The sequence below is a fragment of the Gordonia sp. QH-12 genome (genome assembly GCF_001578675.1).
GTDB lineage: Bacteria > Actinomycetota > Actinomycetes > Mycobacteriales > Mycobacteriaceae > Gordonia > Gordonia sihwensis.
Map to the genome: position 1 here is coordinate 171,716 of NZ_KQ969284.1, position 92,736 is coordinate 264,451.

Genomic DNA, 92,736 nt, shown 5'->3' on the forward strand with positions numbered 1-92,736 from the left:
CCGCGCACCACAACTGGGCCAAAGCGGGGACCAGCGCGGTGACCGTGACCCGGTATCGCTCCACCACGTCGAACGCCGAGTCGGGGCTGGGATCCTGGGTGAAGACGGTGCGGCCGCCCGCTGCGATCATCCCGAGCAGTCCGGGGCAGCAGAGGGGGAAGTTGTGCGCTGCCGGGAGCGCCGCGAGATACACGTCGTCGGCCGTCAGTTCGGCGACGGTGGCCGAGGTGGCCGCGTTGAAGGCGTAGTCGTTGTGCGTGCGCGCGATCAGCTTCGGCAGTCCGGTGGTGCCGCCGGAGACCAGGAAGAGCGCGGGCAGATCGGGATCGACGGTGACCGGCGGTCGGGCGTCGGCATCGGGCAGCGGGGCGAACACGCCGGGATCGCCGTTGACGAAGACGTGCTCGACGGACGGGACGCGGTCGCGCAGATCGGCGGCGAGCCCGCGGTAGTCGTAGCCGCCGCGAACGTCGTCGCACAGATAGGCGCGCGCCCCGGAGCCTGCGGCGAGATGAGCGATCTCGGTGATCCGGTGGGCCGGCAGCGCCATGACGGGCACGATGCCCGCGCGCAGGAGGCCGAACGCAGTGGCGGCGAACTCGACGGAATTGTGCAGCTGCAGGACGACGCGCTCTCCGGGCTTCAGACCCGCGCCGATGAATCCGGCCGCACGGCGGTCGGCGGTGGCGAGCAGTTCGCGGTAGGTCAGGGTGAATCCGGTGGCCGCGTCGGTGACCGCGGGGCGGTCGGGATCGGTGGCGGCGCGGTCGGCGAGCGGTGCCCACAGGGGGCGATCGTCGAATACGCCCGCGGCGCGGTAGAGGTCGGCGCGATCGGGCCGATGGGGTGCGAACCCGGTTTCGAGAGTGTCCGCTGAAGATGGCATGCTCGGTCCTAGCTCTAGTTGACGAGGGCAGCCTAACCTACGAGTCGCGGGTGATGTAGATTAGCCTCACCTAATTTCTTTGCGGATCTCCGCTGTGAACGATGGGACTGAACAATGGTTGTGGCACCTGCTTCTCCGGTGGGGGACGCGCCCGTCGACGACGATCTGGCCGCGCGGGCCGCCGCGGTGTGCGGCGCATGGGCGTCGTCGGGTGAATTCGGTGAGTACGTCGTCTACGAACGAGACGGACGCTGGACGTTCGCCGCTCGTCCGCAAGCACGCATCATCCTCACCAAGACCATGGTCATCGTCGATCCGGCGCCCGGAGACGACCACTGCACGCCTCGTGAGATCGCCTGGGACGGCGAACCCGCGGCGGCACTGAACCAGGCGCTCACCGGGCTGGGTCTGCCCCGGTGGCGGCTGTACGGCTGGGTCGGATTCGACTACTGCGCGCCGCACTACGGCCTGCTCGACCGCGTCCGTGACGACGTGGTGCTCGCCCATCTGATCGTGCCCGGGCTCGAGGCCTTCGTGGACGCGGACGGGATCTCGGCACCGGGGGCCGACGAGGCCACTCTCGCGCGACTGCGCGAACTCGCCGATCTGCCGGTCCACGCCGGCGGGGAGGAGTCGATCCGCCGGGCGGAGCCCGTGGAGATCGATGTCTCGGCCGACCCCGACGACTACCGCGGCCGGGTCGCGACGGCCGTGCGCGAGATCAACGACGGCCGATACCAGAAGGTGATTCTGTCCCGCAGTGTCGATGTGGGCTTCGACGTCGACATCCCCGCGACCTACGTCCGCGGCCGCAAGAGCAACAACCCCGCGCGGTCGTACCTGCTGCATCTCGGCGGACTCGAGGCCGCCGGTTTCAGCCCCGAGTTGGTGGTCGCCGCCGACGGTCTCGGGTCGGTGGTCACCGAACCGCTCGCGGGTACCCGTGCCTTCGGCCGCTCGCCGGAGGCGGACGCCGCCGCCCGCGAAGACCTGCTCTCCGATGAGAAGGAGATCGCCGAACACGCGATGTCGGTGCGCGCCTGCTTCAGCGAGATCGAATCGGTGGCGCTGCCCGGCACCACCGCGGTGAACGAGTACATGGTGGTCCGCGAACGCGGCAGCGTGCAGCATCTCGCGTCCACGGTCTCCGGGAGGCTCGACCCGGCTGCCGGACCGTGGCGGGCGCTGGGCGTGCTGTTCCCGTCGATCACCGCCTCCGGCATCCCCAAGGCACCCGCCCTCGAGGCGATCTACCGGCTCGAACCCGCGCGTCGCGAGCTCTACTCCGGCGCCGTCCTGATCGCCGATTCGAGCGGTGAACTGGAGGCGACGCTGGCGCTGCGCACCATCTTCGCTGAGGGCGATCGCGTGTGGCTGCGCGCCGGCGCGGGGATCGTCGGGCAGTCGCGCCCCGAGCGGGAGTTCGAAGAGACCTGCGAGAAGCTGGCCAGCGTGGCCCCGTACGTCGTGCGGGCGGCGCGGTGAGCGCGCCGACCGACCGGCCGACGGCCGCCGCAGTCCGCGAGGACGTCGCCGCGCTGCTCGACGTCGATCCGGCCACCATCACCGACACGGACGACCTCATCGGTCTGGGCCTGGACTCGATCCGGATGATGCGGCTGGCCGGCGGCTGGCGCAAGAGCGGACACGACGTCAACTTCGCCGACCTCGCCGCCCGCCCGACCGTCGCCGACTGGGCGGTCATGCTCGGCGCAGACCCGGCGGACGAAGCGGCTTCCGCGCCTGCCGAGTTCGACGAGTCGGCGTGGTCGGAGGCGGCGTTCCCGCTGGCGCCCATGCAGCACGCGTACTGGGTCGGACGCACCGGTGCCGCCGACCTCGGCGGTGTGGCCGCGCACCTGTACGTCGAGTTCGACGGCGCGGGTCTGGACCCCGACCGGCTCGCCGCGGCGGCGCAGGCGCTCGCCGCCCGCCACGGCATGCTCCGCGCACGGTTCCGTTCCGACGGACGCCAAGAGGTGCTCGACACTCTGCCGCGACCGGCGCTGACGGTCGACGATCTGCGCGAGGCCGTACCCGGCGAGATCGACCGGATCCTCGAGCAGCGGCGCGAGGCCAAGAGCCACCAGGTCCTCGACATCGCTGCCGGACAGGTCTTCGACCTCACGCTCACTCTGCTTCCCGGCGGTCGCCACCGTCTGCACTTCGACATCGACATGCTCGCCGCGGACGCGATGAGCTACCGCACCCTGCTGCGCGACCTGGTCTCGGCCTACGACGGTGCGCAACTGCCGCCCCTGGCCATCGAATACCGCGACTACCTGCGGCATCGGGCCGAGCATCCGGATCCGGCACGCGCCGCCGACCGCGAATGGTGGACCGCACGGCTGCCTGACCTGCCGGGCGGACCGGTCCTGCCGACCCGCCCGCCCGGGCAGTCGCAGAGCGCTGCCCCGCGGGTGCGGCGGATGAACCACTGGCTCGACGCTCGGGCCCGCGAACGTCTTCTCGCCGCAGCACGCGAGCGCGGAGTGACGCCGGCGGCGGTCGTGGGAGCGGTGTACGCCGCGAGCGTCGGCGCGTGGTCTGCCACACCGCGTTTCCTGCTGAACGTGCCGCTGTTCCAGCGAGTGCCGATGCACGACGAGATCGAGTCGGTCTCCGGAGACTTCAGCTCCTCGATCCTGGTGGACGTCGACCTGAGGACGCTGACCGAACCAGGCCGCGGATCGGTGCTCGACCTCGCGCGCGAGGTGCAGCGACGGATGCACGAAGCCGGTGCGCACAGCGCGTACGGCGCGCTCGAAGTGCTTCGCGACCTCGGCCGTCTGCGCGGCGAGACGGTGCTGGCCCCGGTGGTCTTCACCAGTGCGCTGGGGCTCGGCGAACTCTTCGCCGACGAGGTCTACGACCGGCTCGGCGAGCCCGCGCACATCGTCTCGCAGGGCCCGCAGGTGTTGCTCGACGCCCAGGTCACCGAGGTGGGCGGTGGCCTGCTGACCAACTGGGACGTCCGCATCGACCAGTTCCCGGACGGCGTGGTGGAGGCCATGTTCGAGCACTTCACCAACGCGCTCGACCGGCTCGCCGCCGCCGATTCGACGGCGGGCTGGCTGGCCGAGGCGCTGCCGCACCTGCCCGCCGCCCAGCGGGCGGTCCGATGCGAGGTCAACGACACCGCGGCGCCGACCTCCGGGCGTGTGCTGCACGAAGGCTTCTTCCAGATCGCGGCCCAGCACCCCGATCGCACCGCGCTCGTCTGGCGCAACGGGAGCGCCACCTACGGTGAACTCGCGGCACAGGCGCTCGCCGTGGCGGCCGCGCTGCGGTCGGCGGGAGCGCGGCCGGGCGATGCGGTCGGTGTGCAGATTCCCAAGGGCTACCGGCAGGTGATCGCGACGCTCGGCGTCTACGCCTCCGGTGCCGTGTGGGTTCCGGTCACCTACGATCAACCCGCTCCGCGGCGTTCGGCCATTCTGCGGACCGGCGAGGCGTCGCTGCTGCTGACCGACGGGGTCGTGGCACCAGACGCACTGGACGTTCCGGCGCTGGAACTGAGCGACGCGATGGCGGCGGCACCGCTGTCGGGCCCGTACCTGCCCGACCCCGAGGCGGTGGCATATGTGCTGTTCACCTCGGGTTCCACCGGTGCCCCCAAGGGTGTCGAGGTGCCGCACCGGGCGGCGATGAACACCATCGACGACATCAATCAGCGTTTCGGTGTCGGCCCCGACGACCGATCGCTCACGGTCGCGGCACTGGAGTTCGACATCTCGGTGTACGACATCTTCGGCTTGTACAGCGCGGGCGGAGCGGTGATCGCCGTCGACGCCGACGACGCCAAGGACCCGGCGGCGTGGCGCGAACTCCTCGTGACCCACCGCGCGAGCATTCTGACCTGTGTCCCCAGCGCGCTCGACATGTTGTTGACGTTGGCGGAGACGGAGGCCGACGGTGCGGCGCTGGGTGATTCGCTGCGCGCGGTGCTCCTCGGCGGCGACTGGGTGGGCGCCGATCTCCCGGACCGACTGCGCGCACTGGCCCCGCGGGCCCGTTTCGCCGGTCTCGGCGGAGCCACGGAGATCGCGATCCACGGCACCGTGTGCGAGGTGACCCGGGCGCCGGACCACTGGACCAGCGTCCCGTTCGGGACACCGTTGAACAACGTGGCCTGCCGAGTGGTCAGCGAACTCGGTGCCGACTGCCCCGACTGGGTGACCGGCGAGCTGTGGGTGGGCGGCGACGGCGTCGCGCACGGCTACCGAAACGAGCCGCAGCGCACCGCGGAACGGTTCGTGGAGTTCGAGGGCCGCCGGTGGTATCGCACCGGTGATCTCGCGCGCTACTGGCCCGACGGCACGATCGAGTTCCTGGGCCGCGCCGACAATCAGGTGAAGATCCGCGGGTTCCGCGTCGAACTCGGCGAGATCGAAGGTGCTCTGCGCTCGCTGCCCGACGTGCGGCATGCGGTGGCGGTGCTGATCAAGGGGAACGGACCGGTCACGCTGGCCGCCGCGGTGGCACCCGAACCGGGTGCCGCGCCGTCACCGGAGGGCCTGCTCGCCGGGCTGGCCGGACTGGTTCCGGCGTACATGGTTCCGGCGGTGCTCCAGGTCCGGGACGAGCTCCCGCTGACCGGCAACGGGAAGCTCGACCGCGCGGCCATCACCGCGAGTCTGAGCGGCGCGTCCGACGTCGACGCGCCCCGGCGGTCGCCGGAGACCGATCTGCACCGCGCTCTGCTCGACATCGTCGCCGGTGTCCTCGGCGGTGATCGCGAACTGGGCATCGACGACGACTTCTTCGCCGCGGGCGGCGACTCGGTGCTCGCCACCACCGTCATCGCACGGATCCGCGACCTGCTCGACGCGCCGCAGGCCGGGGTGGCCGACATCTTCGCGGCGCGGACCGTGGCGGAGCTGGCGCGCCGACTCGACGCCGCCGACGAGCGGGCGGGACGGCTGGAGCGCGTGGCGACGATCTACCTGGAGATCGCCGCGATGGACGATGAGGAGTTGATGGCGCAGTGACCGTGAACCGCCCCGACGCCGGAGCGTCCGACGCCTTCTCCGCCGGCACGCTGGTGGCGATCGGCGCCGGACCCAAGTCGCTGTCGGTGGCCGCCAAGGCCAAGGTGATGGCCGATCTCGGCCTGCCCGCGCCGCGCGTGGTGATCGTCGACCGGTACGGGGTGGGCGGCAACTGGCTTCCGCTCGGCGGCTGGACCGACGGTCGTCACCGGCTCGGCACCAGCCCGGAGAAGGACCTCGGCTTCCCGTACCGCGGCGCGCCGCACCGCACTCATGCCGCGCAGATCAACGCGGGAATGCTGGAGTACAGCTGGATGGCGTTCCTGGTGGCGCATCAGACGTACACCGAATGGATCGACCGCGGCCGGCCCAACCCGCACCATCACGTGTGGGCTCGCTATCTGGACTGGGCGGCGGCCAAATCTGGGGCCGAACTGCACATCGGCACGGTGGAGCGCGTCCGCGTGGTCGACGGCGGATGGAGCGTCGACTTCCGCACGTCGGACGGCGGTCTCGACAGCGTCGACGGCGACGGACTGCTGGTGACCGGACCGGGTTCGAGTGACGAGCCGCTGCTCGACGATCCCCGCGTACTGTCGGTGGCCGGTTTCTGGGATGCGGTGTCGCGCAGGGCGATTCCGGCGTCATCGCGGTCCGCGGTGATCGGCGGCGGTGAGACCGCGGCGTCGGCGCTGGACGAGTTGGTCCGGCACGAGGTGATGTCGATCTCGGTCATCTCACCGGCGCCGACGATCTACACCCGCGGCGAGAGTTACTTCGAGAACTCGGTGTTCTCCGATCCGACGGGGTGGCCGTCGCTGTCCGCGGCGGAGCGGCGCGATGTGATCCGCAGGACCGACCGCGGCGTGTTCTCGGTGAGCGTGCAGGAGAACTTGCTGGCCGACGAGCGGATCCACCACCTGCGAGGCCGAGTGACCGCCGCGCGACGGGTGGGGGAGTCGGTGGCGTTGACCCTCGGCAACCCAGGCCGGTCGGCGGCCGAGCACTCGTTCGATCTGGTGGTGGACGCGACCGGCGGTCGGCCGCTGTGGTTCCTGGACCTGTTCGACGCCGAGAGCGTCGACGAACTCGAGCTGGCGCTGGGCGGACGGCCCGACCTACCGCGTCTGGAGACGGCGATCGGGCACGATCTGGCGGTCGAAGGGTTGTCGCAGGCGCTGTATCTGCCGAATCTGGCCGGCTTCGCGCAGGGCCCGGGATTTCCGAATCTGAGCTGCCTCGGCGAGCTCTCCAATCGGGTATTGCGCAGTGCGGTGGATCGGTCGGCGGCGCGGACGGGAGCGAAGCGATGAGTGCGTCCGACACGGGATACCGCATCGAACGCGAGCTGACCGACGTCTCGGACGCGGTGCGCGAGGCGGGCGCCCCGCCGGTGCCGTCGACGATCGGCGCGTTCGCATTGCGCACGGTGGAGCCAGGGGGAGCCGACCCGGCGCTGCTGGAGGAGTGGTTCGCGCGGCCGCACCTGGTGCAGACCTGGGAACAGGAATGGTCCGCGGCACGCTGGCGGGACGACGCCCGGTATCGCCTCGACGGCGACTACTCGCGGCCGATCATCTTCTCCCGCAAGGGCGTTGATGTGGGGTACCTGGAGATCTACCGCGTGGCGCGCGACGAGATCGCCCGCCTGTATCCGGTGGACCCGCACGACCTCGGACTCCACGTCGCGACGGCTGATCCGGAGTTGCTCGGCCGCGGGGAGATCTCGGCGTTCATCCGTGAACTCGCCGACGCACTCTTCGCCGCCGATCCCGACTGTCGTTGCATCGCAGTGGAACCCGCGTCGTCGAACACTCCCATGCGCCGGGCCCTGACCAAGCGCGGCTGGACCGATCACGGCGAATTCCAGGTCCGCCCGGACCGCCGCATCGCCCTCCACCTGCTCCCCCGCGAGAGGAGCTCCCCCCATGCCTGAGCACCCCTCACCCAGGCTTGTTCAGCGAGCGAGCCCCAGCAGGCCTGTTGAGCGAGCGAGTCCCCCCAGGCTTGTTGAGCGAGTGCAGCGAGTCGAAACGATCACTCGCGCAGGCTGGGACCGCCCCGCGTGTTGTGGACTCAGCCTGCGCCCGGTGGTTTCGACTCGCTGCGCTCGCTCAACCAGCCTGGAGGGTGGCTCAACCGGCCTGGGCTTGAGTGTTCGTCCAGCGGGCAGCGTGGCTCTCTCCAGGTTTATTGAGCAAGCGAGTCTCCCCAGGTTTGTCGAGCAAGCGAGTCCCCCGAGGTTTGTTGAGCGAGCGCAGCGAGTCGAAACGATCACTCGCGCAGGCTGGGAGTGCTCCGCATTTTGTGGACTCGGCCTGCGTCCGGTGGTTTCGACTCGCTTCGCTCGCTCAACCNGGCTCAACCGGCCTGGGCTTGAGTGTTCGTCCAGCGGGCAGCGTGGCTCTCTCCAGGTTTATTGAGCAAGCGAGTCTCCCCAGGTTTGTCGAGCAAGCGAGTCCCCCGAGGTTTGTTGAGCGAGCGCAGCGAGTCGAAACGATCACTCGCGCAGGCTGGGAGTGCTCCGCATTTTGTGGACTCGGCCTGCGTCCGGTGGTTTCGACTCGCTTCGCTCGCTCAACCAGCCTGGAGGGTGGCTCAACCGGCCTGGGGTTGAGTGTTCGTCCAGCGGGCAGCGTGGCTCTCTCCAGGCTTGTTGAGCGAGCGAGTCTCCCCAGGTTTGTTGAGCGAGCGAGTCCCCCGAGGATTGTTGAGCGAGCGCAGCGAGTCGAAACGATCGCTCGCGCAGGGTGGGACCGCTCCGCGTTTTGTGGACTCAGCCTGCGTCCGGTGGTTTCGACTCGCTTCGCTCGCTCAACCCGCCTGGAGGCTCGCTCAACAAACCTGGAGGGTGGCTCAACCAGCCTGGCGGCTCGCTCAACCAGCCTGGCAATGAGGGCTTGCTCAACCAACATGGCGATGAGGACTCGCTCAACGGGCCCCGGCATGAGGACCTGCTCGACCACTGAAACACCGCACGACTTTGGGAACAAGAGATGACTACACCCGCGACCACTCGCAAGGCACCCGCACTCCGGGCGTTTCACAAGCCGGCCGACGCCGACGCGCCGATCCTTCTCGTCTTCCCCCACGCGGGCGGGGGAGCGTCGTCGTACCGTGACCTGTCGGGGCGGTTGTCGGCTCACTTCGACGTCCGCGTGATGCAGTATCCGGGACGGCAGGACCGGATGCGCGAGGACGCCGCGACCGGACTCGGAGAGTTGGCGACCGAAGCCGCGGAGGCCTTCACCGCCACCGCCGACTTCGCCGACCGTCCGGTGGTGGTGTTCGGGCACAGCATGGGCGCGATCGTCGCCTTCGAGTTCACCCGACTGCTGGAGGCGCAGGGCACGACACCCCGACGGCTCATCGTCTCAGCGGCTACCGCGCCGAGCCGAGTGGCTCAACTGCCGAAGCATCCCGACTCCGACGAGGACCTGCTGGCACATCTGACGGGCCTGCAGGGCACCGGCGGCGCGGTGATGGGCAGCGATTCGGTGATGCGGATGGCGCTGCCGGTGCTCCGAGCCGATTACCGGGCGTTCGACGCCTACGACTGCGCCGCCGACGTCCAGGTGTCGACCCCGATCCAGGTGGTCGGCGGAGCGGACGATCCAGTGATCCGGCCGTACCAGCTCCACTCGTGGTCCGACCACGCCGACGAGGTGGAGGTCAGCCTCGTCGACGGCGGCCACTTCTACCTCAACGAACATCCGGACGCGCTCGTCGACCTGCTGGTGCGGACCGCGACGGGCGGAGGAACCCGGTGACCGCGCACCACCCGTACGTCGCCGGAGGCGCGGATTCGGCACCCGACGACGCCGTCGTGATCGCGGGCATGGCGGTCGAGGCGCCGGGCGGCATCGACACCCCGGAGGACTTCTACGCAGCCCTCGCCGCCGGTGAGGACTTGATCGGGCCGATGCCCCGCGACCGCGGCTGGCCGGTGGACCAACTGCTTTCCCTTGACCGCGTTCCCGGTTGGGGTGCCGTGCCCGACGCCGGTGGATTCCTCGACGGCGCAGCCGAATTCGACCCCCAGTTCTTCGGGCTCAGCCCGCGAGAGGCGACGGCGATGGATCCGCAGCAGCGGGTCGCGCTCCGGGTGGCCTGGCGGGCCGTCGAGAACGCGGGCGTCAACCCCGCCGCCCTCGACGGCCGGGAGATCGGAGTCTTCTTCGGAGCTTCCGGCATGGAGTACGGACCCACGGTGGCAGCCGTGAACGACTACTCCGGCCACCGGATCGCCGGAACCGCACTGGGTTCGGTGTCCGGACGGATCTCGCACGCCCTCGGACTGACGGGCCCGGCGATCACCGTCGACACCGCGTGCGCGTCGTCGCTCACCGCCGTGCATCAGGCGGCCGCAGCGATCCGCTCCGGCGAATGCGACTGGGCGATCGCCGGCGGCGTGTGCGTGATGGGGTCGCCGGGAGCGTTCTTCGAGTTCTCCCGCAACAATGCGCTCGCCGCCGACGGACGGTGCCGCTCGTACTCGTCGGGGGCCACCGGCACCGTCTGGGGCGAGGGCGCCGGCGCGGTGATTCTGGAGAGCGCCGGCTCCGCCCGGTCCGCCGGACACCGCATCTACGGAGTGGTGGCCGGATCGCGGGTGAACCACAACGGTTCCGGGGCGCCGATCGTGGTGCCGAGCGCGGACGCCCAGCGCCGGGTGATCGCGGGCGCACTCGCCGCCGCCGGCGTGGACGCGGCACAGATCGACCTGATCGAGGGGCACGGAACCGGCACTCTGGGCGACCCGATGGAACTCGACGCGCTCTCGGCCGTCTACGGCGCCGCCCGGGCCGACGACCGTCCCGCCGCCGTCGGATCGGTGAAATCGAACGCCGGACACGCGCAGGCGGCGGCCGGAATCCTCGGTCTCATCAAAGTCCTGCAATGCGGCCGGAACGGCACGATCGTCGGCACGCGGTTCGCCGACGAGCCGACCGACAAGATCGACTGGGACACCGCCGGGCTGCGACTGCCCGCCGCCACCGAACCCTGGCCGGCGCGCGACGGCCACCGTTTCGCCGCCGTCTCCAGCTTCGGCGTGTCCGGAACCAACGCCCATCTCATCGTCGACATGCCGGAGGCCCCGAATGCCTGACACGCCTCAGACCGGTGCGCAGTACCTCTTGCCCGACGGTCGCATCCCGGTGGTCGTCTCCGCGGACGCCGAAGACCAGCTCGGCCGGTTCGCGGCCTCCATCGCGCGCTATCTGCGGGCGCATCCGGCCGTCGACGCGCAGCGGGCGGCCGCATATCTGCTCGACGCCCGGCCGGTCCGCCGACACCGTGCGATCGCGGCGGTCGCCGACCGCGATGAGCTGCTGGGCGCACTCGATGCGCTCGCCGCCGGCCGATCGCACCCCGCGGTGGTCCGCGGGACCGCCGCCGCACACCGCTTCGCGTACGTCTACCCGGGCCAGGGCAGCCAGCGGCCCGGCATGGGTGCGGTGGACTACGACCGCTCCGCCGCCTACCGCGCCGCCGTCGACGAGTGTCACGCCGCCTCGCTCGACCTCTTCGGAACGTCGCCGATCGACTACGTCCTCGGCCGCGGCGACGCGGAACAGACCGACGACGTGCGGGTGGTGCAGCCGGCGCTGTTCATGCACATGCTGGGTCTGACGGCAATGTGGGACGCGGCGGGCGTCCGACCGTCGATGACCGTGGGACACAGTCAGGGCGAGATCGCCGCGGCGGTGCGCAGCGGCATCGCCAGTCTGCGCGACGCGCTGATCGTGGTGACCGTGCGGGCACGCGCGGTGGACGCGGTGGCGCCCCGCGGGTACACGATGGCCGTCGTCGGAATCAGTCTCGACGAGGCCGAGGCGCTGCTGGCCCGCAATTCCGGATGGATGGAATTGTCGGTGGTGAACTCCGAGCACATCCTGTGCGTGTCGGGGGAACGGCAAGCGGTGCTCGGGCTGATCGCCGCGCTGGAGGCCGAGGGCAAGTTCGCCAAGGAGATCCGCGTCGCCTACCCGGCGCACACCAGCATCGTCAGCAAGTTCGCCGACGAGTTCCAGACGGCGTTCGACGCCTACGGTCTCGGCCGGACGTTCACCGATCCCCGGATCCCGTGCATCGGCGCCACGCTCGGGGAGGCGATCGAGCCGTCGACCCCGGTGCGCGACTACTGGTTCTGGAACCTGCGCAACCGCGTCCGGTTCGACCGAGCGGTTCACACGGCGGCAGACGCCGGAGCCGACGTCTACATCGAGATCGCCGAGCATCCGACGCTGGTGCTGGCGTTGTCGGAGACGCTGGCGGGCTCGCCCGATGCCACGATCCTGAGCACCCGCCGCCGCGAGTGCACCGATCACACGCTCTTCACTCGCAACGTCGTGACGGTCGCGGCCACCGACCTGACCTTCGACTGGTCGAGCTGGGAGGTGCGCGGGCGCACTCGCGGGCTCCCGCTGGAGGCCTTCCCGAACTCGCCGATGCGCAAGACCCGCCTGTGGGCCAGGCCGGACGCCGGCGTCGGAGACGCCGTCAACCGCCCGGGGTGGGCCGCACCGCCCGCCGACCACGACGTGCGTGTGCTCGACGTCCGCTGGCAGCGTCCGGCGAGCCGGCGCTCGGCTGCCCCGCAGCGCATGGCGGTGCTGGCGCTTCCCGGATCAGATCTGAGTCTCGCCGCCGGCATCTGCTCGGCCGCGCCGCAGCACGGCGCCGTGGCCTGGCAGGTACCCGACGGCGGTGCCGAGATCGGTGAGGTCGACGCCGCACTGGTGCTCCTGCCCGCGCGCGGCGACGACGTCGAAGCCGAGCTCGCCGCGGTCCTGGCCGGCTCGGCCTGGCGAGGCGGTCTCGCGGAACTCCCGCCGACCGTGTGGATCGTCAGCACGGGGGCGGAGACGGCAGTGGACGGCGACGTCGCCGACCCGGTGCACGCCGCGGCCGTCGCCGGGCTGCGCTGCCTGGCCACCGAGCAGTCCGGGGTGCGCGTCGCGCAGCTCGATCTCCCTGCGCGGCAGCCGGTCTCGGCTGACGATGTGCTAGCGGCCGTCCATGTCGCGGGCGAGCCGGCGATCGCACTGCGAGACGGCGCGGTACTCGTCAAGCGACTGATGCCGACGGAAGCGGGGTCGGTCGCCGACCTCGATCTCACGCACGCCGTCATCACCGGCGGCACCGGGAAGGTCGGACTCGCCGTCGCCGAACGCTTCGCGCGCGACGGTGCGCGCCGGATCACCCTGCTCAGTCGTTCCGGCGGCGACGAGACGGCTCATCGCGTCGCCGCCCGGTTGTCCCGGCGTCACGGAGTGGACGTAGACCTGCGGCGCTGCGACCTCACCTCGGACACCGAGCCGGCGCAGCTGGCGGATCTGCCTCCGGTCACCACTCTGGTGCATGCCGCGCTCGACTACGTCGAGCGGCCGCTGTCGGAGATCACCGAGGCCGATGTGCGGCGCGCCGTGGATGCGAAGGTGAGCGGACTCGCCCGGGTTCTCGACGGGATCGGGGGCGCACCGCGGGTCGTGCTCTGTGCGTCGCTCGCAGCCACCCTTGGAGGCCGGGGACAGGCGCTGTACGCCGCCGCGAACCGTCTCCTCGAGGTGGAGGCCGCCCGGCTGCGGACGACCGGGGTGGACGCCGTCGCGCTCGCCTGGGGCTTGTGGGCGGTGCAGGGACCGCTCGACGCCGACGGGCTGGCGCGCGTCACGGCGACGGGCGTGGTGCCGATGGCGCCGACCGCGGCACTCGACGCGGGTCTCGCCGTTCACGGGGGCGATGCCGTGGTGATGGCGGCGTCCTGGCCGGACCTGCGCCATCTGTTGGAGATGACCGGGTCGGGCGTGCTGATCGAGGAGGTGCCCGATCGCGTCGGCGCACCGGAATCGGGACACGAAGAGGAGGCCGCGGCAGCCGACGCCGCGGTCGAGACGGAGCACACCGAAGAAGCCGAGACGGCGCCGGCCGAGGTACCGGAGACGCCGCCGGCACCTGCTCGATCGGGCGACTTGACGGCGAACCTGATCGACGAGTTGGCGGTCGCGATGGGTCTCGCGGCGACGGACATCGATCCCGCTGCGCCGCTGGTGGCGCTGGGTATGGACTCACTGCAGGCACTCGACTTCCGCAAACGGGTCCAGACCGCGCTGGCGTGCGACCTTCCGGTGGAGGCGATCCTGGGCGGCGCCAGCCTCGATGAGGTGGTTGCGTTGATGGACGAGGCCGCGTAGCGCTCGCGTCATCTTCCGGGTGTGGGGCGCGCAGCGAAACGGACGAATCCGTGACCAGGGTAACCGTACTAAGGCTAGACTTACCTTCTTAAGGTTTGGTTCAATTACCGCATGTATGACGAAGAGCAGGTCACCCAGCCGATCGCCGCTGAGCCGGCGCCGGCGGCCGAGGAGTCGGGCACGTCGATCAACTGGCCCACGGTGATGATGGCGGCGGGCATCTCGGCGGTCGTCTCGGCGATCGTGCTCTCCATCGGACTGGTCGGTCTGATGCTCAGCGACGTCGGCGGCAACCGTGCCGCGGCGCAGGAGGCCCCCGCCACGGTGGTGAATCTCGGTGCGCAGCAGACGCAGCCGCACGCCGCCGCCCCGGCGTCCGACAGTGCCGCCCCTTCGTCGGACGCCCCGGCCGCCGACGCTCCCGCCGCCGATGCGCCGGTCGCCGATGCGCCCGCCGCGGACGCTCCGGCGGCGCAGGCTCCGGCTGCTGCTCAGCAGCAGACGCCCACCGCGCAGGGGCCGACGAAGCCGACGGCCGCGCAACTGCAGGCCGAGATGGACTACCTCGCCTCCGGTGCCTCGAACGCGCAGAAGGCTCAGCGCCTGGAGGGCGGGGCCCGCGCGGTGAACCAGGCGCAGGGCATCCTCGGTCTGGCCGCGAAGTTCAAGCCGATGGGGCTGACTTACCGGATCGTCGACCCGGTGACGGTCAACGGCAACATCGCCAGCGCGCGTCTCAAGCTGTCCTCGCCCGGATACCAGCCCACCTACATGACGATGAAGTGGGTGTGGAAGGACGGGCGCTGGAAGCTCACCAACTCGTCCATCTGTGAACTCGGTTCGTACGCCAACATTCCCTGCAACCTGTAAGGACCGTTGGACCAGGAAGGACCCGGGGCGATCGCCCCGGGTCCTTCCTTTAGGTAAGGCTAGGCTAAAATCGACCCATGACGAGTGACCTGGCCGCCCGCCGACGTGAACTCCTCCGCAAGCGTCTCCAGGAGGAGAGTCTGACTCACCGTGGCGCCGCGGAGGCGGTGCCGGCCCGGGCCGACGGTGCGCGCACGCCGCTGCCCATCGCGGCTCGCCGGCTCTGGTTCGCCGGCCACCGCGATCCGGACGACACCTCGCTCAACATCTCGGTGGCCTTCGCGCTGCACGGGGAACTCGATGCCGAGCGTCTCCGCCGCGCCGTCGAGTCCGTGGTCTCGCGACACGAGACGCTCCGCGCCCGCTACCTCGCGGGCGAGGACGGCGAGCCGGTGATGCAGCACCGCATCGGCGCCCCGATCTCCTGGACCACCGCCGACCTGACCGAACTGTCCGGCGCGGCGGCTCAGCGGCGCCTGCAGGTGCTGGCCGCGCGGGAGGCGCGGACGCCCTTCCGACTCGCCGACGACGCTCCGCTGCGAGTCACGCTCGCCGCGCTGGCACCCGAGCACCACGTGCTGCTCCTGACCGTCCACCACATCGCCTGGGACGACGACTCGTGGGCGGTGTTCTTCGCCGACCTCGCCGCCGCCTATCGGGGGACGGAGACGGCGGCGCTCGCGCGGGCGTACGCCGACGTGCCCGACCCCTCTGACGACCAACTCGACGCCGACCTCGCGCACTGGGCGCAGGTGCTGCGTCCCGCACCCGAACCGCTCGACCTGCCCGCCGCGACCGGCGCCACCGGCAGCGGTCGCGTGCACCGCCGCTTGGCGCCGGAGATCGAGGCTGCGGCAGCCGAACTCGGACGAGCTGCGCGCACCACCACGTTCGCGGTCCTGCTCGCGGCCACCCAAGCCTTCCTGCATCGCGTGTACGGCGCCGACGACGTGGTGATCGCGGTGCCGACCACCGTGCGCCCGGCCGGGGCCGAGGATCTGATCGGTTACTTCGGCAACACCGTCCTGCTGCGCGGCGACGTCGACGCGCGGTCGTCGCTGACCGAGCTGATCGGCTGTTCCCGTGAGTCGTTGGCCGCCGGGCTCGCCGCCTGCCGCGTTCCGATCGACCGAGTGGTGGCCGAGTTCGCGCCCGACCGCCGCGCCGGTCTGGCCGGGCTGGTCTCGGCGAGCCTGTCGCTGCGCCGTGATCTGTCCGGGCTCGGGCTCGACGGCCTCCGCGTCGAACACCTCGACCACCTCCACGCTCCCAACGCCCAGTTGCCGTTGGAGTTCGCGATCGTGTCCGGTACCGAACCCGTCCTGGAACTGCAGTATCAGTCGTCCCGCTTGCGCGATGCGGAGGCGCAGGCGCTGCTCGCCGCGTACGCGACCTTCCTCACCGACGTCCTCGGCCGGCCCGACGCGCCCATCCGGGACGCACGACTGCTCGATGACGAGGCGCTCTCGGCGGTGGTCTCCGCGGCCGCCGGACCCGCGGTCGACGATGTTCCCGACACCCTCGTCGGCATGTTCGAGGCCGCGGTGGCGCAGCGTCCCGCCCACCCGGCGATCGTCACCGACGACCGCTCGATCACTTACGCCGAACTCGGCACCGCCGTCGACGTACTCGCGGCCCGGATCGCGCACGCCGCGGGCCCGGCGCTGGCGGCGCCGGACGCCGTGGTCGCGCTGCGCATGTCCGCGAGCGAGGACTTCGTGGTCGCCGCGCTGGCGGTGCTCAAGACCGGCGCCGCCTACCTGCCGGTGGATCCGGACTACCCGGCCGACCGCACCGCCTTCCTGCTCGAGGACGCCCGTCCGGTGCTGGTGCTCGACGCCGCCGAAGTGCAGCGGCTGCGCGCCGAACCCGAAGAGGCGCCGCGGCGTCTCGACCTTCCCGGGCCCTTGCCGGAATCGTTGGCCTACATCATCTACACCTCCGGATCCACCGGCACCCCGAAGGGCGTGGCCGTGGAGCACCGGGCGATCGCCGAGCATCTGCGGGCATTCGGCGCCACCAGCGTCGTCGGCTCCGACGACCGCCTCGTGCAGACCTCGTCGGTCAGCTTCGACGCGTCGATGTTCGAGATCTTCGCGACCCTGACCGCCGGCGCCACCCTCGTGATCCCGAAGAAGGGCGCGCTCACCGACATCGCCTACCTGGCCGACCTGCTGGTCCGCGAGCAAGTGACGGTGATGCACATGGTGCCGAGCATGCTCTCCACGCTGTTGCTGATCCCGGAGGTCAAGCAGTGGACCACGCTGCGCACCGTGCCGGTGGGCGGCGAGGCGCTGCCGGGTGAGGTCGCCGACGAGTTCACCACCGCGTTCACCGCAGACCTCAGCAACAACTACGGGCCCACCGAAGCCGTCGTCGCGGCCACCCATCACCGGGTCGACGGACCGCGCGGCGGCGCGGTGGTGCCGATCGGCCGTCCCAATCCGGGGGTCGCGGCGCACCTGCTCGACGCCGGCCTGCAACCGGTGCCCGACGGAGTGGTCGGCGAGCTGTACCTCGGCGGACGTCAGCTGGCGCGCGGCTACCTGCGCCGCAGCGGACTGACCGCCGCGCGATTCGTCGCGGACCCCTTCGGAAAGGGTGAACGTCTTTACCGCACAGGCGATCTCGCCCGGCGCGGCGGAGACGGGGAGCTGCAGTTCGTCGGCCGCTCCGACGACCAGATCAAGGTCCGCGGCTTCCGCATCGAACCCGGTGAGATCGAGGCGGTGCTCGCCGCGCACGAGGACGTCCAGCGTGCCCTGGTTACCGTGGTCGACGACCGACTGCTCGCGTACGTGATCGGCGAGTCCGGCGCGGTCCCCGACCCGCAGGCGCTCCGCGACCACGCCGCGCAGACACTTCCGTCGCACATGATTCCGGACGCCGTCGTCGCCATCGACGAGGTGCCGATCACCGTGCACGGCAAGCTCGACCGCGCTGCGCTTCCGGTGCCGGCCACGCAGGCCGCGGGTTTCGTGGAGCCGGCGACGCCCACCGAGCGGCGGGTGGCGGCGGTGTTCTCGGAGCTGTTCGGCGGCCGGACCATCGGGTCCGCGGACTCGTTCTTCGATCTCGGCGGCCACTCGCTGCTCGCGGCCCGCCTGGTGACCGCCCTCTCGGCCGAGTTCGGGCTCGACGTCGACGTCCGGGCACCGTTCGACGCCCCGACGGTGGCCGGGCTGTCCGCACTGCTGGTCGAGAAGGCGCGCGCCGAGCTCGGCGTCGACCTCGACGCGGACCCGGACCAGGACGGCTGGGCGGACGGCGCCTGGACAGAAGGCGACGCGGAGGGGAGCGATTGGGCCGACGGGGACTGGACCAGCGCCGACTTCGGCGGGATCGCCCTGGGAACGCCGGAGCCGCAGCACACCGAACCGGTCCGACCTCCGCTGGTGGCCGGTGACGAGGTCGAGCGGGCGCCGCTGTCGTTCTCCCAGCTCGCCATGTGGTTCAACGAGCGGTTCGGCGGCGCGAGCGCGGAGAACAACATCGTGCTGACCCTCGCCGTCGAAGGGCCGGTGAACGACGACGCTCTGCGCGGCGCGATCGCGGACGTGGTCCGGCGGCATCGCTCGCTGCGGACCTCGTTCAGCGAGATCGACGGACTGCCGGTCCAGGTGATCCGCGACGACGCCGACATCGAGGTGCCGCTGAGCATCACCGAGGCCACCGATGCCGACGACCCCGTGCGCATCGCGGCGCAGACCGGGGAGCTGATCTTCGATCTGGCGGCGGCGCCGCTGGTGCGCGCACACCTGGTGCGGGCCGGGTCGTCGTCGGTGCTCGCGCTGGTGATTCATCACATGGTGGTCGACCACGGCAGCACCGACATCATCATCGCCGACCTCGCCGCCGCCTACCGTGCGCGGACCGGCGGTCCCGCCCTCACTCCTCGGCCGGCCGGACCGGAGTACACCGACGTGGCGCGCTGGCAGCACTCGATGTTCGGTCTCGACGCCGACCCCGACAGCGACGCCGGCCGCTACGGGCGTGCCCAGATCGACTTCTGGCGCGACCGGCTCGAAGGACTTCCGGACGAGATCCTGGTGGCGGCCGACCGGCCCCGCCCCGAGGGCCTGAGCCACCGCGGGGTGATCGTCGACTTCGATATCAGCGCTTCGCGCTACGAGCGGCTCAAGACCGTCTTCCGCGGCAGTGCGGTCAGTGACTTCATGGCGCTCACCGCCATGTGGTCGGCTGCGCTGCACATGCTCGGCGGCGGCGTCGACATCGCGATCGGCACTCCGTCGGCGGGGCGGGCCGACCCGGCGACCGCCGACATCGTCGGGCTGCTCGCCAACATGGTGGTTCTGCGCACCGATCTGACCGGCGAGCCGACACTGAACGACGTTCTGCACCGCTCCCGCGACGCCGTGCTCGACGCCTTCTCCCACCAGGATCTGCCGATCGAACGCCTGGTGGAGGCGCTGAACCCGCGCCGCACCCGGGCCCGGAACCCGCTGTTCCAGAGCATGGTCCACTTCCGCGATACGGCAGGCGAGCCCGTGGTCCAGCTCGCGGAGGGCACGTCCATGCACATCCTCCCGATGGAGGTGGACACCTCCTACCTTGATCTCAATCTGATCGTGACCACCTGCGGCGACGGCAGCCTGAGCGGCCGGCTGGTCGCGAGCGCAGACCTCTACGACGAGGACACCGCGCGCGGTATCGCCGACCGATTCACGACGCTCCTCGAAGCCCTGGCGGAGAATCCGCAGCGACGGCTGTCGGAGGTGACGGTCCGGCCGATACCGGATGCACTCGACGCCTCCGTGCACGGTGAGGATCCCGCCGTGCTCGCCGAACTCATCGCCGCCGGGTCGCCGCGACGCGTTCAGGCGCGGCCCGCGACACTCGCCGGTCTGCCGCACGCGGGTCTGACGCACTGCGCCTCGGTCGCGACCTGGATCGTCGACGGTCCGGGTGCCGCCACCGCACTTCCGGAGACGCTGCGCGCGCTCTCGCCCGCGTCGCTGGTGATCGACAACTACGCCGCCGCACCGGCGGCCGCGCCGGTCGCCGAGGTGTACACCGCCGGCGGCGGCACCCAGACGCCGACCGAGCGGGCACTGGTGACCATGCTCGAGGAACTGCTCGGGGTCACCGGGATCGGGCGCGACGACAACTTCTTCGCGGTCGGCGGCGACAGCGTCATCTCGATCCAGTGGTCGGCGCGTGCGGCGGCCGCGGGCATCGCTCTCGATCCGCAGCAGATCTTCGACCACTACTCGATCGCCGAACTGGCCGAGGCGGTCGACGCCGCGCGGGCCCGGAACGACGACACCGTCGAGCCGGAGCCGCAGCCGGTCGATGCGTCGCCGATGTCGGCGTCGGGGCTGTCGAGTGACATGCTGTCGGCGCTCGGCTCGGCGTGGGAGGCGCAGCAGTGAGCCCGGAGCAGCAGTCGAAGCCGGCCATCGAAGACGTCCTCGCGCTCTCGCCGCTGCAGGCCGGGCTGTTCTCGCTCTCGGAGATGGCCGGCGACGGCCTCGACGTCTACAGCATGCAGTTCGTCGTCGAGATCAGCGGACCGCTCGACGCCGCGGTCTTGCGCCGCAGTGTCGCCGCCGTCCTCACGCGGCATCCCAATCTCCGTGTCAGTCTGTGGGATCAAGGCGTTCCGCACCCGGTGCAGATCGTGCCGACCCAGGTCACCGTGCCGTGGCGCGAGGTGCGGACCCATCCCGACGATTTCGACGATCTCGCGCTCGCCGAACGCTCGCAGCGGTTCGACCTGCGTCGCGGCCCTGCGATGCGGGTGGTGCTCGCCGCACTGCCCGAGGGCAGGCACCGGCTGCTGCTCACCGCACACCACATCCTCATGGACGGCTGGGCGATCGCGCTCTTCTTCCGCGAGCTGCTGGCGATCTACGGCGCGGGCGGCAGCGCCGACGGACTGGCGCCGGTGAAGCCGTACCGCAACTACATCGCGTGGCTGGCGGAGCAGGACACCGCCGCGGCGCTCGACACCTGGACGTCGTATTTGGACGGGGTGTCGCCGCTGTTGATCGGCGCCCCGGGGACCCCGGCCACCGAACCGGTGCGGCACCGGCGAACGCTCGACGCCGCGGAGACCTCGCGCGTTCTGGGTTGGGCGCGCCGGGCCGGACTGACTCCGGCGGCTGTGACGCAGTACGCGTGGTCGGTGGTCCTCGGCCGGCTCGCCGACCGGACCGACGTGGTCTTCGGGACCACCATCTCGGGCCGACCGCAGAGTCTGCCGGGGGCCGGCGAGATGGTCGGGCTGTTCATCAACACCGTCCCCGTGCGCGTCGACCTGCGAGCTCAGCCGACCGTCCTCGAGGCCTGCACCGCACTGCAGCGGTCGTCGGCCAGGATGCGCGACCTCGGATTCCTCGGCCTCGCGGACATCGCGCGCGCGGCCGGTACCCCGAACCTCTTCGACACGCTCTTCGTCTACGAGAACGCTCCGATCGGTTCGGCGACCGAACCCGTCACCGCGCCGGACGGCACCCGCTTCCTGCCTCTCGCGATGGAGTCGCTGTCGCACTACCCGCTGACCGTCGTCGCCTACGAGCTCGACGGGGAGCTGATCGTGATGAGCGAGTCGGTCGCCGAATCGCTGGGACCGATCGATCCGGCGCAGGCCGTCGAACGGGTGCTCGCGGTGCTCCGGGCGCTGCCCGACGCCGCGGACGCTCCTGCCGACACGCTCGACGCGCTGCTCGATCACGAGAGGGAATGGGCGGCACGGCCGTCGCGCGGTACGCCGCTGCCCGCCGGAACCACGGCGATCGGGCTGTTCTGCGAACAGGCACGGACCTCTCCGGCGTCCGTCGCGCTCGTCGCCGACGACGGCACGTGGACCTACGATCAGCTCCACCGCTGGTCGCTGGCGGTTGCGGGGGACCTGCGGTCTGCGGGAGTGCGACGCGGTGACGTGGTGGCGGTGGCGCCGCGACGGTCGGGCCGGACGGTCGCGGGCGTGCTGGGGGCGATGCTCGCCGGTGCCGCGTACGTGCCGATCGACGTGTCCATGCCGGTCGCCCGGATCGAGAATCTGCTCGACCAGTCCCGTGCGGACGTGGTTCTCACCGACCCCGAGTTCGTCGATCTGTTCGCGGGGCGCACCGTCGTCACCGATTGGGACGGCGGGGATCGGCATGGCGGGGAATCCGTCGAGGTGTCCCCGGCCGATGCGGCGTATCTCATCTTCACCTCCGGCTCCACCGGCGAGCCCAAGGGAGTGATCGGCACGCAGGGAGCGCTGGCCAGCTATGCCCGCGATCACCGCGACCGCGTGCTGTCGGTCGGCCGCCGGCGGCTCGACCGCTCGTTGCGGGTGGCGCACGCCTGGACGTTCTCCTTCGACGCGTCGTGGCAGCCGCTGGCCGCCCTGCTCGACGGCCACGAGGTCCATCTGTTCTCCGATGAGCAGACGCGCGACGCCACGCGTCTGGTCGCGGCGCTCGCCGAGCGCCGGATCGACATGATCGACACCACGCCGTCGATGTTCGGCCAGCTCTCGGCGGCCGGGCTGGTGTCCGGGGAACCGGGTCGGCCGACGTTGACGGTGCTCGCACTCGGTGGCGAGGCGATCGGTCCGGCGCTGTGGGACCAACTGGGGTCGTTGCCGCGGACGGCGGTCTTCAACTGCTACGGACCCACCGAGACCACCGTCGAGGCGATGGTCGCGCGCGTGTCGGAGTCGCCGGTGCCGACGATCGCCGGACCCACCGACCGGATGAGTGCGCGGGTGCTCGACTCCCGCCTGCGGCCGGTTCCCGACGGGGTGATCGGTGAGCTGTACCTGACCGGGGACCAGGTCACTCGCGGCTATCAGGGGCGCCCGGGGCAGACGGCGGCAGCCTTCGTCGCCGACCCGATCCGATCTGGGGAGCGCATGTACCGGACTGGAGACCTGGTGCGCCGCAACGCAGTCGGCGACATCGTCTTCGTGGGACGCGGCGACGACCAGGTCAAGATCCGCGGCTACCGCATCGAGGTGGGCGAGGTGGAGGCAGGACTCAGGGCGGTGCCCGGGGTTCGCGAGGCCGCCGTGGTGGTGGTCGATCGGCCGATCGGTGCGGCGCTGGTCGGATTCGTCTCGGGGGCGACCAACGGGGCGGGTCTCGACGCCGCCGTCGTCCGCGGCGAACTGGCGCAGAAGCTGCCGTCGCACATGATCCCGACGAGGATCGTCGTGCTGCCGGTGCTGCCGGTGAACCGTAACGGCAAGCTCGATTCGGTGCTGCTGGGGGAGTCGGCGCGCGCGGCGCTGGCCGGCGGCGGGGAGACGGGCCGACCGCTCGACGAGGTGGAGGAGCGGGTGGCCGCGGCCGTCGAGGGCGTGCTCGGCACCCGTCCCGGTCCCGACGACGACTTCTTCGACCTCGGCATGGACAGCATCGTCGCGATGGCGTTGGTGACCGCGCTGCGTGCGGGCGGCGACGAGATCGCGGCGCGCGACGTCATGGCCTTTCCCACCGTTCGCGACTTGGCCGACGCGGTCCGCCGGGGCGAGCGTCTGGCGCGGATCGCCGCCGAGCGCGAGTACGGCGAGGTGCCCGCGCTGCCGGTGGTGGAGTGGATGTACGAGGGCGGCCGGTGGCGGCGGTTCACGCAGACGGTGCTGTTCCGACTGCCCGACGGGTGCACGGACGCCGAGGTGGTCCAGGTGCTGCAGGCCGTGCTGGATGCGCACGACATGCTGCGGTCCACCCGGGAGAGCGGAGTGCTCGTGACCCGCGAACCCGGTGCGGTGGACGCGGCGAGTCGATTCTGGGTGATCGACGGTGAGCCGGGGCAACAGTTGGGCACGCTCATCACCATCGCCGCCCGCCAGGCCAACGAGGCCGTCGATCCCGATCGCGGAGACATGGTGGCCGCGGTTCGCGTGGTGCCGAGCGGGGGCGGCGACGTCCTGCTGCTCGCGATCCACCATCTCGCGGTGGACGCGGTGAGCTGGCAGATCCTCTTCGGTGACATGGCCCAGGCCGGCGCGGCCGTCGCCGCGGGCGCGCCGCCGGCACTGCCCGCGGAGTACACCGACTACCGCGCGTGGAGTCGTCGAATGCTCGCGAGGTCGGGAACGGAAGCCGTTGCCGCACAGCGGGATTACTGGCGGTCGCAGGTGTGTGCCGACGACCCGGTGATCGGTTCGCGTCGACCGGAGATCGGCCGCGACACCTGGAGCGAGTTGACGTCGGCGCCCGTCTTGACCGACGTCGCCGTGACGGCCGAGATCCTGGACCGGATCGATCAGCGGATCGGGATGCGTGAGTTCCTGCTGACCGCGCTGACGGCGACCTTCGCATCCTGGCGCGCCGAGCGCGACCAGGACCCGTCGGCGGGAGCGCTGATCGCGCTCGAAGGTCACGGCAGAGAGGATGCGACCGTCGGGGACGACATCGACACCGGGCGCACGCTCGGCTGGTTCACCACGGTGTTCCCGGTGCGGCTGGCCGCGGGCACGACGGTCACGGTCGACGCATTGGAAGCGGACTCCGGCGAGGGGCGACGTCTGCTCGAGCGTGTCACTGCGGAGCTGGAGGCGGTCCCGAACCGGGGTCTGGACTATGGGCTGCTGCGCTATGCCGAACGCGACGCCGACCTGGTCGAGGGCGTCGAACCGCAGGTGGAGTTCAACTATCTGGGCCGCTTCGACCTGGGTGTCGCGGGTGAGGATCCGGGCGCGTGGCAGCCGGTCGTCGACCTGGAGTTGAACGAGCATCTGCCGACCGATCCCGAGCCGGATCTTCCGCTGCGATACGCGCTCGACGTGGTCGCCGTGGTCCGCGCGACCGACGACGGCCCTCAGTTGGTGACGAACTGGCGTTATTGCTCCACGGTCCTCTCGCCCGCCGACATCGCCCGCCTCTCCACCCTCTGGTCCCGCTCCCTCTCCGCCCTCTCAAGCGCCGAACCCCCAAAGCCTCTCGAGTAGCGGAGGAGCGGACCGAGACGGGGCATCGCACTGGCCCGAGGTGCCCCAGGTTTGTCGACCTCTGGCCTGTCGAGTAAGCGGAGGAGCGAAGCGACGAAGCGCATCGAGACGAACGGGTCTCCATGCGTCCTCGCCCTACTCGCCTGTCCTGGGCCGTTCTATCAGGCCTGTCGACCCGACAGGTTTGTCGAGTGAGCGGAGGAGCGGAGCGACGAAGCGTATCGAGACGGGCGTCGGGGTCTCGATGCGTCCTCGGCTAGCGCCTCGTCCTACTCGACGGTCTTGGGGGCGTTCTATCAGGTTTGTCGACCCCACAGGTTTGTCGAGTAAGCGGAGGAGCGAAGCGACGAAGCGCATCGAGACGTCGCCGCCCGGGGTCTCGATGCGTCCTCGGCTTGCGCCTCGTCCTACTCGACGGTCTTGGGGCGTTCTGTCAGGCCTGTCGACCTTACAGGTTTGTCGAGTGAGCGGAGGAGCGAAGCGACGAAGCGCATCGAGACGGACGTCGCCCGGGGTCTCGATGCGTCCTCGGCTTGCGCCTCGTTCTACTCGACGGTCCTGGGGCACCGTTCAGGTTTGTCGAGTAAGCGGAGGAGCGGAGCGACGGAGCGTATCGAGACGTTGCCGCCGGGGTGGTCTCGATGCGCCCTCGGTTTACTCATAGGCCTGGGCAATCACTCCTGCGGCCTCGACGGCGGCGTCTGGCCCGGGCGGAAGCCCTTCTTCGCCGCGCGGCGCAGCGCGTCGAAATCGCCGGCGATCAGCGCCTCTCGTTTCGCGCGCGACCACTTCGACACGCGTCTCTCCATCGCGTACGCATCCTCGATGGAATCGAACTCCTCACAGAAGACCAGCTCGACCGGACAGCGATTCCGGGTATATGCCGACCCGCGACCTGACTGGTGTTGCTCGAACCGATGCTCGATATTCCGCGTGCTCCCCACGTAATAGCTGCCGTCCGCGCATTTCAGGATGTACATGAAGCCGTGCATGAGGCGACTGTGGCGGACGTCGGGGCGGGGTGCAATGCGGGTATCCACAGCGTGTGACGACGGGTCTCGATGCGCTTCGTCGCTTCGCTCCTCCGCTTACTCGACTGGCCTGGGGGGCGCTGCGCTCCTGTGTGTTTGGGGTCTCGGTAAGTCCTCGGCTCGGCTCGACCGCCGACCAGGTGATCGCCAGGTACAAGAACATCATCGCCCGCCTGAAGGCCGACGGCGTCCGTGTTCACGTGGCGACGATCCTGCCGGCGTCCGACTCGCTCTTCAGCGGCTACGCCGCCCCGCGGGCCGATTCGGAGCGCCAGCGGGTCCGGCCGGCTACCGCACGATGGCCGAGGCCGTCGACCTCTCGATCTTCAGCTGAGCGGCCGCGGCCGGTCGCGTATCACAGCAGGCGATGGGCGGCCCGGCCCGCGGTGCGGCCGGTGAACAGGCACCCGCCCAGGAAGGTCCCTTCGAGTGCTCGGTAGCCGTGGACGCCGCCGCCACCGAAGCCGGAGGCCTCACCGACGGCCATCAGCCCTTCGACGGGCCGGCCGTCCGCGGACAGGACCCGGCCCGACAGATCGGTCTGCAGTCCGCCGAGGGACTTCCGGGTCAGGATGTTCATCTTGATCGCGATGAGCGGTCCCGCATCGCGGTCGAGGATTCGGTGCATCGGCACGGTGCGCACGAGGTTGTCGCCGACGTAGGCCAGCGACCGCCGGATGCTCTTGATCTGCGGATCGGTGCTCTTCGGGTTGAAGGCCTCACGGTCGCGGTGCGCGATCTGCTTCTTCAGAGAACCCGGATCGACCAGATCGGTACCGACAAGGGCGTTCATCTTGGCCGTCAGCGCTTCGACGCTGCCCGCCGTGACGAAGTCCGGTCCGCGATCGAGGAAGGCCTGCACGGGTTTCGGAACGTCGTCGGTGGCGCGGTGCACCAGGTACAGCGGGAGGTTCTTGGCGGTCAGCTCCGGGTTCTGTTCGGAGCCCGAGAGCACGAACTCCTTCTCGATGATCCGCTTGTTCAAGACGAACCACGAGTAGTCGTAGCCGGAGCGCTGGATGAGTTCGAGGGTGCCGAGAGTGTCGTGGCTGGGGATGCCCGGTTCGCCGAATCGGCGACCGGCCGCGTCGAACCACATCGACGACGGGGCTCCGAGCACCCGGATACCGTGTCCGGGCCAGATCGGCGAATGATTCCGCAGGCCCTCGGTGTAGTGCCACATGCGGTCGCGGTTCACGAGCCGGGCGCCTGATCGTTCGGCGATGCCGAGCATCCGGCCGTCTACGTGCTGCGGGACGCCGGTGACCATGAATTCCGGCGCCGTTCCCAGCCGTGCCGGCCAGTTGCGGCGCACCAGGTCGTGATTGCCTCCGATGCCGCCCGACGCCACGATCACCAGTGGGGCGTGGAGTTCGAAATCCCCGATCTGCTTGCGGGAACTGGCTTTTCCTCGCGGCAGCGAACTCGGTTCGAGGACGCAGCCGCGGACGCCGACCACGGCTCCCTGCGCGGTGATCAGTTCGTCGACCCGATGCCGGAACGCGAACCGGATCCGTCCGCGGCGCTGCGCCTCGCGCACCCGCCGGACGAACGGTTCGACGACTCCCGGACCGGTGCCGAGCGTGGTGTGGAATCGGGGGACGGTGTTGCCGGGAGTGCCCGGAACGCCGTTGCCCCGCTCGGCCCATCCGACCACGGGGACCCACGAGACGCCCATTCCCGCCAGCCACGACCGCTTCTCTCCGGCGGCGAATTCCAGGTACTTCTCGGCCCATCTCCGAGCCCAGTAGTCCTCGCCGTCGACGCTGTGCGGCGAGCGGTCGAAGCCCGCGGTGGCGAACCAGTCGCGGTGTGCCCGCTCGTGCGAGTCGCGGATGCCGGCGAGACGCTGCTCCGGGCTGTCGATGAAGAACAGTCCGCCCAGACTCCAGTGCGCTTGGGCACCGACGTTCTGTCCCGACTCCTGATCGACGATGAGCACCTTGCGTCCGCGATCGGCGAGTTCGGACGCCGCGACGAGTCCGGACAGTCCGTGACCGACGATGATGACGTCGGCGTCCGGTGACGGCCCGGCCGCTGCCGCGATCCCGTGACCCGGCGCGACCAATGCGGCGGCGACGGCCGCGCCGCCCGCGGCGAGTGCCTGGCGACGAGTGATGGTCGGATTGAACTCAGCGGGCACGGGTGACCTTTCGATGTCGTGAGGGTGGTATCGGTCGTGTTCTCAGACGGCCTGCACCAGACTGACCGGGCGCGGGCCGCAGCGCGCGCGGTATCGCCGAAATCTGGCACAAGAGACACGAAAATCTGGCACTCGATGATCGAGAGTGCTAAATTTGGTGGTGCACAGTCGACGATCATCAGTCGAACCGGCTGGTGACAAATGAATAGGAGGTGTGGTGCTGTGCTTCGCTTCGATCCATTCAGCGACTTTGACGCCCTCGCCCGCGGCCTGCTCTCCGGCCAGGCAGGAACTGCGCGGACTCCCCGATTCATGCCGATGGACCTCTACAAGGTCGACAGTCACTACGTTCTCGCTGCCGACCTTCCCGGCGTCGACCCCGGATCGATCGACGTCAGCGTCGACAACGGCGTGCTGACCCTGTCGGCTCACCGGACCGTGCCGTCCGAAGACGCCAAATGGCTGGCCAGCGAACGCTTCTCCGGAACCTTCAGGCGCCAGGTCACCCTCGGTGAGGGAATCGACACGTCCGGAATCAATGCGCAGTACGACAACGGCGTACTGACGGTCACCATCCCGCTGTCGGAGAAGGCCAAGCCCCGCAAGATCGAGATCGAGCACAAGGGCGAGCCGCGGTCGATCACCGCTGCGACGGAGTGACCCGCTGACAGCCGCCGCAGGCGTCGCGCATTCTCTTCACCGAAGGAGGTCGTCGATGACGAGTGTCTTGGAAGTCGATCCGATCGACTGGCTGGAACAGCAGCATCCGGTCGATGCGGACGGCGCCGAACCTGACGACTACCCCCACACCGTGCGGGGAGCGGCGCAGGCCGACGCACTCCCTCACCGTTCCGAAGTCCCGTAACCGAACCGTGTGCCGGGCGTCCCGGGGAGAAACCCCGGGCCGCCCGGCACCTCACGATCTCTCATGAGAACGACGATCAGAGCATTTCGATGACTGCAGTCCTGCCTCCACGGGAGTCCGCCGCGCCGCGGCCCACGAGTGAGATCCGATGTTCCCGATGCGAGCGCGCCTACTGGCTCCGATGCCGGTCGGGCGCCGCCGCCGTCGACTTCGCCGCAGCCGACGGCTGGGTGATCGAACCCGGGCAGACGTTGTGTCCGTGCTGTGCGGCGATCGGAGACGGCCGCAATCGATTACCGTGAGCCCATGAGCAGCGATTGGCGGGCGACCCGCGTCGACGAGATCCGTTCACTGATCCACCGCGCCGCACCCGGTGTCGTCGAAGAGGCGAAGTGGAAGAAGCCCTCGAATCCCGACGGAGTGCCGACCTTCTCGCTCGACGGTCTGATCTGCACCGTCGAGACCTACAAGGCGAAGGTCAAAGTCACTTTCGCCAAGGGCGCGTCGCTGCCGGATCCCGCCGGGCTGTTCGTCCCCGCGACCGGCGGAACCCGCCGTGCCGTCGACCTCGCCGAATCGGACGATCTCGACGCGGACGCGTTCGTGGCGCTGGTCCAGGCGGCGGTCGCGCTCAACCGGGACTGAGGCGCGGGCCCGGCTCAGACGCGGGGACGGCCCACCACGAAGGTCCCCACATTGCATTCCTCCAACTCGTCGCGGCCGGTGGCCGCGGCGAATGCCGCGGTGTCGCCGTATCCCTGCGCGACCCCGCCGAGACCCATCGCCGTGGCGGTGAGATACAGCGTCTGGGTCAGCACGCCGACGTGTTTGAGGATCACCGCGTACGCCATCTGCTCGTACGTCCACATCATTCGGCCCGCCCGAGCGGCCAGGGCGAGCATCACCTGCGGCAACTCGCCGTCGGCGAGGGTGAGAGCGGCGGGCGAGAGCAGCCGATTCACGGCGGGGTCGTCGATGTCGGCCACCCGGCGCAGTGCGTGCCGGTACGAGTCGTAGTGGTACATCCCGGGTGCGACGCCGTCGACGGTGCGGATCACCGGGTAGATCTCGAGTTCGTAGAGCGAGCCGCCGGAAGGGTAGGGGCGAGAAGGAAGCTCGGTGACGGCGGTGCCGGAACGCTCGAGGGTGGCCACGTTCCGAGTTCGGGCGCAGCGATACAGCAGCTCGCCCAGCTCCGCGACGGTCATCGGTGCGGCGTCGTCGAAGCTGCGGACGGACACCCGATCCTCGACGACGCGCGCCAAGGGAACGTCCGACTGCGACAGGCGGTCGAGGTCGGGCACGGGCAGCGGGATGCTCTCGCCCGGGTACGGTTCGGGCGACGCGGGGACCGGCGCGAAGTGCCCGTCGGCCCAGCGGGTGGGGCCGAAGTGGGCCCAACTGGTGCCGCGGTCGCCGACGGTGCTCCGACGGTGGAACCAGAGTTCGTGGGGACTCCACGCGGCCGCTGAGAAATCGGACTCCTCGCCGTCGGCGTCGAGAACGGCGTGACCGGTCCACAGCAGATCCGACCACAGCGAGTCGGCGACGAGGTCGTCGTCTCGGCCGCCGGCCAGGATCGCGGCCACCGAAGGGTCGCCGATCACCACGTCGCACCAGGAGCGCGGGTTCTCGGCGACGACCTCGCCGCCCGTCCTGCGGAGCACCGTGAATCGAGACAGCACCCCGTCGGCGTGACGCGGCTCGGGGCGCGTGGAATCGACGGAGCGGAACGGCCGGAGGCGGTACAGCTCGGTCTCGCCGCGGGAGACGGCGAGTTCGAGTGCACCGGCCGACAGCAGATCGCGCAGCAGATCGGCGACCGGCGGAGGCGGTGCCGCGTCGAAGGCGACCGGGCCGGCGTTGAGTGCTTTGAGTACGCCGCCCTGCATGGGCACCAGTCCGGTCAACCGGCGTTTCGCCGGCAGAACCGTAGCGGTCCCGGGAGCGCCGAGCACGGCTTTGCTGCCGGGACGCCAGGTGTAGACGTTGCGCAGGGCGGTCCGCGAGGGACCCGTCATCCGATCAGGCCGTCGCCTTCTGGAAGGCAGGCTTCAGCTCGTCGAGCAGGTACGGGATCGCCAGCGGCGTCGGCTGATTGAGTCCGCTGATGTCGGCGACGGACAGATCGGCGACGGCCCCGCTGCGGACCGACTCGAGCTCCGAGTATCCCGGCAGCTTGCGCAGCGCGCTCTTGAGAGCCGGGGTGTTCGCCGTGACGATCAGGACATCGGCGTCGAGCATCGGGACGTTCTCGGTGGAGATCGGGAAGCGCGGGTTCTTCGTCTTCTCGAACTGAGCGAGCAGCTTGGGCGCGACCTTCATGCCGAGTTCGTTGAACAGGTACGCGGCGCCGTCGTTCGGATCGGCCATCACCTGGATCTGATCGGCGGAGTACATGTACGCCATCGCGTACGTCTTGCCCGCCAGACCCGGGAGCTCCTTCTTGAAGTCGGCGATCTGGTTGTTGACGCCGGCGGTGATCTCCTTGGCCTTGCCGTCCTGACGCAGCAGGGTGCCCATCAGCGCGACAAGGTCCTGCCACGGGTCCACCTGCTGACCGGTCACGCCGGGGATGGTGGGCGCGATCTTTCTGATCTTCTCGAAGTTCTCCGGCTGCGACTTGGGCATGTAGCCCTCGGCGAGGATCAGGTCGGGCTCGGCCTTGGCGATCTGCGCCACCAGGTTCTCCGGATCCAGTGCCGTCGATCCCTGCAGCTTGTCACCGGTCCAGGGCGACGGGCTGCCGGTGAGGATCTGGATGTTGTCGAGGTAGGCAACGGGCTTGACGCCGAAGGCCAGTGCGGTGTCGATCCACTGCGCGCCGAGGGTGACGATCCGCTTGGGAGTGCCCTTCACCGTCACCGGTCCCTGCGCGGTGTTCACCTGGATCGGGCCGCCCGAGGCCTCGTCCTCGTCGGGAGCGCTGCACGCGGACACCGTCAGGACGACGGCCAGCAGACCCGCCACCAGTGCCAGGACGGTCTTCATAGTCGACTTCATGAGCCGAATAGTAACCCAGGCTCACCTAACTTTGCTTAGTCGGCCCTGGGTTGGGAGTCGGACATCACGCATCCAGCGTCCGCAGGAGAGCGCGCGTGCGGGCGCGAGTCTCGCGGTCGCGATCGAACAGTATGCCGACGAACTCGTCGACGCCGAAGGCTCCCAGCTCCCGGACGCGGTCGGCGACGGTGGCTTCGTCGCCGACGATCGCGGCGTCGCCCGGACCGGTGAAGCCCTCGCGGTCGAGCATCGCCTTGTACGAGGGCAGGTTGTCGTACATCGCGAACTGCTCGGCCGCGGCGGCGCGGGCGCCGTCGGCGTCGTCGGTCACCGAGACCGGCAGCATCGCCACCACGCGCACGTCGGAGGCCGAGCGTTCCGCGGCCTCGGCGGCTGTGCGCAGGGTGGGGGCGATGTGATCGCGCAAGGTCTTGGGCCCGGTCATCCAGGTCACCGTGCCCGCCGTGCGACTGCCCGCGATGCCGAGCATCTTCGGTCCCAGCGCGGCCAGGTACACCGGCGGCGCGGGAACGTCGGCGATCGTCAGGGCGCCCCGCGTCGTCACGAGTTCGCCCGCGCTGCTGACCTTTTCGCCGTTCAGTAGCGGGAGCAGGCCGTCGAGGTACTCGTTGGTGCGCTGGACGGGCCGCTTGTAGGAGACGCCCCACATGCCTTCGGTGACCACTTGGTGGCTCAGGCCGAGTCCCAGATGGAGGCGCGGACCGATGATCGCGTTGGTGGTCAGCGCGCGTTGCGCCAGGAGCATCGGATGCTGCACCTGCATCGGCAGCACGCTGGTACCGAACTCGATCTCCGGCACCTCCCATCCCGCGACCGTCAGCATCGTCAGGGCGTCGGGCTCATTCGGCATCTGGGTGCACCAGACTCGGCGAAAGCCCTCCTCCTGGATCTCCGCGAGGCTCTCGACGGCCTTGTCGACGGAGGCGGTGCGGGCATTGATGGTCCAGACGACGCTGACATCCATGGGTGCTCCTGAGTTCGGGACGGTCGACGTCGATCCTATGCTTCGTCGCCGACGCGCGTGGGTGGCTCGGGACCCCGCCGCGGGGAGCTGGTGCGCGTGCAGCCGGTGAGACGATATAGTCAAACAGTCTCAAAATGGTGCGTTCATCTCTTACTCTTGCCGCATGGAACTGGTCGTGTCGCCCGCGCATCTGCGGTTGCGGAATCGAATCGAGCGGATCACGGGAGTGGATCTGTTTCCCGGCGACGACGTGCGCTCGGCGTTCGCTGCGGGACTTCTCGCCGGCGACCCGACGGCGGAGGCCTTCGTCGCCGAGACCTTTCACGGTGAGATGGGCGGTGCGGCGGCGCGCGAACTCCTCGACGAGGCGCTGCGAGTGGGGATCGACAACGTTCCCGACGCGCCCGAATCGATGCGGGCTCTCTTCGCCGAGTTCGAGACGGTCCCGGACTGGGTGGATCCGGACCTGGTGGAGCAGGGCGCGGCGGTGTGGCGACGCTGGGGCTACAACCTCGGAGCGGTCGGGAATGCGGGCACGATGGACACCTACACCGAGGCGTCTCTCGCGGTGCCGCTCTCACTCGCCGGCGGATACGCGGGATCGAGTGCGCTGAACCGATATCTCGAGACGAGTCGGTGGTGGCTGGAGGTCTGCCGTCCGGGGGCGGTGCTCACTCCCGGGTCGACGGCGCGCGCCATCTCGCTGCGAGTCCGCGTGATGCACGTGTCGGTGCGGGCGCGCGTCTTTGCGCATCCGGAGTGGGACGCCGAACGGTACGGTCTGCCGATCAGCCAGAGCGAGATGATGCTGACCCTCCTCGGCGGCAGCGTGGGTCCGGCTTTCGGGCTGACCGCGCTCGGCTTCCTGACCAGTCCGTCGGAGGTCCGCGCCGTCCTCCATTTCAATCGGTATCTCGGTCACCTGGTCGGTTGCCGGGTGGACGAGATGTATCCGGATACCTATGCCGACGGCCTCCGGCTGCTCTACTACTTCGACGCCACGCGCAAACACGACTCCGGCGGTCTCGGTTCCGAACTGGCGGAGTCGTTCGTCCCCGCGTTCGCGCCGCATCCGGGGATGCGCGGCCCGGGCCGGTTGCGTGCCCTGTTCCACCTGCATCTGCAGGCCGGCTACACGCGGCTGTTCATGCTGCCCTGGAACCGGCGCGCCCACCGGCTCCCGAGCGGGCTGCCCGGCGTCGCGATGCTGATCGGACGGGCGCCCTTCATCGCCGTGATCGAAGTGGCGCGCCGCGTGCTGCCGGGTGTGGACCGGTGGTGGCAGACCGGTTCCATGAGACGGTGGCGGCGCTGGCACGCCTGGCACAGCGGGAGCCGTGTGGAGGCGTTCGACGCCACGGCCCCGTTGCGCCGCTGACCGCCCGAGCTTGCGCAGCGACGTCAGACGGCCGTCCGCAGTGCGCGGTACACGCTCTCGCCGAGGAATTCGGCCAGTTCGTCCGGCGCCCAACGAGAATCGGCGAGCAGGGAGCGAACGGCGCCCTCGCTGGCGGAGACCCACAACTCCACCAGCGGGTACAGCTTCTTGTCGATGTCCGCCTCCGGCATCCCCCACGCCGCCAGGGTCGGCCGCAGCAGATCGGTGCAGCGGGCCACGGCGTCGGCCCGTCCCCGGCCGAAGAACTCCGCGACTTCGGAGTCGGGGGAGCCGTACACCAGCCGCCAGGTCTTGGGCTGTTCGGCGACGGTGTTGAGCAACGCGCGGAAACCGTCGATGAAGACCGTCGCGTCGGCGTCGACGGCTCGCCTGCGGAGCACGGTCGTCATCGATTCGCGCAGCCGGCCCTCCTCGCGCTGGACCAGTTCGGCGATCATGTCGACGCGGTTGGCGAAGCACGCGTAGATCACCGGCCGGGTGACGCGCAGCCGCTCGGCCACCGACGCCACGGTCACGGCCGAAACGCCTTCGGAGACGGCGATGTCCAGCGCGGCGTCGAGGATCTGGGGCCGACGACGCTCGGGGCCGAGATGCTCGGCGCGCGGCCGGTGGGAGTTGGCAGCCATTGCGCTAAGAGTTTAGAGGTTCGAGACTCTCGTCGACGCTGAAAGCCGGTGTGCGGCCCGGAACGTGCGGAACCTGCGATGACCGGACGACGAAGTGCGCGTCGACGAGAGGAACGCCGGTGGACAGAACCGTGAACGATGTGGCTCAGCAGGTCTCGACCGGCGCCATGCCGGGATGGGACCGCGTCGAGGCCCTGGCCGTCCAGGCGCATGCGCGCTACGCGTCCAATGCCGACGGGCACGTCGCCGACTACATCCCGGGGCTGGCGGCCGCCGACCCGGAGTTGTTCGGGCTGGCGGTCGGAGAGATCGACGGATCGGTCCACGGCGCCGGCGCGTGCGAGACGCTGTTCTCGATTCAGTCGATCTCCAAGGCCTTCGTCTATGCGATGGTCTGCGACGCCGTGGGCCACGGCGTCATCAAGGATCGGGTCGGCGTGAACAACACCGGCTTGTCGTTCAACTCGGTGATCGCCGTCGAACTCAACAACGGTCACCCGATGAATCCGATGGTGAACGCCGGCGCCATCGCCACCACGGCGCTGGTCCCCGGAGCCACGCCGGCCGAACAGTGGGAGGTGATCCGGACGGGGCTGTCCCGGTTCGCCGGACGGCAACTCGAACTCGACGGCGAGATCTACCATTCGGAGATGCGAACCAACCAGCGCAACAGGGCGATCGCACAATTGCTCGAGAGCTACGGACGCATCGACATCGATCCGTCGGACGCGGTCGACACCTACACGCGCCAGTGCTCGCTCCGCGTCAGCGCGCGCGACCTCGCGGTGATGGGCGCGACGCTCGCCGACGGCGGAGTCAACCCGGTGACCGGTGAACGGGTGGTCTCCGACCAGGTCTGCCGCGACACCCTCGCGGTGCTGGCGTCGACCGGCATGTACGAGCGTTCCGGCGAATGGCTGTTCGAGATCGGCCTGCCCGCCAAGTCCGGGGTCTCGGGCGGCATCGTCGCGATCGCCCCGGGCAAGGGCGCGATCGGCACCTTCTCGCCCCTCCTGGATTCGGCCGGGAACAGCGTTCGCGGCCAGTTGGCGACCGCGTATCTCTCACGTGCACTCGGCTTGAACATCTTCGCCTCGGCTCCCGCCCACCACTCTTCGGCACCAGCCGCCCGAAAGGATGCAGTATGACGACCACCGCCGTCCCGGTCAGCGAGGAGCGGCGCTCGTGGCTGCCGCTCATCGGACTGTTCTTCGCGCAGGTCCTGATGTCGTTCAACGTCGCGGCGCTGCCGGTCTCGATCGGCGGGATGGTCGACGACTTCGACGCCACGCCCACCGCCGTCGGCACCACCATCGTCATGTACGGGCTGGCCGTGGCCGCATTGGTGATGCTCGGCGGCAAACTCGGTCAGCGCGTCGGATGGGTGATGATCTTCCGGATCGTCGTCGTCACCTTCGCCTGCTCGTCGCTGATGATGATCTTCTCGCCGTCGGTCGGGTGGGCGATCGCCGGACAGGGCCTGGCCGGAGCATCCGCGGGCCATCATCGTGCCGTCGCTGGTCGCATTGATCGCTGAGAACTACGTCGGCGACCAGCAGGCGACGGCGGTGGGATCGCTCGGCTCGGCTCGTGCGGTCTCCGGCATGAGCGCCTTCTTCATCGGCGGTGCGCTGGGTGCGTCGGTGGGCTGGCGGCCGGTGTTCGGCATCGTCCTGGCTGTGGCGGTCATCGTCTTCGCGCTCAGCTTCACCCTCCGCTCGGACAAGGGTGACCCGAGTATCGAGATCGACGTGATCGGCGCGGTGCTGATCGGTGGCTCGGTGGTGCTGCTGACGCTCGGCTTCAACAACCTCAACTCGTGGGGCCTGTTCTTCGCCGACGCCGGTGCGCCCTTCGACGTCGGCGGAGTCTCGCCGGCGCCACTGATGATCGTGCTCGGTCTCATCGTCGGCCAGGGCTTCTTCGTCTGGACCCGGTCGCGGATGAAGGCGGGCAAGGTTCCGCTGGTCGATCTGTCGGTGCTCGGCAGTTCGCGTGAGCGTGCCGCGGTGTACGCCATGTTCATCGTCGTCTCGCTGGAGGCCGCACTGAACTTCACCGTGCCGCTGTACATCCAGATCGTTCAGGGCCGTTCGTCGTTCGACACCGCGATCGCGATGATTCCGTTCAACCTGACGGTGTTCGTGACCGCGCTCCTCGTGATCAGGTTCTACCGGCGCTACAGTCCCCGCACCATCGGCGTCTTCTCCTTCGGCCTCACCACCGCGGCACTGCTGTGGCTCTCATTCGTGGTGAGCAACAACTGGGAGACGGCGGCGACGATCATCGGGCTCATCGTGTTCGGCATCGGGCAGGGCGCCCTCGTCACCCTCGTCTTCAACGTGCTCGTGACCGCGGCTCCGACGCGTCTGGCCGGTGACGTCGGATCGGTCCGCGGCACCACACAGAATCTGGCTTCGGCGGTGGGCACGGCGGTGGCCGGCGCGCTGCTGTCACCATCCTCGGCTTCACGGTCACATCGTCGGTCGCGAGCCACCCGGAACTGCCCGACTCGCTGGTGGAACAGGTGAATCTCGATAACGTCAACTTCGTCAGCAACGACAATCTGCGGACCGCTCTCGAGGAGCAGACGGACGCGACCCCGGCACAGATCGACGCCGCGGTGGAGGTCAACGAGGACACGCGTCTGCGGACCCTGCGATTCGGACTGCTGTTCCTGGCCGCCGTGAGCGCGACCGCGATCATTCCGGCCGGCCGACTGCGAACTACCGCAGGGAGGAGATCCCCGCACCCGGAGACGACGAAGGCGCGGCCTAGGCCGCGGCCTCGCTCTGGCGGGGTTTGATGCCCAGGCGGTCGGCGAACAGTCGCCGCTGGATGATCCAGCCCGCCACCGACAATGCGATCCACAGCGCGTTCGAGGTGATGCTGGCCGCTGCCGAGTCGGGACTGTCGACCCAGTTCAACGGCTCGAAGGCGCGCCCGACGCCGATCAGGACCATGCTGGCGCCGCCGATGGAGGTGAGCCACAGCAGTGCGCGTGCGCGGTACTTGTCGGCGCAGAACGCGGCCGCGACCGCGATGGCGACGATGATGATCGCGCTGGCCGCCCACGAATTGTCGCCGGGCTGAACCAGGTCGGCGAGGCGTGCGCCGCCCACCGCTCCGGTCAGGCCGCCCACGAAGTACGCGGCGAACCGGAAGATCAGCGAGCAGACCACCCAGGCCGACACCGCGCCGATCAGGCCGAACAGGAACATGGTCAGACCGCCGGCGTTGAACAGGCCGCTGACGATCCAGCCCAGACCGAATCCCGCGGCGATCACGCCCAGATGCACTGACCGCACCCCGTAGAAACACAGCAGCGCGCCGACTGCCAGGATCACCAAGCCGTTTGCATCAAACATCCTCGAGCCCTTCCGGTTCTGCCGTCGCGTCCGGCCGGACGCGATCGGCGCCGCGCCCGCGGTGGACAGGAACGTCAGAGTAGTCGAGAATCCCCCAGCCCCGAGCCGGATACCGCTGACGAGTCTTCCGTCTGACGGTAGGCGCGGAAATTACCGTAAATGGGTGAAATCGCCCTCGAAATCGGCTCTGCCGCAGAACAATGGGCGAATGGCGTGGTTCAGGGACGGGCAGGCGGTGAGACCGTTCGACCGTCCCGTCGTCCGCAATGCGTTGCCGCGCCGCACCGTCTACGCACTGCTCGACGAGTACCGGTCGACGCCGGTCACCGTGGTCTGGGCCCCGGCCGGGTACGGCAAGACGACCGCGGTCGCCGGATGGCTCACCGACCGCCGGCATCCGGCGGCCTGGGCCGATCTCGCCCGTGTCGGCGACGACCCGGCCGCGCTCTGGTCGGCGGTGGTCACCGCCGTGGCCGAGATGGGCATCGGTGATCCCCGTGCGCTCGCCGCGATGATCGACTTCTCCGCGTGCTCGCCGGCGGAGGTGCCCGCGCGGCTGGCGTCGTGCCTGGCCGACTCCGGGCCCCTGCTGCTGGTGCTCGACGACCTGCACTCGGTCACCGGGCCGCGCGCACGAGCAGTTGCTGGAACTGGTGGACCGGATGCCCGACAGCGTGCGCATCGTCGCGGTGACGCGCCACGATCCGCCGTGGCCACTGCACCGCATGCGGGTGGAATCGGTGCTGAGCGAGGTCCGCGTCGACGAGATCCGGTTCGGTGTTCACGAGGCGGCGGCGCTGCTGGCGGATGCGTCGGTGACCGTCGGTCCGGACGACGTGGAGCGGCTGGTCGAGCGAACCGGAGGCTGGGCCGCCGGTCTGCGCCTCGCGGCCATCGGTCTGGCTTCGGCGGCCGATCCGCACGCGTACGCCACCGAGTTCTCCGGACGGGACGGATACGTCGCCGACTATCTGATGCGAGAGGTATTCCTCGGCGCACCGCTGCAATGGCGCTACTTCCTCACCAGGGTCTGCGTCGCCGACGAAGTGTGTCCGGAACTGGCCGCTGCTCTCGGCGGAGGTGAAGACAGCGGTGAGCGGCTGGCCGAACTCGCCGGTCTCAACATGTTCGTCCACGAGAGCGCAAACGCCCCCGGCTGGTACCGGCTGCACCCGCTCCTGCTCGATCTGCTCCGTTCCCGGATCACCGACCGGCGCGATCTGGCCACTTCGCATCGGGTGGCCGCGCACTGGTTTCGTGAACAAGGCATGCCCAGACGGGCGCTGGAGCATGCGATCGAGGCGAACGAGTGGGAGGCGGCCTCCGAACTCGTCGGCACCCACATCATCGCGTGGGCGATGGCGCGCCCGCCGGACTGGCTGTCGGCGACGTTGAGCCGAGTTCCGCGGGACGCGGTTCTCACTCATCCCGGGTTGGCGATCGGGGTGGCGACGGCCGAGGCCATGACGGGCCGGACCGCCGACCTGGACGAGTTGGCAGCGGCGGCGCACGGTCGCGTCTGCCGCCTCGAGGGCCGCAGGCGTCGCCGGTACGAGTTCCTGTTGGAATTGGTCGAGTTGGGATTGCGGCCGTGGATCGACGATCCGGCGGGGTTGCGGGCACGCTGCGATCGACTGCACCGGAACCCAGAGGCGCTGGCGACTTCCGGACTGGCGGACTGGGACGTGATTCGGACGGCGCTGGTCGGCAACCTCGGAGCCTGTGAGCTCTGGTCGGGGGATCGTGTGGCGGGCCGAGCCGATCTCGCCGACGTGCTGCGGTATGAGGGCGGCCCGCGGATTCTGCTTCCCGTTCTCAACGCCCGCGCGAACCTCGCGCTTCTCGAGTGGCAGGACGGAGACTTGTCGGCGGCTGAAACTCACGCCCGCCGCGCGGTCGCAGATGCCGACGAGCTCGGCAGTCCTCTCGCCGTCCAGGCCGGGGCCGCACATCTGGCGCCTGCGGGCATCGCGCTCGACCGGGATGACCTCGACGATGCGGCGACGTGGCTCGATTCGGCGTCCGCATCGGTCCACAGCCCCCACGCGACCGTGGTGCTGGTGGTCCTCCAGGCGCGGCTGATGATGGCGCGACGAGCCGTCGCCGAGGCGCTCCGGTTCGCCGACGAGGCACTTCGCGCGGCGTCGGTCCCGGGCGTTCCGGACTCGTTGGTGACCGTAGCGATCGGCACCCATGCGGTGCTGAGTCGGAACCGCCACCGCAGACGTGTCGGCATCCGCTTCGCGGGCGACGCGGACTCGATCCGGGGAATGGTGGCCGAGTGCCTCGACGTCGCGGCGAACAGCGGCGGAGGGTCGAGCAGGGATCAGCGACTGCGGGCCCTCGACCGAGCCCTGGGCATCGCCGCCGGTCATCGGCTTCGCCGGTCGTTCCTCGAACGAGGAGTCCACTTGCGCGAACTGCTGTCCGACCGGGTCGCCGGCGGCACGGAGCACAGCGGCTTCGCACTCGACCTTCTCAATCGGATTCCGGTCCGTACCGGCGGGCTCGTCGACGAGGCGGGCCGGCTGGTTCCGCGGCTGAGCGCCCGCGAGATGGATGTCCTCCGGCATCTGCTCGGTGCCACGACCACCGCCGAGATCGCCGATCGGCTGTTCATCTCGGTGAATACCGTCAAGACGCATCAGCGCGCGATCTACCAGAAGCTCGGGGCGCGGCCGTCGTGACGCGATAACGCGGGCGCGGGAGCTGAGGCTGATCTGACCGGGACCGAGCACGCCGGATTCTCCCGTGCCGTCGGAATCACTCGCAAAGGGTGTTGTGCGAGGGATGGCCGAGCGCGATGATGGGGCCAGACGATCAACACGATGGGAGTTCTCTCATGTCCGTTCCCGATCAACGCGAATCGCATCCGGTACGGCAGGGCCTCGCAGGCGGAGCCACGTTCGCCGCTGCGATCCTGCTCTTCGTCGCCGGTCTTCTCGGTCTGTTCCAGGGTATTTCGGCGGTCGTCAACGACGACCTGATCGTCGTCGGCCCGCAGTACGTTTACCAGTTCGACACCACCGCGTGGGGCTGGATCCACATCGTGGTGGGCGTCCTCGCGATGATCATCGCGATCGGCATGTTCACCGGTGCGGTGTGGGCGCGCGTCGCGGCCATCGTCATCGCATCGCTGTCGATCATCGCCAATTTCCTCTGGCTGCCGTACTACCCCTGGTGGTCCATCTTGCTCATCGCCCTCGACCTGGTCGTCATCTGGGCGGTCGCCACCTGGAAGTCCGCTTGATCGGCGGTAGGTGTCAGCGCACCGCTTGATCGACGGGTACGTCGCCGTCGGTGAACGCGATGTCCTTTCCTGTCGTCGACGGTGTCGCGAGGACCGCGGCGGCGACCAGTGCGACGTTCGCCCGCGACGTACCGGGATTGTCGGGTGAGCGCGTCGCGCCCGGGTCGATCGCGCCGGTCGGTTCGTCGAGCGTCAGCCGGCCGGGCATCAGAATTGTCCAGTCGAGGTCAGCCGAGCGCAGAGCCGTGTCAGCAGCGGCTTTGGCCTCGGCGTACGGGAAGAACGAGTCGCTCTCGGGCACGCCGTGATCGGGGCCGGCGCCGAGGTAGGAGACCATCACGAAGCGCCGAACACCCGCGGACTGCGCGGCGTGCATCGTGGCGATTGCCGCATCGCGGTCGACGGCGTACGTGCGTGCCGGGTCGCCGCCGCCCGCGCCCGCGCTGAAGACCACGGCGTCGGTGCCCGTCAACGCCTCGGCGATCTGACCCTCAGTCGAGTTCTCGATGTCGAGGATCAGTGCCCGTGCGCCCGTCGCCTCGACGTCTGCGGCATGGTCCGCGTTGCGGATGATCGACGTGACCGCGTCGCCACGCGCGATGAGCAGGGGAGCCAGGAGTAGGGCGATCTTTCCGTGACCGCCGATGATCGCGATGTGAGCCATGCACTCGACCGTACGCGTGCGTTACGCTCGCCGCCGGGTCGCGCGGCGTCGGGCGTCACCCCGCCGACGCGCCTACGCGGAGTCGGGCTACGGAACCACCAGCGGCTCCGCGGAGCGCGAGCGCGCGGAGACGTCGGCGGCCCAGCGGATGGGGCCGGCGGACGGTGTCCACCCGGTCAGCAATGACGAGACCTTCGCATCCATCCGGGTGCGCAACCGGTCGAACGAGTCGCGGTAGTCCTCGCCCACCTGGCCGAGCAGCAGCCACCACGCCCAGGCGACGGCGCCGGCGTTGGCGATGAAGTCGGGGATCACGGCGATACCGCGGGCGGTGAGATCCAGTTCGGCGTCGGCGGTGGTCGGAGCGTTCGCGGCTTCCACCACGATCCGCGCTCGGACGTCGCCGCACCCTGCGCCGGTGATCGCGTACGACACGGCCGCGGGGACCAGGATGTCGCACGCGGTCGCCAGAACTGCCTCGCGAGGCAGGCGCATCACCCGCGACGGCACCGCGGTCCGATCGATCTCGCCGTACTCATCCCGTGCGTCGAGCAGCCCGGGGACGTCGAGCCCGTCCGGGTCGTAGAGCGTCCCGGCGGCATCGGCCAAGGCCACCACGCGCGCACCGGCTTCGTGCAGATAGAACGCGGCGCCGCCGCCCATCGTCCCGGCGCCCTGGACCGCGATCGTCGTCTCCGGCACCGCCCAGCCGCGAACCCCGGCCGCGGCCAGAGCGGCCTGCGCGACGCCGTAGCCACCGACCACGTCGCCGAGGCGTCCTCCGGGCGCGTAGGCGTTGAGACCCGCGAAGACGCGGTCGGCGGTCGCGCGCGGGTCCGGCGACCGCTCGATCGCCGCGTGATACGACTGCCGCATCCCGAGACGGGCGAAGACGGTGTCGATCCGCTCCTGCGACACTCCGAGATCCTCGGCGGTGACCCAATGGTTGTCGAGGAAGGGACGCATCGCCTCGCAGTAGCGGGTCAGTACATCGACGGCCCGCGGATCCTTGGGATCGAAATCGATGCCGCCCTTCGCACCGCCGACGGGCAGGTCGAAGGCCGCCGTCTTGTTCGACATTCCGCGTGCCAGATCGGCCACCTCGTCGACGGTGCAACCCGCGCGCATGCGAGTTCCGCCGGTCGCCATCCCGTGCACCAGAGTGTCGATCACGAGGTAGCCCACGGCGCCGGTCTCGTCGTCGACCCATTCGATGCGCAGAAACGGCGGTCGACGCCCGCCGGAGCCGGGCGCGGGCAGGACGGTCTCGTGCAGAACGCCCTCGGTCGGGGGCAGACCGCCTGCGGCAGCCGGGTCGGTCGGGGTGAGCGTCATGGCCGGTCCTCCTCACGGTCGATCTCGCGGGTGCGTACATCCGCCGTCGTCCTCATCATCGGATTCCGGATGCGCCCGGGTCCATGTGGAATTTGTGAAGACGACCGTTCAGCTTTACCGATTAGGCTCGATGCATGGAGGTCTCGCTGCACCGCCTGAAACTGCTTCGGGAGCTTCGGTACCGCGGCACGGTCACCGCGGTGGCCGACGCCCTCCACTATTCGGCGTCCGCAGTGTCCCAACAGCTTTCGCTCCTGGAGCGGGAGGCGGAGACTCCGTTGTTCGAACGGCACGGACGCCGCATCTCACTCACCGAGGCCGGCATGGTGCTCGCCGATCACTCCGAGTCGATCCTCGACGCGGTCGAGAGCGCGGGCAACGCGATCGAATCACTGCGCGGTGCCTCGTCCGCCACGCTCCGCGCCGGCGTGTGGGCGTCGGTGGCGACGGGGCTCCTGCCGACCGGACTGGCGATTCTCGAACGGCGAGCGCCGGGAGTCTCGGTGCGGTCGGTGGAACTGGCGCCCGAGGCGGGTTCCGATGCGGTGCGCGACGGTTCGCTCGACCTCTCATTCGTCATCGACTACTCGAACTACGCGATGCCGCGGATCCGCACCCTGGAACGGCAGACGATCGCGGTGGAGCGGATGTACGTCGCGGCGCCCGCGGGTGCCGCCGGTCCCGACCCGATCGACCTCGCGGGACTGGCTGCCGACGCATGGATCCTGTCCGACTCGCGTTCGCACTTCGGCCGCGCGGTGCGCCTGGCATGCCGGGAGGCGGGATTCGAACCGGATGTGCGGCACGTCGTCGGCGAGCAGTCGACCGCGCTGGCGCTCGTCGCCGCCGGTCAAGGTGTGACACTGGTGTCCGACCTCGGTGGGATGACACCGCCGCCGGGCGCGGAGCTGACGCCGCTGGCCGGGAGATTCGAGCGCAACCTGTCGATCGCGTACCGCACCAGGGACTCGGACCGATCGTCGCTGCAGGCATTCATCGACGCGATGGCCGAGGCCGCGGTGGAAGTGGGACTCCGGGCTCCGGGCGGTCAGCGGCCGGGAACGTAACCGCGTTGCTTGTCGACGGCGGGCCCGGGATCGCGCCCTGCGGCGTAGTCGGTCAGCATGCCGAGGAACTGGTCGGAGAGCGTGCCGCGCCAGCCGATCACGTCGCCCGACATGTGCGGGCTGATGTGCGCGCCGGGCAGCGTCCACAGCGGGTCATCGGCGGGAAGCGGCTCGGTGTCGAGAACGTCGAGATGCGCCGAGAGCCGTCCGGCCGCGATCTCGGCGGTGAGCGCGGACTGATCCACCAGGGCGCCTCGCCCGACGTTGACGACGTGCGCGCCGTCGGGCAGGGTCGCCAACTGCCCGGCGCCGAGCATCCCCCGAGTCGTCTCCGTCAGGGGCGCGACCATCACCAGGTGGTCCACGTCGGTGAGGTGGGCGGCGAGGTCGGCCGAGTCGACGACCACGCCGAAGTCGGGATCGTCCTCGCGGGGCCGTCGGCCGGCACCGCGCACCTGCAGCCCCACGCGCCGCAGCAGCCGGGCCGTGGCTCGCCCGATGCCCCCGGTTCCGACCACCAGCGCACGGCGGCCGGCGACGCGCCGGGTCTCCCGGTGCACCCACCGCTCCTCGCGCCTGAACTCCTCGGTCTCGTGGAGGAGCTTGTCGTGCGCCAGAATGCAGGCCAGCACGTATTCGGCGATCGGCTCGTCGAAGACGCCGCGCGCATTGGTGACCCGTACGGACGACGACCGGAGCCCGTCGAACAGGATCGCGTCCACGCCGGCCGCGGCCACGTGCACCCATCGCAGCGCGTCCGCCGCGTGCCAGGCGCGCGACAGGGCGTCGGAGAAGATGTCCCAGACCAGCAGGACGTCGGCGCCGGGTAGCGCGTCGGCGAGGGTGCCGTCCGTCGCGGTGCGGATCTCGGCGATCCGGGCCATCGCGTCGAGGTCGGCTGGCGGCTCGACTCCGTCGGCGGTGAGCAGGACGACGATGGGTCTGCGGTCGGACATGGTTCCACCGTAACGGTCGCCAGATTGTCGACAATCCTACCGTTGACAGTCGATGTGCGGGGGGACACACTGACCACATGAGCAGCGCGTCCCTGTCTCCGGTTCTGAAGCAGGCGACTCCGGTCGTCGTCGACCACGCGTCCGGATCGTGGATACACGGCACGGACGGCCGCCGCTATCTCGACTTCACCACGGGGATCGGTGTCACCAGCACCGGTCACTGTCATCCCGACGTGGTGGCCGCCGCGCAGGAGCAGTGCGCCAAGATCATCCACGCGCAGTACACGACGGTGATGCACCAACCGCTGTTGCGGCTCACCGAGAAGCTCGGCGAACATCTGCCGGACGGGATCGACTCGGTTTTCTACGCCAACTCCGGGTCGGAGGCGGTCGAGGCCGCGGTCCGGCTGGCGCGGATGGCGACGCGGCGCCAGTACATCGTCACGGTGCAGCGCGGATTCCACGGCCGCACCGTGGCCGCCGCCTCGCTCACCTCGGCGGGCACCAAGTTCTCGGCCGGGTTCGGACCGCTGATGGCCGGTGTCGCGACCACCCCGTTCCCCGACGCCCTGCGGCTGGGACTGTCGGAGGACGAGGCCGTCGACTACGCGCTCAAGGAGTTCGACTACCTCCTCGGCACTCGGATTCATCCCGACGAACTGGCCGCGGTTCTGATCGAACCCGTCCTCGGCGACGGCGGATACCTCGCGGTCCCGCCCGCATACCTCGCCGGCCTGCGCGAGCGGACCCGACGGCACGGCGCGCTGCTGGTGCTCGACGAGGTGCAGGCGGGCGTCGGTCGCACCGGACGATTCTGGGGGCATCAGCACACCGACGGGCTGGTGCCCGATGTCATCATCACCGCCAAGGGCATCGCCTCGGGGTTTCCGATCTCGGCGATCGCGGCGCCCGAGGCGATCATGGCGAAGGCCTGGCCGGGGTCGCAGGGCGGGACCTACGGCGGCAACGCGGTCGCGGCGGCCGCCGGCGTGGCCACGCTCGAGGTGATCGAACGGGAAGGGCTGGTGGAGAATGCGCGCGTACGCGGCGCGCAATTGCTCGACGGCCTGCGCGCAGGGCTTGACGGCGTCGATGAGATCTGCGACATCCGCGGAACCGGACTGATGCTGGCCGTCGAATTCGGCGATCCGACGGCCAATGCGGGGAGCCCGGACTCGGCCGAGGCGGTGCGGCTGGCGGGCGCCGTGCAGCGGGCGTGCATCGACGAGGATCTGCTGACCCTCACCTGCGGACCCATCGGGGCCATCGTCCGGATCATCCCGCCGCTGACCGTCACCGCAGACGAGGTCGCCACCGGCACGGAGAGATTCATTCGCGCCGTGGAGCGTGTAGTGGGAGGCTGATCTCATGACAGTCCCCGCCGCGCTGATCGATGCACTCCGCGCGGAAGGACTGGCCCCGGAGTCCTCTCCGCGGCGTCTCGCCGAGTACTCCTACGACGCCTCCAACTACCGCGTGGTGCCCGCGGCGGTGCTCTTCCCCCGGTCGGAGGGAGAGGTGTCCGCGGCGCTCACCGTCTGTCACCGTCTCGGAGTGCCGGTGACCGCCCGCGGAGGCGGCACCTCGATGTCGGGCAACTCGATCGGTGACGGACTGGTCATCGATCTCTCGCGCCACATGAACCGGGTGCTCCGCGTGGACGAGGAAGCGGGTACGGCCACGGCACAGGCCGGGGTGGTGCTCACCGCGCTGCGGGCAGCGGTGCACGCGTCCACCGGCGATCGCCTGACCTTCGCCCCGGACCCGTCGAGCCAGACCCGTGCCTGCCTCGGCGGGGCTGTCGGCAACGACGCCTGCGGCAACCACTCGGTGCGCTACGGCCGCACCGCCGATCACGTCGTCGAACTCGCCCTGGTCACCGCCGACGGACTGCGGGTCACCGCCACCCGCAACGGAATCAGGGCCACCGATCCCGCCGACACCCAGGCCGCGGCGCGCGCCGAACACCTCGAGTCGGAGTTGCGCGCGCTGGCCGCCGACCACCTCGCCGCCATCAGGACCGAGCTGGGACGCATTCCGCGGCAGGTGTCCGGCTATCACCTCAGGCATCTGCTTCCCGAGGAGGGCTTCGACGTCGCCCGTGCGCTGGTCGGCAGCGAGGGAACGTGCGGCGTCATCACCTCGGCCACGGTCGCGCTGGTACCGCGGCCCGCGACCACCTCGCTGATCGTGGCCGGATACGCCGACATCGTCGACGCGGCGCGCGACGTGCCGTTGCTGCTGCTCCACGGACCCACCGCCGTCGAAGGGGTCGACGAGGTGATCGTGGAGACGATGCGCCGCCGGCGCGGCGCCGACGCGGTGGCCGATCTGCCCTCCGGGCACGCATGGCTGTTCATCGAGACCGACCGCGGTGCCGACGCGGCCGATGAACTGGTGCACGAGCTGCGGACCGCCGGACACCCGGTCGACGTCCGCCAGGTGCACGATCCCGCGGAGCGCGCCGACCTGTGGCGCGTACGCGAGGACGGCGCCGGACTCAGCTCGCGGCTCACCGATCCCGCGACGGGCGAGACCATCTCCACCTGGCCCGGCTGGGAGGACGCCGCCGTGCGGCCGGACCTGCTGGCCGACTACCTCGCCGACTTCCGCGACCTGCTCGGCCGGCACGGTCTCACCGGCGTAATGTACGGCCACTTCGGCGCCGGCTGCATGCACATCCGAATCGACTTCGATCTGCGGACCTCGCAGGGGCGCACCGTGTTCCGCGAGTTCTGCACCGATGCCGCGCACCTCGTGGTGCGCTACGAGGGCTCGCTCTCCGGGGAGCACGGCGACGGACGCGCGCGGTCGGAGCTGCTGCCGATCATGTACTCCGACGAGATGCTGACGGCCTTCGACCGCTTTGCGTCGATCTGGGACCCTCGGGGCCTGCTCGCGCCGGGCGGACTCCGGGCCACCCGGCCGATCGACGCCGACCTCGCGCTGGCCGACGTCGACCCGCATCCCGCCCAGTCGTGCATCGGCATCGGACGGTGCCGGACTCACTCGGGCGGAGTGATGTGTCCGTCCTACCGGGCCACCGGCGACGAGAAGGACTCCACGCGCGGCCGCGCGAGGGTGCTGCAGGAACTGGTCCGGGGCGGTGCCGCCGCGGACTGGGACTCACCGATGGTCGCCGAATCGTTGGAGTTGTGTCTGGCGTGCAAGGCGTGCTCGTCCGACTGCCCGACGGGTGTGGACATGGCGGCGATGAAGTCCGAGGCGCTGCACCGCAGATATGCCCGACGGCTGCGGCCGCGGGCGCACTACACGCTCGGTCTGCTGCCCACGTGGCTGCGGTTCACCCCGTACGCCGCCGGACCGCTGAACCGGCTGCTGGCCTCGCGGGCCGGCCGCGCCGGTGCGCGGCTGGGCGGTCTGGCGCAGGGCCGGGTGCTGCCGCAGTTCGCGTCCGCAGCGCGGCTGCGCGCCGAACTCGGACGCGCTCCGGACAGTGTCGGCGCGCCCGGACCGGCCGAGGTGGTGCTGTTCCTCGACTCGTTCACCCGGGGGCTGCGTCCGGAGGTGGCCGGTGCGGCTGTCCGGGTGCTCGGCGGCGTCCACGCCGCGGTCGCCTGCAGCGAGCACCACTGCTGCGGGCTCACTCAGATCACCACCGGTCGGCTCGACGCCGCCCGCAGGACGTTGCGGCGCACGGCCCGGCATCTCGACGCCCTCGACCCGGAGGCGCCGATCGTCGTCGTGGAGCCGAGCTGCGCCGCGGCACTGCGCGAGGATCTGCCGCGACTGCTCTCGGAGGAGTCGGTGGGTGCGGCCGATGCGGAGCGGGCACGCCGCGTGGCGGCGCGCGTACGATCGGTGGCGGTGCACCTGGGGCGCCTCGCAGAGCAAGGGCGTGCGCCACAGTGGCCGGACGGACCACCTGAGGCGGTGGTGCTTCAGACTCACTGCCACGAATACGCGACCTTCGGAAACCGGGTCCAGCGTGCGACGCTCACCGCACTCGGCGTCGGCAGCATCGTCGAGGCGACCGGGTGTTGCGGTGTGGCAGGCGATTTCGGTTTCACCGCCGGTCATGAGGAGGTGTCGGACGCGGTGGCCGAGCAATCGCTGGCGCCCGCACTGCGGCGTCATCCCGACACTCCGGTGCTCACCGACGGCTTCTCGTGCGCCACCGCGATCCGTCGCCTCGCCGTCACCGATCCGGCCGCCGGCGGAGCCACGGGCGCCGACCGGCGAGGACGGCATCTGCTGGAACTGCTCGACCCGGACCCACTCGAATCGCACTCCGCCGACCCCGCGGCCGGCGGGGGAGGACCCCGATAGCTCAATCATCACAGGAGGTATGTCATGACCCGTTCCGTCGCCGACATCATCGCCGGTCTAGGCACCGGCATCCACATCGACGGACGCTGGCGCCAGGCGTCTTCCGGCAGCACGTTCGACGTCGAGAACCCGGCCACCGGAGAGGTGCTGGCGACGCTCGCCGACGGTGGCGAGAGCGATGCGGTCGCGGCGATCGACTCGGCGGCGGCACACCAGCGCGAGTGGGCGGCGACCCCCGCGCGCGAGCGGTCGGAGATCCTGCGGAGAGCGTACGAACTCCTCACCGAACGGGCTGACGAGGTCGCGGCGGTGATGACCGCGGAGATGGGCAAACCGCTGGCCGAGTCCCGCGGCGAGGTGGCGTACGGCGCCGAATTCTTCCGCTGGTTCGCCGAGGAGGCCGTGCGGATCCGCGGCGATGCGCGGCGCAGTCCCGACGGCAAGTCGCGGATCATCGTCACCCAGGAACCGGTGGGACCGTGCATCCTGATCACGCCGTGGAACTTTCCGCTCGCGATGGTCGCGCGAAAGATCGGGCCGGCCATCGCCGCCGGTTGCACGATGGTCTACAAGCCGGCCAGCCTCACCCCGCTGACCTCCCTGTACGTCACCGATCTGCTGCGCGAGGCGGGGCTGCCCGACGGAGTCCTCTCGGTGGTCTGCACCTCGTCGGCCGGCTCGGTCGTCGAGCCGTGGATCGATTCGGGCAAGGCGCGCAAGCTGTCGTTCACCGGCTCCACCGACGTCGGCAAGTCGCTGCTCGAACAATGCGCCCGCGGAGTGCTGCGGACGTCGATGGAACTGGGCGGCAATGCCCCGTTCGTCGTCTGCGAGGACGCCGATCTCGATGTCGCGATCGAGGCAGTCCTCGCGGCCAAGATGCGGAACATGGGCGAGGCGTGCACGGCCGCCAACCGGATCCTGGTGCACCGTTCGGTGATCGGAGACTTCGCCGGGCGGCTGACTACCCGGATGTCGGAGCTGACCGTCGGAGACGGGGCGGTCGACGGCACCGATGTGGGTCCGTTGGTGAACCGCGCCGCCGTCGACAAGGTCGACGATCTGGTGCGCGACGCCGTCTCCCGCGGTGCGGAGGTACTGTGCGGCGGCGAGCGGCCCGAGGGGCGCGGATGGTTCTACCCGCCGACGGTCCTGACCGGCGTCGCGTCCGACGCCGAGATGGTGCGCACGGAGATCTTCGGGCCGGTGGCCGCGTTGGTGCCGTTCGACTCCGACGACGAGGCCGTCGAACTCGCGAACAACACGGAGTTCGGTCTCGTCTCCTATGTGATGACCGAGTCCGCGGATCGCGGCTTCTCCATCGCCGAGCGACTGGAGACCGGGATGGTGGGATTCAACACCGGGCTGGTCTCGAATCCCGCGGCACCGTTCGGCGGCGTGAAGCAATCGGGTCTCGGCCGGGAGGGCGGATTCTCCGGCATCGACGAGTTCTTGGAGACCAAGTACGTGGCGATGCCGGTGCGGAACGCGACCTAGGCCCGCTACGGCAGGTGGCCGGCGGCCGGTTCGGCTGTGCCGCCGGTCAACCGGGCCAGCCCGTCGCTCATGTGCGCTTCCAGGACGGCGACCGCACGAGTCCGGTCGCCGGCGCGAACGGCGTCGGCGATCTCGCGGTGCTCCGACACCCGGTCCGAGCCAGGAGCGTATGTCGGCGCCATGGCCCGAAGACACATGCTCGTCTCGACGATCACCGTCTCGTGCACCCGCGAGAGCCGGTCGCTCTCGGCGGACTCCACGATGGTGCGGTGGAACTCCAGGTCGGCGGCCATCATCGCAGGGGAGTCGCGTCTCGTCGCAGCCGCCGACATCCGCGCGACCACGGCGTCGAGACGGTCGGCGCATGACGGCCCCGTTCCGGCCGCGAGGATCCGCTCCACCGCGGCGCGTTCGATCGTCGTACGCAGCAGGTACATGTCGGCGACGGCGTCGGCGGTCAGTTCGGGAACGAACAGGCCCCGATTGCGGCGCGAGATCAGGAGTCCCTCCTGGGTGAGCCGCTGCATCGCCTCGCGCAACGGTCCCCGGCTGACTCCGAGCTGCTTCGCCAGGGTGGCTTCGCCGAGTTGGGATCCGGGCGGGAACTCTCCGGCGGAGATCGCCCGGCGCAGGGCGCGGGCGATGATCGCGGGGGTCGATTCCTGGACGACGGGTTCCAACGAACTCGCCGGACGGTCGCTCGCTGTCATCACGCTTCCCGTCATCCCGCTTCCCGTCTTCACGCTTCTTCGGAGCATGCGTGGATCCGCGGTCGCGGTACGCGGTCGGCGACTGCCGCCTGCAACGCGGCTCCCGCCCGCATCACCAGCAGATCGGCGAAGCGCGGTCCGATGAGCTGAGCGCCGACCGGAAGGCCGCTGTCGGTGACGCCGCACGGCACCGACAGTGCGGGTTGCTGAGTCATATTGAAAAGGTAGGTGTACGGCGTCCACGAGGTCCAGTCGTCGTCGGGCCATCCCGGAGGGACGTCGCTCCCGACCGGGAATGCCGGCACGGGGGTGGTGGGAGTCAGCAGCAGGTCGTAGTCCGTGTGCAGTGCGCCGAGTTGGACGCCGAGCGCCATCCGCACGGCGACGGCGTCGAGGTAGTGCTGCGCGGTGAACTCCGAATGCCGGTGCAGGGCCGCGCGAAGGGAGGGGTCGATCCGGTCGGACACATCGTCGCCGAACGGCTTCAGAACGGCCGCGGCTCCGGCGAACCAGAGGACGTGGAAGGCATCGGCCGGGTCGGCGAGTTCCAGCGTCACTTCCTCGACCCGCGCGCCGAGGCTCTCGAGCGTCCGTGCCGCGGCGCTCACCTCTCGCTCGACGTCTCGATGGTTGGTGCCGAAGCCGAGGTCGCGGCTGTACGCGATCCGCAGGCCGGAAAGCGGGCGGTCGGCGCGGGTGCCCTCGAGCACGGCCGCGAGAAATCCCCCGGGCTCGGGGGCCGTCGCCTGTGCCGGCACCGCGGACCAGTCGCGGTAGTCCGGCCGGACCAGCACATCCATATACGCGGCGGCGTCCGTGACAGTTCGGGTCATCGGACCGGCGTGCGCGAGGGTCCCGAACGGGCTGGACGGGTACATCGGCACCACGCCGTAGGTGGGTTTCAGCGCGACCGTTCCAGTGAAGGAGGCGGGGATCCGGACCGACCCGCCGCCGTCGGTGCCGACCGACAGCGGGCCGAGTCCGGCGGCGACGGCGGCCGCCGACCCGCCGCTGGATCCACCGGGAGTCAGTGCCGGGTCGTAGGGGTTCCGCGTTATCCCGGTCAGCGGAGAATCGGTCACCGCTTTCCACGCGAACTCGGGTGTGGTGGTCTTGCCGAGGACCACGCAGCCGGCATCGCGCGTCGCGGCCACGGCGGGGGCGTCGTCGGTCGGAGGGGCGGCCGCCTGCCCGTCCGCCAGCAGTCGCGAGCCGCGGAGTGTCGGGTGGTCCGCGGTGAGGAAGATGTCCTTGATCGTCACGGGTACGCCGTCGAGCGGGCCGAGCGGATCGCCGTGCCGGTAGCGTTGCTCGGCGGCGCGCGCCGCGGCACGGGCTCCCTCGGGATCCACCAGGCAGAAGGCGTTCAGCGCGGGGTCGAGGCGGGTGATCGCAGCAAGAGCTTCTTCGGTCGCCTCCACCGGCGAGAGGGTGCCGGCGCGATAGGCCTCGGTCAGCTCCAATGCGGTGAGTGCGCAGGTGCTCGCGTGCGGTGTGCTCATGACATCGACCGTCTCTCTCGATCGCGGTCTGTTGATTGTCGACAATCCTACGCAGGCGAGTCGGTTCGTCAAGGGTCTCCGGCCTGTGCGGGGTAGTCTTCTGAAAATGCTGCCCGCCGCGGGCCGGCGACGCCCGGCGCTACGACCTGCACGTCTGATCCTGATCGGCTTCGTTCTCGTCATCGTCGCCGGAACCGTGCTGCTGACGCTTCCGACGTCGTCGGCCGACGGACGGGGCACGGGCCTGGTGGCGGCGTTGTTCACCGCGACGTCGGCGACCTGTGTCACCGGGCTCTCGGTCGTCGACACCGCCGAGCACTGGTCGGGCTTCGGCCAGGTGGTCATCCTGGTGTTGATTCAGGTGGGCGGACTCGGGGTGATGTCGCTGGCGACGATCTTCGGTCTGCTCATCGCACGGAGGGTGCGGCTGCAGACACAGATGGCGGCGCAGCGGGAATCGAAGTCCACGGTGTTCGGCGACGGCCGGCGGGTGATTCTCGGGGTGATCGGCACCACGGTGGTGATCGAGGCCGTGGTCGCGGCGATTCTCGCGGTCCGGTTCGCGACCGGCTACGGCGAGTCGACGGGGCGTGCCGCCTACCTCGGCGTCTTCCATGCGGTCTCGGCGTTCAACAACGCCGGGTTCGCCCTCTTCAGCGACAACCTCGTCGGCTTCGTCGGCGATCCGTGGATCATCGTGCCCGTTTCGGCGGCGCTGATTCTCGGCGGACTCGGTTTCCCCGTGCTCTTCGAGCTGGCGCGCGAGATGCGCCGCGCCGGACTGAGGCTGCGGGGTGTGGGCCGCGCCGCCCGGCTGCGGCTGTCGTTGCACACCCGGATGACACTGGTCACCTACGCGGCGCTGGCCGTGGTCGGCGTGGTGGCGCTGACCGCCACGGAGTGGACCAATCCGGCCACGCTGGGCCATCTGGGACTCTCCGACAAGCTGCTCGCCGGCATGTTCTCCGGAGTCTCGCCGCGCACGGCCGGATTCAACAGCGTCGACGTCGGCTCGATGAAGTCGAGCTCGCTGCTGGTGACCGACGTCCTGATGTTCATCGGCGGCGGCAGTGCGGGTACCGCGGGCGGCATCAAGGTCACCACCTTCGCGATCCTCGGCTACGTGATCTTGAGCGAGATCCGGGGTGAGCCGAGCGTACATGCGATGAGGCGGCGGATCGGGCCGGACGTCCAGCGGCAGGCGATCACCGTCGCGCTCCTCGGCGTCGGCGCGGTCGTCGCCGCCACGCTCGCGCTGATGTACCTCACCGACTACACCCTCGATACGGTGCTGATCGAGACGGTGTCGGCGTTCGCCACCGTCGGACTGTCGACGGGGATCACGCCGGATCTTCCCGGCGCGGCGCAATTGTTTCTGGTCGGGTTGATGCTGCTCGGCCGCCTCGGTCCGATTACGCTGGGATCGGCTCTCGCGCTGCGGGAGAAGGCCCGCAGATTCGAACGACCCGAGGAGCGCCCGATCGTTGGCTAGGTTCAGAAGGACTCGCGACGACGAGCGGCGCGTGGCCGTCATCGGTCTCGGCCGGTTCGGGGCGTCGCTGGCGATCGAGCTCGTGAATCAGGGCGTCGAGGTGCTCGCGATGGACAGCGATCCGGCCCTCGTGCAGCGATACTCCGACGACCTGCCGAACGCCGCGGTGATCGATTCGACGGATCCACAGGCGCTGCGCCAGTTGGGCGTCGAGACGTTCGATCACGTGATCGTCTGCATCGGGGCCGACCTCGAGGCCAGTGTCCTGACCGCGTCGGTGCTCGCCGATCTGGAGGTTCCCGACATCTGGGCGAAGGCCTTGTCGCGTCAGCACGGGAGCATCCTCACTCGCGTCGGCGCCCATCACGTCGTGCTGCCGGAGCACGAGATGGGCGAGCGAGTGGCGCATCTCGTCATCGATCGGCGGCTGCTCGACTACGCGGAGTTCGACCACGAGTTCGCGATGGGGAAGTCGTCGGTACCGCACGACCTCGTCGGTCTCGATCTCAAGTCGAGCCGAGTGCGGAGCACCTACGGCGTCACCATCGTCGCGATCAAGAAGGGTGACGGCGCGTTCGAGTTCGCCGGCGTCGACACCGTGGTTCATGAGGACGATGTGTTGATCGTCGCGGGTCCGAGGCGGGCCGTGGAGCGGTTCGCGGACAACAAGTGAGCCCAGAGCTCGAAATTCGCCGATTTCTCCCATAACTCCTGGTCGGGCCGGGTATTCACGGCGAACGCCGACAACTGTCCAGATAACGGTTTTGTAACGAAAACCCGTCATTCTGTGATGGATCTGACACGAGGGCGCAACGTGATTAACGCGTTCGGTTGACAACTGATCGGACGACCTCCCCGATAGAGAAAAGAGTAGAAAATGGCAGACGGCCCGCTTCGCCTCGAAATCGACTTCTTGACCCCGATCATGGACGCTCTCGGTTCCAGCGGCGGCAGCAGCGGTGGAGACACCCCGGCGACGCCGTAGTTCGAGACGACGTAGCTCGATTCGACGAGAGGTCGCTTCGCTCATTGCGAAGCGGCCTCTCGGCTTTCTTCCGGCACCCGGTGCGGTCGAGCACCGGATCGCAGCGATGGGACCGCATGAATGACCGAGATCGTCACCCTTGATGACACCGACCTGACCGAGGCCGTGCGGCTCGCCGCCCACGGGATCCGGGAGATTCCGCTCTACCAGTGGTTGCTGGGCGAGCACGTCGGCGATTCGGACAAGCGGGAGTGGCTCGCTCGCCTGCTCCTTCGTCCGTTGCTGAGAGTCGGGTGTGTCACGGGCGCCCGCAGCGACGGGCGGCTGGTCGGAGTACTCGTCTGGCAGCCGCACGACGTCGATCTGTCGCCAGACGGTGAGCCGCCGCTCACTCCCGCGGACGTCGAGGTGGCGGCACGTACACCGGGTCTGCGCGAGAGGTTGGCCGAGCTCTGGACACAGCCGCCGCTGTGGTCGCCGGTCGAGGACGCGGTCAACTGCACCCTCACCACGGTCGAACCCGGGGGACGCGGCGGTCGCACGCTCATCGACATGATGCGGGTCGTCGAGCGATACTGCGCCGAGCGCGACAGGCCTTTTTACGCCTGGACCGGCTCGCCGGAATTGCGGGACTGGTTCGTGGCGGGTTGGGCGGCCGAGCCCTTCGCGACCACCGATTGGCACGGTAGGACGATGTACGGAGTCCTGTCCGGTCGTCCCCCGGTTCCCGCGGCGGTGCCCCGTGAACGCGACGCGGTGTGACCGGTACGGACCGCACCGTCGTCTGCCGGCAGCAGGATCACGTCCAGCAGCAACGCGGCGGACGCCATCAGGAGTGCTGCGTCCAGGTAGTGGCACGCCATCGCGCCGATGTAACCGGGTCCGCCCCAGGCGTTGACCGTGAAGTTCGGGTCGAGCCCGCCGATGACCTGGACGCCGGCGCGGTATACGCAGAACACGAGCAGTGCGGTGGGCGGGAGGGCGGCCGCGAGGCGCCAACGGCTCTGCCCCGCGGCTGAGGCTCTGAGCGTGCGTCGGACACGAAGAGCCGCCCGTCGTCCGAGAGGCAGCAGGACCGCCGGTCTGCGGCGACCCGTGCGACGGCGATGGATGCCGACGGCCATCGCGAGAGCGGCCGCGAGCCCGGCCAGTACCGCGTGTTGCCACCACGCCGATGTACCGGCCTGATGCTGCTCGTGGACGGGCGAGCGCCCGGCGTAGAGGAGTGCACCGTGAATCAGTCCCGCCACGAAAGCGGAACCGAACAGGGCTGCCGACAGCGACGAGATGTGGGAACGACTGCTGCAGGGACGTGAAGTGGAAATGGTCATGACTCAACGGTGCCGCCGGCGGTCTCGGCTGTCGTCGGCTTACGAGCCGGTTTCTCGGCGGTACTCCGAGACGATCCGCTAGCCGGGGTGGTACCGGGGGAGGACGTCAGGCGAGGACTCCGGAATGACGCGGCCGGAGTCTCATCCTTTCTAGATTGAGAGACATGGCAGATCCCGTGCATCCGTCGACAGTGCCGTCGGCGCGACCGCCGTGGCACGTTCGAATCGAGAACCGGTTGGGCGCCGGCGGATTCGCGATGCTGGTGGATCTGACGATCGCAATCACGTGCTTCGCGCTGTTCACCGGGCCACTGCTGCTCGGGGTGGTCGACCGTCACGGGTCTCCGGCCGCGCAAGCCGCGTTCGGGGCGCTGGCCGCGGCTCCGCTGATACTTCGACGGCGACGCCCCGTCGCGGTTCTGTGCGTGATCACCGCGGTGTCGGTGGCCGCGATGCTGTTACGCGTGCAGTTCACGCCGTTCGTATCCGATGCCGGGCTTGTGTTCCCGATCGCCGTCTACACGGTTGCGGACCGCTGCGCGCGTCGGCTGTCGGCGGTGGTCACTGCGGGCGCGGTGTTGGTCGTCTCGCTCGGCGGAGCGGTCGCCTTCTCGCTGCACCCCGAGATCGAGCAGGACGCGGTTCACCTGCTTCTCGCCGTCCCGGCCTGGATCATCGGCGACGCGACGCGGAGCCGACGGAAGTTCCAGGCTCGGGTGCGGGAACAGGAACGGCTGTCGGCGCTGGAGCGGCAGCGTCGATTGCGAGCCGAGGACCATCTCCGCCTCTCGCGCGAGGTCCACGATGTCGTCTCGCACGGGCTGAGCATGATCGTCGTCCGTGCCGGGATCGGCCGAGTGGTCTTCGACGAGCAGCCCGAGGAGGCACGTCGCGCACTCGCGACCATCGAGACTGCGGGCCGCTCGGCACTGTCCGATCTCCGCGGACTGTTGCGCGAGATCCGCGAAACTGCGCCGGACGACGCGGCTGCGGCCCCCGGGTTGGCCGACCTCACCGCGCTCGCGGCGCAGATCAGCGACGATGGGGTGGTATCGGTGAGTGTCGTCGAGGACGGACCGCCGAGGTCGTATCCGCCCGCGGTGGAACTCTCCGGATATCGAATCGTTCAGGAGGCCGTCACGAACGCCGTCAAGCATGCTCCGGGCGCCGCGGTGACCGTCCGGCTCACCCACCGTCCGGACCACCTGTTGCTGACCGTGTCCGACGACGGCGGACACGGGGTGCCGTCCGATCCGGTCGGTGCCGGGCTCGGCCTCGCCGGAATCGGTGAGCGCGTCGAACTCCTCGGCGGGGACGTCGTCGCCGGTCCAGATCCGGACGGTGGATTCACTGTCCGGGCACGACTGCCCGTGCGGGTGACGGACGCGGCGGGCGCGCCGTGAACGATCCCGCGGACACGACCACCGTGCTGGTGGTGGACGACGAACAGCTCGTGCGCGCCGGATTCCGGCTGCTGATCGACTCGGCGTCCGACCTGACCGCTGTCGGTGAAGCCGGGGACGGAGGCGAGGCGGTCCGCGCCGCCCGCCGGCTTGCGCCCGACGTGGTGGTGATGGACATCCGGATGCCCGGCATCGACGGAATCGAGGCCACCCGTCTGATCGTCGCGGACGACGCCGCGGCCCGAGTGCTGATCGTCACCACGTTCGACGACGACGAATACGTCTTCGCCGCGCTCCGCGGCGGGGCCAGTGGGTTCCTGCTCAAAGACACGCCGCCGGAGCAGATGCTGGAAGCGATTCGCACCGTCGCCCGCGGTGATGCGTTGCTCTCGCCGTCGATCACCAGGCGACTCATCACCGAGCTCGGGCGTTCGCCGGAGCGGCCGGCGGTGCGCAGCGGTGAACTCGACCGTCTCACCGACCGCGAGCGGGACGTGTTCGAACTGGTCGCCGCAGGACTGTCCAATGGTGAGATCGCCGACCGCCTGCACCTGGGGATCACCACTGTCAAGACTCATATCTGACGACTGCTCACGAAGCTCGATGCCCGCGACCGCGTGCACTTGGTCATCTGCGCGTATGAGAACGGCGTCGTCGCGGCGCAGCGCGAACGGTAGAGGTCGGCGTTGCCGCATTCGACTGCATAGTTTAGCCTTACCTAAATTGTGTCGCGCGGTGGTGCGCGATCGGACAGCCGGGCAGACGGTCGTCCAGGGGCGATCAGGAGTGCAGGAAGAATGAGTCGGAGAACAGGTCAGTCGGGTACCGGTGTCAATTCGCCGACGGTGATCGCCGCGGCCGGTCTGGCTGCCGTGATCTCGTCCCTGATCGTCGTGGTCGGCGTGGTCGCCATGATGCTCAGCGGTGCCGCTCCCACGACTGCTGCGCAATCGCCTGCCACCGTGGTGAGTCTCGGTGACACCCAGCAGGCCCCTGCGGTCCAGGGCGGAACGCAGACCCCGGCGGCCACGGCCGACGCGTCGGCGTCGGTCGCCGAAGACGCGCCGGCGACCGACGAGCCCGGACTCGCACCCGGAGCCCCCGTCGTCGCCACCAGGCAGCAGGCGCCGACGACCGCTCAGTCGCAGGGATCCGGTCCCACTCCGCCGACGCTCGCCGAGTTCAACAGCCAGTTGACGACGCTGTCCGGCAATTCGTCGTCCGCTCAGAAGGCGAAGCTCCTCGAGGGCGGTTCCCGCGCGGTCGGTCCCATCTCGAAAGTGCTGTACCTGGTGAAGCAGTATTCGTACACCGGCTTCCGGTACCAGGTGGTGGGCCCGTTGACGCAGAACGGCACCACGGCGAACGCCCGACTGCAGATGACCCTTCCGGGGTCGGGCTCGCGCTATATCCCGCTGCGGTGGGTGTGGAAGGACAGCGCATGGAAGCTGTCCGACAAGTCGGTGTGCGACATCTCCGCGTACGCACAGATGCCGTGCAGCTTGTGACGGTGTGACGCGGCTGGAAGCGCGATGCGTGCTCCGGACGAAACGTTCGTCGAAGCGCGGCGTCGAAGACTCGTCGACGTCGGACGACAGTTGCAGGTGGGGCTACATTCGACCTGTGTCCTGTATCACTGACAACCCCTGGGGTTTAGTGGAATGGACTCAACTTTCAGATAGTTGAACTACTCGAGAGGCAAACCTGAGCCTCGTAGACTTAGGTTCGGCAGTGCCGAACCGGACAGCTCAACAGAAAGGCGAATGTCAGTGGACAGCTTCACCCCCACCACCAAGACACAGGCTGCACTGCAGGCTGCCGTCCAAGACGCGGCCGCGGCGGGCAACCCCGACGTGCGGCCGGCCCACATCCTCGTCGCACTCCTCGAGCAGACCGACGGCATCGCATCGCCGCTGCTCAAGGCGGTCGGCGTCGACCCCGTGCGGATCCGGAACGAGGCCAAGACCCTCGTCGACCGGGCTCCGACCGTGTCGAGTGCGAGCGCGCAGCCGCAGCTGAGCCGCGAGTCCATCGCGGCGATCACCGCTGCGCAGAAGCTGGCCACCGAACTCTCCGACGAGTACGTCTCGACCGAACATTTGATGGTCGGACTGGCCACCGGTGAGTCGGAGACTGCACGACTGCTGGCCGGCGCAGGCGCCACGCCGGAGGCACTGCGTGACGCGTTCGTGTCCGTCCGGGGCACAGCGCGCGTCACCAGCGAGAACCCGGAAGCGACGTACCAGTCGCTGGAGAAGTACTCCACCGACCTCACCAAGCGCGCTCGCGAAGGCGAGCTCGACCCGGTGATCGGCCGCGATTCCGAGATCCGCCGCGTGGTCCAGGTGCTCTCGCGCCGTACCAAGAACAACCCGGTGCTCATCGGCGAGCCGGGCGTCGGCAAGACCGCCATCGTGGAGGGTCTGGCCCAGCGCGTGGTGGCCGGCGATGTCCCGGAGTCGTTGCGCGGCAAGACCGTCATCTCGCTCGACCTCGGTTCGATGGTCGCGGGCGCCAAGTACCGCGGCGAGTTCGAGGAGCGGCTGAAGGCGGTCCTCGACGAGATCAAGGCGTCGGACGGACAGATCATCACGTTCATCGACGAGTTGCACACCATCGTCGGTGCCGGTGCGACCGGTGAGTCCGCGATGGACGCGGGCAACATGATCAAGCCGATGCTCGCCCGCGGTGAGCTGCGGCTGGTCGGTGCCACCACGCTCGAGGAGTACCGCAAGTACATCGAGAAGGACGCGGCCCTCGAACGCCGGTTCCAGCAGGTGTACGTCGGTGAGCCGTCGGTGGAGGACACCATCGGCATCCTTCGCGGACTCAAGGACCGGTACGAGGTGCATCACGGCGTGCGCATCACCGACTCGGCTCTGGTGGCTGCCGCGACGCTCTCCGACCGCTACATCACGTCGCGGTTCCTGCCCGACAAGGCGATCGACCTGGTCGACGAGGCCGCGTCACGGTTGCGGATGGAGATCGACTCGCGTCCGGTCGAGATCGACGAGGTGGAGCGCATCGTCCGGCGCCTGGAAGTGGAGGAGGTCGCCTTGGAGAAGGAGACCGACGCCGCGTCCAAGGAACGACTCGAGGCATTGCGCCGCGAGCTGGCCGATCACCGCGAGAAGCTCAACGAGCTGTCGGCCCGTTGGCAGTCGGAAAAGACCGCCATCGACGCCGTCCGCGATGTGAAGGAGGAACTGGAGCGTCTGCGCGGCGAGGCCGAGCGGGCCGAGCGCGACGGTGATCTCGGGAGGGCCGCCGAGCTCCGGTACGGCCGGATCCCCGGCCTCGAGAAGGAGTTGGAGGCCGCGATCGAGAAGAGCGGCACCGATCCCGACGAGGACGTGATGCTGCAGGAGGAAGTCGGTCCCGACCAGGTCGCCGAGGTGGTCTCGGCGTGGACGGGCGTGCCCGCGGGCAAGATGCTCGAGGGTGAGACGGCCAAGCTGCTGCGCATGGAGGACGAGCTGGGCAAGCGAGTCATCGGTCAGCTCGAGGCGGTCAAGGCCGTCTCCGACGCGGTCCGACGCGCTCGCGCGGGCGTCGCCGATCCCAACCGTCCGCTGGGCTCGTTCCTGTTCCTCGGTCCCACCGGAACCGGCAAGACCGAGCTGGCGAAGGCCCTGGCCGAGTTCATGTTCGACGACGAACGAGCGATCGTCCGGATCGACATGAGCGAGTACGGCGAGAAGCACAGCGTCGCGCGGCTCGTCGGTGCGCCTCCCGGGTACGTGGGGTACGAAGCCGGTGGCCAGCTGACCGAGGCGGTGCGTCGTCGTCCGTACTCGGTGGTCCTGTTCGACGAGGTCGAGAAGGCTCACCCGGACGTCTTCGACGTGCTGCTGCAGGTGCTCGACGAGGGGCGGTTGACCGACGGTCAGGGACGCACGGTGGACTTCCGCAACACCATCCTCATCCTGACGTCCAACCTGGGCGCCGGCGGTGACAAGGATCAGGTGATGGCGGCCGTCCGCGCGGCGTTCAAGCCGGAGTTCATCAACAGGCTCGACGATGTGGTCATCTTCGACTCTCTCTCGCCCGAGCAGTTGGTCCGGATCGTCGACATCCAGCTCGACAACCTGGCCAAGCGTCTGCACCAGCGTCGTCTCGAACTGGAGGTGACGCCGAAGGCCAAGGAATGGCTGGCCGAACGCGGATTCGATCCGCTCTACGGTGCGCGTCCGCTGCGTCGCCTGGTGCAGCAGGCCATCGGCGACCAGCTCGCGAAGGCGTTGCTGGCCGGCAGGGTACGCGACGGCGACACCGTCCCGGTGGACGTCAGCGGCGACGGTGAGACCCTCGTGGTCGGCTGAGCCGAGCCTCGTTGAATCTCATCGGTTGAGTTCCGCCGGTTGAGCGGTACCGATGGAATCGCACAGAGGTCCCGCACTCGGGTTTCGAGTGCGGGACCTCCGTCGTGTGGGATGGATCAGAGGTTCGCGGCCAGGAAGGGAATGACCTTCTCCAATGCCGCACCCGCACCCCGCGGCTGGTCGTACAGGTCGTAGTGCGAGACGCCGGGGAGCACCACCAGTTCCTTGACCTCGGACGCCGCGCGGCGGTTGATCTCGAATCCGTCGCGGTAGGCGCCGAATGCTCCGGGCTTGTCGCCGACGACGACCATGATCGGCTGGGTCAGCAGCGTCTCGGCGAAGGCGAAGGCGTCCCACACCATGGCTGACGCGCCGTGTGCGACGTCGAAGATCGCCTTGCCGTTCGCGGACTGTCCGCGCGGGGTGCAGTAGTAGTCGTAGGCCTCGACGACGTCGATGTCGCCGATCTGCTGCGCGGCCTCGGCCGATGGCGGCAGAGCAGCACTGATCGCGCCCTCGGCTCCCGCGGCCTCGGCGGTGCGCTGCTCGGCGATCTGCTTGAGCGCGGCCACCGGGCCGCCGGCTGCCGCCGCGTTCTCGCGGACCATGCGACCGTAGTTCACGCCGGTGATCGAGACGACTGTCTTGATCCGCTTCTCACTCTGCGCCGAAGCGAGCACGTATCCGCCGCCGCCGCACACACCCAGCGCGCCGATTCGGTCGGTGTCGACGTAGGGGAGCGTCGTGAGGTAGTCGACCACCCGGCGGAAGTCCTCCACACGCTGGGTCGGATCCTCGATCAGCCGTGGGGTGCCGCCGCTCTCACCCTGAAAACTGGCGTCGAAGGCGATGACCACGTAGCCCTCGTCGGCCAGGCGCGTGGCGTAGATGTTGCCCGCTGTCTGCTCCTTGCAGCTGCCGATCGGATGCGCGCTGATGACGGTCGGGTACTTCTTGGATTCGTCGAACGACGGCGGAAAGTAGAGGTCCGCCGCGATCTCCCAGAACATGTCCGGGTTCTGGAACTTGATGTGCTTGATGTCGTTGGACACGTGCTCGCCTCTCTGTCGATTCTCGGCCGATCATGTGATGGGTATGTCTCTGTCGGCCGCTGCATCCAGTCTTCCCACTTCTGTTGACGTGGCCCAGGCCCGGTAGTTGCCTAGGAATAATCCTTCCTGGGTACGAGTCCGTGGATGAGACCCCCACCCGACGAGTCGAACACTTGTACTATCTAGAAGTCGAATGTAGCATAGATCACAGATCGAGCGTGAAGGTCTCTTCGGGACGCTTCGAGTTCTTTGAGAATCGAAAGTGCAGATGGGGTCGGTGCCGGTCCGGATTCGTCGGACCGGCACCCGGCTCGGGGGTGACTGTTGAGCGACCCTGGCGTGCTTGTTGCGTGATGCAGTGCGTTGCGACTCGATCGCGACGAGGGAGGCCGTGCGAAAGGGGGAATCATGAATCTGACTGAAGCTGTGAAGGAGTTCGCCGATCGTCTGTCGGACGAGTTGTCTCCGGCAATGGGAGGCGAGCCGGGAGGTTCGCTCGCGCGACTGATCGACTCGGTGGCTCGCGCCGGCGTCGACGACCGCGAACTCCTCGTGTTGATGGCGGAGTTGACCCGCCTGCTGAATCTGACGACGACGGCGTTGGCTGGAGTGTCGGAGGCTGCCGCGCGATCGGGGCTTCCGACTCGCAAGCGAGTGAGATCGGTCGTCGACCTGTTGAAAGGACTCGGTCACTCGCCGGCGGCGGCACATCGTCTCGCTCGGGTGGGTGGCGTCGCGGCGACGCTCCCGTCGTTGTCGCGGCAGGCGCGCGCAGGCGGGGTCTCAGTGGAACACGTCGATGCCGTCGGACGCGGGATCGCGTTCGTGGAGAAGCGGATCCCGCTCGACTCCGCGGCGCGTGAGGATCTGGCTCGGCGGCTGACGGTGCAGGAGACTCCGGCGGATGTGGCTCGCCGAGCGCGGGAACTCGCGCTCGAATGGGCTCCGGAACTCGATGAATCCGATCCGGACTCGGTGCCGGTCGCGGAGAACTCGGAGCTCAATGAGATGAGTCTGGCAGTCGGGGCCGACGGTCGGATCTCGGCGACGCTCGACGTGGATGTGCTCACCGGAGAGGAACTCAGCGCGGCGCTGGATCGGTTGTGCCGACCGGTGCCGCTGCCGGACGGCTCACCCGATCCGCGCGCGGTGGGACGGCGGCGTGCAGATGCGTTCGGGCAGATAGTCCGCTCCTTCCTCAGCGGACGCGATCGCCCGTCGAGCGGCGGCGTCCTTCCGCACGTCACTCTGGTCGTGCCGAGTCGCACGGAGGAACGTGTGAGTGGCAGGCGGTCGGAGGCGGAGCAGAGGGTCTCGTCGCTCGGCTACACCGGGCCGGTGTCGTCCGCGACGGTGGGTCTGGTTCTCTGCGATGCGGCGGTGCGGCGCATCGTGGTCGACGGCGAGTCGGTGCCGCTGGACGTCGGCCGTGAACAGCGGCTGGTCACGGCGGGGATCAGAAGGGCACTCGAAGTGCGAGATCGAGGGTGCGCATTCCCAGGGTGCGGCCGGCCCGTCGGATGGACCGATGCGCATCACTGCATTCCGTGGTCGCAGGGTGGAGAGACGTCGCTCGACAACAGCGTTCTGCTGTGCCGGATGCACCACACGCTGATTCATCAATCGGGGTGGGAGGTGTTCATCGGCCACGATCGGTATCCCTGGTTCCGTGAGCCTGCGGACACCGACCAGCCGCACCGGCCGCGAAGGGAGTTGCGGTCGAACGCGCGCAGGACGCTCACGTCGGCGCCGGCAGCCGCGTGACTGCGGCGGCTACCGCGGGCAGAAGGTCGTGGCGATCTTCATGACGGTCTCCAGCGGTGCGCCGCGGAGGCCGAGATCCCACGACACACCCTTGACGATCTGCAAGCACTGCGCGTAGTTCGAGTTCACCGAGTTGTCGACCTTCACGACGACCTTGTTGGTCCCGCCGAGGAGGTTGGTGGTGATCTGCTCGCCGGTCTCGGCGGCGTCGGACTTCGCTTCTCCGGACTTCGCGTCTCCCGGCTCGTCCGACGGCTCGGTCGCCTTGGTTCCGACGCAGGTGCCGGAGACGGTGTAGTCGGTCTTGTTGAACATTCCTGCGAAGTTCGCGATGCCGGTGTGCTGGTTCAGTGCGTTGAGCTTCACGGTGCGGGTCAACGTCTTGGTGCCGGTCTTGGCGTCCTTCCGGGTGGCGGTGACGGTGCACTGGTCCGCGTCCTTGCGGTTGATCACCATCACGTTGATCTCGTTGGTCCCGGAGGTGATCGAGACGGCTCCGGATGCCGGCTGCTGGTACCCGCCGACGACGCCGGCCGCGGCGTCGCCCGGGGCGAATGCGACCCCGACGGTCGCGGCGAGAGCGGCGGTCGCGCCGACGGTGGCCAACTGGATGCTGCGCTTCACGTGAAACTCCTCAGGGTGAGCTGGACCATGCAACTACACCGGAGACGGCGGTCCGCGCGCAAATCGCCGAGCGTGGGGGCATGCGGTGTGAACGGAGCCGTCAAGATCCTCGGCGCCGCCGTATAGATCGCGTTAAGGCATCTGGCGCAGCGCATCTCGTGCGACGAGCGTGAGGTCCGAGCCCGCCGGACCGGCGGGCCGTCGGATTGAGGAGGCCGGGAGATGGCTGACGTCGTAATGGTCTGCATCGCCGTGCTCGCGATAGCCGCGTGCGCTGGACTGCTGTTCGCACTGGAGCGGGGGACCGGGCGATGACCGGGGCTGGCACGGTGTCGGTGGTGCTGTTGATCGCCGCAATCGGCGTCGTCGGATATCTGGTGGCAGCGCTGCTGTACCCGGACAAGTTCTAGAGAGTCGGGGCATTGACTGATCTTTCGGCCGGCATTCTGCAGCTGGCAGCTGTTCTCGTCGTGCTCGCGGTGGTGTATGTGCCGCTGGGCGACTACATGGCGCGGGTGTACGAGTCCGTGAAGGACTCTCCGCCGGAGCGTCTGCTCTACCGGGTGATCGGCGTCGATCCGCGGGCGAATCAGACCTGGCGCGGCTACGCGCTGTCGGTCCTCGGATTCTCCGGTGTCTCGATCCTGGTGCTGTACGCGTTGCAGCGTCTGCAGGGGCATCTCCCGTGGTCGGACGGAAAGCCCGGCATGTCTCCGGCGGTCGCCTTCAACACCGCGATCTCGTTCGTCGCCAACACCAACTGGCAGTCGTACGAGCCCGAGACCGTCATCAGCAACCTGTCGCAGATGCTCGGCCTGGCGGTTGCGAACTTCCTGTCTGCGGCGGTCGGCATGGCCGTGGCGATCGCGCTGATCCGGGGCATCGTCAGCCGCCGGGGCAACGGAGTGCTCGGCAACTTCTGGGTCGATCTCGTGCGGGGCACCGTCCGGATTCTGCTGCCGCTGGCGCTGCTCGTGGCGACGATCCTGGTTTTCCAAGGGGCGGTCCAGTCGTGGCACACGGCAGCGGAATTCACCACTGTGGACGGGACCGCGGGACGGGTCCCATTGGGTCCCTTCGCGTCCCAAGAGGCGATCAAGCTTCTCGGCACCAACGGCGGTGGAACGTACGGGGCCAACTCGGCGCACCCCTTCTCCAACCCGACGCCACTGACCAACGTGGTCCAGGTGCTGGCGATCCTGATCATTCCGGTCTGTCTCACCCGCACTTACGGCACGCTGGTGCGTGATCGCCGACAGGGGCTCACGCTGCTGGGCGTGATGGCCGTCATCTGGGGCGCGATGCTGGCGCTGGTCTGGACCTTCGAGTCGCGGACCGACGGGATCGCGTCGCAGGCCGCGGGCGCCATGCTGGAGGGCAAGGAGTATCGGTTCGGGATTCCGGGCTCCGCTCTCTTCGCGGTGTCGACCACAGGCACGTCGACGGGTGCGGTGAACGCCGCTCACGACAGCTTCGCCGCAGCATCGGGCGGAGGGCTGCTCTGGAACATGCTGTTGGGCGAGGTCGCCCCCGGAGGCGTCGGCTCGGGCCTCTACGGACTCCTGGTGCTCGCGATCATCACGGTCTTCGTCGGCGGCCTGCTGGTGGGTCGGTCGCCGGAGTTCGCGGGCAAGCGGATCGGTCAGAAGGAGATCACCGTCGCCGCGCTCTACGTACTGGTGATGCCGGCGCTGGTGCTCGCGGGGTCCGCGGTGACTGTTCTTCTCGGATCCACACCGGAGGCTCTCGGCAACGACGGTGCCCGCGGCAGTGACAGTGCGATCCACGGGTTCAGCGAGATCATGTACGCATACGCGTCGGCGGCGAACAACAACGGCAGCGCGTTCGGCGGACTCGCCGCCACCAACGACTGGTTCCAGATCTCGTTGGGGCTGGCCATGCTGTTCGGCCGGCTGGTGCCGATCGTCCTGGTGCTCGCATTGGCCGGACTGCTGGCCAGGCAGAAGCCCAAACAGAACGAGACATCGGTCTCGCTGCTGCCCACCAGCGGAATCCTTTACGGCTCACTTCTTCTCGGCACCACGCTGCTGGTCGCCGGACTGACCTTCTTCCCGGCGATGGCGCTGGGACCGATCGCGGAGGCACTGTGATGACTGCGACGCAGAGCGACGAGAGTGCGAACGACACGAGCATGGCGGGGACCGGTGCATTCGACGTGAGGCAGCTCGTGTCGTCGCTGCCCCAGGCGCTGCGCAAGCTCAACCCGCGCGATCAGGCTCGCAACCCGGTGATGTTCGTGGTGTATCTCGGTGCGGCGATCACCACCGTGCTGGCCATCGTCTACCCATCGGTGTTCGCGTGGACGGTGGTGGTGTGGCTGTGGTTCACGGTGATCTTCGCGGGTCTGGCCGAGGCAGTCGCCGAGGGGCGCGGCCGAGCGCAGGCCGACAGCCTGCGGAAGGTGAAGCGCGACACCGTTGCCCGGGTTCTCGGCGACGACGGCGCCATCAGCCGGATCCCCGGGGCGGAGCTGAAGCCGGGAATGCGGATCGTGGTCGAGGCGGGCGAGACCATCGCCGGGGACGGCGATGTGGTGGAAGGCATCGCGACGGTCGACGAGTCGGCCATCACCGGGGAGTCCGCGCCGGTGGTGCGGGAGTCCGGCGGCGACCGGTCGGCGGTCACCGGGGGCACCGTCGTGCTGTCGGACCGCATCGTCGTGCAGATCACGGCCGAGCCGGGCAGCACCTTCGTCGACAGAATGATCGCGCTCGTCGAAGGTGCGTCGCGCAAGAAGACTCCCAACGAGATCGCGCTCGACATCCTGCTGACGGCGCTGACCATCATCTTCCTGCTCGCGGTGGTCGCGATCGGTCCGATGCAGAGCTATGCGGGACAAGCCGCCGACCCGGTGAAGCTGATCGCACTCCTGGTGTGCCTGATTCCGACGACGATCGGGGCGTTGCTCTCGTCCATCGGCATCGCAGGCATGGACCGGCTGGTGCAGCGCAATGTCTTGGCCATGTCGGGGCGCGCCGTGGAGGCGGCGGGCGACATCGACACCCTGCTGATGGACAAGACCGGCACCATCACCTACGGCAATCGCCGGGCCACAGAGTTCCATCCGGCAGACGGAGTGGAACTCGTGGAGCTGGCGGGCGTCGCGTACCGGTGCAGCCTGGCCGACGACACCCCGGAGGGCCGCAGCATCATCGACTTGGCGATCGAACGCTACGAGGTGACCCCGCTCGACGAGGTCTCGCTTGCCGCGGCGAGATCGGGCGCCGATCCGGGTATCACCGTGGTGCCGTTCACGGCTCAGACGCGGATGAGCGGCGTCGACGTGGACGAGAACGGGCGGCTCAGCGAATACCGCAAGGGTGCCGCAGATGCGGTCGAGAAGTGGGTCGGCGAGCTCCCGGCGCAGGTGCGCACCGACGTCGACACCATCGCCACCCGCGGCGGAACGCCGCTGGTGGTCGGCATCCGGCGAGGGCTGCGGTCGCATGTGCTCGGTGTCATCGAACTGTCGGACGTGGTGAAGCCGGGGATGACCGAGCGCTTCTCGCAGTTGCGCGCCATGGGTATCCGCACCGTGATGGTGACCGGCGACAACCCGCTAACCGCCAAGGCCATCGCCGACCAGGCGGGCGTCGACGACTTCATCGCCCAGGCCACTCCCGAGGACAAGCTCGACCTGATCAGAAAGGAGCAGTCGGGAGGCCGACTGGTCGCGATGACGGGCGACGGCACCAACGACGCTCCCGCGCTGGCTCAGGCCGACGTGGGGCTGGCGATGAACACCGGAACCATGGCGGCCAAGGAGGCCGGCAACATGGTCGACCTCGACTCCGATCCCACCAAGCTGATCGAGGTGGTGGCGATCGGAAAACAACTGCTGATCACCCGCGGCGCCCTGACCACGTTCTCGCTGGCCAACGATCTCGCGAAGTACTTCGCGATCCTGCCCGCATTGTTCAGCACGGTGTACCCGCAGCTCGACGCACTCAACATCATGCGGTTGCATTCGGCGCAGTCGGCGATCGTCTCCGCGGTCGTCTTCAATGCGCTGATCATCGTCGCGCTGATTCCGTTGTCGCTGAAGGGCGTGCGCTATCGGGCGACGAGCGCGGCCAATCTGCTGCGCCGCAACCTGCTGCTCTACGGGCTCGGCGGCGTGGTGACGCCGTTCATCGGCATCTGGCTGATCGATCTGCTCGTCCGGCTGCTGCCGGGGATGGGATGAGGACATGAAGAACGTCTTGCTCGGCCTGATCCGGCAGAGCGGTGTGGCGCTGCTCGCTCTGGTCGCGTTGGCCGTCGTCGTGGGCGGCCTGTACCCCGTTGCGGTCTGGGGCATCTCGCGATTCCACACGACTGCTGCCGAAGGGTCGTTCCAGTCCGACGTGCACGGTTGCCGAGCCTCCGACCTGCTCGGCGTCGACCAGCGGCCCGCGCCCGGACAGCCCGACCCGTTCCTGCACAACCGGGTCGCCGGCGGCGTCGACGACCCGATGGCGCCGGGCGATCCGGCGGCGTCGGGGGCGAGCAACCTCGGCCCGAACAGCCCCGAACTGGTCAAGATCATCGACGCCCGCCGCGCGGCGATCGCCGAGCGCGAGGGCGTGAAGCCGTCACAGGTGCCCGCCGACGCCGTCACCGCCTCGGGCTCGGGACTCGACCCCGACATCAGCCTGGAGTACGCCGCTCTGCAGGTGCCGCGGATCGCCCGGGCGTCGGGTCTGGCGCCGGAGGAGGTCCGCGAGATCATCGCCGACCACACCCGGGGCCGCCAGCTGGGTTTCCTCGGGCGGGAGCGGGTCAACGTCCAACAGGTGAACCGCGACCTGCAGAGCGCGCGCGAGACGCGGGCCGGGACAGAGCCGCATGGCACCGCCTGCCGATAGCATCGGCGACATGCCATCAGCTGAGGAACCACGGGGCCAGCTCGAGGTATTCCTCGGCTGTGCCCCGGGCGTCGGCAAGACGTACGAGATGCTGGCGCGGGCCCGCACACTCGCCGACGAGGGCGTCGATGTGGTGGTCGGGGTGGTCGAAACCCACGGGCGAGCGGCGACGGCGGCACTGCTGGACGGGCTGGAAGTGATCGATCGTGTGCCCGTCGAATACCGCGGGACCGTGCTCCTCGAAATGGATCTCGACGCGGTGCTCGCGCGTGAGCCGGAACTGGTGCTGGTCGACGAACTCGCGCATTCCAATGCGCCGGGCATGCGCCACGAGAAGCGGTGGCAGGACATCGAGGAACTCCGGGACGCGGGAATAGACGTGCTGTCCACCGTCAACATCCAGCATTTCGAAAGCCTCAACGACGTCGTCGCCCGCATCACCGGCGTCACCCAGCGCGAGACGGTGCCCGACGCGGTGGTCCGCGGCGCCGACCAGATCGAGCTCGTCGACATCGAGCCGCGTGCGCTGCGGCAGCGACTCGCCCAGGGCAAGGTGTACGACGCCGGGCGGATCGACGGCGCCCTCGCCAACTTCTTCCGGCAGGGCAATCTGACGGCGCTTCGCGAGCTGGCTCTGCTGTGGCTCGCCGATCGCGTCGACGACAAGCTCGCCGCCTACCGTGCGGCCAACGCCATCACCGAGACCTGGGAGGCGCGCGAACGGGTGGTGGTGGCGGTCACCGGCGGACCGGAATCGGCCGGGCTGATCCGCCGGGCCGGGCGGATCGCGTCGCGGTCGAGCGCCGAGTTGCTGGTGGTGCACGTGGTGCGCGGCGACGGTCTGACGAATCGGGGAGCCGCCGACGTCGGCGGCCTGCGGCAGGTGGCGGCGGGCATCGGCGCGCGCCTGTATTCGGTGGTCGGTGACGACGTCCCGGAGACGCTCCTGGAGTTCGCGCGCGCGATGAACGCGACGCAGTTGGTCCTCGGCACGTCGAGGCGGTCGCGGTGGCGGCGGCTGTTCGACGAGGGCGTCGGCGCGGCCGTGGTGCGTGACAGCGGGCGCATCGACGTCCACATGGTGACGCACGAGAAGGCTGCGGTGCGGAATCGTCTCGACATCCGCGACACGCGATTCCACCGGCCCGGCAGCTGGATTCTCGCGGTGCTCGCGCCGCTCGCACTCACCGGGGTGCTCGCGCTGACGAACGAATACCTTGGCTTCACCAGTCAGAGCGCACTGTTCTTCGTGGTGATCCTCGCGGTCGCGCTGCTCGGCGGAGTGGTGCCCGCGGCGCTGTCGGCGGTGATGTCGGGCCTGCTGCTGAACTACTTCTTCGCCGCGCCCACCTTCACGTTCACCATCGCCGAACCGGACAACATCATCACCCTCGCGGTGATGCTCATCATCGCGGTCGCGATTGCGGCACTGGTGGATTCGGCGACGGTCCGACGCAGGCAGGCACAGCGCGCAGGTCGTGACGCCGAGCTGCTGGCGCTCTTCTCCAGCGCGGTCCTCGACGGGGCGGGGGTCTCCGGGCTGCTGCAGCGGGTCCGCGAGACGTACCAGCAGACCGCGGTCGCGGTCGCGCGGAAGGACGACCGCACCGAGACGGTCGCGCATTCGGTGGGGGAGAACCCGCCGCTGACCGCGGCTGAAGCCGACACCGTCTGTCCGGCCGCCGGCGGCGAGTACCAGCTGCTGCTGCGCGGACCCGAAGTGGGAGCCGCCGACCAGCGGGTACTCGCGGCCGTCGCCAGCCAGGTGGCCGCGGCGGTCGAGCGGGACCGGCTCGAGGCCGAGGCCGCGGAGGCTGACGAGTTGGCGCGCACCGATGAGCTGCGGCGCGCGCTGCTGGCCGCGGTGAGCCACGATCTGCGGACGCCGCTCGCGGCGGCGAAGGCGGCGGCGTCGAGTCTGCGCAGCCCGGAGGTGGTGTTCAGCGAGGAGGACACCGCCGAACTGCTCGCGACGATCGAGGAGTCCGTCGATCAGCTGGCCTCGCTGGTGGGCAACCTGCTCGACTCGTCGCGGCTGGCCGCGGGAGTGGTCCGTCCCCGGCGCACCCGCACCTACTTGCCGGAGGTGATCCACCGCGCGGGCGCCGCCGTGTCGCGTCGGGCGCCGGGGACTCCGGAGATCACGGTCGACATCGGATGCGACTGGGCGGTCACCGACGCCGGACTCCTGGAGCGGGCGCTGGCCAATCTGATCGACAACGCGCTGCGCCACGGCGGCGACGCGATCGAGATCCGCACCGAGTCGGTGCCGGCCGACGACTCCGACGAGCGCCGGTGCCGAATCCGGGTGATCGATCACGGTCCCGGTATCCCGGCGGAGGAGCGGTCGCGCGTCTTCACTCCGTTCCACCAGTACGGCGACCAGAACCGGCAGACGTCGGGTGTCGGGCTCGGATTGTCGGTGGCGAGCGGGTTCGTGTCGGCGGTCGGAGGAACGCTGGCGGTGGCGCAGACTCCCGGCGGCGGGACGACGATGGTCGTGGAACTACCCGCGGAGCACGACCCGGCCGACGACCCGGAGGGAGGCGCGTGATGGCCGAACACGGGCACGTCCTCGTGGTGGACGACGAGCCGCAGTTGCTTCGAGCCTTGCGAATCAACTTGCGCGCCAGGGGCTTCGACGTGACCACGGCGGCTACCGGCGCACAGGCGCTGGAGGCGGCGAGCAAGCGGACCCCCGACGTGGTGGTCCTCGACCTCGGGCTGCCCGACATGGATGGGTTCACCGTCCTCGCCGGCCTGCGCGGGTGGACGTCGGTGCCGGTGATCGTGCTGTCGGCGCGCACCGACGCCGCCGACAAGGTGCAGGCTCTGGACGCGGGTGCGGACGACTACGTGACCAAACCCTTCGGCATGGAGGAGTTCCTCGCCCGTCTGCGCGCGGCGATCAGGCGGGGCAGCGTCGCCGGAGCACCGGCCGAGAGCCCGGTGGTGCGCGCCGGCGCGCTGGAAGTCGATCTCATGGGCAAGCGGGTCCTGCGCGACGGTGAGCCCGTGCGGCTCACACCCACCGAATGGGGTGTGCTCGAACTGCTCGTGCGCAGCGAACCGAATCTGGTGAGCCAGCGGGAGATCCTCACCACCGTGTGGGGGCCCACATACGTGAACCAGACCAACTATCTCCGCGTCTACCTGGCTGCGCTGCGGCGCAAGCTGGAGGCCGATCCGTCGCATCCGCAGCACCTCATCACCGAGGCGGGAATGGGGTATCGCTTCGTCCGGTGACGGCCGGAGATCGGCAGTACCCTCGTGCCATGACCGCCACCGTCGCCCAAGTCGCCGCCGCCAAGTACGTCATGCTGACCACCTACAAGAAGGACGGCACTCCCGTGGCATCGCCGCTGTGGGCGGCGCCCGACGGTGACGACATGTTGCTGTGGACGGTCGGCGATTCGTGGAAGGTGAAGCGGCTGCGCCGCAACAACAACGTGCTGGTCCAGGCGTGCAACGCGAGCGGGCGCAGCACCAGCGGACCTCAGGTGGCCGGGCTCGGCGAGATCGTAGACCGGCAGCGAGCCGTCGACGCGATCATCCGCAAGTACGGGCTCATCGGCCGGCTGACCATCTGGGGATCGTCGTTGCGCCGGGGCGCTTCGGCGACGGTCGGGATCCGCGTCCGCGACGTGCTGTAGATCCCCGAAGGGCCTGTCGTGCGAGCGTGCCCCAGGCCGGTTGGGCGAGCGTTCTCCAGGCTGGTTGAGCGAGCGTTCTCCAGGCTTGTTGTGCGAGGGTGCCCCAGGCTTGTTGAGCGAGCTTTCCCCAGGCCGGTTGAGCGAGCTTTCCCCAGGCCGGTTGAGCGAGCTTTCTCCAGGCCGGTTGAGCGAGCTTTCTCCAGGCTTGTTGAGCGAGCGAAGCGAGTCGAAACCCTCACCCGACCCGCGCCAGCAACGACAGCGTGACCCGCACATACGCCTGTGCGGCCGTGACGAGTTCGGACAACGACACCGATTCGTCGGGCTGATGCGCCTGCCCGTTGATGTCGCCGGGCCCCATCACGACGGTGGGGATGCCGAGGGCGGTGCTGATCCAGCCGCCGTCGCACGCGGCGGTCCAGCCGCCGACACGGGTGGGCGCCCCGGAGTCGGCGACGGCCTGCGCGGTGGCGTCGACGATCGGATCGTCGGCCGGGGTGGCGAAGCCGGGCAGATACATCGTCGGAGTCACCGAGACGGCGACACCGTCGGACTCGATGCCCGCGGCGCGGATCTCCTCCGACAGGCGCCTGCCGATCTCATCGACGTCTTCGCCGGGCATCAGCCGACGGTCGACGCCCATCGCGCAGGTCGGGGCCACCACTGAGATGCCCTGTCCGCCGTCGATGGTCCCGACGTTCCACGTTCCGTAGCCGAGCAGCGGATCCGGGTCCGCGGCCATGCGGCGCTGGTCGGCGTCGATCAGCTCGATCACCCTCGCCGCGGCGAGGATCGCGCTCGCGCCGTCGCTGGGGCGGCCGGAGTGCGCCGCGCGGCCGGTCACGGCCACATCGAAGTACGACGCGCCACGGCAACCGCGAACCACCTCGAGCCGGGTGGGCTCGGCGACGATGCATCCGAGGTACTCGCCGGAAGGCGGATCGGCGACCAGATGCCTCACCCCGACCCCGTGTTCCTCCTCGTCGACGGTCACCACCAGGCGGACCGGTCCGGAGACCTCGACGCCGTCGTCGACGGCACGCGCGACGACCTTCATCGCCGCCACAACGGCGGCGATGCCGCCCTTCATGTCGGTGGCGCCGCGTCCGACGATCAGATCGCCGTCACGACGTGGCACGAACGGATCGCCCGTCCAGCCGGGCCCGGGCGGAACGACGTCGGAGTGCCCCAGGAACATCAGACCCGGGCCGGCGGCGTCGCCGTTGACCGTCGCGATCAGATTCGGCCGGCCGGGCGCGGCTTCGGAGACCTCGACGTCGAACCCCGCTTCGCGGCACGCATCGGCCAGAACCGCGACGGTCGACTCCTCGCTGCCACCTGGGTTGACGCTCGCCTCGGCGATCAGCGCACACGTCAGCGCCTCGACCTCGGCGGCGTCGACAGCGGCTGCCAGAGCGTCGACGACGTCTTGACTGACAGTCCTCATCGTCGGCCTTTCTCCTTCAGCTTCGAGTCGTCGGGCGCACAGGGAGCCCTCGATAGTAGGCTATGCCCGATGGCCATTGTGTATTTCGTGATTGCGGTGCTCGCGCTGTTGGGTGCGGGCGCCCTGTTGTGGCTGGACCGGAACCGGTCGCAACAGGTTCACCACCAGCGTGCTGTGTGGGGCGAGACGCATTCCTTCAAGTTCCGCGAGACCGACAGCAAGCTTCGCACCGTGTTCCATCGTGCCGCGATGGACGTGCCGGAGCACGTCCGGGTGCGCGATGTCGCCTACGGCGTCTACGAGGGTGCCGAAGCCGTGGTCTTCGACCTCGAAGACACGTCGACCATCGTCGCGGTGCGTCGTCCGGCCGCGTCGGCGGTGACCGTTGACCTGCGCTACGAGGATGTGCTCGCGCCCGCGGAAGACGATGTGGATCTGCTCGGCGCGATGGGATCGCGCGTCATGTTCGCGAGCAATCTCGACGCCGCACGCCGGATCTGCGACCGCCGCATGGTGACACTCGCCACCGACACCCCGGCCTACGTCGAGATCCTGTGGAACGAGGGCAACTGGGCGCTCGGCGCGATGCCGGTGACAGTGGAGGACGAGCGTCTCGACGTCGCACTCGACGCCGTTCGCCGCTTCGCGGATCTGCTGCGCGTACTGCCGCCCGCCGTGGTGCCGCAGGACGCGCCCGACCCGCGCGATCCGCACGGTCCCACCAACGAGGAACTGGCCGACGAGAAGACCGAGTCTCTGCGCGACAAGGAGCGTCGTCGCCGCATGGAGGCATCGGCATCACAGCCGGCCCCGCGGCCGGAGCCGCGCCCGTCCCGGCTGGACGCGACACCGCGCCCGCCCGACTCCGCGGGCACTTCGCGGATCGAGCCGATCCGGCGGCCTGCGCCGCGACCGGTCGCCGATCCCCGCACGTCCCGGGAGCGTTTCGCTCCGCCGGACCTTCCGCCGCTGAACGACCCGCGCGAACGCTGATCCGGCACGCCCGGACCCCTGACCTCTTGAAGCCCTCTTAGGAGCTGGTGACCCATGTCGGCATCCGATGCCACCCCCGCCGTCGACGGCGCCGCGCGCGCCCGCCTCGCCGAACTGGTGACCGAACTGGCCGTCGTGCACGGCAAGGTCACGCTGTCGTCGGGCAAGGAAGCCGACTACTACGTCGACCTGCGCCGCGCGACGCTGCACTCGGAGGCCTCACGGCTGATCGGTCAGCTGATGCGAGAGCTGACCGCGGACTGGGACTACGCCTCCGTCGGCGGACTCACGCTCGGCGCGGACCCGGTCGCGACGTCGATCATGCACGCCGACGGTCGGGCCGTCGACGCGTTCGTGGTGCGCAAGGCCGCCAAGACGCACGGCATGCAGCGACGGATCGAGGGCCCGGACATCGCGGGGCGTCGCGTGCTGGTGGTCGAAGACACGTCGACCACCGGTGCGTCGCCGTCGCAGGCGGTCGAGGCCGCGCGCGAGGCCGGTGCCGAGGTGGTCGGGGTCGCGACCGTGGTGGATCGTGCGACCGGCGCAGATGATGTCATCACCGCGCTCGGTGTGCCGTACCGGTCGCTCCTCGGGCTGGCCGACCTCGGCCTTGCCTGACCGGCCCGACGACGCCGTCGGGCCCACCGAGTGGGTCACCGGTGTCGGTCCAGCCGTCGGTGTCGGCCCGTGGCTCGAGGAATGCGAGGGACCGCTGCCCGGTGACCCCCGCTACGACCGCACGCTCCTCGCGGAGGGGGATCGGCGCAACGTCGTCGACGCCTACCGCTATTGGACCCGCGAGGCGATCGTCGCGGACCTCGACACGCGTCGCCACGAGTTCCACATCGCCATCGAGAACTGGGGACACGACGCCAACATCGGCACGGTGGTGCGGACCGCGAACGCCTTCCTCGCGGCCGAGGTGCATATCGTCGGACGCCGCCGCTGGAATCGGCGCGGCGCCATGGTCACCGACCGCTACCAGCATCTCCGGCACCACTCCACCGTCGCCGACCTCATGGAGTGGGCTCGCGCGGAGCATTTGACGGTGGTCGCTGTCGACAACACACCCGGCGCGGCGGCGCTGGAACGCACCGAACTCCCGCGGCGGTGCGTGCTGGTGTTCGGCCAGGAGGGACCCGGCGTCAGCGACGAGACGCAGGACAGCGCCGATCTCACGGTCTCCATCGCGCAGTTCGGGTCCACCCGCAGCATCAACGCGGGCGTCGCCGCGGGCATCGTCATGCACTCGTGGATCGCCCAGCACGCCGACCTCGATCAGGCGTGGTGATCGGGCCGCGGGCATCGTCATGCACTCGTGGATCGCCCAGCACGCCGACCTCGATCAGGCGTGGTGATCGGCTTCCGGTTCGCCGTTCATCCGCGCTTCAGCCGGGGTGATTCAGCGCGTCGATCACCTGCTGGATGCAGTCTGACGGGCGGTCGTTGATCATGTGCCAGTTGAACTGCAGTTCGCGCCACCCGAGTGACTGAAGGTGGTTCGCCTTGGCGAGGTCGTTTCCGTGGCGGCGTGGATCGCGGTGAAAACTCCAGCCGGAGATCTCGACGGCCAGCCGGTGGTCGGGCCAGGCGAAGTCGAGTCGCCACCTGCCGGTCGGGAACTGCTGCACCCACCCGTCGAGTCGCCACTGCCTGAGTAAACGTGCGAAGAGTCGCTCGGCCTCGGACTCGCTGTCGGACCCCGCGATGCGGACGAGCCCGCGGGCTTCGCGGATCCCGACCAGACCGGCGTGGTCGGTGAGCGCGCGCTCCAGGTCGGCGAGCCGGACCTGCCGGGTCTGCAGCATGCGGTCGAGGAATGCGGTGCCCTCGGCGAGTTCGACAGCGGTCATCAGTGCGGTCAGCGGCTTGTGTGTCAGCGACAGCCCGCGGACCCGGGTGAGCGATTCGGGACGGTACACGCGGCGCACGGCACGGACGCCGACCGGCCACTCGAGGGAAGGCGCCTGCGACCGGCACGAGAGGGTGAGATGCGTCGGCAACTGATCCACCATGCCGTGCCACCACGCGGCGGTGGTCCGGTCGGCGACGCCGCGGTGCGCGAGAACCGCTGCGCGGACCATCGCGGCCTCAGTGAAGTCGTTCGCCGCCGATCGGTAGACGCCCCGCGCCAGGGCGGACCACTCGCCGCGCTCGATCCTGCCCTGGATCTGCCTGCGGGTCAGCCCCAGCTCGATCGCCTGCGTTGCCGTGATGACGCCGTCGTGCGCCGCCAAGTAGGCCGCGACGTCCCCTGTATCCCCCACATCTGATTAGACGCGGCGGAGTGCCATTCGGTTCCACTGCGAATCCTGTCGAGTTGGTACCCGCCACGGGTACCAACTCGACAGGATTCACGGCTCGGCCGAGATCAGTCGAGTTCGACCGGGCTCTCGCTCTTCTGGATCCGGCGGCGGCGCAGCCACTCGAAGACCATCGGCAGCACCGAGATCAGCACGATCACGATGAAGATGGGCTCGATGAACTTCTGGATGATCTCGAACTGGCCCAGCCAGTAGCCGAGCAGGACGATGCCCGCGCCCCAGACGATCGCGCCCACCACGTTGTAGATCGTGAAGACGGCGAACTTCATCCGCGCGGCGCCGGCGACGATCGGGGCCAACGTACGCACGATGGGTACGAAACGCGCCAGGAAGATGGTGATGGGTCCGTGCTTCTCGAAGAACTCGTGCGCCTCGTCGAGGTAGCGCTGCTTGAGGAAGCGCGCATCCGGCTTGAACATCGACGTCCCCGCGTAGCGGCCGATCCAGTAACCCACCTGGCCACCCAGGATGCCCGCGATCGGGACGCCGATCAGCAGAGGCCACAGGGTGAGGCCCGAGTCGGCGACCTTGGCTGCGTTCTCGCCCGCCTCGCCTGCGGCGATCAGACCAGCGACGAACAGCAGCGAGTCGCCCGGCAGCACCGGGAACAGGACGCCCGACTCGATGAAGATGACGAGGAGCAGACCCCAGAATGCGGCCGCTCCGAAGTACCCGATCAGATTGAACGGATCCATGAAGCCGGGCATCAGTGCCACGTTCGTCGTGGTCTCGGCAAGCAGAGTGTCGATCACAGGCCCCGATCCTACCGGCAGTCGCTTCGAGAACCCTTAACGATGTCCTTGGCAGGGGACCGGCCCGGCCCGGCGAGGCAACCGTCATACTGGATCGGACAGCTAACAATCGAGTGGAAAACATCCACTGGCTCTCTTAGGACGTGAGAATGCCTATCGCAACCCCCGAGAAGTACGCCGAGATGCTGGCCAAGGCCAAGGCGGACGGTTACGCGTTCCCTGCCATCAACTGCACCTCGTCGGAGACCGTCAACGCGGCCATCAAGGGATTCGCCGATGCCGGCAGCGACGGCATCATCCAGTTCTCGACCGGCGGTGCTGAGTTCGGTTCGGGTCTGGGTGTCAAGGACATGGTCACCGGTGCCGTCGCCCTCGCCGAGTTCGCCCACGTCGTCGCCGAGAAGTACGACGTCACCATCGCGCTGCACACCGACCACTGCCCCAAGGACAAGCTCGACGGCTTCGTCCGACCGCTGATCGAGATCTCCCGCGAACGTGTCGCGAAGGGGCAGAACCCGCTGTTCCAGTCGCATATGTGGGACGGCTCGGCCATCCCGATCGACGAGAACCTCGAGATCGCGAAGGAACTGCTCGCCAAGACCAAGGAGGCGAACATCATCCTCGAGGTGGAGATCGGCGTCGTCGGCGGCGAAGAGGACGGCGTCGAGAACGCCATCAACGACAAGCTCTACACCTCGGTCGAGGACTTCGAGAAGACCGTCGACGCGCTCGGTACCGGCGAGAACGGTAAGTACCTGCTCGCCGCCACGTTCGGCAACGTCCACGGCGTCTACAAGCCGGGCAATGTGAAGCTGCGCCCCGAGGTCCTCAAGGAGGGCCAGGACGCCGCGGTCGCCAAGCTCGGTCTCGACGCGTCGGCCAAGCCCTTCGACTTCGTCTTCCACGGCGGCTCCGGCTCGCTCAAGAGCGAGATCGAGGAGGCCGTCGGCTACGGCGTCATCAAGATGAACGTCGACACCGACACCCAGTACGCGTTCACCCGCCCGGTGGCCGGTCACATGATGACCAACTACGACGGTGTGCTCAAGGTGGACGGTGAGGTCGGCAACAAGAAGGTCTACGACCCGCGCAGCTACCTGAAGAAGGCAGAGGCCTCGATGGCCGAGCGCGTGGTCGAGGCGTGCAACGACCTCGGGTCGTCCGGCAAGTCGATCGGCCGCTGACCGGCCGGGCCGCACGCGCCCGATACGAGATGAGACGGTCCCCCGGAGCGATGCTCCGGGGGACCGTCTCGTGAAGTGCGGGACCGCGGGCGTTACGGCTTCAGGCAGACCTTCCATTCACCGTCGATCTGGTGAAGCGTGATCTGCGCGGGCGCGGTCTTCGAAGGATCGTTGCTCGGGTACATGTCGACGCCGACGCGTGCGGTGTCACCGTTGATCTGGACGGCCTTGACGTCGTCGAAGGTCATCAGCTCATTGCGGTTCTTCTGGGCTTCGAAGGCCTTCTGGAAGTCGGCGTCGGAGACCTTGGAGTAGTACGCGTAATCCGCGCCGCAGGTCACCTCGCGCAGCTTGCCGAGGTCACCCGAGGTCATCGCGCTCCGGTAGTCCTTGGCGGCGTCGGCCACCTTGTGCTCCGGTGAGCTGCCGACCAGCGCATACCAGAGGCCGACCGCGATCGCCGCGATGACGATGACCGCGGCGACGAGGAGGCCGATCAGCTTGCCACGGCTGCGCTTGCGCTGCGTTTCGGCCGGCGCGACCACCTGCGGCGCGGGCTTGGCCTGTGCGGGCCGACCCGCAGGTGCGGCGGCACCGGCTGCTGCGGCTCCGGCTGCGACAGCCGCGGGCACCGCCATCTCGGTGGTCGGCGCCTCCGATGCCGGCACCTCGACGGGCTGATCGGCCGGGGCGGCGACCTCGACGGTCGGGGCCGAGGCTGCATCCGTGTCGGAGGGCGCCTCGTCATCGGTGGCCGTCGGCGTCGCGGACTGATCGTCGGCGGGCAGGTCGATGGACTGCTCCACCAGATCGGCCTTCACCAGATCGACCTTCGCGTCGGTGCCGGCGTCCACCGCGTCACCGGTGGCCGCGTCGCCGGCCGAGAGCGCGTCTCCGACAACGGTCTCTTCGACGAGTGCGCCCTCCGCCTGCGGCGTCGCTCCCTGCGGGGCGGCCTGAGCCGGAATCTTGAAGGCCTTGGTGGGCGTCTCGGAATTGCCGCCGCCCTGAGGAGCCGGGGCGTCCTCGAGCTTCTTGACCGGGGTCGGCTCTGCAGTCATCTGTGCGTCTGTTTCCTTCGTGTCTGTTTCCTTCGTATCCGCTTTGCCCTGCTCGCGCTGGGCACGGAAAGCACCGACCACCTTGTCGATGGCAGCCGAAGTGTCTTTGTCCGAATCAGACATCTGCTCAATTTCCAATGTTCGTCGGGGACAGTACTGCTAGACGCGCAGCGTCAGGATATCGGACCTGTCGGTCTCGAGCTTCTCCGGAGCGTCCCACTCAGGTGATTGAATGATTACGTGACGTCATTTGGAGATCTCCTCGGACCCCCGCCCACCCTGCTGCCGGGAGACGACGAAGCGGAGTCGGCTCTGCTGAACGGAACCGATCCTGCGGCCGTCGCCGCCGCGCACCCGTCGGCCTCGATCGCCTGGGCCCATCTGGCCGAGGCGGCGCTCGACGGCGCGTTGGACGGCCCCGAACCGGACATCGCACGGGTCGTGGCCGCATACGCCTACGCTCGCACCGGTTACCACCGCGGCCTCGACCAACTGCGGCGCAACGGCTGGAAGGGTTTCGGTCCCGTCCCGTGGAGCCATGAGGAGAACCGTGGCTTCCTGCGCTGTGTGGGGGCGCTGGCACGTGCCGCGCAAGCCGTCGGCGAGGAGGACGAGTACTTGCGGTGCCTCGACCTGTTGAACGACAGCGATCCCCGCGCGATCGCCGAACTGGGGCTGGACTGACACCGACGGTCGTGGTGTGAGTGCACGAGGCCGCTGAAGAACCGGAGTCCAAGGCGTCGTTCCGCGACCTGGGGTCGCAGGGCGTGCAGCGACTGCCGTCGGTCCTGCGCGTTCGGGTGCGCAGACTGTGGCTGTCGCTGGTGCCGATCGCGCAGTGCGCCATCGCCGCGGGGCTGGCCTGGTTCGTGGCCTTCGACCTACTTCACCACGCTCGGCCGTTCTTCGCGCCGATCGCGGCGGTGGTGTCCCTCGGGCTGTCGCTGGCCCGCCGCTGGCGTCGTTCGGCGGAGCTGATCGTCGGGGTCTCCATCGGGATCCTCGTCGGCGACCTGGTGGTGACCCAGATCGGATCCGGTGCGTGGCAGATCACGGTTGTGGTCGCGGCGGCGATGGCCCTCGCGGTGTTCGTCGACGGCGGCCCGATGCTCCCGACCCAGGCGGCGTCGTCGGCGGTGCTCATCGCGACACTGCTGCCGCCCGGCGGTGCGGCGAGCTATCAGCGTGCGGTCGACGCGCTGGTGGGCGGCTGTATCGGCCTGCTCGTGGGGGCGCTGGTGCCGGTGAATCCGGCTCGGCGGGCGCGCCGCGACGCCGCGGGCATTCTCAACACGCTGCGCGATCTGAGCCACGACCTCGCCGAGGCGCTCCGCGCGCGGGACGAGGACGCGGTCTATCGGGTCCTTGCGGCGGCCCGTGGCACCCAGCCCGCCGTCGACGGCCTCCGGGCCGACATTCTGGCCGGGCGTGAGGTCGGGACCCTCTCACCGCTGTACTGGGCTTCGCGCGACCGCTTGCGCAAGATCGCCGCGACCGCCGATCCGATCGACAACGCGGTCCGCAACTTCCGCGTGGTCACGCGGCGGGCGCTGGGGCTGACGCAGCGCGGGGTGGCGGTGGAAGAGCCGATGATCGACATCATCGAGGACATCGGCGGACTGTTCGAGACCCTGCGCGCGATGATGCTCGCCGAGCCCGGTCAGCCGCCGGATCCGGCAGACGCCGCGCGCGAGGTGCGCTCGGTGGTGCGCAGAGCGCGCACGTCGCTGGCCGACCACGTCGAGGACCTCTCGGAGGCCGCGCTGCTGGTGGAGTTGCGCTCGCTTCTGGTGGATCTGTTGATGGTCGCCGGACTCAAGCGTTCGTCCGCCATCGCGCAGTTGCACCTGAACAAATGAGTACTCGAGATCACCAGACGCAGCACTCTTGTCATATATGCGAAAGTTCGCATATATTGAGGTCATGGGTACTGATCACGAACACGGCCACAGTCACGGCCCGACCGCGGCAGACCTGGCACGACCGGACGCGGGGCACCGGCGGATCTGGCCGCTGGTGGTGTCGCTGGGCCTGATCGGCACGTTCTTCGTCGTCGAACTGGTCACCGGCCTGCTGTTCGGCTCGCTCGCCCTCGTCGCCGACGCCGGGCACATGGCGACCGATCTGGTGGCACTGACGATGGGGCTGGTGGCACTGTTGCTCGCCCGCCACGGCCGGGTGACCGACGGCCGCAGCTTCGGCTGGTACCGCGCGGAGGTGTTCACCGCGGTCCTCAACGCCGTGCTGCTGCTGGGCGTCGGCGTCTACGTGCTGTACGAGGCCGTCGTCCGACTCGGGACGAATCCGGAGGTGCCCGGCGGGCCGATGATCGTGGTGGCGCTGCTGGGGCTGGCCGCCAACGTGATCGTCATGTACCTGTTGCGGGCCGACTCGGGCACGTCGCTCGCGATTCGCGGGGCCTACCTGGAAGTGCTCGCCGACGCGGTTGGCAGCGTCGGGGTGCTCATCGCCGGTGTGGTCGCGATGACCACCGGCTGGGGATATGCGGACCTGATCGTCGCGGTCTTCATCGCCCTGTGGGTGGTGCCGCGCGCGGTGAAGCTCGCGCTCGACGCACTCAAGATCCTGAACCAGCAGGCGCCGTCCCACGTCGACCTGGACGAATTGCGTGCCGACCTCGCCGCCCTGCCCGAGGTGCAGGACGTGCACGACCTGCACGTGTGGTCGGTGACGACCGGCATGGACGTGGCGACGGTGCATCTGAGCAGCACCGGAGATCACTGTGCCGCGCTCACTGCCGCGCAGCGGGTCTTCGCCGAACGCGGCCTCGAGCACGCCACAGTCCAGGTGGAACGTCCCGGCGACCGCTCCCAATGCGAAAGTCTCACCTGGTGAGAGCGGACTGAACGTCTCGACCCGAAGTGCGGAGCAGCGCCTACAGCCAGAACGCGAACAAGCGGATCCCGTACGAGACGAACGCCGGGCTGATTCCGAAGGCCTCGAACGCGTGGTAGACGAGGCCGAAGAACGCGGAGTTCAGCTGCGGGATGAACAGCAGCAGGAACAGGATCAGGAAGCCGAAGGGTGCGATCTTCTCCGCCGCCTGACGGACGTTCGCAGGCAGATGCGGTTCGAGCGCGCCGTAACCGTCGAACCCGGGCACGGGCAGGATGTTGAGCAGCGTCGCCGACAACTGCAGGAATGCCAGTGCGGCGGTGGCGGCCCAGAGGTTCAGGTTCGCGGTGGTGGGAGTGGTCGACGCGAGTGCCGCCAGAAGCGCCAGTCCGAGGACCAGGTTGGTCGCCGGGCCGGCCAGCGACACCTTGGTGCGCTGCGCGGGGGTGAAGGCCGCGGTGTTGAGGTAGACCGCTCCGCCGGGGAAGCCGATGCCGCCGAGCGCGACGATCAGCAGCGGCAGGGCGATCGACAGCCCCGCGTGGGTGTACTTGCGCGGATCGAGAGTCAGATACCCGCGGACTTCGGCCGACCGATCGCCGTAGCGGAAGGCGGTGAACGCGTGCGCGAACTCGTGCAGAGACAACGAGATCACCCATCCGCTCAGCACGAAGAGCAGGGCGCCGAACATGCCGAGGGCGCTGCGTTCCGCGCCGGACCGCAGCAGCAGGTACACGCCGACGGCGAAGGCCGCGCACAGCCCGAGGAACACCGGTCCGGGTCGAACGGACTTGAGGGCCGCGGTGGTCGGGGTGGTCACGGTCGCACCAGTCTCCAGTCGATGTGATGCCGATAGAAGGTGGATCGCTTCACGACGCGGTCGGTCAGTTCGCCTTCGCGCTCGACCACGAGGTTGGTGCCTCCGGTCTGAACCGCCCGGCCGCTCTTCCATCCGCCGGGCAGCGCCCGGGCGCGGCGGCCGCGGACTCCGGGTTCGACGGTCAGTGGCTCGATCTCCACCGCGCGGACGGTGCCGTCGAAGATCGTCGCCGAGTCGGCGATGCACTCGCCGTGCAGCTTCTCGCCCGCTGCCCCCAGATGTCGTGCCCGTCCGACGAGGACTGTCGCGGCATCGTCTCGGATGAGTGGAAGCTGCTGCGCCGTACCGGTTTCGGCGAGACGCATCGCGGCATCGCCGTGCGGTAGACCGTAGTTCCCGGTAGCGGCGGTGACGTGCGGTGCGACGTAGGCCACCTCGACGTCGAGACGTTCGAGCTTCATCAGGGCGGCGACGACCCGCGCTAAGAACGCGTCCGGCGCCATCGCATCGGAGTCGGTGGGGGCCACCACGATCCGGGGGGCGGCGCCGGCGGAAGCGGTGGCGGCGGAGCCGGCCGACGGGTCGTCGAGCAGGCCGGCGAGGCGGCGGGTCAGGGCGGACGGTACTTCGTCGCCGGGGCTGACCGTGATCAGCAGAGAGGGCACCTACCCAGGCTATACGGCAGCGGGGACCAACATTTCGACCGCGACCCAGTAGGGTGGGCACGTTAGGAGGAGCACCTGATATGGCTGCGATTGTGCTGATCGGCGCCCAGTGGGGCGACGAAGGCAAGGGTAAAGCGACGGATCTGCTGGGCGGGAAGCTGCAGTGGGTGGTGCGCTACCAGGGCGGAAACAACGCGGGACACACTGTGGTCCTGCCGAACGGCGAGCAGTTCGCGCTGCACTTGATTCCGTCGGGGATTCTGACGCCCGGTGTCAAGAACGTCATCGGCAACGGCGTCGTCGTCGACCCGAGCGTTCTGCTCACCGAGCTCAAGGGGCTGGAGGACCGCGGCGTCGACACGACTTCGCTGATGCTGTCGGCCGACGCGCATCTGCTGATGCCGTACCACGTCGCCATCGACAAGGTCACCGAGCGCTTCCTGGGCAACAGCAAGATCGGTACCACCGGTCGCGGCATCGGGCCCTGCTACCAGGACAAGATCGCCCGCGTGGGCGTCCGCGTGGCCGACGTGCTCGACGAGAAGATCCTCGCGCAGAAGGTCGAGGCCGCGCTCGAGATCAAGAATCAGATCCTCACCAAGATCTACAACCGCAAGGGTCTCGACCCGCAGCAGGTGGTGGACGAGACGCTGGAGCTGGCCGAGGGGTTCAAGCACCGGATCGCCGATACCCAGCTGTTGCTGAACCAGGCGCTCGAACGCGGTGAGACCGTGCTGCTCGAAGGTTCGCAGGGCACGCTGCTCGACGTGGACCACGGCACCTACCCGTACGTGACGTCGTCCAATCCGACCGCCGGCGGCGCGTCGGTGGGCGCGGGCATCGGGCCCACCAAGATCACGACGGTCCTGGGCATTCTGAAGGCGTACACCACGCGCGTCGGTGAGGGCCCGTTCCCCACGGAGCTCTTCGACGAGTGGGGCGAGTACCTGGCCAAGACCGGCGGCGAGGTCGGCGTGACCACCGGACGTGCCCGTCGCTGCGGTTGGTTCGACGCCGTCATCGCGCGGTATGCGACCCGCGTCAACGGCATCACCGACTACTTCCTCACCAAGCTCGACGTGCTGTCGAGTCTGGAAGAGGTCCCGATCTGCGTGGCCTACGAGGTCGACGGCGAGCGGGTGGAGGACTGGCCGATGACACAGACCGGCATCCATCACGCCAAGCCGATCTACGAGACGATGCCCGGTTGGTGGGAAGACATCTCCGGCTGCCGTACCTTCGACGAACTGCCCCAGAATGCGCAGAACTACATCCACCGGCTCGAGGAGCTGTCGGGTGCGCGCATCTCGTGCATCGGCGTCGGCCCCGGGCGTGACGAGACGATCGTCCGGCATCAGCTCGTCTGACCGGCGACCTCGATGAACGAGCCGCGCGGGCTCAGTCGCGACTACGGGTCGACGCTGCTCGGTGCGGTCGATGAGGGGCCGCGCAGGCAGCGCATCCGGATCCAGCTGCTCCTGACGACGACCATCGTCGGGGCGCAGTTGATCGGGATCGTGGTGGCGATCTCGCTCGCGCTGGTCGGTATCCCCGACCCCTCGTTCCTGCGCGGCGATCTCGTATGGGTCAACTTCCTGGCCCTGCCGGTGTACATCGTGTGTTCGCTGGCACTGGGCGTGCTGGTCGGCACGGTGATGACGGTCCGGTCACTCAAGTGGTCGATGCGCGACCAAGTGCCGACTCGGGACGACGCGCGGCGCACCGCGTGGGCGCGCCGTCGGCTGACTGCGCTCCAGGCACTCCTGTGGGTGGGTGCCGCGGTGATGCTGGGTATCTGGTACGGCGTGGTCGACCCGATCCTCATCCCGAAAGTGGTGCTCATCGTTCTGATGAGTGGCATCGTCGTGATCGCCATCGTCAACATCTTCGTCGACGTGCTGCTGCGGCCGGTGTACGCCAAGCTCATGCAGGCGGGTTTCTCCGTGCGCGGCAGCTCCGTCCGGTCGCGAGCCCTCAGTGCGTGGCTCATCGGCACCGGCGTCCCGCTGAGCGGCGTGTTCATGGTGGTGCTGTTCGCGGCCACCAGCGGTCGCTCGTCGTTGGTCGGCGTGTTCGTTTCGGTGACGGTGCTGGTGGCGGTGGCTGCCGCAGTCGGCCTGCTCGCGATGTTCCTGTTCTCCTGGGATGTGACCGGACCGATCCGCAACGTTCAGGCCGGAATGAGCAAAGTCCGCGGCGGAGACGTCAGTCCGGCCGTCGACCTCGTCGTCTACGACGCCTCCGAACTGGGGGAACTGCAGTTCGGGTTCAACAGCATGGTCGCGGGACTGCGCGAGCAGGAGCGAGTGCGCGACATCTTCGGACGTCACGTCGGCCGCGACGTGGCCGCGCAGGCGCTGCGAAGCGATCCGGAGCTCGGCGGCGCCGAGCGGACCGTCGCGGTGATCTTCGTCGACGTCATCGGCTCGACGACACTGGCCACCGAGCACACACCGACCGAGGTGGTAGCGGTGCTGAACCGCTTCTTTCAGCAGGTTGTCGAGGCGGTGGAGACGCACCGGGGCCTGGTGAACAAGTTCGAGGGAGACGCGGTCCTGGCGATCTTCGGCGCGCCCCTGGAGATCGACGATCCCGCGGGCGCAGCGCTGGCCGCGTCGCGCGAGATCGCCGATCGTCTCGCCCGCAACGTGCCGGAGTTGAAGGCGGGTATCGGGGTGAGCTTCGGGACCGTGGTGGCCGGGAACGTCGGCGCGATTCAGCGGTTCGAGTTCACGGTGATCGGCGACCCGGTGAACGAGGGCGCACGACTGTCGGAGGCCGCCAAAGAGGCTCCGCACCTGCCGTTCGCGTCGGAGCGGGCGGTGGCGGCGGCAGGGGACGACGAGGCGCGTCTATGGTCGCCGCACACCGCGCTCGTCCTGCGCGGACGGTCGGCTCAGACACGGATCTACACTCCGACCAGCCGGCGCACCGACTCCGGCAGCGGACGGTCGGAGGACCATTCGGCCGCGCGCGGCACCCCGTAGCCGCTGGTGAACGGAATCACGCCGCACCACGCGGTGACCTCGTCGTCGGGGCGGACGACGCCCTCGCCGGCATTCGCCTTGTAGACCCACTCGCCCTCCTCGATCCGCAGAACCGTCACATTGGTGGCCGCGATCTCCCGTTTCGTCATCGGACGTACCTCGTCGTTCCGGCCGGGTGTGAGTAGGTCGGTGAACCGGGTCAGCAGTTCGGCGCGGTCGTCGGCCCGTGCGTTCTCCAGTCGGCCGTAGACCACCGCCGAGCGGAAATGCACGGTGGAGTCGAATGTCGAGTTCGCGAGGACGAGGGCGTCCATCGCGGTGACGCAGAAGGCCGAGCGCTGATCGGCGGGGCGGCGTGATCCCATCACTCCGGCACCGGTGGATCCGTGCAGGAGGATGCGGTCGCCGTCGCGCACATGCAGGGTGGGCACGCTGCGTACGGCGGCGGTGCCTCCCTCACCGAAGGCCGTGGACAGCACTCCCCACCACTGCTGGTCGAGGAGACGGTCGAGGCTGTCGCGGTCGGTGCTCTGGCGGTCGCGCTTGCGGGTCAAGTTCTCCATGACTCCAGTACAGAGCCATACTGGACTTGAGAGAAGATCCAGAATCGAGCAATTCTGGAGACCAGTATCGATGGTGGTCGGGCCTCGGATGTCAGAGGTCGGTCGCCGGAAGGCGAGGTGACGTCGTGGCGCGGACTCCCCGGGACGTCCATCTGCCGATCAGTCTGCCCACGCCGGTGCGGAGCAGACGATTGGTGGATGAACTCCTCGCCGCAATCGTCGACGGCCGGCTCGCCGAGGGCGACTGGCTGCCGTCCACCCGAGTGCTGGCCCGGCAACTGAGCTGCTCGCGATCGGTGGTGACCGGTTGCTACGACGAACTGATCGCGGCCGGCTTCCTCGACGGGATCCCCGGTGCGGGCACACGGGTGCGTGCCGGTGCGCGCGCGGCGGTACGGCTCGGCGCGAGATCGCATGTGACGGAGGAATCGGCGCCCGTCGTCGTGCGTGGGGAGGGTGCGGTTCCGCGGATCATCGGAGATCTGCGGCCCGGGGTGCCGGACGGTTCGCTGATCGACGCGCGTCGGTGGCGCAGCTGCGTGCGGGCGGCGACGTGGACGCCCGAGCCGTCGACGGCCGGGACGACGGCTCTGACGGCCGCACTGGGGGAGCACCTGCGCAGGCATCGAGGGGTGCACGCCGAAGAGATCCTGCTGACTCCCGGATCGTCATGTGGGTTCGCACTGCTCGGCGAGGCGGCGTGGGACTCGGGGATTCGGCGCGCCTTCGTCGAAGCGCCCGGATACGCGGAGGCGCAGCGGGAACTCGCGCGCGTCGGTTTCTCGGTGGAACCGGTGGAGGTGGACGCGGACGGCGTGTGTGTCGGCCGGCTGCCGGACGATCGCTGCCTGGTGTACACGACGCCTGCGCACCAGTATCCGCTCGGCCACCGGATGTCGGTGGATCGACGCGCGCGATTGGTGGAGTGGGCGCGCCGGACCGGCTCGGTGATCATCGAGGACGACTACGACGGCGAGTTCCGGTACGACGTTCCGCCGCTGCCCGCTCTGCAGGCACTTCCCGGTGCGCGCGAATTCGTGGGGTATGTGGGCACAGCGTCGAAGACGCTCACCGTCGGGTTGGCGGTCGCGTGGACGGTGCCGCCGGGCGTGCTGTCCGACGCCGTAGGGCGGAGGTACGCCGAGCGTGCGTGGTCGGTGGCGGAGCCGGTGGCGGGCACCCTCGCGGAGTTCATCTCCCGCGGCCACCTCGCGACGCATCTGGCGAAGGTCGCCCGCACCTATCGTGATCGACGAAATGCGTTGTCGGCGGCGGTGATTGAGCGCTGTCCCGAGATGCCGATCATCGGCGTCGACGCCGGGCTGCACGCGACGATCGTGATCGACCGCGTTCCGGGAGCCCAGGTGCGTGATCGACTGGAACGATCGGGATGGCTGGTGCGCGCCGTCTCCGACTACCCGTTGGCAGACAAGCAGTCGGTGGACGGGGTCGTCGTCAGCTACGCACGATTGACGCCGGCGTCGGCGGTGAGATTCGCCGAGGCGCTTCGGCGGGCTGTGCCAGAGGTTTTGTCAGAGGGCGGCGGTATGATTCGAACATAGAAGCACAGCAGAAGTGTTCTCGGACACTGTTCAGGTGGAGGGGGTGGGTTCGATGGTCACGTCAGAAGTGCTGCTGCCGGACGACCCGGCCGCTCTCGCCCGCCTGTTGGAGGCTGCGGCGACCAAGTTCGCGTCGCTGCCGCTGTCCGCGGTGACCGAAGACGCCCTGTTGGAAACTGTCGAGACCTTGGAGCGTACGCATCGTCGTCTCGACGGTGTCGACGCCGCGGTGCTGGTGGAGGTCTCCGACCGCGGCGCCTACCGCAAGGTCGGGTATTTGTCGGTGCATCAGTATTTGGCGCAGGGGTTGCGGCTCGGTGACGGTGCCGCCCGACGCCGACGCGTCAGCGCCGCCGGCATCGGACGATTCACCGACCTGCAAGGCCAAACCCGCCCACCGGTACTGCCGGCGACCGCGGTCGCGGTGGGCGAGGGTGCGATCGGCGCCGACCACGAGCTTGTCAACTTTTCCGTGTAAG

Annotated in this window: 70 protein-coding genes and 2 pseudogenes (1 of these 72 running past the window's edge); 49 read left to right on the forward strand and 23 right to left on the reverse strand. The window is 69.2% G+C overall.

Translation table 11 applies throughout. The features are described 5' to 3' along the window. A protein-coding gene (locus Y710_RS04285; RefSeq protein ID WP_006896073.1) for a (2,3-dihydroxybenzoyl)adenylate synthase crosses the window boundary here: on the reverse strand, positions 1-886 show its 5' portion. The gene continues 752 nt to the left of window position 1, outside the view; only the first 886 of its 1,638 coding nucleotides appear in the window; the start codon lies at positions 884-886; its stop codon lies off the left edge, out of view. 114 nt (positions 887-1,000) lie between these two features. Here Y710_RS04285 and Y710_RS04290 point away from each other — a divergent pair, with 114 nt between their 5' ends. The 10 genes from Y710_RS04290 (at position 1,001) to Y710_RS04335 (ending at position 24,855) form a co-directional block, all read left to right on the forward strand. Further along, positions 1,001-2,371 carry a salicylate synthase gene (locus Y710_RS04290; RefSeq protein ID WP_006896074.1) on the forward strand — a complete coding sequence of 457 codons (1,371 nt, stop codon included), beginning with the start codon at positions 1,001-1,003 and terminating at the stop codon, positions 2,369-2,371. Beyond that, a complete protein-coding gene (locus Y710_RS04295; protein ID WP_062366502.1) occupies positions 2,368-5,877 on the forward strand; it encodes a non-ribosomal peptide synthetase in 3,510 nt (1,169 codons plus the stop codon). The genes Y710_RS04290 and Y710_RS04295 overlap by 4 nt, the downstream gene beginning before the upstream one ends. Then, entirely contained in the window at positions 5,874-7,190 is a 1,317-nt protein-coding gene (locus tag Y710_RS04300; protein WP_062366505.1) for a SidA/IucD/PvdA family monooxygenase, read from the forward strand. Before Y710_RS04295 ends, Y710_RS04300 begins: the two co-directional genes overlap by 4 nt. Beyond that, on the forward strand, positions 7,187-7,813 hold the full coding sequence (locus tag Y710_RS04305) for a GNAT family N-acetyltransferase (RefSeq protein WP_062366506.1): 627 nt from the start codon (positions 7,187-7,189) through the stop codon (positions 7,811-7,813). Before Y710_RS04300 ends, Y710_RS04305 begins: the two co-directional genes overlap by 4 nt. Positions 7,814-8,873: 1,060 nt before the next feature. Then, entirely contained in the window at positions 8,874-9,647 is a 774-nt protein-coding gene (locus Y710_RS04310; RefSeq protein ID WP_062366509.1) for a thioesterase II family protein, read from the forward strand. After that, positions 9,644-10,987, forward strand: coding sequence for a beta-ketoacyl [acyl carrier protein] synthase domain-containing protein (locus tag Y710_RS04315; protein WP_082781256.1), 1,344 nt, complete (start codon positions 9,644-9,646; stop codon positions 10,985-10,987). The genes Y710_RS04310 and Y710_RS04315 overlap by 4 nt, the downstream gene beginning before the upstream one ends. Then, positions 10,980-14,075 (forward strand): SDR family NAD(P)-dependent oxidoreductase, encoded by a 3,096-nt coding sequence (locus tag Y710_RS04320; protein WP_062366511.1) that lies wholly within the window; start codon positions 10,980-10,982, stop codon positions 14,073-14,075. Before Y710_RS04315 ends, Y710_RS04320 begins: the two co-directional genes overlap by 8 nt. Before the next feature lie 111 nt (positions 14,076-14,186). Further along, positions 14,187-14,945, forward strand: coding sequence for an MTB12 C-terminal domain-containing protein (locus tag Y710_RS04325; RefSeq protein WP_006896082.1), 759 nt, complete (start codon positions 14,187-14,189; stop codon positions 14,943-14,945). Between the two features lie 77 nt (positions 14,946-15,022). After that, positions 15,023-20,338 carry a non-ribosomal peptide synthetase gene (locus Y710_RS04330; protein WP_062366512.1) on the forward strand — a complete coding sequence of 1,772 codons (5,316 nt, stop codon included), beginning with the start codon at positions 15,023-15,025 and terminating at the stop codon, positions 20,336-20,338. After that, positions 20,335-24,855, forward strand: coding sequence for a non-ribosomal peptide synthetase (locus Y710_RS04335; protein ID WP_062366514.1), 4,521 nt, complete (start codon positions 20,335-20,337; stop codon positions 24,853-24,855). Before Y710_RS04330 ends, Y710_RS04335 begins: the two co-directional genes overlap by 4 nt. Before the next feature lie 674 nt (positions 24,856-25,529). Here Y710_RS04335 and Y710_RS04340 read toward each other — a convergent pair. Further along, complete coding sequence (locus tag Y710_RS04340; protein ID WP_045538273.1) at positions 25,530-25,847, reverse strand: GIY-YIG nuclease family protein; 318 nt, start codon at positions 25,845-25,847, stop codon at positions 25,530-25,532. Positions 25,848-26,241: 394 nt separating this feature from the next. Continuing rightward, a complete protein-coding gene (locus Y710_RS04345; RefSeq protein WP_231875673.1) occupies positions 26,242-27,954 on the reverse strand; it encodes an FAD-binding dehydrogenase in 1,713 nt (570 codons plus the stop codon). Between the two features lie 297 nt (positions 27,955-28,251). On the opposite strand from Y710_RS04345, the gene Y710_RS04350 reads away from it, so the two are divergent. From Y710_RS04350 to Y710_RS04355, 3 genes are all read left to right on the forward strand, one after another. Further along, positions 28,252-28,689, forward strand: coding sequence for an Hsp20/alpha crystallin family protein (locus tag Y710_RS04350; RefSeq protein ID WP_006896087.1), 438 nt, complete (start codon positions 28,252-28,254; stop codon positions 28,687-28,689). A 55-nt stretch (positions 28,690-28,744) separates the two neighbouring features. Further along, positions 28,745-28,894 (forward strand): hypothetical protein, encoded by a 150-nt coding sequence (locus Y710_RS18685; protein WP_156479406.1) that lies wholly within the window; start codon positions 28,745-28,747, stop codon positions 28,892-28,894. Positions 28,895-29,200: 306 nt separating this feature from the next. Next, positions 29,201-29,539, forward strand: a complete 339-nt coding sequence (locus Y710_RS04355; RefSeq protein WP_006896088.1) for a DUF1801 domain-containing protein — start codon at positions 29,201-29,203, stop codon at positions 29,537-29,539. Positions 29,540-29,553: 14 nt separating this feature from the next. Here Y710_RS04355 and Y710_RS04360 read toward each other — a convergent pair whose 3' ends face one another. The 3 genes from Y710_RS04360 to Y710_RS04370 all read right to left on the reverse strand — a co-directional run bounded on the left by Y710_RS04360 (position 29,554) and on the right by Y710_RS04370 (position 32,882). After that, positions 29,554-30,915, reverse strand: a complete 1,362-nt coding sequence (locus Y710_RS04360; RefSeq protein ID WP_006896089.1) for a SagB family peptide dehydrogenase — start codon at positions 30,913-30,915, stop codon at positions 29,554-29,556. A 4-nt stretch (positions 30,916-30,919) separates the two neighbouring features. After that, positions 30,920-31,897 (reverse strand): ABC transporter substrate-binding protein, encoded by a 978-nt coding sequence (locus tag Y710_RS04365; RefSeq protein ID WP_231650177.1) that lies wholly within the window; start codon positions 31,895-31,897, stop codon positions 30,920-30,922. A 64-nt stretch (positions 31,898-31,961) separates the two neighbouring features. Beyond that, complete coding sequence (locus Y710_RS04370; protein WP_006896091.1) at positions 31,962-32,882, reverse strand: TIGR03564 family F420-dependent LLM class oxidoreductase; 921 nt, start codon at positions 32,880-32,882, stop codon at positions 31,962-31,964. Between the two features lie 163 nt (positions 32,883-33,045). On the opposite strand from Y710_RS04370, the gene Y710_RS04375 reads away from it, so the two are divergent. Beyond that, positions 33,046-34,260 (forward strand): oxygenase MpaB family protein, encoded by a 1,215-nt coding sequence (locus Y710_RS04375; RefSeq protein WP_006896092.1) that lies wholly within the window; start codon positions 33,046-33,048, stop codon positions 34,258-34,260. 23 nt (positions 34,261-34,283) lie between these two features. Here the strand turns inward: Y710_RS04375 and Y710_RS04380 are convergent, their stop codons facing one another. Continuing rightward, positions 34,284-34,907: a TetR/AcrR family transcriptional regulator gene (locus Y710_RS04380; protein WP_006896093.1), complete on the reverse strand. Its 624-nt coding sequence runs from the start codon at positions 34,905-34,907 to the stop codon at positions 34,284-34,286. Positions 34,908-35,026: 119 nt separating this feature from the next. Here Y710_RS04380 and glsA point away from each other — a divergent pair, with 119 nt between their 5' ends. Genes glsA through Y710_RS04390 form a run of 3 tightly spaced genes read left to right on the forward strand, consistent with a single transcriptional unit; the run spans position 35,027 to position 37,438 of the window. Then, positions 35,027-36,055 (forward strand): glutaminase A, encoded by a 1,029-nt coding sequence (gene glsA, locus Y710_RS04385; RefSeq protein WP_006896094.1) that lies wholly within the window; start codon positions 35,027-35,029, stop codon positions 36,053-36,055. Beyond that, positions 36,052-36,444 carry an MFS transporter gene (locus Y710_RS18690; protein WP_006896095.1) on the forward strand — a complete coding sequence of 131 codons (393 nt, stop codon included), beginning with the start codon at positions 36,052-36,054 and terminating at the stop codon, positions 36,442-36,444. The genes glsA and Y710_RS18690 overlap by 4 nt, the downstream gene beginning before the upstream one ends. Beyond that, positions 36,416-37,438: an MFS transporter gene (locus Y710_RS04390; protein ID WP_231875668.1), complete on the forward strand. Its 1,023-nt coding sequence runs from the start codon at positions 36,416-36,418 to the stop codon at positions 37,436-37,438. The genes Y710_RS18690 and Y710_RS04390 overlap by 29 nt, the downstream gene beginning before the upstream one ends. Before the next feature lie 243 nt (positions 37,439-37,681). Here the strand turns inward: Y710_RS04390 and Y710_RS04395 are convergent, their stop codons facing one another. Next, a complete protein-coding gene (locus Y710_RS04395; RefSeq protein WP_006896097.1) occupies positions 37,682-38,275 on the reverse strand; it encodes a hypothetical protein in 594 nt (197 codons plus the stop codon). A gap of 288 nt (positions 38,276-38,563) precedes the next feature. Continuing rightward, positions 38,564-38,896 (reverse strand): hypothetical protein, encoded by a 333-nt coding sequence (locus tag Y710_RS04400; protein ID WP_045538282.1) that lies wholly within the window; start codon positions 38,894-38,896, stop codon positions 38,564-38,566. A gap of 41 nt (positions 38,897-38,937) precedes the next feature. Here Y710_RS04400 and Y710_RS04405 point away from each other — a divergent pair, with 41 nt between their 5' ends. Further along, a complete protein-coding gene (locus Y710_RS04405) occupies positions 38,938-40,962 on the forward strand; it encodes a winged helix-turn-helix domain-containing protein (protein WP_156479407.1) in 2,025 nt (674 codons plus the stop codon). Positions 40,963-41,117: 155 nt separating this feature from the next. Further along, the gene (locus Y710_RS04410) at positions 41,118-41,525 is read left to right on the forward strand and encodes a DUF7144 family membrane protein (RefSeq protein WP_006896099.1); all 408 of its coding nucleotides are present in this window, start codon (positions 41,118-41,120) and stop codon (positions 41,523-41,525) included. 13 nt (positions 41,526-41,538) lie between these two features. On the opposite strand, the gene Y710_RS04415 is transcribed toward Y710_RS04410, so the two are convergent. Continuing rightward, positions 41,539-42,189 (reverse strand): NAD(P)H-binding protein, encoded by a 651-nt coding sequence (locus Y710_RS04415; RefSeq protein WP_006896100.1) that lies wholly within the window; start codon positions 42,187-42,189, stop codon positions 41,539-41,541. Positions 42,190-42,276: 87 nt separating this feature from the next. Continuing rightward, complete coding sequence (locus Y710_RS04420; protein WP_006896101.1) at positions 42,277-43,524, reverse strand: Glu/Leu/Phe/Val dehydrogenase dimerization domain-containing protein; 1,248 nt, start codon at positions 43,522-43,524, stop codon at positions 42,277-42,279. 134 nt (positions 43,525-43,658) lie between these two features. On the opposite strand from Y710_RS04420, the gene Y710_RS04425 reads away from it, so the two are divergent. After that, a complete protein-coding gene (locus Y710_RS04425; protein WP_062366518.1) occupies positions 43,659-44,591 on the forward strand; it encodes a LysR substrate-binding domain-containing protein in 933 nt (310 codons plus the stop codon). Here Y710_RS04425 and Y710_RS04430 read toward each other — a convergent pair. Beyond that, positions 44,573-45,547 (reverse strand): D-2-hydroxyacid dehydrogenase, encoded by a 975-nt coding sequence (locus Y710_RS04430; RefSeq protein ID WP_006896104.1) that lies wholly within the window; start codon positions 45,545-45,547, stop codon positions 44,573-44,575. The two genes, Y710_RS04425 and Y710_RS04430, sit on opposite strands and share 19 nt — an antisense overlap. A 77-nt stretch (positions 45,548-45,624) precedes the next feature. Here Y710_RS04430 and Y710_RS04435 point away from each other — a divergent pair, with 77 nt between their 5' ends. Genes Y710_RS04435 through Y710_RS04445 form a run of 3 tightly spaced genes read left to right on the forward strand, consistent with a single transcriptional unit; the run spans position 45,625 to position 51,334 of the window. Beyond that, positions 45,625-46,911: an aspartate aminotransferase family protein gene (locus Y710_RS04435; protein ID WP_006896105.1), complete on the forward strand. Its 1,287-nt coding sequence runs from the start codon at positions 45,625-45,627 to the stop codon at positions 46,909-46,911. A 4-nt stretch (positions 46,912-46,915) separates the two neighbouring features. After that, positions 46,916-49,837: an FAD-binding and (Fe-S)-binding domain-containing protein gene (locus tag Y710_RS04440; protein WP_062366520.1), complete on the forward strand. Its 2,922-nt coding sequence runs from the start codon at positions 46,916-46,918 to the stop codon at positions 49,835-49,837. A gap of 24 nt (positions 49,838-49,861) precedes the next feature. Then, the gene (locus tag Y710_RS04445) at positions 49,862-51,334 is read left to right on the forward strand and encodes an NAD-dependent succinate-semialdehyde dehydrogenase (protein WP_062366522.1); all 1,473 of its coding nucleotides are present in this window, start codon (positions 49,862-49,864) and stop codon (positions 51,332-51,334) included. Positions 51,335-51,339: 5 nt separating this feature from the next. On the opposite strand, the gene Y710_RS04450 is transcribed toward Y710_RS04445, so the two are convergent. Further along, on the reverse strand, positions 51,340-52,044 hold the full coding sequence (locus tag Y710_RS04450; RefSeq protein WP_039867311.1) for a GntR family transcriptional regulator: 705 nt from the start codon (positions 52,042-52,044) through the stop codon (positions 51,340-51,342). Positions 52,045-52,073: 29 nt separating this feature from the next. Beyond that, on the reverse strand, positions 52,074-53,546 hold the full coding sequence (locus Y710_RS04455; protein ID WP_062366524.1) for an amidase: 1,473 nt from the start codon (positions 53,544-53,546) through the stop codon (positions 52,074-52,076). Between the two features lie 106 nt (positions 53,547-53,652). On the opposite strand from Y710_RS04455, the gene Y710_RS04460 reads away from it, so the two are divergent. The 7 genes and pseudogenes from Y710_RS04460 to clpB all read left to right on the forward strand — a co-directional run bounded on the left by Y710_RS04460 (position 53,653) and on the right by clpB (position 63,079). Next, positions 53,653-55,038, forward strand: a complete 1,386-nt coding sequence (locus tag Y710_RS04460) for a TrkH family potassium uptake protein (protein WP_006896110.1) — start codon at positions 53,653-53,655, stop codon at positions 55,036-55,038. Between the two features lie 31 nt (positions 55,039-55,069). Continuing rightward, complete coding sequence (locus tag Y710_RS04465) at positions 55,070-55,711, forward strand: potassium channel family protein (RefSeq protein ID WP_045538757.1); 642 nt, start codon at positions 55,070-55,072, stop codon at positions 55,709-55,711. Between the two features lie 432 nt (positions 55,712-56,143). After that, positions 56,144-56,785 carry a hypothetical protein gene (locus tag Y710_RS04470; RefSeq protein ID WP_006896112.1) on the forward strand — a complete coding sequence of 214 codons (642 nt, stop codon included), beginning with the start codon at positions 56,144-56,146 and terminating at the stop codon, positions 56,783-56,785. A 733-nt stretch (positions 56,786-57,518) separates the two neighbouring features. Next, on the forward strand, positions 57,519-58,757 hold the full coding sequence (locus Y710_RS04475; RefSeq protein WP_231650258.1) for a sensor histidine kinase: 1,239 nt from the start codon (positions 57,519-57,521) through the stop codon (positions 58,755-58,757). Further along, positions 58,754-59,434: pseudogene (locus Y710_RS04480) on the forward strand (response regulator transcription factor). The gene Y710_RS04475 and the pseudogene Y710_RS04480 overlap by 4 nt, the downstream one beginning before the upstream one ends. A gap of 120 nt (positions 59,435-59,554) precedes the next feature. Then, the gene (locus tag Y710_RS04485; RefSeq protein WP_045538761.1) at positions 59,555-60,265 is read left to right on the forward strand and encodes an MTB12 C-terminal domain-containing protein; all 711 of its coding nucleotides are present in this window, start codon (positions 59,555-59,557) and stop codon (positions 60,263-60,265) included. A gap of 261 nt (positions 60,266-60,526) precedes the next feature. Next, entirely contained in the window at positions 60,527-63,079 is a 2,553-nt protein-coding gene (gene clpB / locus Y710_RS04490; protein WP_006896116.1) for an ATP-dependent chaperone ClpB, read from the forward strand. Between the two features lie 116 nt (positions 63,080-63,195). Here clpB and Y710_RS04495 read toward each other — a convergent pair whose 3' ends face one another. Beyond that, on the reverse strand, positions 63,196-64,131 hold the full coding sequence (locus tag Y710_RS04495; RefSeq protein ID WP_082781257.1) for an alpha/beta fold hydrolase: 936 nt from the start codon (positions 64,129-64,131) through the stop codon (positions 63,196-63,198). Positions 64,132-64,539: 408 nt separating this feature from the next. Between Y710_RS04495 and Y710_RS04500 the strand changes: the two genes are divergently transcribed. Next, positions 64,540-65,895 carry an HNH endonuclease signature motif containing protein gene (locus tag Y710_RS04500; protein ID WP_006896119.1) on the forward strand — a complete coding sequence of 452 codons (1,356 nt, stop codon included), beginning with the start codon at positions 64,540-64,542 and terminating at the stop codon, positions 65,893-65,895. A gap of 9 nt (positions 65,896-65,904) precedes the next feature. Here the strand turns inward: Y710_RS04500 and Y710_RS04505 are convergent, their stop codons facing one another. Then, positions 65,905-66,519, reverse strand: coding sequence for a hypothetical protein (locus Y710_RS04505; RefSeq protein WP_045538765.1), 615 nt, complete (start codon positions 66,517-66,519; stop codon positions 65,905-65,907). A 311-nt stretch (positions 66,520-66,830) separates the two neighbouring features. On the opposite strand from Y710_RS04505, the gene Y710_RS18415 reads away from it, so the two are divergent. The 7 genes from Y710_RS18415 to Y710_RS04535 are packed head-to-tail and all read left to right on the forward strand — an operon-like array spanning position 66,831 to position 75,040. Next, positions 66,831-66,929 carry a potassium-transporting ATPase subunit F gene (locus tag Y710_RS18415; protein WP_081598092.1) on the forward strand — a complete coding sequence of 33 codons (99 nt, stop codon included), beginning with the start codon at positions 66,831-66,833 and terminating at the stop codon, positions 66,927-66,929. Positions 66,930-66,941: 12 nt separating this feature from the next. Then, entirely contained in the window at positions 66,942-68,630 is a 1,689-nt protein-coding gene (gene kdpA / locus Y710_RS04510) for a potassium-transporting ATPase subunit KdpA (protein WP_062366526.1), read from the forward strand. Then, positions 68,630-70,726, forward strand: a complete 2,097-nt coding sequence (gene kdpB, locus Y710_RS04515; RefSeq protein WP_045538766.1) for a potassium-transporting ATPase subunit KdpB — start codon at positions 68,630-68,632, stop codon at positions 70,724-70,726. Before kdpA ends, kdpB begins: the two co-directional genes overlap by 1 nt. Before the next feature lie 4 nt (positions 70,727-70,730). Continuing rightward, positions 70,731-71,387 (forward strand): potassium-transporting ATPase subunit C, encoded by a 657-nt coding sequence (locus Y710_RS04520; RefSeq protein WP_006896124.1) that lies wholly within the window; start codon positions 70,731-70,733, stop codon positions 71,385-71,387. 10 nt (positions 71,388-71,397) lie between these two features. Continuing rightward, on the forward strand, positions 71,398-73,941 hold the full coding sequence (locus tag Y710_RS04525; protein ID WP_062366528.1) for a sensor histidine kinase: 2,544 nt from the start codon (positions 71,398-71,400) through the stop codon (positions 73,939-73,941). After that, entirely contained in the window at positions 73,941-74,633 is a 693-nt protein-coding gene (locus Y710_RS04530; protein WP_006896126.1) for a response regulator, read from the forward strand. The genes Y710_RS04525 and Y710_RS04530 overlap by 1 nt, the downstream gene beginning before the upstream one ends. Before the next feature lie 29 nt (positions 74,634-74,662). Further along, a complete protein-coding gene (locus tag Y710_RS04535) occupies positions 74,663-75,040 on the forward strand; it encodes a PPOX class F420-dependent oxidoreductase (RefSeq protein WP_006896127.1) in 378 nt (125 codons plus the stop codon). A 235-nt stretch (positions 75,041-75,275) separates the two neighbouring features. On the opposite strand, the gene Y710_RS04540 is transcribed toward Y710_RS04535, so the two are convergent. Further along, positions 75,276-76,487, reverse strand: coding sequence for a M20 family metallopeptidase (locus Y710_RS04540; RefSeq protein ID WP_062366530.1), 1,212 nt, complete (start codon positions 76,485-76,487; stop codon positions 75,276-75,278). Between the two features lie 69 nt (positions 76,488-76,556). Here Y710_RS04540 and Y710_RS04545 point away from each other — a divergent pair, with 69 nt between their 5' ends. The 3 genes from Y710_RS04545 to Y710_RS04555 are packed head-to-tail and all read left to right on the forward strand — an operon-like array spanning position 76,557 to position 78,774. After that, complete coding sequence (locus Y710_RS04545) at positions 76,557-77,480, forward strand: hypothetical protein (protein WP_006896129.1); 924 nt, start codon at positions 76,557-76,559, stop codon at positions 77,478-77,480. A gap of 54 nt (positions 77,481-77,534) precedes the next feature. Beyond that, positions 77,535-78,101 (forward strand): orotate phosphoribosyltransferase, encoded by a 567-nt coding sequence (pyrE, locus tag Y710_RS04550; protein WP_006896132.1) that lies wholly within the window; start codon positions 77,535-77,537, stop codon positions 78,099-78,101. Then, entirely contained in the window at positions 78,094-78,774 is a 681-nt protein-coding gene (locus tag Y710_RS04555; protein WP_006896133.1) for a TrmH family RNA methyltransferase, read from the forward strand. Before pyrE ends, Y710_RS04555 begins: the two co-directional genes overlap by 8 nt. A 97-nt stretch (positions 78,775-78,871) precedes the next feature. Here the strand turns inward: Y710_RS04555 and Y710_RS04560 are convergent, their stop codons facing one another. Beyond that, positions 78,872-79,750 carry a type IV toxin-antitoxin system AbiEi family antitoxin domain-containing protein gene (locus tag Y710_RS04560; RefSeq protein ID WP_039867298.1) on the reverse strand — a complete coding sequence of 293 codons (879 nt, stop codon included), beginning with the start codon at positions 79,748-79,750 and terminating at the stop codon, positions 78,872-78,874. 104 nt (positions 79,751-79,854) lie between these two features. Beyond that, on the reverse strand, positions 79,855-80,559 hold the full coding sequence (locus tag Y710_RS04565; RefSeq protein WP_062366532.1) for a DedA family protein: 705 nt from the start codon (positions 80,557-80,559) through the stop codon (positions 79,855-79,857). A 149-nt stretch (positions 80,560-80,708) separates the two neighbouring features. Here Y710_RS04565 and fbaA point away from each other — a divergent pair, with 149 nt between their 5' ends. After that, a complete protein-coding gene (gene fbaA / locus Y710_RS04570; protein ID WP_062366561.1) occupies positions 80,709-81,743 on the forward strand; it encodes a class II fructose-bisphosphate aldolase in 1,035 nt (344 codons plus the stop codon). Positions 81,744-81,835: 92 nt separating this feature from the next. Here the strand turns inward: fbaA and Y710_RS04575 are convergent, their stop codons facing one another. After that, positions 81,836-82,804: an Rv0361 family membrane protein gene (locus Y710_RS04575; protein ID WP_231875669.1), complete on the reverse strand. Its 969-nt coding sequence runs from the start codon at positions 82,802-82,804 to the stop codon at positions 81,836-81,838. 240 nt (positions 82,805-83,044) lie between these two features. Between Y710_RS04575 and Y710_RS04580 the strand changes: the two genes are divergently transcribed. From Y710_RS04580 to Y710_RS04590, 3 genes are all read left to right on the forward strand, one after another. After that, on the forward strand, positions 83,045-83,488 hold the full coding sequence (locus Y710_RS04580) for a DUF3151 domain-containing protein (RefSeq protein WP_006896138.1): 444 nt from the start codon (positions 83,045-83,047) through the stop codon (positions 83,486-83,488). 68 nt (positions 83,489-83,556) lie between these two features. Beyond that, a complete protein-coding gene (locus Y710_RS04585; protein ID WP_039867314.1) occupies positions 83,557-84,663 on the forward strand; it encodes an FUSC family protein in 1,107 nt (368 codons plus the stop codon). Positions 84,664-84,727: 64 nt separating this feature from the next. After that, positions 84,728-85,660 carry a cation diffusion facilitator family transporter gene (locus tag Y710_RS04590; protein WP_062366537.1) on the forward strand — a complete coding sequence of 311 codons (933 nt, stop codon included), beginning with the start codon at positions 84,728-84,730 and terminating at the stop codon, positions 85,658-85,660. A gap of 40 nt (positions 85,661-85,700) precedes the next feature. Here Y710_RS04590 and Y710_RS04595 read toward each other — a convergent pair whose 3' ends face one another. Both Y710_RS04595 and Y710_RS04600 read right to left on the reverse strand, forming a co-directional pair. Then, positions 85,701-86,480, reverse strand: coding sequence for a site-2 protease family protein (locus Y710_RS04595; RefSeq protein WP_006896141.1), 780 nt, complete (start codon positions 86,478-86,480; stop codon positions 85,701-85,703). After that, the gene (locus tag Y710_RS04600; protein ID WP_231875674.1) at positions 86,477-87,073 is read right to left on the reverse strand and encodes a hypothetical protein; all 597 of its coding nucleotides are present in this window, start codon (positions 87,071-87,073) and stop codon (positions 86,477-86,479) included. Before Y710_RS04600 ends, Y710_RS04595 begins: the two co-directional genes overlap by 4 nt. A gap of 152 nt (positions 87,074-87,225) precedes the next feature. On the opposite strand from Y710_RS04600, the gene Y710_RS04605 reads away from it, so the two are divergent. Together Y710_RS04605 and Y710_RS04610 are read left to right on the forward strand one after the other, a co-directional pair. After that, positions 87,226-88,512 (forward strand): adenylosuccinate synthase, encoded by a 1,287-nt coding sequence (locus tag Y710_RS04605; protein ID WP_006896143.1) that lies wholly within the window; start codon positions 87,226-87,228, stop codon positions 88,510-88,512. A gap of 12 nt (positions 88,513-88,524) precedes the next feature. Continuing rightward, the gene (locus Y710_RS04610; protein ID WP_062366540.1) at positions 88,525-90,132 is read left to right on the forward strand and encodes an adenylate/guanylate cyclase domain-containing protein; all 1,608 of its coding nucleotides are present in this window, start codon (positions 88,525-88,527) and stop codon (positions 90,130-90,132) included. On the opposite strand, the gene Y710_RS04615 is transcribed toward Y710_RS04610, so the two are convergent. Continuing rightward, a complete protein-coding gene (locus Y710_RS04615) occupies positions 90,054-90,695 on the reverse strand; it encodes a pyridoxamine 5'-phosphate oxidase family protein (protein WP_006896145.1) in 642 nt (213 codons plus the stop codon). The two genes, Y710_RS04610 and Y710_RS04615, sit on opposite strands and share 79 nt — an antisense overlap. Before the next feature lie 125 nt (positions 90,696-90,820). Between Y710_RS04615 and Y710_RS04620 the strand changes: the two genes are divergently transcribed. Both Y710_RS04620 and Y710_RS04625 read left to right on the forward strand, forming a co-directional pair. After that, positions 90,821-92,257: an aminotransferase-like domain-containing protein gene (locus Y710_RS04620; protein ID WP_006896146.1), complete on the forward strand. Its 1,437-nt coding sequence runs from the start codon at positions 90,821-90,823 to the stop codon at positions 92,255-92,257. Positions 92,258-92,309: 52 nt separating this feature from the next. Next, a pseudogene (locus Y710_RS04625) lies at positions 92,310-92,711 on the forward strand (DUF222 domain-containing protein); the annotation flags it as partial. Positions 92,712-92,736: the final 25 nt, after the last annotated feature.

What these genes read in the sequence shown, in the direction of transcription:
- Y710_RS04290 (WP_006896074.1), top strand. Translation starts at nt 1,001, where the DNA reads ATGGTTGTGGCACCTGCTTCTCCGGTGGGGGACGCGCCCGTCGACGAC.
- Y710_RS04305 (WP_062366506.1), top strand. Translation starts at nt 7,187, where the DNA reads ATGAGTGCGTCCGACACGGGATACCGCATCGAACGCGAGCTGACCGAC.
- Y710_RS04310 (WP_062366509.1), top strand. Translation starts at nt 8,874, where the DNA reads ATGACTACACCCGCGACCACTCGCAAGGCACCCGCACTCCGGGCGTTT.
- Y710_RS04320 (WP_062366511.1), top strand. Translation starts at nt 10,980, where the DNA reads ATGCCTGACACGCCTCAGACCGGTGCGCAGTACCTCTTGCCCGACGGT.
- Y710_RS04325 (WP_006896082.1), top strand. Translation starts at nt 14,187, where the DNA reads ATGTATGACGAAGAGCAGGTCACCCAGCCGATCGCCGCTGAGCCGGCG.
- Y710_RS04330 (WP_062366512.1), top strand. Translation starts at nt 15,023, where the DNA reads ATGACGAGTGACCTGGCCGCCCGCCGACGTGAACTCCTCCGCAAGCGT.
- Y710_RS04340 (WP_045538273.1), bottom strand. Translation starts at nt 25,847, where the DNA reads ATGCACGGCTTCATGTACATCCTGAAATGCGCGGACGGCAGCTATTAC.
- Y710_RS18685 (WP_156479406.1), top strand. Translation starts at nt 28,745, where the DNA reads ATGACGAGTGTCTTGGAAGTCGATCCGATCGACTGGCTGGAACAGCAG.
- Y710_RS04355 (WP_006896088.1), top strand. Translation starts at nt 29,201, where the DNA reads ATGAGCAGCGATTGGCGGGCGACCCGCGTCGACGAGATCCGTTCACTG.
- Y710_RS04360 (WP_006896089.1), bottom strand. Translation starts at nt 30,915, where the DNA reads ATGACGGGTCCCTCGCGGACCGCCCTGCGCAACGTCTACACCTGGCGT.
- Y710_RS04365 (WP_231650177.1), bottom strand. Translation starts at nt 31,897, where the DNA reads ATGAAGTCGACTATGAAGACCGTCCTGGCACTGGTGGCGGGTCTGCTG.
- Y710_RS04370 (WP_006896091.1), bottom strand. Translation starts at nt 32,882, where the DNA reads ATGGATGTCAGCGTCGTCTGGACCATCAATGCCCGCACCGCCTCCGTC.
- Y710_RS04375 (WP_006896092.1), top strand. Translation starts at nt 33,046, where the DNA reads ATGGAACTGGTCGTGTCGCCCGCGCATCTGCGGTTGCGGAATCGAATC.
- Y710_RS04380 (WP_006896093.1), bottom strand. Translation starts at nt 34,907, where the DNA reads ATGGCTGCCAACTCCCACCGGCCGCGCGCCGAGCATCTCGGCCCCGAG.
- Y710_RS18690 (WP_006896095.1), top strand. Translation starts at nt 36,052, where the DNA reads ATGACGACCACCGCCGTCCCGGTCAGCGAGGAGCGGCGCTCGTGGCTG.
- Y710_RS04395 (WP_006896097.1), bottom strand. Translation starts at nt 38,275, where the DNA reads ATGTTTGATGCAAACGGCTTGGTGATCCTGGCAGTCGGCGCGCTGCTG.
- Y710_RS04405 (WP_156479407.1), top strand. Translation starts at nt 38,938, where the DNA reads ATGCCCGACAGCGTGCGCATCGTCGCGGTGACGCGCCACGATCCGCCG.
- Y710_RS04410 (WP_006896099.1), top strand. Translation starts at nt 41,118, where the DNA reads ATGTCCGTTCCCGATCAACGCGAATCGCATCCGGTACGGCAGGGCCTC.
- Y710_RS04415 (WP_006896100.1), bottom strand. Translation starts at nt 42,189, where the DNA reads ATGGCTCACATCGCGATCATCGGCGGTCACGGAAAGATCGCCCTACTC.
- Y710_RS04420 (WP_006896101.1), bottom strand. Translation starts at nt 43,524, where the DNA reads ATGACGCTCACCCCGACCGACCCGGCTGCCGCAGGCGGTCTGCCCCCG.
- Y710_RS04425 (WP_062366518.1), top strand. Translation starts at nt 43,659, where the DNA reads ATGGAGGTCTCGCTGCACCGCCTGAAACTGCTTCGGGAGCTTCGGTAC.
- Y710_RS04430 (WP_006896104.1), bottom strand. Translation starts at nt 45,547, where the DNA reads ATGTCCGACCGCAGACCCATCGTCGTCCTGCTCACCGCCGACGGAGTC.
- Y710_RS04435 (WP_006896105.1), top strand. Translation starts at nt 45,625, where the DNA reads ATGAGCAGCGCGTCCCTGTCTCCGGTTCTGAAGCAGGCGACTCCGGTC.
- Y710_RS04440 (WP_062366520.1), top strand. Translation starts at nt 46,916, where the DNA reads ATGACAGTCCCCGCCGCGCTGATCGATGCACTCCGCGCGGAAGGACTG.
- Y710_RS04445 (WP_062366522.1), top strand. Translation starts at nt 49,862, where the DNA reads ATGACCCGTTCCGTCGCCGACATCATCGCCGGTCTAGGCACCGGCATC.
- Y710_RS04450 (WP_039867311.1), bottom strand. Translation starts at nt 52,044, where the DNA reads ATGACAGCGAGCGACCGTCCGGCGAGTTCGTTGGAACCCGTCGTCCAG.
- Y710_RS04455 (WP_062366524.1), bottom strand. Translation starts at nt 53,546, where the DNA reads ATGAGCACACCGCACGCGAGCACCTGCGCACTCACCGCATTGGAGCTG.
- Y710_RS04460 (WP_006896110.1), top strand. Translation starts at nt 53,653, where the DNA reads ATGCTGCCCGCCGCGGGCCGGCGACGCCCGGCGCTACGACCTGCACGT.
- Y710_RS04470 (WP_006896112.1), top strand. Translation starts at nt 56,144, where the DNA reads ATGACCGAGATCGTCACCCTTGATGACACCGACCTGACCGAGGCCGTG.
- Y710_RS04475 (WP_231650258.1), top strand. Translation starts at nt 57,519, where the DNA reads ATGGCAGATCCCGTGCATCCGTCGACAGTGCCGTCGGCGCGACCGCCG.
- Y710_RS04485 (WP_045538761.1), top strand. Translation starts at nt 59,555, where the DNA reads ATGAGTCGGAGAACAGGTCAGTCGGGTACCGGTGTCAATTCGCCGACG.
- Y710_RS04500 (WP_006896119.1), top strand. Translation starts at nt 64,540, where the DNA reads ATGAATCTGACTGAAGCTGTGAAGGAGTTCGCCGATCGTCTGTCGGAC.
- Y710_RS18415 (WP_081598092.1), top strand. Translation starts at nt 66,831, where the DNA reads ATGACCGGGGCTGGCACGGTGTCGGTGGTGCTGTTGATCGCCGCAATC.
- kdpB (WP_045538766.1), top strand. Translation starts at nt 68,630, where the DNA reads ATGACTGCGACGCAGAGCGACGAGAGTGCGAACGACACGAGCATGGCG.
- Y710_RS04520 (WP_006896124.1), top strand. Translation starts at nt 70,731, where the DNA reads ATGAAGAACGTCTTGCTCGGCCTGATCCGGCAGAGCGGTGTGGCGCTG.
- Y710_RS04525 (WP_062366528.1), top strand. Translation starts at nt 71,398, where the DNA reads ATGCCATCAGCTGAGGAACCACGGGGCCAGCTCGAGGTATTCCTCGGC.
- Y710_RS04530 (WP_006896126.1), top strand. Translation starts at nt 73,941, where the DNA reads ATGGCCGAACACGGGCACGTCCTCGTGGTGGACGACGAGCCGCAGTTG.
- Y710_RS04535 (WP_006896127.1), top strand. Translation starts at nt 74,663, where the DNA reads ATGACCGCCACCGTCGCCCAAGTCGCCGCCGCCAAGTACGTCATGCTG.
- Y710_RS04540 (WP_062366530.1), bottom strand. Translation starts at nt 76,487, where the DNA reads ATGAGGACTGTCAGTCAAGACGTCGTCGACGCTCTGGCAGCCGCTGTC.
- Y710_RS04545 (WP_006896129.1), top strand. Translation starts at nt 76,557, where the DNA reads ATGGCCATTGTGTATTTCGTGATTGCGGTGCTCGCGCTGTTGGGTGCG.
- pyrE (WP_006896132.1), top strand. Translation starts at nt 77,535, where the DNA reads ATGTCGGCATCCGATGCCACCCCCGCCGTCGACGGCGCCGCGCGCGCC.
- fbaA (WP_062366561.1), top strand. Translation starts at nt 80,709, where the DNA reads ATGCCTATCGCAACCCCCGAGAAGTACGCCGAGATGCTGGCCAAGGCC.
- Y710_RS04575 (WP_231875669.1), bottom strand. Translation starts at nt 82,804, where the DNA reads ATGACTGCAGAGCCGACCCCGGTCAAGAAGCTCGAGGACGCCCCGGCT.
- Y710_RS04590 (WP_062366537.1), top strand. Translation starts at nt 84,728, where the DNA reads ATGGGTACTGATCACGAACACGGCCACAGTCACGGCCCGACCGCGGCA.
- Y710_RS04605 (WP_006896143.1), top strand. Translation starts at nt 87,226, where the DNA reads ATGGCTGCGATTGTGCTGATCGGCGCCCAGTGGGGCGACGAAGGCAAG.
- Y710_RS04610 (WP_062366540.1), top strand. Translation starts at nt 88,525, where the DNA reads ATGAACGAGCCGCGCGGGCTCAGTCGCGACTACGGGTCGACGCTGCTC.
- Y710_RS04615 (WP_006896145.1), bottom strand. Translation starts at nt 90,695, where the DNA reads ATGGAGAACTTGACCCGCAAGCGCGACCGCCAGAGCACCGACCGCGAC.